121 protein-coding genes, 1 pseudogene and 1 riboswitch (1 of these 123 cut by a window edge) are annotated in these 115,343 nt (G+C 44.3%); of the genes and pseudogenes, 25 read left to right on the forward strand and 97 right to left on the reverse strand.

All coding sequences use genetic code 11. From position 1 onward, the window contains the following. Nucleotides 1–185 carry the 3' portion of a hypothetical protein gene (locus M3193_RS03870; protein ID WP_251624456.1) on the forward strand. The gene continues 253 nt to the left of window position 1, outside the view, so the window shows 185 of its 438 coding nt (coding positions 254–438); its start codon lies beyond the left edge, outside the window; it ends in the stop codon at nt 183–185. Further along, the gene (locus M3193_RS03875) at nt 173–463 is read left to right on the forward strand and encodes a DUF2653 family protein (protein ID WP_251624457.1); all 291 of its coding nucleotides are present in this window, start codon (nt 173–175) and stop codon (nt 461–463) included. Before M3193_RS03870 ends, M3193_RS03875 begins: the two co-directional genes overlap by 13 nt. Nucleotides 464–517: 54 nt before the next feature. Here M3193_RS03875 and M3193_RS03880 read toward each other — a convergent pair whose 3' ends face one another. Next, complete coding sequence (locus M3193_RS03880; RefSeq protein ID WP_251624458.1) at nt 518–1,333, reverse strand: VanW family protein; 816 nt, start codon at nt 1,331–1,333, stop codon at nt 518–520. Between the two features lie 314 nt (nt 1,334–1,647). On the opposite strand from M3193_RS03880, the gene M3193_RS03885 reads away from it, so the two are divergent. Continuing rightward, a complete protein-coding gene (locus M3193_RS03885; protein WP_435372012.1) occupies nt 1,648–2,631 on the forward strand; it encodes an LCP family protein in 984 nt (327 codons plus the stop codon). A 35-nt stretch (nt 2,632–2,666) separates the two neighbouring features. Here M3193_RS03885 and M3193_RS03890 read toward each other — a convergent pair whose 3' ends face one another. Then, complete coding sequence (locus M3193_RS03890; RefSeq protein WP_251624459.1) at nt 2,667–3,536, reverse strand: YitT family protein; 870 nt, start codon at nt 3,534–3,536, stop codon at nt 2,667–2,669. Between the two features lie 542 nt (nt 3,537–4,078). Here M3193_RS03890 and M3193_RS03895 point away from each other — a divergent pair. Both M3193_RS03895 and M3193_RS03900 read left to right on the forward strand, forming a co-directional pair. Beyond that, on the forward strand, nt 4,079–5,254 hold the full coding sequence (locus M3193_RS03895) for an MFS transporter (RefSeq protein ID WP_251627207.1): 1,176 nt from the start codon (nt 4,079–4,081) through the stop codon (nt 5,252–5,254). 14 nt (nt 5,255–5,268) lie between these two features. Next, nucleotides 5,269–5,706, forward strand: a complete 438-nt coding sequence (locus tag M3193_RS03900) for an OsmC family protein (RefSeq protein WP_251624460.1) — start codon at nt 5,269–5,271, stop codon at nt 5,704–5,706. Between the two features lie 47 nt (nt 5,707–5,753). On the opposite strand, the gene M3193_RS03905 is transcribed toward M3193_RS03900, so the two are convergent. From M3193_RS03905 to M3193_RS03920, 4 genes are all read right to left on the reverse strand, one after another. After that, on the reverse strand, nt 5,754–6,266 hold the full coding sequence (locus M3193_RS03905; RefSeq protein ID WP_251624461.1) for a DUF2179 domain-containing protein: 513 nt from the start codon (nt 6,264–6,266) through the stop codon (nt 5,754–5,756). Between the two features lie 24 nt (nt 6,267–6,290). Next, complete coding sequence (locus M3193_RS03910; protein WP_251624462.1) at nt 6,291–7,424, reverse strand: M24 family metallopeptidase; 1,134 nt, start codon at nt 7,422–7,424, stop codon at nt 6,291–6,293. A 99-nt stretch (nt 7,425–7,523) separates the two neighbouring features. After that, nucleotides 7,524–9,572, reverse strand: coding sequence for a CocE/NonD family hydrolase (locus tag M3193_RS03915; RefSeq protein ID WP_251624463.1), 2,049 nt, complete (start codon nt 9,570–9,572; stop codon nt 7,524–7,526). A 28-nt stretch (nt 9,573–9,600) separates the two neighbouring features. Beyond that, nucleotides 9,601–11,103: a BCCT family transporter gene (locus tag M3193_RS03920; protein WP_251624464.1), complete on the reverse strand. Its 1,503-nt coding sequence runs from the start codon at nt 11,101–11,103 to the stop codon at nt 9,601–9,603. Between the two features lie 301 nt (nt 11,104–11,404). Here M3193_RS03920 and M3193_RS03925 point away from each other — a divergent pair, with 301 nt between their 5' ends. Continuing rightward, the gene (locus M3193_RS03925; protein ID WP_251624465.1) at nt 11,405–12,073 is read left to right on the forward strand and encodes a TetR/AcrR family transcriptional regulator; all 669 of its coding nucleotides are present in this window, start codon (nt 11,405–11,407) and stop codon (nt 12,071–12,073) included. A gap of 39 nt (nt 12,074–12,112) precedes the next feature. Here M3193_RS03925 and M3193_RS03930 read toward each other — a convergent pair whose 3' ends face one another. Both M3193_RS03930 and hprK read right to left on the reverse strand, forming a co-directional pair. Next, on the reverse strand, nt 12,113–12,943 hold the full coding sequence (locus tag M3193_RS03930) for a DUF2785 domain-containing protein (protein ID WP_251624466.1): 831 nt from the start codon (nt 12,941–12,943) through the stop codon (nt 12,113–12,115). A gap of 13 nt (nt 12,944–12,956) precedes the next feature. Beyond that, on the reverse strand, nt 12,957–13,883 hold the full coding sequence (gene hprK / locus M3193_RS03935) for an HPr(Ser) kinase/phosphatase (RefSeq protein WP_251624467.1): 927 nt from the start codon (nt 13,881–13,883) through the stop codon (nt 12,957–12,959). A 159-nt stretch (nt 13,884–14,042) separates the two neighbouring features. Here hprK and M3193_RS03940 point away from each other — a divergent pair, with 159 nt between their 5' ends. Then, a complete protein-coding gene (locus M3193_RS03940) occupies nt 14,043–14,321 on the forward strand; it encodes an alpha/beta-type small acid-soluble spore protein (protein ID WP_251624468.1) in 279 nt (92 codons plus the stop codon). Between the two features lie 437 nt (nt 14,322–14,758). Here M3193_RS03940 and M3193_RS03945 read toward each other — a convergent pair whose 3' ends face one another. Further along, nucleotides 14,759–15,517: an SDR family NAD(P)-dependent oxidoreductase gene (locus tag M3193_RS03945; RefSeq protein ID WP_251624469.1), complete on the reverse strand. Its 759-nt coding sequence runs from the start codon at nt 15,515–15,517 to the stop codon at nt 14,759–14,761. Next, a complete protein-coding gene (locus M3193_RS03950; RefSeq protein ID WP_251624470.1) occupies nt 15,504–16,448 on the reverse strand; it encodes an MBL fold metallo-hydrolase in 945 nt (314 codons plus the stop codon). Before M3193_RS03950 ends, M3193_RS03945 begins: the two co-directional genes overlap by 14 nt. 508 nt (nt 16,449–16,956) lie before the next feature. Here M3193_RS03950 and proC point away from each other — a divergent pair. Continuing rightward, the gene (proC, locus tag M3193_RS03955) at nt 16,957–17,769 is read left to right on the forward strand and encodes a pyrroline-5-carboxylate reductase (RefSeq protein WP_251624471.1); all 813 of its coding nucleotides are present in this window, start codon (nt 16,957–16,959) and stop codon (nt 17,767–17,769) included. A gap of 22 nt (nt 17,770–17,791) precedes the next feature. Beyond that, nucleotides 17,792–18,811 (forward strand): NADPH dehydrogenase NamA, encoded by a 1,020-nt coding sequence (gene namA, locus M3193_RS03960; protein ID WP_251624472.1) that lies wholly within the window; start codon nt 17,792–17,794, stop codon nt 18,809–18,811. Between the two features lie 43 nt (nt 18,812–18,854). Here namA and rnz read toward each other — a convergent pair whose 3' ends face one another. From rnz to mce, 6 genes are all read right to left on the reverse strand, one after another. Then, nucleotides 18,855–19,793 carry a ribonuclease Z gene (rnz, locus tag M3193_RS03965; protein WP_251624473.1) on the reverse strand — a complete coding sequence of 313 codons (939 nt, stop codon included), beginning with the start codon at nt 19,791–19,793 and terminating at the stop codon, nt 18,855–18,857. Between the two features lie 9 nt (nt 19,794–19,802). Further along, complete coding sequence (locus M3193_RS03970) at nt 19,803–20,993, reverse strand: DNA polymerase IV (protein ID WP_251624474.1); 1,191 nt, start codon at nt 20,991–20,993, stop codon at nt 19,803–19,805. Between the two features lie 61 nt (nt 20,994–21,054). Beyond that, nucleotides 21,055–21,525, reverse strand: a complete 471-nt coding sequence (locus M3193_RS03975; RefSeq protein WP_251624475.1) for a chemotaxis protein CheW — start codon at nt 21,523–21,525, stop codon at nt 21,055–21,057. 3 nt (nt 21,526–21,528) lie between these two features. Further along, entirely contained in the window at nt 21,529–22,656 is a 1,128-nt protein-coding gene (locus M3193_RS03980; protein WP_251624476.1) for a M20/M25/M40 family metallo-hydrolase, read from the reverse strand. 30 nt (nt 22,657–22,686) lie between these two features. After that, nucleotides 22,687–24,234 carry an acyl-CoA carboxylase subunit beta gene (locus M3193_RS03985; protein WP_251624477.1) on the reverse strand — a complete coding sequence of 516 codons (1,548 nt, stop codon included), beginning with the start codon at nt 24,232–24,234 and terminating at the stop codon, nt 22,687–22,689. Beyond that, nucleotides 24,221–24,640, reverse strand: a complete 420-nt coding sequence (gene mce / locus M3193_RS03990; RefSeq protein ID WP_251624478.1) for a methylmalonyl-CoA epimerase — start codon at nt 24,638–24,640, stop codon at nt 24,221–24,223. Before mce ends, M3193_RS03985 begins: the two co-directional genes overlap by 14 nt. A gap of 113 nt (nt 24,641–24,753) precedes the next feature. Between mce and prli42 the strand changes: the two genes are divergently transcribed. Then, nucleotides 24,754–24,849 carry a stressosome-associated protein Prli42 gene (gene prli42, locus M3193_RS03995; RefSeq protein ID WP_251624479.1) on the forward strand — a complete coding sequence of 32 codons (96 nt, stop codon included), beginning with the start codon at nt 24,754–24,756 and terminating at the stop codon, nt 24,847–24,849. 30 nt (nt 24,850–24,879) lie between these two features. On the opposite strand, the gene M3193_RS04000 is transcribed toward prli42, so the two are convergent. The 12 genes from M3193_RS04000 to M3193_RS04055 all read right to left on the reverse strand — a co-directional run bounded on the left by M3193_RS04000 (nt 24,880) and on the right by M3193_RS04055 (nt 40,612). Then, on the reverse strand, nt 24,880–25,320 hold the full coding sequence (locus M3193_RS04000; protein WP_251624480.1) for a BrxA/BrxB family bacilliredoxin: 441 nt from the start codon (nt 25,318–25,320) through the stop codon (nt 24,880–24,882). A 118-nt stretch (nt 25,321–25,438) separates the two neighbouring features. Beyond that, a complete protein-coding gene (gene meaB, locus M3193_RS04005) occupies nt 25,439–26,488 on the reverse strand; it encodes a methylmalonyl Co-A mutase-associated GTPase MeaB (RefSeq protein ID WP_251627208.1) in 1,050 nt (349 codons plus the stop codon). Between the two features lie 32 nt (nt 26,489–26,520). Then, complete coding sequence (scpA, locus tag M3193_RS04010) at nt 26,521–28,674, reverse strand: methylmalonyl-CoA mutase (protein WP_251624481.1); 2,154 nt, start codon at nt 28,672–28,674, stop codon at nt 26,521–26,523. Beyond that, on the reverse strand, nt 28,671–30,344 hold the full coding sequence (locus tag M3193_RS04015) for a methylmalonyl-CoA mutase family protein (protein ID WP_251624482.1): 1,674 nt from the start codon (nt 30,342–30,344) through the stop codon (nt 28,671–28,673). The genes scpA and M3193_RS04015 overlap by 4 nt, the downstream gene beginning before the upstream one ends. Before the next feature lie 200 nt (nt 30,345–30,544). Next, nucleotides 30,545–31,855 (reverse strand): dihydrolipoamide acetyltransferase family protein, encoded by a 1,311-nt coding sequence (locus tag M3193_RS04020; protein WP_251624483.1) that lies wholly within the window; start codon nt 31,853–31,855, stop codon nt 30,545–30,547. 21 nt (nt 31,856–31,876) lie between these two features. Then, nucleotides 31,877–32,860 carry an alpha-ketoacid dehydrogenase subunit beta gene (locus M3193_RS04025; RefSeq protein WP_251624484.1) on the reverse strand — a complete coding sequence of 328 codons (984 nt, stop codon included), beginning with the start codon at nt 32,858–32,860 and terminating at the stop codon, nt 31,877–31,879. After that, nucleotides 32,860–33,867: a thiamine pyrophosphate-dependent dehydrogenase E1 component subunit alpha gene (locus M3193_RS04030; protein WP_251624485.1), complete on the reverse strand. Its 1,008-nt coding sequence runs from the start codon at nt 33,865–33,867 to the stop codon at nt 32,860–32,862. The genes M3193_RS04025 and M3193_RS04030 overlap by 1 nt, the downstream gene beginning before the upstream one ends. 75 nt (nt 33,868–33,942) lie before the next feature. Beyond that, nucleotides 33,943–35,370 (reverse strand): dihydrolipoyl dehydrogenase, encoded by a 1,428-nt coding sequence (gene lpdA / locus M3193_RS04035; protein ID WP_251624486.1) that lies wholly within the window; start codon nt 35,368–35,370, stop codon nt 33,943–33,945. 30 nt (nt 35,371–35,400) lie between these two features. After that, entirely contained in the window at nt 35,401–36,483 is a 1,083-nt protein-coding gene (gene buk, locus M3193_RS04040; protein WP_251624487.1) for a butyrate kinase, read from the reverse strand. A gap of 45 nt (nt 36,484–36,528) precedes the next feature. After that, complete coding sequence (locus M3193_RS04045) at nt 36,529–37,626, reverse strand: Leu/Phe/Val dehydrogenase (protein ID WP_251624488.1); 1,098 nt, start codon at nt 37,624–37,626, stop codon at nt 36,529–36,531. A 29-nt stretch (nt 37,627–37,655) separates the two neighbouring features. Continuing rightward, a complete protein-coding gene (gene yqiS / locus M3193_RS04050) occupies nt 37,656–38,564 on the reverse strand; it encodes a phosphate butyryltransferase (protein WP_251624489.1) in 909 nt (302 codons plus the stop codon). Between the two features lie 14 nt (nt 38,565–38,578). After that, nucleotides 38,579–40,612, reverse strand: coding sequence for a sigma 54-interacting transcriptional regulator (locus M3193_RS04055; protein ID WP_251624490.1), 2,034 nt, complete (start codon nt 40,610–40,612; stop codon nt 38,579–38,581). A gap of 126 nt (nt 40,613–40,738) precedes the next feature. On the opposite strand from M3193_RS04055, the gene M3193_RS04060 reads away from it, so the two are divergent. Further along, nucleotides 40,739–40,969: a DUF2627 domain-containing protein gene (locus tag M3193_RS04060; protein ID WP_251624491.1), complete on the forward strand. Its 231-nt coding sequence runs from the start codon at nt 40,739–40,741 to the stop codon at nt 40,967–40,969. A 261-nt stretch (nt 40,970–41,230) separates the two neighbouring features. Here the strand turns inward: M3193_RS04060 and M3193_RS04065 are convergent, their stop codons facing one another. The 27 genes from M3193_RS04065 to M3193_RS04195 all read right to left on the reverse strand — a co-directional run bounded on the left by M3193_RS04065 (nt 41,231) and on the right by M3193_RS04195 (nt 63,347). Further along, a complete protein-coding gene (locus M3193_RS04065) occupies nt 41,231–41,653 on the reverse strand; it encodes a hypothetical protein (RefSeq protein ID WP_251624492.1) in 423 nt (140 codons plus the stop codon). A 260-nt stretch (nt 41,654–41,913) separates the two neighbouring features. Further along, nucleotides 41,914–42,639, reverse strand: coding sequence for a glycerophosphodiester phosphodiesterase (locus M3193_RS04070; RefSeq protein WP_251624493.1), 726 nt, complete (start codon nt 42,637–42,639; stop codon nt 41,914–41,916). After that, nucleotides 42,614–44,200: a DUF342 domain-containing protein gene (locus M3193_RS04075; protein ID WP_251624494.1), complete on the reverse strand. Its 1,587-nt coding sequence runs from the start codon at nt 44,198–44,200 to the stop codon at nt 42,614–42,616. Before M3193_RS04075 ends, M3193_RS04070 begins: the two co-directional genes overlap by 26 nt. 106 nt (nt 44,201–44,306) lie before the next feature. Next, nucleotides 44,307–45,095 carry a sporulation transcription factor Spo0A gene (gene spo0A / locus M3193_RS04080; RefSeq protein ID WP_251624495.1) on the reverse strand — a complete coding sequence of 263 codons (789 nt, stop codon included), beginning with the start codon at nt 45,093–45,095 and terminating at the stop codon, nt 44,307–44,309. A 211-nt stretch (nt 45,096–45,306) separates the two neighbouring features. Then, complete coding sequence (locus tag M3193_RS04085) at nt 45,307–46,278, reverse strand: SpoIVB peptidase S55 domain-containing protein (RefSeq protein ID WP_251624496.1); 972 nt, start codon at nt 46,276–46,278, stop codon at nt 45,307–45,309. A gap of 100 nt (nt 46,279–46,378) precedes the next feature. After that, nucleotides 46,379–48,079 carry a DNA repair protein RecN gene (gene recN, locus M3193_RS04090; RefSeq protein ID WP_251624497.1) on the reverse strand — a complete coding sequence of 567 codons (1,701 nt, stop codon included), beginning with the start codon at nt 48,077–48,079 and terminating at the stop codon, nt 46,379–46,381. Nucleotides 48,080–48,117: 38 nt separating this feature from the next. Further along, the gene (gene ahrC, locus M3193_RS04095) at nt 48,118–48,567 is read right to left on the reverse strand and encodes a transcriptional regulator AhrC/ArgR (RefSeq protein WP_251624498.1); all 450 of its coding nucleotides are present in this window, start codon (nt 48,565–48,567) and stop codon (nt 48,118–48,120) included. A 43-nt stretch (nt 48,568–48,610) separates the two neighbouring features. Continuing rightward, nucleotides 48,611–49,432, reverse strand: a complete 822-nt coding sequence (locus tag M3193_RS04100) for a TlyA family RNA methyltransferase (protein WP_251624499.1) — start codon at nt 49,430–49,432, stop codon at nt 48,611–48,613. Next, nucleotides 49,429–51,330 (reverse strand): 1-deoxy-D-xylulose-5-phosphate synthase, encoded by a 1,902-nt coding sequence (dxs, locus tag M3193_RS04105; protein ID WP_251624500.1) that lies wholly within the window; start codon nt 51,328–51,330, stop codon nt 49,429–49,431. Before dxs ends, M3193_RS04100 begins: the two co-directional genes overlap by 4 nt. 128 nt (nt 51,331–51,458) lie before the next feature. After that, nucleotides 51,459–52,343: a polyprenyl synthetase family protein gene (locus tag M3193_RS04110; protein WP_251624501.1), complete on the reverse strand. Its 885-nt coding sequence runs from the start codon at nt 52,341–52,343 to the stop codon at nt 51,459–51,461. Then, nucleotides 52,336–52,578, reverse strand: coding sequence for an exodeoxyribonuclease VII small subunit (locus M3193_RS04115; protein WP_251624502.1), 243 nt, complete (start codon nt 52,576–52,578; stop codon nt 52,336–52,338). The genes M3193_RS04110 and M3193_RS04115 overlap by 8 nt, the downstream gene beginning before the upstream one ends. Continuing rightward, nucleotides 52,579–53,934 carry an exodeoxyribonuclease VII large subunit gene (gene xseA, locus M3193_RS04120; RefSeq protein ID WP_251624503.1) on the reverse strand — a complete coding sequence of 452 codons (1,356 nt, stop codon included), beginning with the start codon at nt 53,932–53,934 and terminating at the stop codon, nt 52,579–52,581. Between the two features lie 115 nt (nt 53,935–54,049). Continuing rightward, nucleotides 54,050–54,916: a bifunctional methylenetetrahydrofolate dehydrogenase/methenyltetrahydrofolate cyclohydrolase FolD gene (folD, locus tag M3193_RS04125; protein ID WP_251624504.1), complete on the reverse strand. Its 867-nt coding sequence runs from the start codon at nt 54,914–54,916 to the stop codon at nt 54,050–54,052. A gap of 24 nt (nt 54,917–54,940) precedes the next feature. Further along, nucleotides 54,941–55,321 (reverse strand): transcription antitermination factor NusB, encoded by a 381-nt coding sequence (gene nusB / locus M3193_RS04130; RefSeq protein WP_251624505.1) that lies wholly within the window; start codon nt 55,319–55,321, stop codon nt 54,941–54,943. Nucleotides 55,322–55,433: 112 nt separating this feature from the next. Then, on the reverse strand, nt 55,434–55,835 hold the full coding sequence (locus M3193_RS04135; RefSeq protein ID WP_251624506.1) for an Asp23/Gls24 family envelope stress response protein: 402 nt from the start codon (nt 55,833–55,835) through the stop codon (nt 55,434–55,436). Between the two features lie 81 nt (nt 55,836–55,916). After that, nucleotides 55,917–57,263 carry an acetyl-CoA carboxylase biotin carboxylase subunit gene (accC, locus tag M3193_RS04140; RefSeq protein WP_251624507.1) on the reverse strand — a complete coding sequence of 449 codons (1,347 nt, stop codon included), beginning with the start codon at nt 57,261–57,263 and terminating at the stop codon, nt 55,917–55,919. Between the two features lie 14 nt (nt 57,264–57,277). Next, on the reverse strand, nt 57,278–57,799 hold the full coding sequence (gene accB / locus M3193_RS04145) for an acetyl-CoA carboxylase biotin carboxyl carrier protein (RefSeq protein ID WP_251624508.1): 522 nt from the start codon (nt 57,797–57,799) through the stop codon (nt 57,278–57,280). 141 nt (nt 57,800–57,940) lie between these two features. Then, the gene (locus M3193_RS04150) at nt 57,941–58,483 is read right to left on the reverse strand and encodes a SpoIIIAH-like family protein (RefSeq protein WP_251624509.1); all 543 of its coding nucleotides are present in this window, start codon (nt 58,481–58,483) and stop codon (nt 57,941–57,943) included. Next, on the reverse strand, nt 58,470–58,892 hold the full coding sequence (locus M3193_RS04155) for a hypothetical protein (RefSeq protein WP_251624510.1): 423 nt from the start codon (nt 58,890–58,892) through the stop codon (nt 58,470–58,472). Before M3193_RS04155 ends, M3193_RS04150 begins: the two co-directional genes overlap by 14 nt. 67 nt (nt 58,893–58,959) lie before the next feature. Continuing rightward, nucleotides 58,960–59,127, reverse strand: a complete 168-nt coding sequence (locus M3193_RS04160) for a hypothetical protein (RefSeq protein WP_251624511.1) — start codon at nt 59,125–59,127, stop codon at nt 58,960–58,962. 8 nt (nt 59,128–59,135) lie between these two features. After that, entirely contained in the window at nt 59,136–60,035 is a 900-nt protein-coding gene (locus M3193_RS04165) for a stage III sporulation protein AE (RefSeq protein WP_251624512.1), read from the reverse strand. 15 nt (nt 60,036–60,050) lie between these two features. After that, on the reverse strand, nt 60,051–60,449 hold the full coding sequence (locus M3193_RS04170; protein ID WP_251624513.1) for a SpoIIIAC/SpoIIIAD family protein: 399 nt from the start codon (nt 60,447–60,449) through the stop codon (nt 60,051–60,053). Then, nucleotides 60,428–60,637 carry a SpoIIIAC/SpoIIIAD family protein gene (locus M3193_RS04175; protein WP_060209461.1) on the reverse strand — a complete coding sequence of 70 codons (210 nt, stop codon included), beginning with the start codon at nt 60,635–60,637 and terminating at the stop codon, nt 60,428–60,430. Before M3193_RS04175 ends, M3193_RS04170 begins: the two co-directional genes overlap by 22 nt. Nucleotides 60,638–60,773: 136 nt before the next feature. Continuing rightward, complete coding sequence (efp, locus tag M3193_RS04180) at nt 60,774–61,331, reverse strand: elongation factor P (RefSeq protein WP_251624514.1); 558 nt, start codon at nt 61,329–61,331, stop codon at nt 60,774–60,776. A gap of 22 nt (nt 61,332–61,353) precedes the next feature. Beyond that, nucleotides 61,354–62,412: a M24 family metallopeptidase gene (locus M3193_RS04185; RefSeq protein ID WP_251624515.1), complete on the reverse strand. Its 1,059-nt coding sequence runs from the start codon at nt 62,410–62,412 to the stop codon at nt 61,354–61,356. Next, nucleotides 62,409–62,855, reverse strand: a complete 447-nt coding sequence (aroQ, locus tag M3193_RS04190) for a type II 3-dehydroquinate dehydratase (RefSeq protein WP_251624516.1) — start codon at nt 62,853–62,855, stop codon at nt 62,409–62,411. Before aroQ ends, M3193_RS04185 begins: the two co-directional genes overlap by 4 nt. Nucleotides 62,856–62,930: 75 nt before the next feature. Further along, a complete protein-coding gene (locus M3193_RS04195) occupies nt 62,931–63,347 on the reverse strand; it encodes a hypothetical protein (protein ID WP_251624517.1) in 417 nt (138 codons plus the stop codon). A 176-nt stretch (nt 63,348–63,523) separates the two neighbouring features. On the opposite strand from M3193_RS04195, the gene M3193_RS04200 reads away from it, so the two are divergent. After that, nucleotides 63,524–64,507 (forward strand): DUF1385 domain-containing protein, encoded by a 984-nt coding sequence (locus tag M3193_RS04200; RefSeq protein WP_251624518.1) that lies wholly within the window; start codon nt 63,524–63,526, stop codon nt 64,505–64,507. Between the two features lie 775 nt (nt 64,508–65,282). Here M3193_RS04200 and M3193_RS04205 read toward each other — a convergent pair. From M3193_RS04205 to M3193_RS04230, 5 genes and pseudogenes are all read right to left on the reverse strand, one after another. Then, nucleotides 65,283–65,660, reverse strand: a complete 378-nt coding sequence (locus M3193_RS04205) for a GNAT family N-acetyltransferase (RefSeq protein ID WP_435372013.1) — start codon at nt 65,658–65,660, stop codon at nt 65,283–65,285. A gap of 249 nt (nt 65,661–65,909) precedes the next feature. Next, on the reverse strand, nt 65,910–66,269 hold the full coding sequence (locus tag M3193_RS04210) for a hypothetical protein (RefSeq protein ID WP_251624519.1): 360 nt from the start codon (nt 66,267–66,269) through the stop codon (nt 65,910–65,912). Nucleotides 66,270–66,393: 124 nt separating this feature from the next. Further along, a complete protein-coding gene (locus tag M3193_RS04215; protein WP_251624520.1) occupies nt 66,394–66,693 on the reverse strand; it encodes a hypothetical protein in 300 nt (99 codons plus the stop codon). Between the two features lie 183 nt (nt 66,694–66,876). Beyond that, nucleotides 66,877–69,774 (reverse strand): annotated as a pseudogene (locus M3193_RS16860) (vitamin B12-dependent ribonucleotide reductase). A gap of 168 nt (nt 69,775–69,942) precedes the next feature. Next, on the reverse strand, nt 69,943–70,812 hold the full coding sequence (locus M3193_RS04230; protein ID WP_285851799.1) for a lipoate--protein ligase family protein: 870 nt from the start codon (nt 70,810–70,812) through the stop codon (nt 69,943–69,945). 133 nt (nt 70,813–70,945) lie between these two features. Between M3193_RS04230 and M3193_RS04235 the strand changes: the two genes are divergently transcribed. Then, nucleotides 70,946–71,263: a rhodanese-like domain-containing protein gene (locus tag M3193_RS04235; protein ID WP_285847111.1), complete on the forward strand. Its 318-nt coding sequence runs from the start codon at nt 70,946–70,948 to the stop codon at nt 71,261–71,263. A 59-nt stretch (nt 71,264–71,322) separates the two neighbouring features. On the opposite strand, the gene gcvPB is transcribed toward M3193_RS04235, so the two are convergent. From gcvPB to comGA, 10 genes are all read right to left on the reverse strand, one after another. Further along, nucleotides 71,323–72,801, reverse strand: coding sequence for an aminomethyl-transferring glycine dehydrogenase subunit GcvPB (gene gcvPB, locus M3193_RS04240; RefSeq protein ID WP_251624524.1), 1,479 nt, complete (start codon nt 72,799–72,801; stop codon nt 71,323–71,325). Further along, nucleotides 72,794–74,140 (reverse strand): aminomethyl-transferring glycine dehydrogenase subunit GcvPA, encoded by a 1,347-nt coding sequence (gene gcvPA / locus M3193_RS04245; RefSeq protein WP_251624525.1) that lies wholly within the window; start codon nt 74,138–74,140, stop codon nt 72,794–72,796. Before gcvPA ends, gcvPB begins: the two co-directional genes overlap by 8 nt. Nucleotides 74,141–74,165: 25 nt before the next feature. Further along, on the reverse strand, nt 74,166–75,269 hold the full coding sequence (gene gcvT / locus M3193_RS04250) for a glycine cleavage system aminomethyltransferase GcvT (RefSeq protein WP_251624526.1): 1,104 nt from the start codon (nt 75,267–75,269) through the stop codon (nt 74,166–74,168). Between the two features lie 135 nt (nt 75,270–75,404). After that, nucleotides 75,405–75,497, reverse strand: a riboswitch (glycine riboswitch). A gap of 184 nt (nt 75,498–75,681) precedes the next feature. Continuing rightward, entirely contained in the window at nt 75,682–76,194 is a 513-nt protein-coding gene (locus tag M3193_RS04255; RefSeq protein WP_251624527.1) for a shikimate kinase, read from the reverse strand. 164 nt (nt 76,195–76,358) lie between these two features. Further along, on the reverse strand, nt 76,359–76,808 hold the full coding sequence (locus tag M3193_RS04260) for a ComGF family competence protein (protein ID WP_251624528.1): 450 nt from the start codon (nt 76,806–76,808) through the stop codon (nt 76,359–76,361). Beyond that, the gene (locus M3193_RS04265; protein ID WP_251624529.1) at nt 76,793–77,095 is read right to left on the reverse strand and encodes a hypothetical protein; all 303 of its coding nucleotides are present in this window, start codon (nt 77,093–77,095) and stop codon (nt 76,793–76,795) included. Before M3193_RS04265 ends, M3193_RS04260 begins: the two co-directional genes overlap by 16 nt. Then, nucleotides 77,085–77,522, reverse strand: a complete 438-nt coding sequence (comGD, locus tag M3193_RS04270; RefSeq protein ID WP_251624530.1) for a competence type IV pilus minor pilin ComGD — start codon at nt 77,520–77,522, stop codon at nt 77,085–77,087. The genes M3193_RS04265 and comGD overlap by 11 nt, the downstream gene beginning before the upstream one ends. Then, nucleotides 77,522–77,836 carry a competence type IV pilus major pilin ComGC gene (gene comGC / locus M3193_RS04275; RefSeq protein WP_285851800.1) on the reverse strand — a complete coding sequence of 105 codons (315 nt, stop codon included), beginning with the start codon at nt 77,834–77,836 and terminating at the stop codon, nt 77,522–77,524. Before comGC ends, comGD begins: the two co-directional genes overlap by 1 nt. 14 nt (nt 77,837–77,850) lie before the next feature. Then, entirely contained in the window at nt 77,851–78,906 is a 1,056-nt protein-coding gene (gene comGB, locus M3193_RS04280; protein WP_251624531.1) for a competence type IV pilus assembly protein ComGB, read from the reverse strand. After that, complete coding sequence (gene comGA, locus M3193_RS04285) at nt 78,899–79,906, reverse strand: competence type IV pilus ATPase ComGA (protein ID WP_251624532.1); 1,008 nt, start codon at nt 79,904–79,906, stop codon at nt 78,899–78,901. The genes comGB and comGA overlap by 8 nt, the downstream gene beginning before the upstream one ends. Before the next feature lie 410 nt (nt 79,907–80,316). Here comGA and M3193_RS04290 point away from each other — a divergent pair, with 410 nt between their 5' ends. Continuing rightward, nucleotides 80,317–80,559, forward strand: a complete 243-nt coding sequence (locus M3193_RS04290; RefSeq protein WP_251624533.1) for a DUF2626 family protein — start codon at nt 80,317–80,319, stop codon at nt 80,557–80,559. 43 nt (nt 80,560–80,602) lie between these two features. On the opposite strand, the gene M3193_RS04295 is transcribed toward M3193_RS04290, so the two are convergent. Next, nucleotides 80,603–81,241, reverse strand: coding sequence for an MBL fold metallo-hydrolase (locus tag M3193_RS04295; protein ID WP_251624534.1), 639 nt, complete (start codon nt 81,239–81,241; stop codon nt 80,603–80,605). Nucleotides 81,242–81,401: 160 nt separating this feature from the next. On the opposite strand from M3193_RS04295, the gene M3193_RS04300 reads away from it, so the two are divergent. After that, a complete protein-coding gene (locus M3193_RS04300) occupies nt 81,402–81,581 on the forward strand; it encodes a DUF2759 domain-containing protein (protein ID WP_251624535.1) in 180 nt (59 codons plus the stop codon). 52 nt (nt 81,582–81,633) lie between these two features. Here the strand turns inward: M3193_RS04300 and M3193_RS04305 are convergent, their stop codons facing one another. From M3193_RS04305 to rpmG, 5 genes are all read right to left on the reverse strand, one after another. Then, a complete protein-coding gene (locus M3193_RS04305; RefSeq protein WP_251624536.1) occupies nt 81,634–82,734 on the reverse strand; it encodes a hypothetical protein in 1,101 nt (366 codons plus the stop codon). A 90-nt stretch (nt 82,735–82,824) separates the two neighbouring features. Continuing rightward, a complete protein-coding gene (locus M3193_RS04310; RefSeq protein ID WP_251624537.1) occupies nt 82,825–84,705 on the reverse strand; it encodes an LTA synthase family protein in 1,881 nt (626 codons plus the stop codon). Between the two features lie 141 nt (nt 84,706–84,846). Then, nucleotides 84,847–85,041: a YqgQ family protein gene (locus M3193_RS04315; protein WP_251624538.1), complete on the reverse strand. Its 195-nt coding sequence runs from the start codon at nt 85,039–85,041 to the stop codon at nt 84,847–84,849. After that, a complete protein-coding gene (locus M3193_RS04320; RefSeq protein ID WP_251624539.1) occupies nt 85,038–85,619 on the reverse strand; it encodes a 5-formyltetrahydrofolate cyclo-ligase in 582 nt (193 codons plus the stop codon). The genes M3193_RS04315 and M3193_RS04320 overlap by 4 nt, the downstream gene beginning before the upstream one ends. A 63-nt stretch (nt 85,620–85,682) precedes the next feature. After that, nucleotides 85,683–85,832: a 50S ribosomal protein L33 gene (gene rpmG, locus M3193_RS04325; protein ID WP_060210366.1), complete on the reverse strand. Its 150-nt coding sequence runs from the start codon at nt 85,830–85,832 to the stop codon at nt 85,683–85,685. A gap of 171 nt (nt 85,833–86,003) precedes the next feature. Here rpmG and M3193_RS04330 point away from each other — a divergent pair, with 171 nt between their 5' ends. Both M3193_RS04330 and M3193_RS04335 read left to right on the forward strand, forming a co-directional pair. Then, nucleotides 86,004–86,381, forward strand: coding sequence for a hypothetical protein (locus M3193_RS04330; RefSeq protein WP_251624540.1), 378 nt, complete (start codon nt 86,004–86,006; stop codon nt 86,379–86,381). Beyond that, on the forward strand, nt 86,378–86,875 hold the full coding sequence (locus tag M3193_RS04335) for an endolytic transglycosylase MltG (RefSeq protein WP_251624541.1): 498 nt from the start codon (nt 86,378–86,380) through the stop codon (nt 86,873–86,875). Before M3193_RS04330 ends, M3193_RS04335 begins: the two co-directional genes overlap by 4 nt. A gap of 46 nt (nt 86,876–86,921) precedes the next feature. Here M3193_RS04335 and M3193_RS04340 read toward each other — a convergent pair whose 3' ends face one another. The 4 genes from M3193_RS04340 to M3193_RS04355 form a co-directional block, all read right to left on the reverse strand. Next, nucleotides 86,922–89,129 carry a peptidoglycan D,D-transpeptidase FtsI family protein gene (locus tag M3193_RS04340; RefSeq protein ID WP_251624542.1) on the reverse strand — a complete coding sequence of 736 codons (2,208 nt, stop codon included), beginning with the start codon at nt 89,127–89,129 and terminating at the stop codon, nt 86,922–86,924. Nucleotides 89,130–89,234: 105 nt separating this feature from the next. Beyond that, nucleotides 89,235–89,837, reverse strand: coding sequence for a superoxide dismutase SodA (gene sodA / locus M3193_RS04345; protein WP_251624543.1), 603 nt, complete (start codon nt 89,835–89,837; stop codon nt 89,235–89,237). 85 nt (nt 89,838–89,922) lie between these two features. Further along, complete coding sequence (locus M3193_RS04350) at nt 89,923–90,408, reverse strand: DUF456 domain-containing protein (RefSeq protein WP_251624544.1); 486 nt, start codon at nt 90,406–90,408, stop codon at nt 89,923–89,925. Between the two features lie 124 nt (nt 90,409–90,532). Continuing rightward, on the reverse strand, nt 90,533–92,164 hold the full coding sequence (locus M3193_RS04355) for a Na/Pi cotransporter family protein (RefSeq protein ID WP_251624545.1): 1,632 nt from the start codon (nt 92,162–92,164) through the stop codon (nt 90,533–90,535). 201 nt (nt 92,165–92,365) lie between these two features. Between M3193_RS04355 and M3193_RS04360 the strand changes: the two genes are divergently transcribed. From M3193_RS04360 to M3193_RS04375, 4 genes are all read left to right on the forward strand, one after another. Continuing rightward, complete coding sequence (locus tag M3193_RS04360; protein WP_251624546.1) at nt 92,366–92,869, forward strand: DUF1189 family protein; 504 nt, start codon at nt 92,366–92,368, stop codon at nt 92,867–92,869. A gap of 45 nt (nt 92,870–92,914) precedes the next feature. Beyond that, a complete protein-coding gene (locus M3193_RS04365; protein WP_251624547.1) occupies nt 92,915–93,244 on the forward strand; it encodes a hypothetical protein in 330 nt (109 codons plus the stop codon). Nucleotides 93,245–93,334: 90 nt separating this feature from the next. Beyond that, complete coding sequence (gene ispG / locus M3193_RS04370; protein ID WP_285851802.1) at nt 93,335–94,459, forward strand: flavodoxin-dependent (E)-4-hydroxy-3-methylbut-2-enyl-diphosphate synthase; 1,125 nt, start codon at nt 93,335–93,337, stop codon at nt 94,457–94,459. Further along, the gene (locus M3193_RS04375; RefSeq protein WP_251624549.1) at nt 94,456–95,040 is read left to right on the forward strand and encodes a 5' nucleotidase, NT5C type; all 585 of its coding nucleotides are present in this window, start codon (nt 94,456–94,458) and stop codon (nt 95,038–95,040) included. Before ispG ends, M3193_RS04375 begins: the two co-directional genes overlap by 4 nt. A gap of 406 nt (nt 95,041–95,446) precedes the next feature. On the opposite strand, the gene M3193_RS04380 is transcribed toward M3193_RS04375, so the two are convergent. The 3 genes from M3193_RS04380 to M3193_RS04390 are packed head-to-tail and all read right to left on the reverse strand — an operon-like array spanning nt 95,447 to nt 97,493. Next, nucleotides 95,447–95,863, reverse strand: coding sequence for a Fur family transcriptional regulator (locus M3193_RS04380; protein ID WP_251624551.1), 417 nt, complete (start codon nt 95,861–95,863; stop codon nt 95,447–95,449). Further along, entirely contained in the window at nt 95,860–96,726 is an 867-nt protein-coding gene (locus M3193_RS04385) for a metal ABC transporter permease (RefSeq protein ID WP_251624553.1), read from the reverse strand. The genes M3193_RS04380 and M3193_RS04385 overlap by 4 nt, the downstream gene beginning before the upstream one ends. 2 nt (nt 96,727–96,728) lie before the next feature. Continuing rightward, nucleotides 96,729–97,493 (reverse strand): metal ABC transporter ATP-binding protein, encoded by a 765-nt coding sequence (locus M3193_RS04390; RefSeq protein ID WP_251624554.1) that lies wholly within the window; start codon nt 97,491–97,493, stop codon nt 96,729–96,731. A 122-nt stretch (nt 97,494–97,615) separates the two neighbouring features. Between M3193_RS04390 and M3193_RS04395 the strand changes: the two genes are divergently transcribed. Further along, a complete protein-coding gene (locus tag M3193_RS04395; RefSeq protein ID WP_251627211.1) occupies nt 97,616–97,852 on the forward strand; it encodes a hypothetical protein in 237 nt (78 codons plus the stop codon). 50 nt (nt 97,853–97,902) lie between these two features. Here M3193_RS04395 and M3193_RS04400 read toward each other — a convergent pair whose 3' ends face one another. Then, the gene (locus tag M3193_RS04400; RefSeq protein WP_251627212.1) at nt 97,903–98,790 is read right to left on the reverse strand and encodes a deoxyribonuclease IV; all 888 of its coding nucleotides are present in this window, start codon (nt 98,788–98,790) and stop codon (nt 97,903–97,905) included. A 7-nt stretch (nt 98,791–98,797) separates the two neighbouring features. Continuing rightward, on the reverse strand, nt 98,798–100,099 hold the full coding sequence (locus M3193_RS04405) for a DEAD/DEAH box helicase (protein WP_251624556.1): 1,302 nt from the start codon (nt 100,097–100,099) through the stop codon (nt 98,798–98,800). 112 nt (nt 100,100–100,211) lie between these two features. Here M3193_RS04405 and M3193_RS04410 point away from each other — a divergent pair, with 112 nt between their 5' ends. Together M3193_RS04410 and M3193_RS04415 are read left to right on the forward strand one after the other, a co-directional pair. Further along, a complete protein-coding gene (locus M3193_RS04410; RefSeq protein ID WP_251624558.1) occupies nt 100,212–100,661 on the forward strand; it encodes a YqfQ family protein in 450 nt (149 codons plus the stop codon). 64 nt (nt 100,662–100,725) lie between these two features. Continuing rightward, complete coding sequence (locus M3193_RS04415; protein WP_251624560.1) at nt 100,726–101,706, forward strand: 4-hydroxy-3-methylbut-2-enyl diphosphate reductase; 981 nt, start codon at nt 100,726–100,728, stop codon at nt 101,704–101,706. Nucleotides 101,707–101,761: 55 nt separating this feature from the next. Here M3193_RS04415 and M3193_RS04420 read toward each other — a convergent pair whose 3' ends face one another. From M3193_RS04420 to M3193_RS04460, 9 genes are all read right to left on the reverse strand, one after another. Next, nucleotides 101,762–102,880, reverse strand: a complete 1,119-nt coding sequence (locus M3193_RS04420) for a Nif3-like dinuclear metal center hexameric protein (protein WP_251624562.1) — start codon at nt 102,878–102,880, stop codon at nt 101,762–101,764. Then, nucleotides 102,877–103,575 (reverse strand): tRNA (adenine(22)-N(1))-methyltransferase, encoded by a 699-nt coding sequence (locus tag M3193_RS04425; protein WP_251624564.1) that lies wholly within the window; start codon nt 103,573–103,575, stop codon nt 102,877–102,879. Before M3193_RS04425 ends, M3193_RS04420 begins: the two co-directional genes overlap by 4 nt. Nucleotides 103,576–103,685: 110 nt before the next feature. After that, on the reverse strand, nt 103,686–104,069 hold the full coding sequence (cccA, locus tag M3193_RS04430) for a cytochrome c550 (RefSeq protein ID WP_251624566.1): 384 nt from the start codon (nt 104,067–104,069) through the stop codon (nt 103,686–103,688). Between the two features lie 136 nt (nt 104,070–104,205). Then, the gene (locus tag M3193_RS04435) at nt 104,206–105,348 is read right to left on the reverse strand and encodes an acyl-CoA dehydrogenase (RefSeq protein ID WP_251624568.1); all 1,143 of its coding nucleotides are present in this window, start codon (nt 105,346–105,348) and stop codon (nt 104,206–104,208) included. 86 nt (nt 105,349–105,434) lie between these two features. Next, on the reverse strand, nt 105,435–105,848 hold the full coding sequence (locus M3193_RS04440; protein WP_251624569.1) for a hypothetical protein: 414 nt from the start codon (nt 105,846–105,848) through the stop codon (nt 105,435–105,437). 72 nt (nt 105,849–105,920) lie between these two features. After that, the gene (gene rpoD / locus M3193_RS04445; RefSeq protein ID WP_251624571.1) at nt 105,921–107,093 is read right to left on the reverse strand and encodes an RNA polymerase sigma factor RpoD; all 1,173 of its coding nucleotides are present in this window, start codon (nt 107,091–107,093) and stop codon (nt 105,921–105,923) included. A gap of 35 nt (nt 107,094–107,128) precedes the next feature. After that, nucleotides 107,129–108,940, reverse strand: coding sequence for a DNA primase (dnaG, locus tag M3193_RS04450; RefSeq protein WP_251624573.1), 1,812 nt, complete (start codon nt 108,938–108,940; stop codon nt 107,129–107,131). Between the two features lie 189 nt (nt 108,941–109,129). Further along, nucleotides 109,130–109,948 (reverse strand): pyruvate, water dikinase regulatory protein, encoded by an 819-nt coding sequence (locus M3193_RS04455; protein ID WP_251624575.1) that lies wholly within the window; start codon nt 109,946–109,948, stop codon nt 109,130–109,132. A gap of 38 nt (nt 109,949–109,986) precedes the next feature. Further along, nucleotides 109,987–110,616, reverse strand: a complete 630-nt coding sequence (locus M3193_RS04460) for a helix-turn-helix transcriptional regulator (protein WP_285851805.1) — start codon at nt 110,614–110,616, stop codon at nt 109,987–109,989. 1,068 nt (nt 110,617–111,684) lie between these two features. Between M3193_RS04460 and M3193_RS04465 the strand changes: the two genes are divergently transcribed. Further along, on the forward strand, nt 111,685–113,064 hold the full coding sequence (locus M3193_RS04465) for a glycine--tRNA ligase (protein ID WP_251624579.1): 1,380 nt from the start codon (nt 111,685–111,687) through the stop codon (nt 113,062–113,064). Nucleotides 113,065–113,203: 139 nt separating this feature from the next. Here M3193_RS04465 and recO read toward each other — a convergent pair whose 3' ends face one another. From recO to M3193_RS04480, 3 genes are read right to left on the reverse strand one after another with little or no spacing between them, the layout of a single operon-like run. Next, nucleotides 113,204–113,989, reverse strand: a complete 786-nt coding sequence (gene recO / locus M3193_RS04470; protein ID WP_251624581.1) for a DNA repair protein RecO — start codon at nt 113,987–113,989, stop codon at nt 113,204–113,206. A 31-nt stretch (nt 113,990–114,020) separates the two neighbouring features. Then, entirely contained in the window at nt 114,021–114,935 is a 915-nt protein-coding gene (gene era, locus M3193_RS04475; protein WP_251624583.1) for a GTPase Era, read from the reverse strand. Further along, nucleotides 114,916–115,329, reverse strand: coding sequence for a cytidine deaminase (locus tag M3193_RS04480; protein WP_251624586.1), 414 nt, complete (start codon nt 115,327–115,329; stop codon nt 114,916–114,918). The genes era and M3193_RS04480 overlap by 20 nt, the downstream gene beginning before the upstream one ends. Nucleotides 115,330–115,343: the final 14 nt, after the last annotated feature.

Genomic DNA, 115,343 nt, shown 5'->3' on the forward strand with positions numbered 1-115,343 from the left:
GATTATTTGTCGGAGGGATTGCAGGTCTCCTATTTGGCAGTCTTTTCGCTAATATGGGCATATTAGGTTCGGTATTAGGTTTTCTGATCAATCTGTTGGCAATCATCTTCATCATTAGTTTGATTCGGAGGATCTTCTCTCTTCTTAAAGCAAGAAAAGAGAAAGCTAATCCATGGCAGAATTAATGATGTCAGAACAGGATATTGTGAATGCAATATGCATTGATTATTCACAAAAACATAATATTCTTCCGGAAGAAATCGAAGTCGAGCTTGTCTACGACGATGATGAAGGCTTTTCCGCAGAACTGGAATATCACGGTCAAAAACAAGTACTCGGTTCATTCGACATCATCCAGGCAATCCGTTATTGGATAGAAAAAGTCTTAAACGGAGACCCTTATGCAGCGGGTGTCAAATTGTTATTGGACAGAGAAGAAGGTATTATTGCTACAATTCAATGATAGGATCTGTCTTTCGGCCAGGAGGGTGATTACCCGCCTGGCTTTTTTCCAGAATCAATCTTTTACACTTACGAGCTGTCTTTCTAACACTTCATATTTCACTTCCGAATCATTTTTTAGTAAGAGTTCTGCTTGCAAATATTCCCCTGTACGTTTATCGACTGTCCATCTCCATATTTCATTCTGTCTGAAAGTCTTACCGTCTTTCTGGTAAAATTGGTGTGCCCTTTCTTCTATGTGGTAACTTACTCCAATTTCCTCATTGGAATATATTGCACCTTTCAAGTGACGATCAGTCAACCAAACACGGATTTGAAAAGCAAATTCGGTAGTGTTTTTAAAGCGGAAATCTACATAATTGTAAAATACGCTGGCCCCGCTCCCAAATGGAAGAACCCTTCCTTCATCAGGAAACGGATCAAAACTATGATGATGCCTTTCCACTACGGTCATTGGCGTGTGCAGCACCATCCAATAGAGAAGGTTTGCTAACTGACAAATGCCGCCACCCACACCTGTCTTCACTTCTCCTCTGGAAAGCTGCATCCCTTCAATATACCCTTTTTTCCTTGTAGCCCTACCGACCAATTCCCAGAATGAAAAAACTTCGCCTGGCTGAATGATGATTCCGTCGATTTTGCTTGATGCTAGAGTGAGATTTACGATTTTGTTCTCCTGTAGGACCGGATCACTATCCCCGAGCCTCCTACGCAAAAGCGATTGATGTTTTTTACAGGTATGGTTGAAATTCGTTTCAGATTTCCTCTTGGCAAACTGTTTCCTATCCTTGAGATTTTTTATAAAACGGAAAAACCTCTTTTGTTCTATTCTAATGTAATAAAAAAACGGATGAATTTCAGTGAGTCTCACTTTTTTCTCCCCTAGTATTTTTTCATGAACACTTCTCTACTTTATTCATCATATGCTTGTCACTTTCCTTCTCTGAATAAAAAATCGACATATACCTATCATAGAAATTTCACATAAACGTAAGGACTATAAGCAGCCAAGCAAGGGTAAAGAAGTCTGCAAGAAAAAATTGGAATGTCTATTTTCACTTGAAATGAAAACCTTTTATCACTTGAGACGTCTATATGATGTGGAAATATCCCTTGCCCGACTGTTCATTAGGTGATATGATACGCGTGCTAAACAATCTCTTTATAGTTTTTTATAATTAGGCGGTGATCCATTTGAGCAGAATTGCTACGAGGAAGAAGAAAAAAAAGAAAAAGTTCGGTATTGTGATCAGTATTGTTGTCATCTTGCTAGGACTTGGCATTTACTACTGGTTTGATCAATATAATATAGGATTATCACTATCTGAAAACGGTACATTGAAAGAGCAGAATGAGGACTTCGGCATTTTTGATGGACCGGAACCGCAATTCGGTGAAATCAATATTATGTTGCTCGGCTCGGATGCACGGAGTGACGAAGATGGTCGATCTGATACGCTGATGATAGCGAATTACAATCAAAAAACCGAAAAGGTAAAATTGATTTCGATCATGCGTGATACGTATGTCGAGATACCCGGGTATGGCATGCAGAAAATGAACTCTGCTTACACTCTGGGCGGACCGGAGCTCGTTAGACAAACAATTAAGGAAAACTTCGGCTTGGATGTCCATTATTATGCGATGGTTGATTTTAAAGGTTTCCCAAAAATTGCAGATATCATAGCACCTGACGGCATCGAAGTCGACATTCCTTATACAATGTCACATGGAATTTACATGACGTTGCATCCGGGAGTACAAAGGCTGCACGGGGACCAGCTATTGGGCTATGTCCGGTTCCGGCACGATAGTCAAAATGACTTCGGCCGTGTAGCACGACAACAGGAAGTGCTCTCAAAATTGAAGGAAGAAGCTGTAGGTGTACACAGCCTCATGAATTTACCGAAATTACTAGGGGCAGCGGATGCCTATATTGATACGAATCTTGATAAGATGACAATGTTATCAATAGGTAAAGGTATATTAGACAATAAATCTGAAAAAATTGATACACTTCGTATTCCGGTGGACAATTCCTACCGCGACCTTGACGTCAGAGCTGGCCGAGTCTTGGATATTGATTTCGAGAAAAACATTGAGGAATTAACCAAATTCCTGGAAGGCTCAAAAGAAATAGTCGATAAAAAAGAAAACGGCATAAAATAAAAACAAGGTATCCCGATATTCAGGGATACCTTGTTTTATGTTGTTCGTCTAATCGGCAACTCGTCTTCTCTCCTGAAGAACCCGAAAATACCAACTGTTTGGACAATATTTGTAAAAGCCTGCGGATCTACTTCGTTAATAATTTTCTCGAGGTCATATAATTCATATCTTGTAATTACCAAGTAAAGCATACTTTTATCTTCATTTGAATAGGCGCCTTTTGCCGGAACAATTGTAATTCCGCGCACCATCTTCTGATGGATTGCCCGCTGAAGCTCTTCAGCATTATGGGTGATGATCATTGCCGTCACTTTCTCATGACGGGTATGGATCATATCGATGACCGAAGTTGTAACATACAGCGCAACCATCGTATATAACGCATTCTCTGGCTCATACAATATCCCTGCAAGGACAATAATTATTCCATTTAACAATAAAAAATAAGTTCCGATCGGTTTGTCTTGCAGACGCGACAACACCATAGCAACAATATCCATTCCACCCGTAGAAGCCCCGAGCTTCAATGAAATGCCTACCCCGACGCCCGCAATTACTCCCCCGAAAACTGCATTCAGGATGATGTCATTTGATAATGAAAGAACTGGCAGGATTTCGAGGAATATAGTAGTAAAAACAACTGAGACGATGCTGTAAATCGTAAATCCTCTGCCTACCTTGAACCATCCTAAAATAATTACTGGTATGTTGAATAGAAATAATAGGATACCGGTGCTGATTGAAATATCGATTTGATCAACCAGGATGCTTGAAACTAGCTGTGCTGCCCCTGCGAATCCACTCGCATAGACGTTTGCGTTGATCAGGAAAAAATTCAATGAAACCGCCATCAGCAAAGAGCCGAATATGACAACTAGAATTCGTTTAAATTCAATAAAAAACATAAGTACCTCCTCATAACAGATCAGAATAGCTATTTGATTATACTTCATTTACGAAAAAAATTCCTTGAATAACCATTAAAAAAAACACCAGCGCCACTGGTGTCTAGGATCTGACCAACTGTTTTTTGAATTCACTATAGAAAAATAAGGTTATTCCAAATAAAATAAGTAGAGAAGAAAGTCCGACCAATGCACCTTCCAAGTCAAATCCCTTAAAGAGAGTTATTGCTGAAATACTTGCAACTGCACCTGCACAGATTGCCATTATGATAATGCGAAGCATGAACTTCATCCTCTCCTATTTGTTTGAGAATCTTTCTCAAATATATTTTACTTCAATTGAGAAGATTTATCAATTCAAAATAAAATACCATTATATGTATGCTCCACTTACCTTTCATATGACTTTTCCGATTTGCAGCAAAAGAGTCTTGTGTTTCGTGTGGCGAAGTATATAATTCAGATTAACAGGTTACGTAAATGAACAGAAACGTGGAGAGTTTATGCGCACATATAATGAGAAAATCAGCATTTATCATGGAATGGCTTCAACCATCGCTTTAAATTTTTCAAACAACTTTTTTCCGATTTTTGCTATAACCATGCTTAGCGCGACTAATTACCAGGTTGGCTTAATCAGTTCGTTGCCCCCACTAATGGCATTGATTATGACTATACCTGCAGCAATTCTATTAAATCGGGCCCAACAACAGAAAAAGTTAATCGCTATATCCGTCCTGATTGCACGGCTTATGTTTCTGCTAATCATTGGCATCGTATATTTGCCTTCTCCCTCGATGCATTCTTGGATTTTTTTAACTATTATTGCATTCATGAGTTTGCCAAATACAGTTGCCAATATAGGTTGGCAAACGTTCATCAGCGGACTTGTCGAAGAATCAAAGCGAGGAGCATTTTTCAGTGATCGGAATAGATTGTTGACGATTGTCGGTTTGATTTCCACGCTTCTAATCGGGCTCCTTATGAGAGATGCATCTTCGAGCGTGACAGCCTACCAACTATTATTCGGGGCAGCATTTTGTTTCGGAATGCTTGAGGTCTTCTTATTGATGAAACATGAAGAAGAACCTACAAAGATGGATAGCTTGACAGCGAAAAAGAAAACGATGGATTGGTCTATTTTCAAGTATAAAAAGTACGTGGCATTCCTTGTTGCAGCACTCTTCTTTAACTTTGCCTGGCAGATGGCTTGGGGGATTTTCAACATCTATCATGTTCGATATGTAGGAGTGACAATCTTCTGGGTAAGTATGTTCGCTGTCGGCAACATGTTGGCTCAGTTTCTCTCCTTTCCTCTATGGAAGAAGTGGGCAGAAAAAAGATCGAACACATTAGTTTTTGTATGGGCTGCGATTGGGATGGCGACAACTCCGTTTCTGACGGTACTTTCGACAAATTTATACTATATCGCACTGGTGCAGACTTCATCGGGATTTTTCCTGGCGGGCATTATTTTATTATTGTTCAATCTGTTATTGGAACAATCTCCAGAACATGTGAGGACCTATTGCATAACGACTTATAATGTTCTATTATCGGTGGTCGCGTTTATAGCTCCGCAAATCGGCATTTGGCTGCTGGAGATTTGGGGTGTGGAAGTGGCTATGTATATAAATTCCTCGTTGCGTCTTTTGAGCGCTGTGTTGTTTTACATTGTATATGTTAAATTCACGAGAAAACCAGAAGTATTATACTAAAAGGGGTTATGTAAATGGCAGAACATCATTTTCATCTAAAAGCGGATTGGCCGGGATTACGCAATGATGTCGGCAGAATCGAAATGTTGAACCTGAAAACGGAAGTATCGATCCCAACCGAAATGGAGGGACCGGGCGTCGGGACGAATCCCGATGAAATGTTGCTTGGTGCAGCGGCAACATGCTATATCATTACGCTCGCCGCGATGTTGGAAAGAAGCGGTGTGGAAAAGGTAAGTTTGACGATGGAGTCTATCGGAGTGGTGGACTATACTAATGGAATCGTTACGTACAAAAAGATCATACATAAGCCGGAAATTATATTAGCTGAAGGCATGGCTGAGAAGCGGAATATTGTCGAGAGATTGACGTTGAAAGCGGAAACTTCTTGTATGATCAGCAGGGCGCTGCAAGGAAATGTTGAAGTGACAGTGGAACCAAGCATTAAATAGCAGAATTGAAAAAGTCTCTTGGTCGTAACAGCCAAGAGACTTTTTCATCACCTTAAATGCCTGACTAGGAAACCGCCATTGAACGTCGTTGGTTCGTAGGAGATGATAAACGCTTTCGGCATAATTTCCAAAATGGTGCTCCGAAGCTTCTGTTCATCTTTCCGTTTCGCAAGAACTTTCATGACAAGACGCTTGCCATCCTTCCCATCTGCGAACCAAGATGTCACGCCATAGTTTTTTTCCCGTAAAAGTCTGCAAATATCCATGTCAGTGTCATTGACAACTACCTCGAAAACAGTATATCCGAGCGCCAATTTTTTCTCGATCCTGCTGCCGACATATACACCGAGACCCCAGCCGAAACAGTACGCCGCGATATTGATCGGATTGTCGAGGTTGTCAAGCACTAATTTCAACCCCATTAAATAGATGAACACTTCCGCCATGGACACGACTGAAGCAATAACCCGAAGTCCTTTGAACGTAAAAAGAACACGCAATGTGAATAACGAGACATACGCCAGGTTAATGGCGATGATGGTGAGTATAATAGATAGCATCCGTTTCCCCTACTCCGTTACATGTTAAAACCGCATACTCTCGAAATCACGAGGATACTCTGTGATCAGGCAGCTGCCGTTTTCCGTTAAGATGACTGTATCGGAATGTCTGAACCCACCTACGCTTGGCACATAAATTCCCGGCTCGATCGTGTAGACCATTCCCTCTTGTAATACCAACTCATTATCAAATCGCAAATAAGGTTCCTCGTGTTCCGATAAACCAAGGCCATGACCGACCCGATGCTGTACATAGTCCGCATATCCGGCTCTCCTGAACACTTCATATGTTGCAATATCCACTTCCTTCGCCAATAATCCAGGCCGAATCAAATCCAACCCGACTTGCTGTGCTTCAATTGCCAACTTCAATAAATCCTTCTGTAATTCAGTCACATTTCCTAAGAGGAATGTACGTTCATTTTCTGCCCGATAGTTGTTGAACCAAACTTGCCTGCTATGGACAATGACATCTCCATCCTCAAATCTCCGGGTGCTGGAGTACAAATGGGGCATTTCACTGCGCAAAGCACCAGAACATGTCCAATCGGCATATCCAATCAATTCATCATGGTATTTCTTTGAAGCGGTTTCCAGTAACAATCGATCTCCGTATGCATCAAATTCTAGCTCGCTCAAACCGATTTTCACATGTTTCAATGACTCACCAATTGCCTGATCGGATAAATGGCCTGCAATCTTCAACATCTCGATTTCTTGAGTATCTTTGATGGATCGCATTTCCATTATTTTCGCACCGATGTCGATAAGCACATACCCTTTTTCCTGCAGATAGAGTAAAACAGATGAAGGCAGAGAGCCTATTTCCACACCGATCTTCATCCCGGCATCGGACGAATTAAGGATCCGGCTCAAGTAATCCATATACGTCAATGTCCGATGACGCTGGCCGTAATGCTCATAATATACATATGTCCGATCTACTACCGCCTTTTCCGCTGCATGAGATTCTTCTAATGCTGGTATAATCAGTTGTGTCTTTTCACCATCAATCAACGTAACTATCGGCCTAGAATAGGAAATCGCTCTAAAACCAGTTACATAAAACTGGTTATCCGGCTCCCAAACGATTGCCAGTCCCACTCCCTGCTCATCCATAAAGTGTCTTAGTAGTTCAATCCTTTTTTTAACAGACATTTTCTGCCCCTCTCAATCCCGCATCTTACAATGGATGATGCACAAAAAACATAAGGAGGAAAGAAACCGAATTGGTCACTTTCCAAACCTATGGGCGCCTTACACAAACTCCCTCGGAATCTTTGTTTCCCATATCCTATCGAAAACTTCTTCTTCCCCTTCATATGCAATCAAACGGTTCAGCAAATAGAAGTAATGTTCATCGGCGGTCATGATGCTAGTTGTTTCAAGACTGGTCTGCCATTCATCCCTACCGACTGACAACGTCCAGTCACATTGCACCTTCGCGGTTAGCGGCTCCCCTTCTTTCACTGTATAAATATTCCGGTTCGTACTTCCATATTCAATTCCATTACTATGCAGTTTCCTTGCCCCTTCATCAGAAAAATCATCGAGTGTCCAAACATTTGACACGACGTCATGTGAAATGACGCGAGTCCTTTCAGCTTCACGCAATATTTCTCTTTCCAGAACTGCCGCAGTTTCCGGTTGTTGGAAAGGTGCTAGTTCCAGATCAATTGCCTTCGGTTCCCGGACAGGCAGTGATAGAAATGTCTTTTTTGAAGGATAGACAGTCAATGTCGCTTCCTCGGGAGACGGCCAAGCATGCGGCCAGTAAGTAGGCGATATCGCCAATTGCCATCGATGCCCTATTTCCAGCTTATGGCCGATCGCATTCATGTCTACTGTGATGCTATATTTCTTCCCGGGTACTAGGTGCTCCGGAAACTCGTGGCTATTCCGATGAGTAAGGTTCAACAATCCCCATGTTACACGAGTGGATGAACCATCAGGTGCGACATCATTTAACCGCACCGATAATAAAGCATTCGGTTTGTCCGATGATAGTTCGACAGTAAATGAGGGGTGTCCTAAAATATGCACCGGCTTTTGAACCGGTTCCGACTCGAAGACGACGGCATAGCCATTATCATTCCTTTGGTCGCCCGGCAAGTCGCCTGGTTGACCGAACGGACAGAATACACCAGCATGCAGACCGTGCTGCTGGACACTTTCCACCTCAATTTCCGCATTATCCGCCACCTGTTTCTTCAATTGCGATCCACATAGATAATAACGATCATTTTCAATATTTGCTGGAGGCCATTGTTCTTCAGCCACCCACTTGCCCGGCCGAACAAAATAATCTGTTTGAGGCGGCACACTGTCCTGAATCCACGCCCTCAGCATCGGTTCTTCCATGATGCCGGTATCAATTCCTTTCAACCAGTGGTCCCACCAGCGCAAGCACTCTTGAAGGAAACCGATTTGCGGTCCAGGGACAGCCATTTCGGGATATTCATGCGCCCAAGGACCAATCAATCCTTTTCGCGGGCCTTTCAAGCCTTCCAATAACCGCGGGATGGCATTCGTATAGCCATCCGCCCATCCACCTACCGCATATACAGGAATATCAATGTTGTCATAGTTTTCACAAACAGAACCATGTTTCCAATAATTGTCACGACGTTGGTGCCTTACCCATTCTTCAACGAATGGAGGTGTCTTCTCCAACCGTTCCAACCAATTGTCACGCCATCCCTCTCCGACCACTTCTGGATCTGCGGGCCGCGCATTATACGCAAACATTGTGGAAGCCCACCAAAGCATGTCGGAAGCTAGCATTGCTCCCCCTTTGTAGTGAACGTCATCTGCATACCGGTCATCTGTCGAACAAAGCGTGATGATGGCTTTTAAAGATGAATGGCGTCTTGCTGCAACCTGTAGGCCGTTGAATCCTCCCCATGATTTACCGATCATGCCGATGCCCCCAGTAAACCATGGCTGTTCCGAAATCCAGGTTAACACTTCCAGTGCATCATCCTGTTCCTGCTTCAAATATTCGTCATATAAGATTCCATCAGAATTACCCGACCCTCGTAAATCGACCCGAATGCTCGCATAGCCGTGGCCCGCAAAATATGGATGACGCAGCGAATCCCTTAGAGCGGTGAAGTCATCTTTTCGATAAGGTATATATTCCAGGATCGCTGGAACCGGATTTTGGACCGCATCTTCCGGCAGCCAAATCCGTGCGGAAAGGCGAGTACCGTCCGACATCGGAATCCAAATATTGTTCATTTCCTTGATTTTTCTCGGAAAGTCAGTCCGAACAATCCGATTTGATTCTCGAACGTTGAAAACCATTATAAAAACCTCCTATGTGATAACCTGTTTATGCTTTTGGAAAGTCCTGCTTCAACCATCTCAAAAGAGAGACTACGAGCAGAAGATAAAAGATGTAAATCGGCACCGACACGACAACTGCGGACGTTTGGATGACCCGCAACCCGCCGATCAGCAACAGCGAAATTGATATCGTTGCCAAAATAGCTCCCCATACCATGCGATGCCATCTTGCGGGCTCTTGCCCATCCCCTAATTCCTTCGTTGCGATAGCTGATAGGATGTATGTTGCCGAGTCCATCGATGTTGAAAGGAAAATAACCGCCAATATTACGAAGAACGGCAAGACGATTGCGCTTAGTGGCAATGATTTCAAGATGGAAACGATTGAAGCAGGACCTCCGCTTTCAGCCAAGATGTCTTTGACAGGAAGGATATCCTGTAATTGCAAGTTCATCGTATAGCCTCCGAATACCATGAAGTAGATCCAGCCACCGATAGACCCCCATAGCAGCATATGGGTGATTAATTGACGGATTGTTCTCCCTTTCGAAATCCTGGCGACAAATAAACCCATAAACGGAGCTGTCGCTGCGAACCAAGCCCAGTAAAATACTGTCCAGCCTTGCGGAAATCCGCCTTTGCCGATGGGATCAGTATAGAAGCTCATCATGGCGAAATTCTGAATCATCATGCCAAAGCTATTTGTAAAGTATGTCAAAATGAATAATGTCGGTCCGGTGATGAAAACGAAAACCGCAAGCGCCAGCGCTAAGTAGACATTTATATCGCTCAATCTCCGTATTCCTTTATGGAGCCCCAAGTAAGCGCTCGCTGAGTAAACGATTGTAATACAAATGACGATGATAGCATCGAGTGTCAGGGTTTGTTTAACTCCTAAAATACTCCCTACAACTGCAGAGACCATTGGGACCCCCAAACCGAGCGATGTCCCTAATCCCCCCACTAAACTCCAAATAACTAGAATATCAATAAGTTTGCCAACCCAGCCATCTGAATACTTGCCAAGTGCACCGCTAAGCGCCACACTCATTTTCAAAGATGGACGCTTTCTTATGAAATAGGAATAGGCGATCACAACCGTCGGGAAAGCATACAGTGACCATGCAGAGATGCCCCAATGGAATAAGCCATACGTCAATGCCCATTCGGCAGCGCCCTTACTTTCTGCTTCAATTCCGAAAGGAGGGCCTGTGAAATAGAAGATCGGTTCAAGCATCGACCAGTACATGATGCTTGTCCCCATGCCGGCAGTGAACAGCATCGTTCCCCAACTGAATGTTGAAAACTCGGGTTTGCCATCTCCCAATCTAATTTTTCCGTACCTGCTGAATGCCAGCCAAATTAAAAGGATGAACAAACCGATTGTCAAAAACTGAAAAGCCCAATCCATTTTATACGTGATCGCAGTCATCATATCATCCAAATAGGGCTCCGCCGTTGAACGATTGACAACTAGTAAAATGGTTGCTGCTACGATGACTGCTATAGACGCCCAAAAGATAAATGGATCAATTCGTACTTTATTCATTTTCCCCACCCCTATAATTTTCTGCAATGTAACAACGCATCTCTTTGCTTTGACAGCGCTTCCAACTAAGATTCTAAAAAAGAACTTAGGACTCCGTTCTAAGAACTTCACAAATTGGATTGCACCGCCAATAAAAATCAGATAAGATTTACTAATCATGATTATTTATTAATATCGATTATTCTACCACAGTAAAATTAATAGAACAATCGTAAATTACAAATTAATATTTCAATGATATTGTATACTTAAAATATATGAGTGAGTGGGAATATGAATTGAAGGAAAGGAGTGTAGGAATATGAACAATAAAAAAATTCAAATGAGCCGGATGTGGAAATATTTTATTGAAGCAACAGTTGCTATTATTAAAGAGGATGGTATCAACCAAGTAACGATCCGGAAAGTTGCTGACCGTGCAGGATACAATAGTGCGACAATATACAATTATTTTGGGGAAGTTTCACATCTGATATTCTTCGCATCAATGAAGCTACTTAAAGATTACACTGAGGAAGTCACTGTTACTATGGAGAATGGACAAACGTATTTGGAGAAGTACATGCTCGCATGGGAATGCTTTTGCAGACACTCATTCCAGCAGCCTGCCATTTTCCATGCAGTCTTCATTATGGATTTAGGCGATCATCCGGAAAAAATGATTGAACGTTATTATGAGATGTACCCTTCTGAATTGATCAATATCCCGGAAGAGCTGAAACCGATTTTGTTTGAACGCAGCATGACGAAACGTGGCAAGTCGCTTTTGCAATCGGCTGCAAAGGAAGGGCTTATCGATGAAAGCAGGGTGGATTCGCTTAATGAAATGACTAATCTTTTATGGCAAGGAATGCTGACGAATATATTGAATAATCGGCTCGATTATAGTTTGGAAGAAGCGGAAGTAAATACGTTGAAATATATTGGTCAAATGGTGGAGACTGCTATGACGAATGAGATTAAAAGCTAAAAAACCGATGGATTACCCCATCGGTTTTTTAGGTTATGTTTATGCATTCTGCCACTTCTGAATGAAAAAAGAAGCTGTACTTTGCAACTTCGGATAGCGTTTGGATTTTTTCAATGCGAAATACAATGTTCTCATGAATTGCAGAATGTTAGTACGCGCGTGATAAATCGATGGGGAATATCCTTTTTCAGGAATTTTCCTATCCAGTTTATCAAAAACTTGCTCCATCCACTCTATTAGAACTTCTTCAGGATAATCACTTTTGGCCAATGAGATAATAATGGCAACTAACCGTTCATCCTCATCATCGACATAGACGCCGCCTTTCCAAAAGCAAGAAGTCACGCCTTCCAGAATGATGGGGATCAGTCTTTTTTCCACTAAAGGATGACTTGCAATCATTGCTGCAAGATCCGCCCCATGAGCAATACTATGCGCCCACCCTTTACCTACCACAAATCCGCGTATATCTTGTTCCCGTAATAGATAGGTTGCGCTTTTCTCCATCGTTTGGCTTCGTAGTTCGGAATCCATGAAGGGGTGTTCTTGATCCAACCATAATAATGCGGTGAGCCAAAGTGTTGAGAATGAGCGGACAAACACATCATCCGAGCCCTTTTCTCCAATTGATGCAAATACATATCGATCGGTGATTAATTCCTTAAGGGCATGGATCAATTGGTTTGTTTCCAATTGTTGCTCTGAAATCAATTTGACGAATAGTCTATAAATAAGTTCATCGCGCAGCACGCTATCCGGAGACCCCAGGTTTGCTAGCATGTATGAAAAAAGTTCATTTCCATGCAGCACCATATAGTTTTGACACTGCAATTCATCCATTTCCAACACAAGTTTCATCTGTTGTTTCATTAGTAACCTCTTTTCACTGGCTTCCTTCATTAAATTCGGATTCCAACCTCTTCTTGAATTCTTCAGCCGCGCTATAGCCTTGCTGCTGTAAATACCAGTTATTCGCCGCAGCCTCGATCAAGCCCGCAACGTCTCTTCCTGGTTGCAATTGAATTTGGATATGCGGAATCGGAACGTCCATATATGACTTGAATTTCGTGTCCAGTTCAAGCTCATTATTCAATGCATTATCCTTCCATTCGGTCAATTCTATATCGAGCGCAATTCGGCTCTCTTCCTGAAAGGCTGCTCGTCCATAGAGCCTGACGACATTGAGCAGACCAATGCTTCGCAGCGCCAGAAATTCCTTGTTCTTTTCGTCATGTGTTCCTAGGAGCGTTTGCGGACTCAGTTTTTTCAACACGACGATATCGTCTGCAATTAATCGATGTCCCCTGCCGATCAGCGTATGTGCAGTTTCACTCTTCCCCACCCCGGATTTGCCACGGAGAAGTATTCCGATCCCCGCTACATTGACACACACCCCATGGACCGCAATTTCAGGAGCCATTTCTTTTGTGACGAAAGCATCCAGCTTTGCACTCATTTCGCTCGTCGAGTCAGGCGTCCGCAAGACGGGTATGTGTTCCTCCGTGCAATATTGCCGCAATCCAAGCGGCTCAGCCTGATTGGATGTAATAATGATACATGGCGGATCATATTGGACAATATTTGCGATGCGAAGCTTGCATTCATCATCAGTGAGCGTATGTAAATAATTGATTTCATTCTTTCCAAGGATTTGGACATGCTCTGTGGCAATAAAATCGAATTTATCCATGAATTCCAAGCCTGGTCTTCTGACTTTCGTCTTTTTCAAGGTTTTATCCAGCATGTGGTGTCCAACAAGAACTTCGAATGAGAATCGCTTTACGATATGTTCGACCGTCAAAGTTTTCATATCAAAGCTCACCTCCAGTTTCAAATCGTTTTAGTTAATTGATTTATTTCGTTTTAGTATACCATGTTGGACTGCTATTGCATTCCGAAACGGCATTTCAATTCATCCATCATCATTTTTCACTTTCGGGAAAGACTACTTGTGAATGGAGATGAGTGGATGGGACGCAAAAATCGTATTTTAGTTCCTGAGGCACGTAACCAATTGGATCGACTTAAAGCAGATGTAATGAAAGCAAAGGGATATACTGTAGATAAAGACCAGCCAGATGCCGTAAAATTTGAAGTGGCAAAGGAATTGGGTATTCCCCTTTCGAAAGAGTACAATGGAAAACTTACATCTGAACAAGCGGGAAAAATCGGCGGACCGATCGGTGGAAATATGGTAAAGGAAATGGTCCGACTAGCCCAAGAACAGCTGACAAAGGATAAAAGTTGAAATTAAAAAATAATTTATAAAAGATGTTTACCTTATAGTGGAGTGGGGTATTAGTAGAATACAAGGCAGAACGGAAGTGGAGATGATTGAATAATGATCGATTCCACGAAGATTTGCACAGCCTTGGCGGAAAATTTGCTTTACTGGCAAGTGGAACACTCGTCCGGAGAATGTCGTTTTCGCTCCGGCCACTTTAGTACGGTAAGAAGTAGGTTTTTTGTGGAAGTGCAACTTGAAGCTGATACCCATTATGGTCGGTCACGAAAAGGACCACACTTTTTAAAGTAAGGGGTCAGCAGGATCAAACTGCACTGACGGGCGTTTAGGTTTGTCAGGAAGAACGGTTTGAAGCAAGTGAACAAACAATCAAATTTTCCGGTGCGGAAAGAAGAGCATGGTCCGAATTTTGGACCATGCTCTTTTTATTCGGTTATCATTTATTTCTTCATGAAATACTTGCGTCCAACCTTTTCCACCACCCCCGGTGAAAGAGCGTACAATTTGCTTGTGAGCCCCATGATGCCGGGCAAGTTAATTTCGCGAACCGGTTTGCCGATCGTTTGAACGACCGCATCTGCAACCGTGCCGACGTTCAACAGATGGTTGCCGAGCGATGAACGATAGTTTCCCGTCCTGTCTGCCCCATCTATGAACGGTGTGTCAATCGGACCTGGATGGATAATGGAAACATGAATGCCGAAAGGAGCTACTTCCATGCGTAATGCGTTCGTATATCCGATCAAGGCATGCTTGGAAGCTGCATATACAGATGCCTTTGGTGTTGCCACTTTTCCAGCTTGGGAACCAATGTAAATGAGTTGCCCTTCTTGTTGTTCCATCATTTGAGGCAGGATGCGCTTCGTCATTTCAACAGGAGCTATGAAATTAGTATCCATCATTGAGCGGATCGCTTCGTCAGAAAGTAGATGTGCCGGTTCAAAATGCCCTACTCCAGCTGAAAAAATGACGATATCCAAAGGGCCGGTCTGCTTCAGTATGCTTTCCATCTCTTCTGTCTTTGTAATATCCGCAGGAATGGGTATCGCACCTTCATTTTGCAATTCCCATAATTTTTCCGGAGCCCTTCCCGTCACATAAACAGTATAGCGATCCGGGTGGGATAATAGCCGCATCGCCGTTGCATAGCCGACCCCGCTCGTTGCCCCCGTCACTAAAAGAGTCTTACGCTTGTTCATAATACAGAATCCCGCCTTCTCCAACCGTTTCTCGTACAAGTCCTTTTGATAATAAATAATCTGTTTGGCCGATCGTTTCAGATAATGTAAGACCCAGTTCCCTTTCATAGACTGTCGGGAATAATTGCTGCGTCAGTTCATAGATCGTCTTGCTTCCTTCATTTAGCATGGCGTGCACTTTCATTGCCCGTTCGTGCTGCTTCTGAAGTCTTGATTCGATTAGAGGATGGACATTTTGAACTTCATTCCCATGGCCGCTAAAGACGACGTCAATCGGCAAATCTAACAGACGTGTCAAAGAGGCATTGTATTGTAATAACGATTTCGGACGAGCCGCTTCACGATTTGCAGGAGGTTCAATCAATGGATTGGACGATACTTTTTCAAGAATAAGGTCGCCCCCGATCATTTCACCGGTCTTTTCATTGAAGAGTACAATATGGCTTTGGGCGTGTCCGAGTGTTTCCATGACGATCCAGCCAGGATGTCCTGTCCATTCGTCGCCTTCTCCAATTGTCCGATCCAGTGTCCTTTCCCCCATCAATCGTATTGGCCGCTTCATCTTTTCCACCCAGTTGAAATACTTTTCCGGCACGCCTTCTTCTTTCAGGCATTGCAAATAAAAACGGTCATGGTACTCCATGAATGACTGGTCCCTTTTCAGCCAAAGATCGTTGTACGGATGACCGATCAATTCCGCCTTGCCGAAAGCATCCATCCAACCGGCATGATCCGGGTGGTGATGTGTCAAAATGACTTGCTCTATATCGTTGAAAGTATAACCAATTTCGGTAAGGCCTCGTTTTAACGCCTCATAGGCTTCGGGAGTTTTAGGGCCTGCGTCTACGAGCGATAAGGCATCCCCTTTTACGACAAAAGCGTTGACATCGCCAACAGCGAACGGCGTTGGAATTTCAATTTTATGTATCATATTGGTAAACTCCTTCAGTTCCATCAAATTTAGTAGGTATGAATGGTAATTCAGTCCATTGTACCTCTTTTCCAAAGTCCCGTCACTCTCGATGAACCCGTATTCTTGAAATCTTTACTCTCGGTAGTTTTGTTCGTTATATTGATTGCAGCCCTTCTCAGAGGCACTATTTATCTATTTAAAGATGAATTGTAATCGTTGACTTTTGTTTGACAATATGCAATAATCACTATAATTCACAATACAAGAGCGTTGATGAAGACAAGTAGAGGCAGTGAAGGAAACAGGAAAGCCGGCCATCGACTGAGAGCCGCTATCCCTCTCCTGCCCCGAACCTGCTTCTGAGCTGCCATGGAAACATGGCCGTCCCTTTCACGTTACGAAAGCTAGTAAGTTGTGCTGGATTGACTCCGGCAAATTTAGGTGGTACCGCGGAAACATGCGTTTTCGTCCTGATTATATCGGGACGGGAGCGCTTTTTTTTATTCACTTGAAAGGACGGATGAGGATGGGAAAGATTGTGTTCGTAGGTGCCGGCTCCATGGCAGAAGCAATTATTGCTGGTATACTTACTAATGAAGTCATGCTACCAGCTGATGTATATGTAATGAATAAATCAGATGATGAGAGGCTTGCCCACATGCAGAAAACCTACGGGGTTTCCATCGTCTGTCAGGATCGAGTTGCCTTGCAGAATGCTGAACTTATCGTATTGGCGACAAAGCCAAAAGACATCACACAAGCAATGGATGATATTGCGGATTACATTAATGATGATGCGGCTGTTCTATCCGTAATCGCCGGCGTGTCGATGGATACGATTGAGAAAGGCCTAGGTGATCGCCCTATTGCCCGTTCAATGCCGAATACTTCGGCGACTATTGGAAAATCTGCAAGCGGTGTTTCAATGAATAAATCAGTGGATGCGATTATGCGAAACCGTATATTCGAACTGCTGTCATCAATTGGTGTTGTAAAAGAAGTGGATGAAGACGAGTTACATATAGTGACAGCTTTATCCGGCAGCGGACCAGCATATGTCTATTATATGGTGGAGGCATTGGAAGAAGCAGCAATTGCGAATGGGCTTTCCAATGAAGTGGCACGCGAGCTGATTATTCAAACGTTCGAAGGGGCTGCTGCTATGTTGCGGCAAACCGGCGAAGAACCAGAACAGTTACGAAAGAATGTGACAAGTCCGGGCGGTACGACGGAAGCCGGATTGAAGGCTCTAGAAGCCCGATTGTTCAAAGAGACGATTTACGATTGCCTACTAAGTGCAGAAAAGCGTTCGCGGGAGCTGGGCGCACTGTCTCAGTAATAAGTTAGAGGAGGTTGTTGAATTGGCAAAATTATTTACACCTTTTACAATTCGCGGTGTAGAATTTAAAAATAGGATTGTCATGGCACCGATGTGCATGTACTCAAGCCATAACTTGGATGGCAAGGTCGAGGATTGGCATAAGATCCATTATGCTACGCGTGCTGTCGGGCAAGTAGGACTCATAATTGTGGAAGCGACAGCTGTTTTGCCGGAAGGCAGGATTTCAGATCGCGACCTTGGCATTTGGAGCGATGACCATGTGGATGGACTTTCCGAACTTGTCCGCCTCATGAAACAGCATGGAGCAAAAACCGGCATCCAGATCGCCCATGCAGGCAGAAAGGCTACAGTGGATGGTGATATTTATGCGCCAAGCGCACTTCGTTTCAATGACCAATATAAAACGCCAGTTGAAATGTCTCTTGCGGAAATCCGGGAAACGATTGACGCTTTCAGGGATGCTGCAATCCGTGCTAAAAAAGCAGGATTTGACCTCATCGAACTGCATGCCGCCCATGGCTATTTGATCAATGAATTCCTTTCGCCGTTAGCAAATGAAAGAACGGACGAATATGGTGGACCTTCCGAAAATCGTTATCGCTTTTTACGCGAGATAATTGATTCTGTTCGTTCGGAATGGGATGGACCTTTATTCGTACGGATATCTGCAGAAGATTATGCAGATGGCGGAATGTCGACTTCTCAATATATCGAAATGGTAAATTGGATGAAAACACAAGATGTGGATTTGATTGATGTGAGTTCTGGTGCTGTCGTTCCTGCGAAGATTGACGCATACCCTGGCTACCAAGTGCCGTTTTCCGAACAGATCAGAAAAGAAACCGGGATTGCGACAGGTGCCGTCGGTTTGATCACGACAGGGCTGCAAGCCGAGGAGATTTTAAAGAATGAACGCGCAGATGTCGTTTTACTAGCACGTGAATTGCTCCGCAATCCGTATTGGCCTTATTCTGCTGCAAAGGAATTAGGCGTGGCAATCGAGCCGCCTAAACAGTATGACCGTGGATGGATCTTATGAAATCAAAAAAAGCTGCCGCTTGTCAACAAGGACTGCGGCAGCTTTACTTTTTAATCAACTGTTCATTTACCCACTCGAAATGACTGAAGTCTTCTGCAATATGGATGTTCGGAAAAATTGCACTGCCTTGCTCTTGGAGATTGGCAATATCGGCAGGCATGAAGCGTGCGCTAATATGATTTGCGATTAACACCTTCACATTTGCCTCCACAGCTGTCCGTGCAGCATCGCCTATCGTTGAATGTCCATAGTCTTTTGCAAGGTCTCCGGTCTCGTTATCGAAAGTGGCTTCATGGATGAGAATGTCTGCTTCATTCGCCAATTCAACAGCAGATGAACAGTACTTTGTATCTCCGAGAACAGCTACTGTAAACCCATTTTGCGGTTCACCCGTCACGTCTTTGCTATAAATGATTCGCCCATCTTCAAGCTCAATGTCTTCCCCATCTTTTAACCTTTTCAACATAGGGCCTTTTGGAACTCCCGACTCGACTGCTTTCTCTATAAGCAACTTGCCAGGCAGCGGCTTCTGTTCGATTCTAAAACCGAAACATTGGATAACATGCCGCAGTTCTTGTGTATACACTTTGAATTGATCGTCTTCAAAAATTATGCCCTCTTCAATTTCTTCTATTTTCAATGGATACGTCAAATGTGTTTTCGTTACACGAAGAGAGGTTAAGATCCATTCTTTAATCCCCACCGGCCCGTAAATGACCAATTCTTCGTCGCCGCCTAAAAATGAACGTGATCCCAGGAAACCGGGCAATCCGAAAATATGATCGCCATGAAGATGTGTAATGAAAATCTTATTTATCTTCCGTGGTTTTATGGATGTCCTAAGCAGTTGATGCTGAGTAGCCTCTCCGCAGTCAAACATCCAATAGCCGGCTTGCTCTGCAGAAAGGTTAAGGATCAAAGACGATGTATTCCGCTGCTTTGATGGCATTCCGGCACCGGTTCCTAAGAAAAACACTTCCAATGTAATCGCCTACCTTTCTCTCAGCCCCCGTTTAACGGAGTTTGGTCCAAATTTCTTCTCGAGTTCCGAGACGAGATCATCAAGTTTCGCTTCTTTGGCATACAGTTCGAAGTTCTCGAATGATAATTGCTCATTCAATTCGTTCAGCGGAATGACATTTGAAACCGTAATGCCTAGAAGCCGAATCGGATCTCTCTCCCAATGCCGTTTGAAAAGTTCAGCGGCTACTTTGTACACATCTTCCGCTTTATAAAGCGGATTAAGTACTGTACGGCTTCTCGTGATGTTTCGCCAGTCAGATGTCCTCATTTGAATCATGACAACCGTGCCCGCCAGCTGCAGCCTGTCAAGCCGCTGTGCGACTTTCACAGATAACCGTTTGAATATTTCAAGGCATGCAGACAGTTCCGTTTCGTCCACCGGCAATGTCGTTGAACTGCCGACACTTTTTCTTTCTTCTGCCGCATCGGGATCGACTGGCCGGTGATCAATCCCGTTCGCCCGGTTTCGCAGTCTATTGCCGTTTTTGCCCAATTTGCTTTTGATTACTGTTTCATCCGCTTTCGCTAAATCACCGATTGTCATTATGCCGAGTTCATTCAAACGTTTTTCAGTGCTTTGGCCGACCCCATGCATTTCTATGACAGGCAATGGCCATATGACATCCGGCACTTGCCTTTTACGTAAAATCGTTATCCCCATCGGTTTTTTCATATCTGAAGCAGTCTTCGCCAAGAACTTATTCGGTGCGATTCCGATGGAGCAGGGCAAATCCAATTCTTGAAGAATCCGCCGTTGCATATGTTCTGCAATCTGCACGGCATTTGTCAATCCACCGATGTCTGTTATGTCAATATACGCTTCATCGATTGAAACAGGCTCGACTAGATCGGTGTAAGATCTCAAGATCGTAAAGACAGCGTTGGAGGCAATCCGGTATTTATCAAAGTCCGGCGGCACAATGACAAGATCCGGACAAATCCTTCTTGCCTCGCCGACTGACATCGTCGTGTAAATGCCAAGCGCCCGCGCCTCATATGAGCACGTGACAAGGATGCCTCGCCGCTCTTTTGGATTTCCAGCAACCGCCATCGGTATTCCTTTCAATCTCGGATCATGCGCCTGCTCAACGGAAGCGAAAAAGCTGTTCATATCAAGATGAAGAATGACTTTTGCCTGTGCATTCGGGACAGATGTCATTTGCCTCACCTCCATCGCTTCATTCAAAAAATCCGGATGGATGAAGCCATCCGGTACTTTATTATTTCTCTATCATTGTTTGCACATATTGCCCGATTTCATCCATCCCTGTCAATGTACGAGAGAGTATTTCAGCATCGACAACGGTGATCATCCGATCTTCCAGATTTGCGACTGTCTTGAAATAGGGTGTTTTGGAATACGCCATTAAACCGGAGGAAGTCAACTTACTTTCCGGGATATCCAATATCTCTTTAGCGTCTAGAACAAGCAATCCAATAAACAGCTTTTCGGTTTGTACGACAACAATCCTTGCATTCGGATCATTTTTCGCCGAATTTCCGTAAAGAATCTGCTGGAAATCCAAAATCGGAACCAATTCTCCTCTGATTTTCATTAATCCGAGCAGATAATCAGGCAAATGGGGAATCGGATTTATCCGTTCCAGTTTTTCAATCGAGACGACTGTATCGACAGGCAAAGCGTATTCCTCTTCACCACATTGAATGATAACCGCTTTCATATCGCTCACCACTCATACCCCCTTCGTCGACGCAACGCGTACAATTTCAATCAATAATTCAGTGAGTTTATTTAATTCTTCCACTGGCATACGCTCGTTCTTCGTATGGATTTCCTCATAGCCGACAGATAATGTCACAGTTGGCACGCCTGCTCCATTGAATACATTGCCGTCGCTTCCGCCACCGCTTGTCATGATTTCAGGTTCTCTGCCGACATTTCGGATTGCTTCCATTGCCGTTTGCACTACTTCCGCATCTTCTTCGAAACTGAAACCAGGATACATAAGCTTCACTTCCGTTTCCGCTTTGCCTCCCATAGCAGCAGCCGTCTTTTCAAATGTTTCAACCATATGGGCAATCTGTTTTTTCAGCTTATCTTCATTGATGGAGCGGGCTTCCGCTAAAATCCTGACTTCGTCACAAACGATATTCGTCGCCTGTCCGCCTTCGAAACGGCCGATGTTTGCCGTCGTCTCCGAATCAATACGACCAAGAGTCATCGCAGCGATGGACTTGGCAGCGATATTAATTGCTGAAACGCCTTTCTCAGGAGCCACTCCAGCATGGGCCGTCTTGCCATGTATCGTCGTCCATAATTTGGCCTGATAAGGGGCTGCAGTTACAATACCGCCTACTTTCCCATCACTGTCTACAGCATAACCATATTTCGCTTTCAACAGCGATGGATCCATCGCCTTCGCTCCCACTAATCCGCTTTCTTCGCCTGCTGTTATGATGAATTGGATATCCCCGTGCGGAATATTTTCTTCCTTCAACACTCTAGCCATTTCAAATAAAGCGGCAATTCCAGCCTTATCATCTGCTCCTAAAATTGTCGTACCATCCGAATAAATGTATCCGTCTTCACGCAATTCAGGCTTGATCCCTTTGCCTGGGACAACCGTATCCATATGGCATGTAAAATAGATCGGATCAGCACTTTCGACGGTGCCCTTCAGTGTTGCGATCAAGTTTCCCGCACCATGTCCTGTGACTTCTTTTGTGTCGTCTTCAATAACTGTAAAACCGAGACTCTCCATTTTCTCCTTCAATACATTTACAATTCCTTCTTCATGCTTCGTTTCGGAATCAATTTGTACCAGCTCAAAAAACTCATCCAATAGCCGTTGCGCATTCACTATGCATCTCTCTCCTTCGTCTTCGTTCCTTTACAATGGGATGTTGCCGTGCTTTTTCTTCGGTCTCGTCTCTTGCTTATTCCTCATCATTTCAAGCGCCTGCAAAAGTTTGATGCGCGTCTCCCTTGGGTCGATGACATCGTCCACCATCCCGTGGGAAGCAGCGACGTACGGGTTGGCAAACTTAGCCCTATACTCTTCGATTTTGTCAGCCCTCGTCGAATCCGGGTCATCGCTGTTTGCAATCTCACGTGCAAAAATGATGTTGGCTGCCCCTTCCGCTCCCATGACGGCTATTTCCGCATTTGGCCATGCATAGACAACATCCGCCCCGATCGCCTTCGAGTTCAATGCGACATAGGCACCCCCGAACGCTTTCCGCAAGATGACTGTAATCTTCGGAACAGTCGCTTCCGAATAGGCATATAGGATTTTTGCGCCATGGCGGATGATTCCACCATGCTCCTGCTTTACTCCCGGAAAGAAACCTGTGACGTCTTCAAATGTAATTAGCGGGATATTAAATGAATCACATGTGCGTATGAATCGGGCAATTTTATCGGACGAATTGATATCAAGCCCTCCCGCCATCACTTTCGGCTGGTTGCATATCAACCCTACCGACTCGCCTCTCATCCTGGCGAAACCGACAACCGCATTCTTTGCAAATTCCGCCTGTACTTCGAGGAACGAATTCGCATCGACAACTTGTTCAATGACTTTACGGACATCGTATGGTCGAATTGTCTCAAACGGAACGACATCCGCCAGATCGTTGCGATAGTCTTCTTCCGACTCCGTCTCAAGTACAGGGGCCTTTTCATCATTGTTCTGCGGAAGATATGAAAGAAGATGACGTACTTGCTCCAATACAGTCTTCTCATCCTTGCCGCGGAAATGGGCGTTCCCGCTTATGGAATTATGTACTTTTGATCCACCCAAATCTTCGGATGAAATCTTCTCACCTGTCACCGTTTCAATGACTTTCGGGCCTGTTATGAACATTTGGCTCGTTTCGTCTGTCATGAATACGAAATCGGTAATGGCCGGGGAATAGACTGCCCCTCCCGCACATGGCCCTAAAATGACGGAAATTTGAGGGATAACCCCGGAATAAATCGCATTTCGATAGAAGATTTCACCGTAGCCATCGAGCGATACAACACCTTCTTGAATTCGCGCCCCTCCTGAATCGTTCAAACCGATGAATGGTGCGCCATTCTTCGCAGCCAAGTCCATGACGTTCGCAATTTTCATGGCGTGCATTTCTCCAAGAGCGCCGCCGAAGACTGTAAAATCTTGTGAAAATAGATAAACCGGACGTCCCTCGATCTTCCCGTATCCTGTAACAACACCATCTCCCGGCCCATTCTGCTTGTCCATGCCGAAATCCCTTGTCCTATGTATGACGAAAGGATTCAACTCCACAAATGAACCTTCATCCAGCAATAGATTGATCCGTTCTCTGGCTGTCAATTTCCCTTTTTCATGCTGCTTGGCGATACGTTCATCTCCTCCGCCTAGTTCAATCTCCCGTTTCCTGTCGTATAATTCATTGATTTTATCATAAATGTCCATTCGGCTTATCCCCTTTGTCGCATAATTCATACAGTACTCCGAACGATGACTTCGGATGCAGGAAGGCAACTTCAGCGCCACCTGCGCCCGGTTTCGGCTCATCTTGCAGCAATTGTACGCCTTTCTCCTTCAACTCTTCCATCCTGGACCGAATGTCTGAGACACCGAATGCAATATGGTGGATGCCTTCTCCGCGTTTTTCAAGGAATTTAGCAATGGCCCCATCTTTTCCGATTGGTTCAAGGAGCTCAATCTTACAATTACCGGCATCGATAAAGGCCACTTTCACTTTTTGACTTTCAACTTTTTCAATTCCTAGCAGTTTCAATCCTAACGTTTCTATGTAATATGGCAGCGCATTATTCAAATCATTAATGGCAATTCCGATATGATCCACTTTTTTCATTTGAACGCCTCCTTCAATCCATTGTAACGTTTTCTATTTAAATCCGCTACATCTTGAGAATTTTATGGAATCTGTTAAAATGAAAGTATCTATAACGCGAGGAGATTTGTCCGATGAGCAATAAAAAATTTCAAAAAGTCGTTGTTTATCTAATGATTGCCGCTATGGTCGCTTCAAGTGTCCTGATTGGTTTAAGCGTTTTTTTATAAGTAAAAAAAACAGTCCCGAGGGACTGTTTTTTATATTTCCTCACAATGCTCTTCAAATTGGCTTTGCAGGTTTGTGACGACGGACATCGGATCATGGCCTTCAATTTCATAGCGTCCGACTTCTGCAACAACCTTCCCGTCTTTCAATAACGCAAAAGATGGGGAAGATGGCAGATGATCTTCACCGAAAATCATGCGTGCATATGCAGTCGCTTCCTTATCTTGACCCGCAAAAACAGTGACAAGGTGATCAGGACGTTTATCGTAATGAACGGCATGTGCTGCAGCGGGACGCGCGATTCCACCTGCACATCCACAAACGGAATTCACCATGACGAGCGTCGTTCCAGGTCGTTTGAATGCCGCTTCCACTTCCTCGGGAGTTGTCAACTGCTCATACCCGCTTGCTTCCATTTCAGACCGTGCTTGCTTCGTAATATCTTCCATATAAAAGTTAAAATCCATAGTCATTCGGATCGGCCCCTTTCAAAATATATTTTCATCATAGCAGTTGGCTGTTACACTTGCAAAAAACCGGATTTAGAAACCTAGTAGAATGAATGGCTTGCCGAATAATCATCCATTGAAGTCACTTCATGGGAAGTATCTTGTCAACCGCACTTGCAACAGTCATTTCACCTGTAAGCAACTGTTTTTCAAGTTCGTGTACTAACTCTTTTTTTCCTTGCTGCGAAAAGAAACTATCGATCAACCGATCCCTTATCATTGAATGGAACCAATCTTTCGTCTGGGACTGTCTTCTTGCTGTCCAGACTCCGCTTGCCTCCATTTCGTCCTGGAACGTTTTAATTGTTTCCCACACAGTCGTAAAGCCGGTGCGTTCCAACGATGAAACAGGCAATGCAGTCGTCGTCCAGCCAGGTGTTGCCGGCTGTAGGAAATGGAGTAGTTGGCGATATTCCCTAACCGTCTTACTAGCGAGTTTCGCATTATCCCCATCAGCTTTGTGGACAATCATGCAATCAGCCAATTCCATGATCCCTTTTTTCATGCCTTGAAGCTCATCGCCTGCACCTGTCAAAACGAGCAGCATAAAGAAATCGACCATTCCCCTCACGACGGTTTCACTTTGGCCGACGCCGACCGTTTCAATGAGGATGATGTCATATCCAGCTGCTTCGCACAGCAGCATCGTTTCACGCGTTTTTTTATGCACGCCTCCGAGAGTCCCGGAAGACGGCGAAGGACGGATGAAGGCGTTCGGATGTTTTGCGAGCGCCTCCATTCTCGTCTTATCGCCTAAAATGCTCCCGCCAGTCACTGTTGAACTCGGGTCGATTGCAAGTACGGCGACCTTATGTCCGGCTTTCGCCAATTGAAGTCCAAACGTTTCTATGAATGTGCTTTTTCCCGCGCCGGGTACTCCAGTGATACCGATGCGGATGCTATTTCCTGTATTCGGCAGCAATCTTTTCAATAATTCCTGCCCTATCTTCTGATCCGGTTCGGCCTGGCTTTCCAAAAGGGTGATCGCCTTTGATAAATGAAGTCTTGAGCCTTTGCTGATTTCTTCATACAATCCATTCATGTCGATATTCTTTTCTTTTCTCACAAATCGTTTGCGCTTATGCGCCACCACGCCATCATGCAGTGACTCAATGCCATTCATTACATGCATTGCGCTATCGTTCTGGAATTGTTCCTTCTTATTCAATCCATCACTTCCTCGTAACCGAGCGCGCGATAGATATCCTCAATCACTTTTTGCGCCGCAACAGGTATGACCGTTCCCGGACCGAAAATGGCCGTTGCACCGTTTTCCCGCAGGAACTCATAGTCTTGTGCTGGAATGACTCCGCCGACAACGATTAGGATGTCGTCCCTGCCGATTTTCGCCAGCTCATTGCGCAGCTCAGGAACAAGCGTCTTATGTCCAGCAGCAAGCGAACTGACTCCAATAACGTGGACGTCATTCTCTGCCGCCTGCAATGCAGTCTCTTCCGGAGTTTGGAATAAAGGACCGATATCCACGTCAAACCCTAAGTCGGCAAATGACGAAGCAATCACTTTCGCCCCGCGGTCATGGCCGTCCTGCCCCATTTTCGCAATGAGGATGCGTGGACGCCGACCTTCATTTTCCAGAAACTCGTCAGCCATCGCCTTCACATCTTGGATTTCATCCGTATTTGAGAAATTCGAGCTATAAACGCCGCTTACTGATCGGATCACCGCTTTGTGTCTACCGGACACTTTCTCAATCGCATCCGATATTTCTCCGATTGTCGCCCTTGCACGTGCCGCATTCACCGATAGCGCCAGTAGATTTCCTTTTCCATCTCGCGCCGCCTCTGTCAGTGCTTCCAACGAGGCGGTTACGTGGGCTTCATTACGCATATCTTTCATCTGAGAGATGCGAGCAATTTGTTTTTGTCGAACGACGGAGTTGTCGATTTCCAATATATCGATAGGCTCTTCTTTGTCAAGACGGTATTTATTCACACCGACAATCGTTTCCGTGCGGGAGTCGATTTTCGCTTGACGTTTTGCAGCCGCTTCCTCGATCTTCATCTTCGGCAAACCGGTTTCAATCGCCTTTGCCATTCCGCCCAAGTCTTCGATTTCCTCGATTAGCTCCCATGCTTTTTCCATCAAGTCAGCAGTCAGCCTTTCTACATAATAGGAACCGCCCCAAGGATCGATTGTCTTCGTCATATTTGTTTCTTCTTGAAGGAACAATTGGGTGTTCCGTGCTATCCGTGCAGAGAAATCTGTCGGCAGCGCTATCGCTTCATCGAGTGCATTCGTATGCAAGGACTGTGTATGCCCCATTGCCGCAGCATTCGCCTCCACCAATGTGCGAGTAACATTATTGAAAGGATCCTGCTCCGTCAAACTCCATCCTGACGTCTGGGAATGGGTCCGCAATGCCAGGGATTTTGGATTGGACGGATTGAACGACTGCATCATTTGCGCCCAGATCTTCCGTGCCGCCCGCATTTTCGCGATTTCCATAAAGTAGTTCATGCCGATTGCCCAAAAGAATGATAGACGCGGTGCGAATGAGTCAATGTCAATTCCCGCTTTCAAACCGGTACGCACATATTCAAGCCCGTCCGCCAATGTGTAAGCAAGCTCGATATCCGCCGTCGCCCCCGCCTCTTGCATATGGTAGCCCGAAATTGAAATCGAGTTGAATTTGGGCATATTTTTGGAAGTGTACTCAAAAATATCTGCGATGATGCGCATCGACATTTCCGGTGGGAAGATGTACGTGTTCCTTACCATATATTCTTTCAAAATATCGTTTTGAATCGTACCTGCAAGCTTCTCCGGAGATACGCCCTGCTCCTCCGCCGCAACAATGTAAAAAGCCATGATCGGCAAAACCGCACCATTCATTGTCATGGAGACGGACATTTGGTCAAGCGGAATCCCGTCAAAAAGGATTTTCATGTCTTCTACAGAATCAATCGCCACTCCCGCTTTTCCGACATCGCCCGTCACCCGGGGATGATCGGAATCATAGCCTCGGTGTGTTGCCAAGTCAAAAGCGACCGATAAGCCTTTTTGTCCCATCGCCAAGTTCCTTCTGTAAAACGCATTACTTTCTTCGGCTGTGGAGAAACCTGCATATTGACGGACAGTCCATGGGCGTGCGACATACATGGTCGGGTATGGACCTCTCGTATTCGGGGCGATGCCCGGCATGTCTTTCAAATGAGTTATGCCTTCAACATCTTTATTTGTATAGCTAGTCTTTATCGAGATACCTTCGTTCGTAACAAAAGGCGTTTCTTTGATACAAGAATTAATACCAGTGTTCAGTTTGCTGATGTCAACTTTAGTGAAGTCAGGTTTTTTCAATTCTGGATCCCTCCTTGCCACGAAGTCAGTATGTCCTGCAATTTCTCAAGCTTGTTCTGGCCGTTGAAAATCATGCCAGTAAGGCCAAGTTGCTTCCAATGCTGCACTGTTTCGTCATTGAATTTCCCCGCTACATCGAGCATGATCTCCATTGGCAGCTTTTCAAGCAGACTTTCCATACTTGCTGACACAATTTCATCAGTACCACAGACAATTACATAGTGGGGCTTTTTAGTATCCAACCATTCGATTGCCTGTTCAATACTTTCAAAGGCAGGACTCCAACTGCACTCTATTCCGCCGGAAGCCAAGAAACTATTGACGAAGTCCGCTCGTGGCTTAAAGTCTTTCAGTTTTCCAAAGGTAAGAAGTATTGTTGTCGGTTGCTTTTCACTGAATGTTTGACGGAGCTTTTCAAACGGCTTTGCCAAACGGGATACCGGATGTAAGCCGCTCCAACTATCAAAATTGGTCGGCGTAAGCTCGGCGTACACATTGGTCCCAATAAGTGCTCGTTTACCTATGGCAATTTCTTTTTGAAGTTTTACTAAGTTTTCCTGTAATCGGCCGCCTTCTAGGAACTTTTCGATGCCTCCTATGCTTTCGATTTCCAGAAAGAGTTTCCATGACTTTGCAACGAGGTCTTCTGTCAGTTGTTCAATAAAATAAGAACCTCCAGCGGGATCGAGAACTTTTTCCACATGTGTTTCTTCTTTTAGAACAAGTTGCATATTTCGGCTATACCGGATGGAGCTCGTATTCGGCCCGGTCAAAATATTATGCGGATGTGCTTGAATCATATCAGCCCCGCCTAAAACTGCGGCGAATGTTTCATTCCCCGCTCGAAGAAGGTTAACGTACGGATCAAGCTTGGAAAATGAACGTAAAGACGTTACTGCAAATACCGGTGCATACGGTGGCTCGTCAACATCGTAAGCTTGTCCGAACGCTTTCCATAACACTCGGAAAGCACGAAGTTTCGCAATTTCCATGAAAAAATGAGTGTCAACCGGGAAGCGGACGAAGAAGTTGTCTGCAAACGTGTGAAAGCTATCCGAGTCTGCTGCGATTCGGGAAGCTTCTGCCAATGCGATCGCCAACTCAGTGACCGCATCCGCTCCATGATGGTGAGCGTCCCATAGGTCTGCCCCTGCTGTCCGGATATTTGAATACCCGACAGGAATGCTCCAGCTATCGGATTGAATAATTCCGGATACTTTCTCGCGCACTTCATGATGGACAAAATCAAACGCCCTTAAAATCGGATCATCATTTCGGACGTTGAAAAAAAATACTGGATATTTAGCTATAATTGAAGACAATTGTACAAGCTGATCGTCATTCCAGTTATGCTGTTGAATCCCATCATATACGATAGCTTCGTTCCCTTTATCAATCGAATCATTCAATTGTTCCAAGAAATCATCACCGCTTGAAGCAATTGTTTGCTGTGCAATGATCCAACCGGCATTCCGTTTCATGGACCGTATGATTGATGAGCTATCGAGGGAAGGTCTTTCAACATAGAGAGGGTCAAGCTCAATACCCTCCCACGTCGCCGTCTTCAAACTTTCATATGGTTTCCCTTTCAGGGAGTCGACAGCAAGTTCTTTCCATCGTTTCAAATCCGCTTTTTCAAAGTCCGTTTTTTTCATATTGTCAATTGTCATCTAGGTTGCTCCTTTCTAATAATGAGCATAGTAGTGTGCTTTCGGGCCATCTCTAAAATATGTATAGTGCATCAGAATATTCTTCATCTACTTACAGTTTACCTGACTCACCAATTGTTTGAAAGTGCAAAAGGGAATTGGAAAGGCAGGGAAATAAGAAAAGCCGCCCCTCTAGACCAGCAGGGGCAGCCTTGTGCTTCTTAATAGACAGATGTATTATCTGATGAGATGTTTTCAAGAATTTCCTTGACTCGTGCAAGGAAACGGCCAGCCACTAAACCATCAAGCACACGGTGATCGAGTGATAGACAGAGGTTCACCATGTCACGAACGGCAATCATATTGCCATTCATAACGACAGGGCGTTTGACGATCGATTCGACTTGCAGGATTGCTGCTTGTGGGTAGTTGATAATCCCCATTGATTGGATTGAACCGAATGAACCAGTGTTGTTGACGGTGAATGTCCCGCCTTGCATTTCATCTGACTTCAACTTGCCCGAACGCACTTTTGACGCAAGATCATTTATGTCACGGCCTATGCCTTTGATTGTTTTTTCATCGGCATGCTTAATGACCGGGACATATAGTGCATCCTCGGTAGCAACGGCGATCGATATGTTTATATCTTTTTTCTGGATGATCTTGTCTCCTGCCCACATCGAATTCATCATTGGGAATTCCTTTAGGGCTTGGGAAACTGCTTTCACGAAGAAAGCAAAGTATGTCAGGTTGAAGCCCTCTTTCTGTTTGAACTCACTTTTCAGAGAGTCACGATACTGGACAAGGTTTGTTACATCCACTTCAATCATTGTCCATGCATGTGGTGCTTCGTGCTTTGAACGGAGCATATTTGTCGCGATCGCACGTCGAACTCCTGTAATCGGAATTTCGATATCACCAGCTGCGGTCGGAATTGAGACGGGCTCTGCCGGCTTACTAGCAGGAGCGCTTTGTACAGGAGCCTCAGCCTTCTGTTCTTCGTTTTTCGGTGACTGCTCAATTTGCACTGCTTCTGCGGTTGGAATTTCGCCACTATCGATAATTCGTTGGATATCTTTACGAGTGATGCGTCCTTCATTCCCAGAACCCTGGACGAGTGAAAGATCGATATTGTTCTCTTGCGCCAATCTCATGACTGCTGGAGAATAGCGTGCTGCTCCAGCTTCACGTCTGATAGGCGCAGCAGGTTTCTGTGAGCCTGCTGCCGGCATTTCGTTCGCTGGCTCTTCTTTCGCAGGCACCGCTTCCACCGTAGCTTCTGCGTCCCCTTCCGTCTCGATTGTACAAACGACGACGCCGACTTCTACAGTTTCACCTTCCTGAACGATGATCTCCTTAATTGTACCAGCGAAGGAGGAAGGGATTTCAGCAGTCACTTTGTCCGTGTTCACTTCAGCCAAAGGATCGTACTTATTGACAGTATCTCCCGGCTTTACTAACCACTTCTCAATTGTTCCTTCTGTAACACTTTCTCCAAGTTTTGGCATTTCAATATTTTCTATTGTCATATCCAATTGCCTCCTTTCCGATTAAAATTCTGCTAGTTCTCGTGCAGCTTTTTCAACTTTATCCGGGTTGACCATGAAGAATTTCTCCATAGTCGGTGCGTATGGCATTGCTGGAATGTCAGGACCTGCAAGACGTCTGATTGGAGCATCGAGATCAAACAGGCAGTTTTCTGCAATGATTGCTGACACTTCACTCATTATGCTTCCTTCTAGATTGTCTTCAGTGACAAGCAGCACTTTTCCAGTTTTGGAAGCCGCTTCAATGATCGCTTCTTTATCCAACGGGTATACAGTCCGCAAATCAAGGATATGTGCGGAAATTCCATCTTCGGCCAGTCGTTCAGCTGCTTGCAATGCGAAGTGCACACAGAGACCGTATGTGATGATTGTTATATCGTCCCCTTCGCGCTTCACATCCGCTTTTCCGATTGGCAATACATATTCTTCTTCAGGAACTTCCCCTTTGATTAAACGGTATGCCCGTTTATGCTCAAAGAATAGGACCGGATCATCGTCTCTGATAGCCGCCTTTAATAATCCTTTTGCGTCATAAGGAGTCGAAGGGATAACGATTTTCAAGCCAGGTGTACTGGCGAACATCGATTCGACTGATTGGGAATGGTATAATGCTCCGTGGATTCCGCCACCGAATGGCGCACGGATGACAATCGGACAAGACCAGTCGTTATTGGAACGATAACGGATTTTCGCCGCCTCGGAGACGATTTGGTTTACAGCCGGCATAATGAAATCCGCGAACTGCATTTCAGCTATCGGACGCATGCCATACATAGCGGCTCCGATTCCTACACCCGCAATAGCGGATTCAGCAAGAGGCGTATCAAGCGCACGGTATTCACCAAATTGATCGTAAAGGCCGTTTGTCGCTTTAAAAACGCCACCCTTCCTTCCAACGTCTTCCCCAAGAACGAATACATTTTCGTCTCTTTCCATTTCTTCTTTCATGGCAAGTGTAATTGCATCAATATACGAAATGACGGCCATTATTCGTTCCCCCCTTCCTCTTTATAAACATGGCGAAGCGCATATTCCGGTTCTGCATAAGGTGCTTTTTCTGCATAGTCGGTCGCTTCATTGACAATCGCCATAATACGTTCTTCCATTTGTTTTTCATATGCTTCATCGAGGACACCAGCGTCTCTTAAATACGCTGCAAATTTAGGGATTGGATCATGCTTCCGTTCATTTTCAAGCTCTTCCGAATCCCGATACAGACGATGATCATCATCTGAGGAGTGCGCTGTCAGGCGATAGCAGATTGTTTCTACAAGGCTCGGCCCTTCACCATTACGGGCGCGGTCAGCCGCTTCCTTCACTACCCTGTATACTTCAAGCGGATCCGTACCATCGACAGTCACGCCAGGCATGCCATATCCAATGGCACGATCAGAGACGTTCTCACAAGCCAACTGTTTTTCAACTGGAACGGAAATTGCGTATTTATTGTTTTCGACCATAATGACTGTCGGAAGCTTGTGGACGCCGGCAAAGTTCATCCCTTCATGGAAGTCGCCTTGGTTGGACGACCCTTCCCCTAATGTGACGAATGTGATGAAATCCTCTTGTTTCATTTTCGCAGCAAGCGCGACGCCCACTGCATGCGGAAGCTGTGTCGTAACCGGTGAGGAGCCCGTCAAAATACGATTCTTCCGTTGCCCGAAGTGACCCGGCATTTGGCGGCCGCCCGAGTTCGGGTCTTCCGCTTTTGCGAAAGCCGAAAGCATAAGTTCCTTCGGTGTCATTCCAAAGTGAAGGACAACTGCCATATCACGGTAATAAGGCGCAATCCAATCTTTGTCTTTGTCGAGTGCATACGCAGCTCCTGCTTGAGCGGCCTCCTGCCCTTGACAAGAAATGACAAACGGAATTTTTCCTGCTCGGTTTAATAGCCACATGCGCTCATCCAATCGTCTTGCCATGACCATCGTTTCATATATTTCCAATACGTCTTCATTCGTCAATCCCAATTCTTCATGACGCGTTTTTGCCATTTTAGAAACCCCCTTCTTTTCCAAGCATAAAATCGGTGTTCAAATTCAAACGGACAGCCGATGGCGATATTTTCATTACATATGAATTGCAATTCCATCGACAGCAAGGGAAGCTTCCCCGATCACTTCAGATAAAGAAGGATGCGGATGGATGGTCGAAGCCACTTCCCACGGAGTCGCATCGAGCACCATTGCTAAACCCACTTCGGAAATCAAGTCCGTTACATGCTCGCCTATCATATGGACACCTAAAATATCATTTGATTTTTTGTCGGCGACGATCTTTACAAATCCATCAGCATTTCCATTGACGAGCGCCTTGCCGATTGCAGCAAACGGGAACTTTCCAACTTTGACATCAAAGCCTTTTTCTTTCGCCTGCGCTTCAGTAAGACCAACGCTCGCCGCCTCTGGACTTGAATAGATGCACCGGGAAATATTCGTATAATTGATCGGTTCTGCTGCATTACCAGCGATATGCTTAACGGCTGCAATGCCTTCATGGGATGCTACATGAGCCAGCTGCAGTCCGCCGATAACATCGCCGATTGCATAGATATGACTTTCCTTCGTCTGGAATGTCGGCTTTGTCTTTATAAAACCGTTTTCGATTTGAATTTCCGTATTTTCAATACCGATCCCTTCAACATTCGCTTGGCGTCCTACTGAAACAAGCATCTTCTCGGCAGTGAACTCTTTCATTTCACCTGCTATTTCAGCGGATATTGTGACAGATTCCTCTGTTTTCGAAAGACTGTCCGCAGCAACTTTTGCGCCGGTCACGAATGAGATGCCTTTTTTCGACAGAAGTTTCTTCATTTCCTTTGAAATGTCATCGTCTTCTGTAGGAATGATCCTATCCGCGTATTCAATTACAGTGACTTCGACGCCAAAATCATTCAACATCGAAGCCCATTCGATTCCAATGACTCCTCCGCCGACAATAAGGATTGATTTCGGCAGTTCTGTCATCTGGAGAGCTCCATCTGAAGAAAGGATCTGTTGTTCATCGATTTCCAACCCTGGTAAAGTGCGGGGTCTCGAGCCGGTTGCGATAATGAGGTTTTTCAGGATGAGCATTTCATTTTCTTCCCCGTTGTTCATTTCAACGGAAATTGTTCCTGGCATCGGGGAAAAAATCGAAGGTCCCAACATACGGCCGTGTCCTTCATATACATCAATCTTCCCTTTTTTCATTAACCCGATGACACCTTTATGCAATTGTTGGACGATTTCATCCTTCCTTGCCTGGACACGCGCAAAATTCAATGATGCACCATTCGTTTCGACACCAAAATGGGCAGCTTCATTTTTCGCCAGCTGATACACCGAAGCACTTTTCAATAGGGCTTTGCTCGGGATGCATCCTTTATGCAGGCAAGTGCCGCCCAGTGCATCTTTTTCCACTAGTGCTGTCTTCAGGCCTAATTGCGCGGCACGTATTGCTGCAACATAGCCGCCTGTTCCTCCGCCTAAAATTACTACATCATATTCGTTTGCCATCTGTAATCACGGCCTCCTCTTCGCTATCCATTAAGCAGGATAGATTTTTGCTTCCTCTTCACCGTTTAGAACCCGTAGAGCTCCTTCAGCAAGGGCTTGCAACTCGTCTTCTCCTGGATAGGTCACTACTTCGGATATCCAGGCGACCCGGCTTTTTATCATTTCAACAAATTCTTTGCCGTACGCAAGACCACCTGTCAAAAGAATCGCATCGACATTCCCTTCGAGCACGGTTGCAGCGCTCCCGATTTCCTTTGCGACTTGATAAGCCATTGCTTCATAGACTAAAGCTGCATTTACGTCGCCGGCCTTTATCCTTTTCTCGACCGTTACGGCGTCATTCGTACCTAAATATCCGACAAGACCGCCTTGGCCTACTAATTTCGCCATGATCTCTTTTCTAAAATACGTTCCTGAATAGCATAGGTCGACCAATTCGCCGATTGGAACTGTTCCCGATCGTTCAGGACTGAATGGCCCATCGCCGTGCAAGCCGTTATTGACGTCAATCACTTTGCCGTGACAATGCGCTCCGACAGTTATGCCGCCTCCCATATGAGTGACGATTAATCGAAGCTCGTCATAATCTTTGCTGACTTGCTTCGCGTATCTCCTGGCAACCGCTTTCTGGTTGAGTGCATGAAAAATGGATTTTCTGCTGATCGGTGCGAATCCGGAAATTCGGGCAATCGGCTGCATCTCGTCGACCACTACCGGGTCGACGATGAATGCAGGGATATTGCTTTCTGAAGCGATCTCATTCGCCAGGATGCCGCCAAGATTTGAAGCGTGTTGACCAGAAAAACCTTTTCGTAAATCTTTGAGCATTTCTTCATTGACGTAGTATGTACCGCCTGAAATCGGTCGGAGCAATCCTCCTCTTCCACATACAGCATCCAAATCCGTAATCTGGATGCCGCCTACTTCCATAGAAAAGAGGATGGCCTCTTTCCGAAAACTATACTGATCGATGACCGAATCGAAGTGTGCAAGCTTTTCCGCCTGATGCCTCAATGTGTCTTCAAAAATCATTTGATCGTTTTCATACACACCGATCTTCGTTGATGTGGAACCGGGGTTAATGATTAGAATCCGGTAACTCTTTGTTCGCACGGTCATCCTCCTCTCGGGGTGCACCAGTTAAGGAATGATCTGTTCTTATTTTTTTCGAGTAAGAACACTTTTTTCGTTTTGAAGGAATTGTCCACGTGATTTGGCAACACGGGCGATTCGTTCCTCAGCAAGTCGATCCGCTGCAACGTATGATGGAATGTTATCGCGCTTGGAAATCGCGAAAATCTTTTCAATCGTATCGTAAATGCCAGCGACACGTTTCAATGCACGTTCCCGGTTATAGCCTGCAAGCTCGTCAGCCACATTGATAACGCCCCCGGAGTTAATGACGTAGTCAGGCGCATAGACGATGCCCATTTCATGGATCGTATCTCCGTGCTCGGGATTTTTCAATTGGTTATTTGCAGAACCAGCAATGACTTTCACTTTTAATTGCGGAATCGTATCATCGTTGATGATGGCACCTAATGCACATGGAGCGAAAATATCCGCTTCTTGCGAGTAGATTTCATCTGTCTCGACGGCAGTGGCGCCAAATGCATCAACAGCACGTTGAACAGCTTCCTTATTTATGTCAGTAACAATCAGCTTTGCGCCTTCTTCATGCAAGTATTCGCATAAAGTGTAGGCGACGTTTCCAACACCTTGGACAGCTACTGTCTTGCCTTCAAGAGAATCACTTCCGAATGCTTCTTTTGCCGCAGCCTTCATACCTTTGTAGACACCGAAAGCTGTGACAGGCGAAGGGTTGCCTGAAGATCCGAATTCTGCGGAAACGCCCGTTACATAATCAGTCTCCAAATGAATTAAATCCATATCCTCTTCAGTCGTACCTACATCTTCTGCTGTAATATATCTTCCGTTCAATCCTTCAATGAAGCGGCCGAATGCTCGGAACATCTCCGGGTTTTTATCCGTTTTCGGATTGCCGATGATGACCGTCTTGCCTCCGCCTAAATCGAGTCCTGCCGCGGCATTTTTATATGTCATTCCTTTTGCTAGACGAAGAGCGTCCTCAATTGCTTCTTCTTCACTCGCATACGTCCACATGCGTGTACCGCCCAAAGCAGGCCCTAAAGTCGTATCGTGGATTGCGATGATCGCTTTCAATCCTGAAGTCTTGTCTTGGCAAATAACCAATTGTTCGTAATCGTGATTTTCCATATAGTTAAAAATTTCCATGATGCATTTCCTCCTAATGAATATCCGTTTTAGTTTTTAGATGCTTGTATGGCTAATGCCAACGAGTAAAGCTTGCTTTCTGCGCTGTCAGATCTGGATGTCAATACGATCGGTGCTCTGGCGCCTTGAATGATGCCGCCGACTTTCGCTTTAGCGAAATACATAAGTGATTTATATAGGATGTTTCCCGCCTCGATTGAAGGCACTACGAGAATGTCCGCCAGACCCGCAGTTTCGCTCGTTATTCCCTTATGCTTAGCAGATTCAATCGAAACTGCATTATCCAAAGCTAGGGGCCCATCGATGATGCAATCCTTAATTTGCCCTCTTTGATTCATGACGACGAGCGACGCCGCATCAGTTGTGGGCGTCATTGCCGGATTAATTGTTTCGATTGCTGCTAGCGGGGCGACAATCGGCAAGTTTACGCCACATGCTCTGGCGGCGGCAACCGCGTTCCGGATGATTTGCGCTTTCTCTTCCAAGTTGGGCGCAATGTTCATGCCGGCATCCGTGACGAAAAGCAACCTGTTATAGCCATCCACTTCAAATGCCGCTACATGGGACAGGACTTTTCCGGTTCGCAACCCGTATTCTGCATTCAGTACGGCTTTCAGAATGAGTGCAGTCGGCAAGTTGCCTTTCATCAGCACTTGTGCATTCCCACTCGATACTGCCCGCACGGATTTTTCCGCAGCTTCTTCGTTGCTGTCTGTGTGGATTAGGGTGATGTAAGGATGTCCATACAGTTCTGGAAAACGGTCTCTAATTGTATGTCGCAATCTCTCTTCATCATCAAATAGAAGAAAGGAAGCAATTCCTTTCATGACTGACATTTCCACTGCTTCTAACACTGACGAATCTGCGGCGCATGCAACCGATACGACCTGTGTACCAGAAGAAGCCGTTCTTTCGACTAAATCATCCAGTGTCGACATATGAGCAGCCTCCTTCAGATGAGTTTGTATTTCTCCATTTTATAATATAGGGAGCGCAATGAAATGCCAAGACGGTTTGCTGTCAAAGATTTGTTCCCGTCATGTTCAGCCAAAGCCTTTTCAAGCACGGTTCGTTCGTAGTCATCCATAACTGTTGCCAGTGTACTAATTTCGGGAAGGGCAACTTCTTCCGTTTTAACTTCATTAGTGGAAAGGGACCTTTTAATATCTTCTTCCCTGATGACGGCAGATCCATGCTTCATAAAAATCATTGCACGGCTTAAGACGTTTTCAAGTTCCCGCACATTGCCAGGCCATTCATATTTTTGCAGCCTTTGCATAGCTTCCTCTGAAATGCTCTCTACATTCATGCCAAACTCCTGATTCAGCTTCTTCAAAAGCTGAAGTGCAACTTCCGGAATATCCGATTTCCTCGTTCGTAACGACGGTATTTGAATCGACAACTGGTTGAGCATGTAATATAAATCCATATTAAACGTTCCTTCATGAATTGCCTTTTCAAGGTTTTTTGTAGAAGCGACAATAATCCGCGCAGTCTCAGTGGATGCATTGCTTCTGCGATTGGTCCTTGAAAGTTGTAAATAATCAAGGAGCCTTGATTGGACGGCTAATGGTAGATTCGTCACTTCGTCCAAGAATAGAGTCCCTGTCCCTGCTTCCTCCAATAACCCTGATCTGAATGCAGCACCTGTGTCATGAGCTGCATTGTGTCCGAAGATTTCTTTCTCTATTACAAAAGGATCAATTGCCGCACAGTTCAAACGGATGAACTTGCTTGACTTCCTGTCACTTCCGCTATGAATAGCGTTTGCGAACAACTCTTTCCCTGATCCTGCTTCCCCTCGTAATAAGACGGGGATATCCGATTTCGAGGCAACTTTTGCCTGATCGATAGCAAGATTGATTTCAGAGGAGCTGCCATGGATATCATTGAATGTATACGTCGACTCCAATTTCCGGATTGTTTGTCTTGCCCAATCAAGCTCCTTCATAAGGCTTCGCATTTCGGTGATGTCGTGAATCACCCCAATACTTCCCTTTACTTCCTGATCCACAATAATAGGAGCCACGTTTACGATGACATCCCGATTATCTTCCCCAATCCGCATAGTAACGCCTCTGACTGGTTTTTTTGTTTGCAATACTTTCATATGGATGCTTTCGCCTTCATTGATGTCGACTGACGCCGGTTTTCCGATCACTTCGTCTTCTGACAAGCCAGTGATTCGGGTATACGCCGGATTGACAAGAATGCCGTTCCCTTTCTCGTCAACAACCGAAATAGCATCATCGCTAGATTGAATGATTGCTTCTAGCATCGTTTTTATTGATTTTAAATCTGTTATTTCCTCTGCGAGTTTGACAACTTCTGACACATCTTTAAATATTGCAAATGCGCCAAATGTCTTTCCCTCCGTGGAAATGAGTGGATAACGGGAACTAACAATTTTCAGTCCATTGCGCAGAATCAATTCTTCATTCACTTCAGAGCGGCCGGACGAAAGTACCCTAACCAATTTACTTTCCGGAATAATGTCACCGATCGATTTGCCGATTGCGTCGAAATCAGAAACTTCCAACATTTTGCAAGCGCTTTCATTAATAAAATCAATTACACCTTCGTGATTAATACCAATCATGCCTTCATCTATTGAATTGAAAATGAGACGCTGCCTATCCATTTCCGTTTGGAGTTTACGGATGTATTGATCATTTTCATTCAGTAAGCCTACAAGCAGATTCGCGATAGATCCGGGAATTACTAACGTATGCATTGGAATACTCTTCATCAATTCATCAAAAACCGCTTTTTCTCCCGTTACATCAAAGACAATATGGACTTCATCAGTCAAGAAAAGCTTCCAATCGAAGCCATACGGGATTCCTAGTTTATTGGCGATTACAATCCCCGGTGCCTGTTCATCGACATCGACAATTGCCGATACATTCATGAAATTCGAGTTCAAGAGCAGGTTCAGTATTTTCGTGCCCCCGGAGCCCGCTCCAACAATGAGTACATTTTGCAAGGATATTCATTCTCCTTCTAGCACCATGCAATCTTTTGCAAATCTATATTCATAATACACGATTGCTCTGTTCTTGACAATAATTGTTGAGCAGGTAAAATTATATTCGGTAAGGAGATTGATAATATGGCTCGTATGGCGGCATTCATCGTACTTCTGATTCCTATTCTTATCACAGCAGGCGGTATTAAGCTCATGCGTGATTCACTTTTCGGAATCCAATTTGCTCCATTTCCTTTCATCTGGCTTCAATTCACGGTCGGCTTCCTCATGTTCGGTGCAGGTCTTGCCTTCTTTGCAGGTTTCCTGCTGAGACGTGACAGACGAAAAGGAAGGGTTCAAGATCGCTTCAAATAAATGTTAACTCAAAAAGGACATCGGCTAAAATTAGCCGATGTCCTCAGACTGTAGACAAACACCATGAATTTGGGTATTTGCCTACAGTCTCTTTTCTTTTGAAATAGAGATGAAGCTAGAATGTTGATTTGCGCTGTGAGCGGATGAGTTTTTATCTATAGTAAAGTGTTTTACTACTTTCTAGGTATAGTAAATGATGAAAGCTGTAGAGTCCTGTCAAAGGAAGAATGAACTTTGTTACCAAATAGCCTTTGCCTCTGGTTAATTTTCGTCTACATATTTTTCCGAAAAACTTTGGAGCCATCCCTTATCTATTGGTCCATTGAGAACATTATAATAACCAATGCCAGGAAGGTGAATACGATCTTTGTCAAAGAACACCATCAAAGTTTTATTTTTTGTGTGAATGTTCATCCAAAGTACTGCTTCTGCCGAATAAACAATCCCCTTTGGGTCTTTCATTTTTTTAACTTGATATTGGCTTAAAAACATTTTTAATTCATCTATTGCTTCTCTTTTATCTGTTGTCCACCTATCGTCATCATTATGACTCTCAAATGAAAATGATTTTACATTCGTGAATAGTTCATCCAGGCTCTTTTCTTTGTACTCAATATACTTCACTAATAGAAACCCTATTGCAAGTACACCTATTATTAAATAAATGACGGTTTTCTTACTCATTAGTTGCTGTCCCCCTTTAAGTGATAGTTATAGAAATGCCTTTGATATATTTTAACCCCCTGGTAAACTAATCTTCCCTGTTAGTTAAAGAACTTCATTTCTCAATCTCTAATTTATTTCATCATAGATCACTCATCTACGAGCACAAGCGCAGCGTTGCCAGCATTAGCTTCCAAAAGCGCAAATCAACATTATTCAGGACTAAGCCAAAATGAAAGGGTGACGTGAAGATCACATCACCCCAACAGTTGATTTAAAAACTACTTTTTGAACCTATCTGGGAAATCTGTTATCCAGCCGTCGATATACGGAGGTGGTTGCAGAGTGATTGCCTCTTTACCGGTAACTCCATAGACCCTCAACTTTTTTCCGCTGTCGACCATTGCGCCTAGATACGGTTCTTTCAACAAACGTTTATGGAAATTGAAGCCTTCAACGAAATCATATTTTTCAAGGCAGTTCCAATCCGTCATTGTTCTCTTTACAAGCAATGCGGTTTCAATAGACGGTTCCATCTCTTTTGCTTTTCGCAGTATTTCCGGATCGAATGAAGACAAGTGGACTCTATCGGATATCATGGCCATATCGATGATTTTACGCAACATTTCCGGCCTCTCGGAAACCGTCTCTTTCAACTCGATGTTTAAAGCCAATCGTTTCAACTCGCAGAATGAAACGGCTTCCTGCAATGTCGGTATGTGATGGCCCTTAATAAGCCTGATAAATCTATTTCCGATGTTTACACGCTGCAATTCACTGAAGTGAAGATTGGAAACGCGCTTTCGTATTCCGGATATTCTGTAAAGATCATTGTCATGAACGACGACTGGCACACCGTCGGCTGTCAATTGGACATCCAATTCAATTCCGTCGGCATGCAGCCTTGCAGCTTCCTTGAATGCTTTCATTGTATTTTCAAAACAGACACCAGATGCACCTCTGTGGGCGAAGACCATCGGGTTAGACATTAAGTATTTTGTCGACAACTTCGAAGACACCTTTCGTTGTTTTATTCAACAAACTGGATTTTGTTCCGATTTGAATGATGACGCCTGGGTAGGCTTCTTTTGAAACTTCAATTTGAGGGGGCTTTGCAGACTTGATTTTGTAAAGTCCGACCTGGATTTCCCTGTCCAGTTGAAACATCTTATCCATGCCGGATTGGAGCGTCTTATTCAACTTATCATATGCATCAGCCTGTTCCCCATGCAATTGATTGGCAACGCCTTTACCATGCAAATCCAATTGTGATTCAAGATGTCCGGAATTTTTTTGTATTTCCTTTAATTCCTGAGCCTTTTGTTGAATTTCCAGGTAGATTAGGTCCTTATCGATTCCTTTGGCATACAAATGGGTCGTCCTCTCATGGGAATTTCCGGCGAATGCACACTCAATCCTGAAAAGTGCTTCAATACGGCCGCCAATGATTCTCCCTCTATCTTTATCGACCATAACCGTTTCGCCGACTACGTCAGATCCTAATATATATGATCCGACGTTTATATTTTTTGCAAATAGCCTGCAATTATTTGCATGCTTTATGTAGATATCTCCACTTGCCTCAATAAGGGAAATGCCTCCGCCGAACACTCCGCCCTTAATATAAAGATCCCCTTCGGAGGAGCAGATTTCCTTGGCATTCATTACGCCTTCGTTACCCTCTATGGAGATATCTCCAGTTGCATTTACAGAATAGCCCGGCATGACCGTGCCATGTACTGAAACCGCTCCGTCAAATGTGATGGACCCCGTTTCAGGGCCTACATCCCCGTTAATGATCAGATGTTTTCCGACGCTGACAATGTCATCGTTGAACTCCAGGGCACCGCCGAAAAATGCACGAAGCACAAATTTCTCCTGCTCCTCCACTTCCACTACTGATTTCTTATCATAACGAAGGGGTGCATCGCTTCCCCTCATTGCAGCGACACTGTCCCCCAAAATATCCCTTCCAGGTTTTCCGTCCGTAGGTGGAATTTTTTCGCCTAACCAATCGCCTTCTTCTACATGTGTGACAAAATTCATTTCATAGTAATCTGCCAAACCGTCTTCGCGGATTACAGGCTTTTTCTCCGGCTTTTCTATATAGGTGATTTTGGCGTCCTCGCCATTCTCGGGTTCCTTGCCAACCGCTGCTACGATAGCAATCCCCGGATACAAATCGTCTTCCGACAAGTCAATTATGCCAAAGACGACGCCGTACGTTTGCAGTGATTTGGCAATTAAAGTGAGCAATTGGGCTTTTTTCGATTGAAATTCCGTTATTGTCATATTGATAATGACTTCAGCTTTCATATGATCCGGCTGAACGATTACTTCAATCAAAGGCAGATAGCACCCAATCTTATGTCCATCCCCAATTTCTGTAAGGGCTTTTCTCAATGCTGGAAAGGATGTAATTTTAATTCTCGGGTTTTGGTTGGTAATCATATCAAACGATTTTAAGGGAAAACCGGTCTTTTTTAAGTCGATTACTACATCATCATCTATCACGTGTAAATCAAAAAAGTCATTTTGAACTAGCAATTCGACACCCCGTTTCCTCATCTATCCTTCTATCATTATAAAGTTTAAACAATATTTCCACAATAGACAGATAAAAAAACACCGCAAATTTACGGTGTTTCTTAGAGTAATTAATTAAAGATGCAGGTCAGCTTGCCATATGCTCAAGACGGATCTTGTCTGCAATCATTGCAATGAATTCTGAATTAGTCGGCTTGCTCTTCAAATGATGGACAGTATAGCCGAATGTCTTTGAAATGACGTCGTAATTCCCCCGGTTCCAAGCAACTTCGATTGCATGCCGAATTGCCCTTTCCACCCGAGAAGGGGTTGTTTTGTACTTCTCTGCAATGTCGGGATAAAGGATTTTGGTTACGGATCCAAGCAGGTCAACATCGGTGTATACCATTTGAATCGCTTCTCTTAAAAAGGCATATCCTTTAATGTGCGCAGGGACTCCAATTTCTTTGATAATTGAGGTTATCGTAGTGTCAAGGGCTCGCTGTGTCATTGTCGTGTCTGCTTCCGCTGGCTTTTGAACGACCGGTCTTGTAGGTTTTGCCGTACCCGAGATTTGGAAGATCTGTGATACCAATCGGTCAAATTCGAACGGTTTCAACATAAAATAGGATGCGCCTAAACTGCCCGCCTGCGCCATGACGTCCTCTTGCCCGAATGCAGTCAACATGATAATATGCATATCGGCTAATGCAGGATCCTTCTTTATCGTATCCAATACCGCAATCCCATCCAAGTGCGGCATAATGATATCCAAGAGCAGCAGATCAGGCTTATTCTCCTGCAGCATAGAAAGACATACCTTGCCATTATGGGCTGTCCAAATGACTTCCAATTCCGGATGCTGCTCAAAATATGCATCCATCGTGTTCACCAGTTCTTTATTATCGTCCGCAATTGCAATCCTTACTTTCCCCATCCCATTTTCCCCCTACTCGTTTTTCATCCCTGCCATTATTCTCCATGATTCTATTATTCGCATGAAATCGAATTGCTGTAAAGGAAAATTTCGACAAACATTCGAACAATCCTTCTGTTTTCTAAAAAATGAAACTTAAGAATTATGGTTTCGTCATTATTCGACGAAATTCATTTAAAAAAACCGATCCAAGTTTCGGATCGGTTTTTACTCATTTTCGTTGCTCACCGTCACGCATTGTGACTAAAAATAAGCCTGCGCCTTTTTTCGGTTCATCGACAAACATATGAGTGACTGCGCCGACAAACTTGCCGTTCTGAATGACCGGACTTCCACTCATGCCTTGTAAAATTCCACCTGTCGTTTCCAGTAACTTTGCATCGGTTAAAACGAAATGGAACTGCTCTTCCTCAATGTCAATGATTTGGATGGAGAACTTTTCGACTTCGGTCCCTTTTACTGTAGTAAAAATTTCCGCCGCCCCTGCTTGTAATTCTGCGGGCTGCATAATTTCGAGAGGTTCAGCCAACACTTTCTTATAAGCATCGTTCCACGCTCCGAAAATCCCATAGATCCCATTGGTTCTGATTGTTCCTAAATATTCTTCGTCTTCTACAATAGAGGAGATTTTATATCCTGGAGAGCCGGGCATACTTTTCTTTATCTGTTCAATTTCCGAAAGGTATATTGCGCCATTTTTGAATGGTGGTGGTGATTTCAAGGAGCTGTCAACGATTTGATGGCCAAGGGCTCCATACGTGCCTCTCTGCGGATCGACATATGTCAGTGTCCCGGTACCTTCCGTTCGGTCTTTAAGGAAAGGCAGGAGGCGTTTTACAGCATCCTTTTCCGCCAACACCTCAACTGATGCACCTTTTCGACTGATATTCATGTGGATTTTTTCTTTTTTCACTTTCATCATGATGTGTTCGAAGTCGCCGAGACTAACGATGTCCGTTCCATTAAGTCGGATGATTGAATCGCCAGCCTTCAACCATTGCTCGTTATTGACTAGTACATCATTTGTGACGAAAATGCCCGATAAATCCATTTGAATACCAATTGAATGGCCCATCGGAATAACTTTGTCACCGGATGAAGCGGAAACTTCATTTTGTATCGGCAGGAAATTCAAAAGCGTGGCAAACGAAACGGATAACATCAGTCGTTTACTCCATCCCATGGTTCACCTCCTCAGCTGAAAGATACTATTGGTATGTCCGTTCAGATGAATCTTATGAAAGGTTAAATCATGTAAAAAAACGCATACTAGTTGTATGCGCTTAAATCCGGAAAGCCGTTTTCCTTTCGTCAGCCATGGAGAGTAGTTCATCTGCATGCTGCAATGTCAATTCAGTTATTTCTGCACCTGACAACATCCTTGATAATTCCTTCGTTCGTTCCAAGTCAGTGATTTCAGCAACCGCTGTCGTTGTGCGGTTCGACTTCACTTCTTTCCTAATGAGCAAGTGGTGATCAGCCATGGCGGCGACTTGTGGGAGATGGGAAATGCAAAGCACTTGTGAATGGGTGGCAACCATCGCAATTTTATCTGCAATGGCTTGGGCGACCCGTCCACTTACCCCCGTATCGACCTCATCAAAAATAATGGAAGTTATCCCTTGATGCTTGGAAAAGATTGTTTTCAATGCCAACATAATCCTCGACAATTCGCCTCCAGAGGCAATTTTAACTAAAGGCTTCAATGGTTCTCCAAGATTTGTGGAGATGAGGAAAATAACTTCATCGAAGCCATTGCTGTCAAAACTGCCGGATGCTTTTCGTGTGATCGAAACATTGAAGGTGGATTTTTCCATATGCAGCTCTTTCAGCTGCTGCATAATCGCATCTTCCAGTCGGAGAGCTGACTCTTGTCTGATTATAGATAATTCATTCGCTTCCACTTCCAGGTCTTTTTCAAGCTGGATGAGCTTTTCCTGTTCTTGGCCAAGCCTTTCATCCCGATTGAGCAGCTGGTCTAGATCTTCTGCAATTTTTTCACGATAGATGAGAATATCCTCGATTGTCGCGCCATACTTGCGCTTTAGTGATACAAGCATTGCCAATCGATCTTCGACAATCGGCAATCGCGTTGGATCGTACTCCATACGATCAATGATGTTCTTCAATTCATGTGCAGTATCTTGCAATGAGTAGAAACTTGATGAAATGATCTCCGAATGGGGTTCCAGTTCTTTGTCGACAGAAGCGGCATCTTCTAGATCACTCATTGCAGATCCAACCCAATCCAGTGCATGATTGTCACCGCTGATCGATTCATAAGCGGTATTCAGTCGTTCATAGATTCTATTGAAATGTTGGAGTTTCAATTTTTCCTCTTCGAGCTCTTCCTCTTCTCCAATGATCAGCTCTGCATTGTCGATTTCATTCAATTGAAATGAATAGAGATCGATCCGCTGTGCGACTTGCTGTTCATTTTCACTAGCCGTTTCAAGCCTGCGCTTTAATTTTGTATATTGACTGTAAATATCCGAATAATTGCGGTATGCTTCCTCCAGATCTGCTCCAGCGAATTGGTCGAGCAGATGGATATGCCGCTTTTCATGCATCAATTCTTGATTATCGTGCTGGCCGTGAATATCAATCAATTGCGAACCGATCTCTCTTAAGCTTGCAATCGTTACAAGCTTGCCATTGACCCGGCAAGTCGTTTTCCCACTTGCGTTCAAATCGCGCCGGAGAATGATTATGCCATCCTCGCAATCAATGCCGAATTCAGCTAGTTTTTCAAAGACAGGGTGATCCTCATCATCGATTGAGAACATCCCTTCAAGTTCGGCTTTTTTTGCTCCGTGGCGAATGAATTCCTGTGATCCCCTTGCACCTGCAAGGAGCTGAACGGCATCAATGATTATGGATTTACCGGCGCCTGTTTCTCCAGTCAGAACGGTCAAGCCTTCTTCAAAAGTCACTTCGAGATGCTCTATAATCGCGAAATTATGAATGGAAATCTCACCTAACATTCAAACACGCACCTCCTCCATCGAATCGAACATTCAGCTTAAATAAGTGCTAACAGCCTTTCTTTCACTTCAACTGTTAGTGACTCATCCCTGCAAATGATCATGCACGTATCATCCCCGCAAATTGTTCCAAGCATTTCATCCCATCCTAAGTTATCAATTAAGGAACCGACTGCATGTGCATTACCAGGCAGCGTTTTCAGAATGATGAAGTGGCTTGCACTATCGATACTCATGAATGCATCTGTCAACATCCGACGCAGCTTTTCTTCGGTATTGAATCTATGGACAGGCGGCAGGCTATATTTATAACGGCCATCTGGCAATGGGACTTTGATGAGATGCAATTCTTTTATGTCGCGGGAAACGGTCGCTTGTGTCACGTCCACTCCAGCGTTTTTCAATTTATCAACAAGTTGATCCTGCGTTTCAACTTCATCATTAGTAATAATATCCCGGATACGCAGATGGCGTTGTCCTTTATTCAATACAATTCCTCCCATGCTCAACTTCACACCTTTCTATTTGAAATTAGGTCAATGCTTTATAAGCTTCAGTGATCAATGCTCTGAAAGCTGATTCATCATAAGGATTGACCGGATCTTCTTCCGATTGCAAATGGAATAGAAACTCGATATTTCCTTCCCCGCCGGTAACCGGGGAAAAGGAAATACCTCGTAAAGAAAATCCATTCAGAGTGGAGGAAGCCGCAATCTTTTGCAAGACTTCCAAATGGACAGCCTTCTCCTTTACAATCCCTTTTTTTCCCACTTTATCTTTTCCCGCCTCGAACTGAGGTTTTACAAGCGCCACAACGTCCCCACCATCGGCAATTATTTGCTTTAGTGGGGGCAATATCAATGAAAGTGATATGAAAGAGACATCAATTGTGGCGACTTGAGGCGTACCTTTCGTGAAGTGTTCAGGAGCCGCATGTCTGAAATTGGTTTTCTCCATGACGGTAACCCGCTCATCACTCCGTATTTTCCAAGCCAGCTGGTTTGTCCCGACATCAAGTGCATAGCAATGTTTCGCGCCATTTTGCAAAGCGCAATCCGTGAACCCGCCTGTAGAGGAACCGATGTCTAAAACAATCTTTTCTTGTACGGTTATATCGAAAACTTCAAGAGCTTTTTCAAGCTTTAACCCGCCTCGGCTCACATATTTCAATGCGGATCCTTTTACCGACAACGGCGCGTCTATCTTGATTTTCTCACCGGGCTTTTCTAATCTTGTTTCTGCGGAAAACACAATTCCTGCCATTATGGAGCGTTTCGCCTGCTCCCTGGTTTCCACTAGCCCTCTTTGGACTAGAAGCACATCGACGCGTTCTTTTGGTTGACCGTTCGTCATACGATTTCCCTTTCCGCACGGGTCGGTCCTTTGACGGCCAATTCTGTCGTCCTTACGATATTCTCCACAGTCAAATCGATTTCTTCAAACAACTTATCGACACTGCCGTGTTCAATAAATTCATCCGGAATGCCGATTCGGCTAATGGGGACATTTGCAGAAACATCATTAGCGTACTCAATGACAGCACTCCCGAACCCGCCTGCCAATGCCGCTTCTTCAACAGTGACAATCGGTTTACCTATCCTGAATAACTCATCAAGCATACCCGTATCCATCGGTTTAATGAATCTTGCATTAACTACTTTCATATAGATGCCTTTTTCCGCAAGTGTCTCGGCTGCTTCCAATGCCATCGGAATAGTCGTTCCGAATGTCAAAATCGAACCATCCGTACCTTCGCGCAGCACTTCCCAAGTACCAATAGGAATCGTTTTAAGCTTCTCATCCATCACAACGCCCAAACCATTTCCTCTTGGATATCTCATCGCAATAGGGCCATCATTATACTCGAAAGCTGTCTTTACCATATGCTGCCCTTCATTTTCATCTTTCGGCATCATAATGACGAGATTCGGCATATGCCGTAAAAATGAAATATCATACACTCCGTGGTGAGTTTCTCCATCCGCACCTACAAGCCCTGCACGATCGATGCCGATGAAGACATTTAACTTCTGCCTTGTGATATCGTGAAGCATCTGATCGTATGCCCGTTGCAGGAACGTCGAGTAGATAGCCAAAAACGGTTTCATCCCTTGTGTTGCCAATCCTGCCGCCATTGTCGCAGCATGCTGTTCAGCAATTCCTACATCAAAAAATCGGTCCGGAAATTCAGCCGCGAAGGACTCCAGTTTGGAACCTACGGGCATAGCCGGTGTAATGGCTGCTATCCGTTTATCTTCCCTGGCGATCTTTCTGACGGTTTCAGCTACTAATCCGCTCCATGACGGTGCTGTCGTGTTGGATTTCACAAAATCTCCCGTTTCGATCTTATAAGGGCCGGTTCCGTGCCACGTTCCGATTTTATCATTTTCCGCCGGTGTGTACCCTTTTCCTTTTTTCGTAAGAACATGAAGGAGGACAGGACCTTCAACCTTCTTGGCATACTGAAGATTCCGTTCCAAATCATTGAAATCATGTCCATCAATAGGTCCAAGATACGTAAACCCAAGCTCCTCGAAAAACACACCCGAAACAAGCAGGTACTTCAAACTATCCTTCACTCGTTCAGCTGCAGCAGCCACTTTTCCGCCGACAGCAGGAATCTTTTTCAGAATGTATTCCAATTCATCTTTCACGCTATTGTATTTCCCGGCAGTCCTTAACTTGCCAAGGACGTCATGAAGCGCCCCAACGTTCGGCGCAATAGACATTTCATTATCGTTTAAGATGACAATCATATTCGTTTTCAGGTGGCCAATATGGTTCAATGCCTCTAAAGCCATTCCGCCCGTCAATGCACCATCGCCGATGATCGGGATAACATAGTTCGAGCCACCTTGCATATCTCTAGCGGCAGCCATCCCCATTGCTGCGGAAAGGGATGTGGAACTATGCCCTGTTTCCCATACATCGTGTTCGCTTTCTGACATTTTCGGGAAGCCGCTCAAACCTTTATATTGGCGGAGTGTGCCGAATTGATCGGCTCGTCCCGTTAAAATTTTATGAACATAAGCTTGATGCCCGACGTCCCAGATGAATTTATCCTCCGGACTGTCAAAAAGCTTATGCAACATAATTGTCAATTCGACAACACCTAAGTTCGGACCAATATGACCTCCTGTCACAGACAGGTTTTCAATTAAAAATTTCCGGATTTCTTTCGCCAATTCCGTCATTTTTTCTTTATCAAGTTGCTTCAGAAAAGACGGATTTGCAATTTTAGTGAGATCCACTACTATCACACACCTTCATAAATTATTGCCACGTAAGTCCAAGTAATGTTTTCATTATAACAAGAAGGCTCATCAATAGGAACTATTGGACCATAATCCGGACAACGGGTTACCCTAACCAAAGGATATCAGACATCTCTTTGGACGATATAATCAGCAAAAAGTTTTAACATCGAGTTTTCCTTCTTTAAAAAAGCCAAGCTTGCGGTTGCGTCCAGATGATACTTTTCCAACTGCTGCTGTGCCCCTTCTAGTCCTAATAGCGAGGGGTACGTTGACTTATCACTTGCAGCATCACTATTCGCTGTCTTTCCAAGCTGTTCGGTCGTTGACGTAACGTCTAAAATGTCGTCCTTGATCTGGAAAGCCAATCCGATGTTCTTCGCATATTTACGCAGCTGTTCCAACTCTGCATCTGATGCATCGGAAAGGATAGCACCTGCTTCTATACAGAATGTCAATAAAGCGCCCGTCTTATGCAGATGGACTTCTTCCAGCTCCTGCAGAGATAAAGAGACCGTCTCGCCTTCCATATCCAGCACTTGACCTCCGACCATTCCATTCGCCCCTGAAGCATCCGCCATCAGAGCGACCAATTTGATAACCTGCTCAGGCGTCGCATGTTCAAGAGAGGCTAATATACCGAATGCCCTCGTCTGCAATGCATCACCGGCAAGAACAGCTGTCGCCTCGCCGTATACTTTGTGGTTCGTAGGTTTGCCTCTTCTGAAGTCATCATCGTCCATGCATGGCAGATCGTCATGGATGAGAGAATATGTATGGATGAGTTCAGCTGCACTCGCAACTTTAAATGCATCTTCGGAATTCTTCCCGAAGTCTTCAAGGACTGCCAGGACGAGAAGGGGACGAATTCTTTTACCTCCTGCATTCACTGAGTAGAGCATTGATTCTTTTAAAGATGAAGGAGCCTTTTCCATATCGATCAAGCGGTTCAATTCTGCATCGATCAATGGTGCTTTTTCTGAAATGAACGTCTGCAGCCGCTTATCCATTCGAATCCCTACCTTTGGATGGATCGAACGGAGTCGACTGCCCATTCGTATCTATTATTGAGATTAACTGCTTTTCCGCATCCTGCAATTTCCCATGACAATAAGCGGATAGCTCCATACCTTGCTTATATAACGTTATGGCATCCTCTAAGGGAACGTCCCCCGCTTCCAATTTTTGAACAATGCCTTCCAACTTCGACATTGCTTCTTCAAATCGTAGTGTTTCCTCGCTCATTTAGTTTTCCTCCTCATCCTTCAGCGTAATCGATTTAATTTCGGTTTCCACAATCCCGTCTTGCATACGGACGTGCAAAGTTTCTCCGATTTCAAGCCCGATAACGGAATTTGCGACAGCACCTTCTTTATAAGTGATTGAAAATCCGCGTTCCATCACTTCCAATGGATTCAGCGCTTTCAGCATTCTGATCGCTGAACTGAATTGTTCGGACTTGTTCCGTAAATCACTTTGTACTGCCCTCTTCATCCTCTCGGTCAATAACGAAAGATTTCGATCTTCCTCTTTGATCCGTTGGAGCGGAGTATAAAATGAGAGCATCCTATCCAAACGGTCATGGTCCGCTTTCCGATTTGCCGTCAGCTCGTTTCTGCTCCTGAGAAGCCGGTCATCCAGCCCGCTCAACTTTTCAGTAAATGGCCTGTAAAGCCTTTCAGGAAATTGCAATGGATATGACTGCTGATAGGTGGTCAAACGTTTGCGTTCATGTTTAATTTGATTCGAAAGTGAGATGTAAAGGGATCGCTTCCGTTCCAATATCCTCTCAAACAACTCTTCCTTTGAGGGAACGGCCAATTCAGCGGCCGCAGTTGGAGTTGGAGCTCTCATATCGGCGACAAAATCGGCAATTGTCGTATCCGTTTCATGGCCGACAGCGCTGATGATTGGAATCCTGCTAGAAAAGATCGCCCTCGCAACCGCCTCTTCATTAAAAGCCCAAAGGTCTTCTATGGAACCGCCGCCTCGTCCGAGGATCAGAACATCGATTGAACCGTGTGATTCTGCAAGTTCCAACGCTTGCACAATAGAAGGGACGGCTTGAGGTCCTTGGACAATTGCAGGAAACAGGCAAACCTCGGCTAGAGGATAACGCCGTTCCAAAGTGGAACAGATATCCCGGATGGCAGCACCTGACTGGGCAGTTATGACCCCAACCCTATTCGGCAACAAAGGCAGCGGCTGCTTCCAACGCGCATCGAATAATCCTTCTTTCGCAAGCGCTTTTTTCAGTTGTTCATAAGCCAGATACAAGGCCCCGACGCCATCCGGCTGCATCGATTGGACATACAGTTGATATTGGCCGCTTGATTCGTAGACATTCACGTCTCCCGTGATCAGGACATTCATCCCTTCTTCAGGTTTGAACTTCAAGGCACCTGCAGCTGAACGGAACATAGCTGACTGAATTCTGCTTTTATCATCTTTCAACGTGAAGTAAATATGCCCGCTTGGATGGATTTTCACATTGGAAAGTTCGCCCTTCACAAATACATTTCTCATATAAGGATCGGCTTCGAATTTACGCTTTATGTATTTTGTCAATGAATGTACGGAAAGATACACATTTTCACTCAATAGCTTTACCTCCCGGAAATTCAGACGGATAGAAACGCTGTCTTTCAAATGAAAAACAGCGCTGCTCTTCGCTTTATGATTGCTTAAGGGGTTCCCGGCATGCGTTAACCCTCCGTTATTGCGACTTTTCTTTTCGGCAAGCCGATTCTGCACTTTGCAATGTGTTCTTCAAAAGCATCGTAATCGTCATCGGACCGACACCGCCCGGCACGGGAGTGATGGCAGAAGCGACTGCCTTTGCTTTCTCAAAATCGACATCCCCGCATAATTTTCCGTTTTCATCACGATTCATACCGACATCAATGACAACCGCACCCTCTTTAATATGTGCGTCCGTTACGAATTTCGCACGGCCGATCGCAACAATCAAGATATCAGCCTGTTTCGTAAAAGATTCTAGGTTCTTCGTTCTGGAGTGGCAGTATGTAACTGTAGCGTCTTTTTGAAGAAGCAGTTGTCCCATCGGTTTTCCGACAATATTGCTCCTTCCGATGATAACGGCATGCTTTCCTGCGATTTCAATGCCGGATCGTTCCAACATTTCCATTATTCCGTGTGGGGTGCATGGAAGGAATGTCTCTTGCCCGATCATCATCTTCCCTACATTTTGCGGATGGAATCCGTCTACATCTTTGCTAGGATCAATCGCTTTGATTACAAGATCTTCATTAATATGGTCAGGCAAAGGCAATTGAACTAAAATGCCGTGAATTGAATCGTCGTTATTCAATTGATCGACATATGCCAGTAAGTCCTGTTCAGTGACCGTTTTTGGCAATCGGATCAACTCCGATTTCATGCCGGCTTCGATACTGGACTTCTCCTTATTCTTCACGTATGTCTGCGATGCGGGGTCTTCCCCTACGAGGATGACTGCGAGACCAGGTTTGCATCCGGATGCTACCAGCTTGCCGACCCCCTGCTTTATTTCTCCCCTGAGTTCTTTGCCGATCGCCACGCCATCTATCAATTTTGCGGTCATTCGATTTCCCTCCACCTTACTGTATTATTTCTCTTCGAACTTGGATAGGACGCCGTTGACAAAGCGACCTGATTTCTCATCTCCGAACTGCTTACATAGCTCGACAGCTTCGTTCAAGATGACTTTATGGGGCACGTCTTCATGATGCAGCAGTTCAAAGACCGCCAATCTCAAAATTGTCCTTTCAATTTTCGGCAAACGGTCAAGCGACCAGTTTTCGAGCTTGCTTGACAATGCGTTGTCCACTTCGTCACGATATACAGTCGTCCCTTTCACGAGTGATTCATAGAATGGGTCAATTGGCCGTTCCATTATATAAGTAATCGCTTCCTCAATCGACATATCCGTATTATCCAATTGAAAGAGCGTTTGAACCGCCTTTTCACGTGCTTCTCTTCGTTTCATTGTCTGTCTCCTCCACTACTGTGTCTCTTGGGATTTATCATAGCATATTCACTTGGTGAAGATATAGCAGGACAAGTTGAAAAGCACCATCCAATGGACGATGCTTTTCAGATCATTCTGATTCAGAAGTTGTATCGAAATCGATGCCGGTAATATGGACATTCACTTCTTCCGTCTCAAGCGAAGTCATATTGTAAACAGCATGCCGGATCTGCCTTTGAATTTCCGTCGCAACAGTGGGGATCGAGTGGCCATATTGGACGACGCAATACACATCGATAACGAGTCTATCACCCGTCCAATCCGTCTTGACCCCTTTTCCATGGAACACCTTGCCGAACTTCTCCGCCACCCCTGTCGCGAAGTTGCCTTTCGTCGTTGCTACGCCGTCGACTTCGTTCGTTGCAATGCCGATGATAACTTCAAGCACCTCTGGAGCCAATTGAACACGGCCTAAAACCTCGTCTCCCTTTGAACTCTTTCCTGCGAATGAAGGATTTACCTTATCAGCCATTCCACTTCTCCTCCCTCTCCTATGCATTTCATGCCCAGCCTATCGCCTAAACTTCCTATACGCTTCAGCCGGATTACCCACTTATTTCATTACTGTATGTTTCTCAAGGAATTTCGTATCAAAGTCACCTGATTTGAACACTTCATGGTCCATTAAATTCAAATGGAATGGAATCGTCGTATCGACTCCCTCGATAATGAATTCGTCAAGTGCTCGTTTCATCCTTGCAACCGCTTCTTCACGCGTATCAGCATGAACGATTAGCTTTGCCACCATGGAATCATAAAACGGTGGAATTGTGTAACCCGTATACATCGCTGAATCAACCCTGACTCCAAAACCGCCTGGCGGCATGTACATTGTCACTTTTCCGGGTGAAGGCATGAAGTTTTTCGCAGGATTTTCCGCGTTGATCCTGCACTCAATCGACCACCCGTTGATTTTGATATCCTTTTGACGATAAGCAAGCTTTTCACCCGCTGCGATTTTCAATTGCTGTTGAATCAGATCGATTCCAGTAATCATTTCGGTTACTGGGTGCTCCACCTGGATACGTGTATTCATTTCCATGAAATAAAATTCCTGGTTGATATGATCGAAGATAAATTCGACTGTCCCGGCGCCTCTGTAGTTTACAGCCTCAGCAGCTTTGACAGCGGCTTCCCCCATCTTTTCGCGCAACTTCGGGGTAAGGGCAGGCGAAGGAGCTTCCTCTACAAGCTTTTGCATCCTACGTTGAATCGAGCAATCACGTTCTCCGAAATGGATCGTATTGCCGTGTTTATCTGCAAGGACCTGAACTTCAACGTGCCTGAACACCTCAATATACTTCTCAAGGTATACACCCGGGTTACCGAATGCTGCTGCAGCTTCTTTTTGGGTAATCTTAATGCCTTTGGCCAATTCCTCTTCATCCCGAGCAACCCTGATCCCTTTTCCGCCACCACCGGCAGTCGCTTTGATGATGACCGGGAAGCCAATTTCCCGCGCCACTTTCAAGCCTTCGATTTCATCGGCTACAATCCCGTCGGATCCCGGAACAATCGGAACGCCTGCCTGTTTCATCGTTTCCCTAGCTACATCTTTTGTTCCCATCCGGGAAATTGCGTCAGCAGTAGGGCCGATGAATTCAATATTAACTTCCTCGCAAAGCTCCGCGAAGCTCGCATTTTCAGCGAGGAATCCATAGCCCGGATGAATACCATCGCAACCTGTCAATTTGGCGATGCTGATGATATTTGAAAAGTTCAAATAGCTGTCCTTCGAAAGTTTTGGTCCAATGCAATATGCTTCGTCGGCAAGCTCAACATGAAGTGCTTCCCGATCCGCTTCCGAATAGACCGCAACTGTTTGAATATCCATTTCTTTGCATGCCCGGATGATCCTTACCGCTATTTCGCCCCGGTTTGCTATTAATACTTTTTTCATTTTTGTTTGCCCCCTCACTTCTGTTTGACTAGGAAGAGAGGCTGTCCATATTCGACCAACTGACCATCTTCCACAAGGATCTCCACGATTTCCCCGGATACTTCCGCTTCGATTTCATTGAAGAGTTTCATTGCCTCCACAATACAAACGATTGAATCCGATTTTACAGAGTCGCCTGTTTGCACGTAAGGATCCGCATCAGGGGATGAAGATTTGTAGAATGTACCAACCATCGGTGATGTTATCTTATGCAATGATGGATCGTTTTCTGCAGCAGATGATTCTGTGGAAGGCTCCTGGCTTTCTTGTTTTGCCGGTGCTTGCTCGGGCTGTTCCTTCTTCGTCTCTTGGACGGAAGGCTGAACTTGCTGAACAGGCTCCACTTTCCGTGATTCTGTTTGAACTGGTAGTTGTTGTTGTACACCATTCGCTTTTTCAAGTTTAATCTTTGTACCTTCTGATTCGAATGTAAATTTTTCAATTGAAGATTGATCAATTAATTTAATGATTTCACGGATTTCTTGAATTTTCAACATGACAATTCTCCTGACTCATTTTTATTTACGTACCTCCTCCCTATTTTAGACGTTTTTCATGCATATTGAAATAGATATACTGGATTTACCGTGAAATACAGTAAAATAAAAAGAAAAAGACCCATTTAGGGCCTAGTTTAATCATTTTTCCATAAAGTTGACTTGGACGGTGCGTGCATCTTCCCAACTCGTCAGTACGTATTGTGTAATTTCTGCAGCCATTTTTGTGGAATGTCCGCCATCTTCCGCGATTACAGACACACTCACCTTGCCATTATCTTTACGGACGAATGCTTCCGGATAGCCCAGTGCCTTTAATTGAGTTTCCATTAAATCTTCAGCAGATGTCCGTTTGGTAAGTTCAGCCATTTCATCATACGCCGCGCTTTTTTCTTCAGCTGTTGTATCGGGAGATTGCACTTTAGTTAACAATTGATCCTTCAAGCTGCTTCTTTCGTTTAACACTTGCATTCTCATTTCTTCAAATAACATCGAATCTGCGTAGACGGTTTTTGTTTCCCCTTCAACATCGCCCGATTTTGATACGGTTACTGCATCTTTATCACCGAAAATCGCCATTCCATCTAGAGACATCGGTGTTTCCTTCTTCAAATAGTAGATCGAGATGACCGCTACTAGACTTAGTAAAGTCAAGAACCATACTGTACGTTTATTCGCTTTCAACGTGTATCCCCCTTTTCATTTCTTCGACGACTATCCGATGTTCAGGCAACTGAAGAACCGTCGACAAGATTCTAGTTAATTCCTTTTTCGTTCTAGGATTGTCCGCCCCTTCTGCAACGACTAAAACTCCCTGGAGCGGATTCTTGTTTACTGATGAGGATCCGGAGCCCGAAAAATATCCGGATAATGGGCTTGGTTCTTCTTGTTGATTGTAATGGAAGTGGATGAATACTTCCCCAACTCCTTCAATCTTCATCAAGGCTTGTTCAAGCTGAGCTTCTTTCCGGCTCTCCTCCCCTTTCCCTTTCTCCCCTCCCATCGAACCAATCGTTGAATTGATGAAAATGATGAAGATCGCTAACAGCGTCCCGATGAGGAGCATATGAACTTTTCGTTTTGGCTTTGGCATATGATCACCATCTCATCCCTTCGAGCCGGATATGGTTCGTGTTATCTATGTTGCATATTATGCTTGTTCAGAAGAGGCTATGACCAAAAATTCTCGTAATGGAATGAATGATCCAAATTCCCATTGCCATTTTCACGAGTGGCAGGAATTCCTCCTCCTTCTCAGCCGGAAGCAATAATAACAAAGTGGAAGACAAAATTGTGATGAATAAAACGCCTGTCAAAAACTGCAGCATAACACCCCTCATTTCACCACGGTAATCAGTTTGACCAGAATGACAGTGAACAATGCTGTGTAGATGAACGCAAATGCGACGAGGAATGAGACGGCACAAAGAACAAATAACGTCTTTCCGATATCGTCGAGTATGCCTGTTATGTCTTCGTTCGCAAACGGCTCAATAAGTGCAGCTGTCCATCGGTATAAAAAACCGGTCAGCAACGTCTTAAGCGTCGGCAAAAGAGCTACGGACCAAATCGTAACGATGAGCCAGGCTCCAATGAAAACGCTCGCCCCCGACGAATATCGTCCGATGGCCCCTAAACTATCCGTCATGAATGAGCCTACGAGTGGGATATTTTGACTAATTAGCTTTTTAATCGGTTCACTTGTCACGCCGGTAAGTGCCCATGAAATCGTGCCGCCAGCAGTGATGAATATGGAGTAGGCAGCGACTAGGGCTGAAACCAGGCCGATCAGGGAACCCCTGAGCAAATCTGACATTCTGGTAAATGGAATTGCCGGATGAAACCTTGAAACTATGTCAAACAGCAATGCTGCAGACAACATAGGAATGAGGATCTTGTCCGAAAGAATTACTGCACCGTTCGCGAATAACAGCATGGCAGGCTGAAAGTTCAGCATGCTGAAGGAGCCCCCGGAAGCCAGGATACTCGCTGTCAATAACGGATATACGGATATGAACATCGTTGCAACAGTTTGTGTAATGGAGCGTATCATTTGCAGATGCTCATACGCCGGGTATAGGACGACAGTTAGTACGATAAAAAACAGGAAGGTTCTCGTCCATCTGCTGAATGAAGGAAAAAGAAAGTCGAGCAGCAAGGCCATGAAAGTTGAAATGATGACAATAATGAAACTGGAGAGGACTGTCCCGATTACGGATTCTAGCATAGGCATCATGGATTCTTCATCCGATCATTTAATGATAAATTTTGAGAGCGTTTCAATCAGCATGGATAATTGCGGAAGCCAGAGTGTTAGGATTGCGATTTTAATGGCCAAAGTCGCAACTTCTGCGATTGAATCATACCCGGCTTCGGCCACATGCTTCACAATCATCTCCGAAAAATAATACAAAAAGACGCTTCCTATCAAAAGCTTTGCATAGGATCCCGGCAACGGTTCAAATAGGTTCAAAAAGGTTTTTCCGAAAGGTATGATGATCGTCATACCGACGTACGACAGAAAGAAGAAGAAAATCGCTGCGTAAATTATTGGCTGCAAGCTCTTGGAAGCGAATGACACGATAAGGAGAAGTAGGTAGATGACGACCAGTTGGAAAAGCGTAACCATTAGAATGCCAAGGAGAGCCATTGAAAGAACTCGGCAATTTCCGAAAAGAAAATCCTAAGGAAACGGAGCATTTCGGCGGCAATATAGATGTAGGCTACAAAGAAAAGGAAAAAAGAGAACTCCTTCTTACCGGTCTGTTCAAAGAAGACATGTAAAAAGCCGATGACCAACCCAATTCCGGCAATACGCAATAAATCATTCAATTCCAATTCGGGTTCCCCCTTCATGAACAACTTATGAAAGGGCGAGGGGAATTATGATGGAAGTCAGGAGGAAAAATGGATTTGCAACGCATACGAAAAAACACTCCGTCTCCCAAGTAAGGAGTCGGAGTGTTACTATGCATTATGCTCTAGATACGTATTCGCCTTCTTCTGTGTTGACGATCAATTTATCGCCGACGTTTACGAAGAATGGAACTTGGACGATGAGACCAGTTTCCAATGTAGCCGGCTTCGATCCGCCGCTTGCCGTGTCGCCTTTAATGCCTGGCTCAGTTTCTGTCACTTCTAGCGTGACTGTTACCGGAAGCTCAACGCCGAGGATTTCATCTTTAAACATGATGATATGAACTTCCATGTTTTCTCTCAAGTAGTTCAATTCTTCCTTGATTTGCGCAGATGGCAATTCAATCTGCTCGTACGATTCATTGTCCATGAAGACATGCTCATCGCCATTAGCATACAAGTATTGCATACGACGGTTGTCAATTTGCGCCTTTTCAACTTTCTCGCCTGCACGGAATGTCTTTTCATTCACATTTCCTGTGCGCAGATTACGCAGTTTTGAACGGACGAATGCCGCACCTTTTCCCGGCTTTACGTGTTGGAAATCGATAATGCGCCAAATGTCCCCTTCAAACTCGATTGTCAAACCTGTTTTAAATTCGTTTACAGAAATCATACTGTTTCCTCCATTTTGTTCGTTATAGGATGATCAATTCTTTAGGTGAATGTGTCAAACGGACATTGCCGTCTTCAGTGATAATAATATCATCCTCAATACGGACACCGCCGATTCCAGGCAGATAAATGCCCGGTTCGACCGTGACAGTCATGTTCGGCACAAGTACAGTTTCCGAACGGAAGGATAGTGCCGGTCCTTCATGCACTTCCAAGCCGATGCCATGGCCCGTTGAGTGTCCGAAGGCATCTCCATATCCCTTCGACTTGATATAGTCACGAGCAATTGCATCCGCTTCTATTCCAGTCATACCCGCTTTGATCTTTTCCAAAGCCAATTCTTGTGCTGCAAGGGTCACTACATAGATTTCCTTCATTTTCTCGGAAGGTTCCCCTACTGCGACAGTACGAGTGATGTCTGAAATATAACCGTTATACAGCGCCCCGAAATCCAATGTAACTAGCTCACCGGATTGAATCACTTTGTTTGAAGCAACACCGTGGGGCAATGCACCGCGCTCCCCTGAAGCTACAATCGTATCGAATGAAGACGAAGCTGCGCCTTGTCTTCTCATGAACATTTCAAGTTCGTTTGACACTTCGAGCTCCGTAACTCCTGGTTTGATGAATGTGCAAATATGAGTAAAGGCATCATCCGCAATTTTCGCGGCTTGTTGAAGAATCTTGATTTCATCAGCGTTTTTCACCATACGAAGCTTTTCTATAATTCCAGATACCGCTTTAAGTTCTGCATCCACTTTGTCATTATATAATTCGTACGTGCCAAAAGAAACATTATCTTTTTCGAAGCCTAATGTTTTGAGTTTCATTTCCTTTGCTTGGTTGGAAACTTCCTCGATAATCGTTTTTTCGTGCTTGACGATGCGGAAGCCTTTCACTTGTTCGGCTGCCTGTTCTGTATACCTGAAATCGGTGATGAACACTGCATCATCAGCTGAAACGATAGCAACACCTGCACTGCCAGTAAATCCGGTTATATAACGTCTGTTATATGGATTCGTCACCAATAATGCATCTAAACCGTTTTCTTTCAACGCTTCCCTCAATTTTGCCAGTTTCATAGCTTTACCCCTTTTCTTCGGAGAAGGAAAGCCCGGAGTGCAAGTTCATAACCGCTAGTGCCGAAGCCGGACAGCTGTCCTATGCACACAGGTGCGAGCATTGATGTTTGTCTGAATGGTTCCCGACTATGTATATTCGAAATATGGACTTCGATTACTGGCACATCGACAGAGGCAATTGCATCCCTTATTGCAACGCTCGTATGTGTATAGGCTCCGGGATTGAAAATGATTCCGTCACACCCGGCGTCTTCCGCCTCATGAATTTTATCAATCAATGCACCTTCCGCATTCGATTGATAAAAAGAAATCTCCACAAATTGCTCTGTAGCGATGGATTTCAGGTTGTTTTCAACATCCTCCAACGTTTCAGCGCCATAGATTCCGGGTTCCCTTTTACCAAGCCGATTCAAATTCGGTCCATTCAGAACAAGCAGTCTCACAGCTACACCATTCCCCTCACCATTTTCTTTCCCATTTTATCATATTGTTCCAATGGCGCAACCTATTAAAGGTTGTCATTCGAAAGTTTTCTTCATATAAACAGCGGTTCCCGTAACGAACCTGCTGACGATTGCAATGAGCGAGATGAATGGAACGGACAGTTTCTTGACACCCTCCGTGAACGTCAATGGAGAATAGATGATCCATTCTATCGCAACGGCCGCAACAACACTGACGGCGATGGCTGTTATTGCTGGAGGGATATTTGCCGTCGCTCTCGACAGGCCATAGAATAGGCCGAAAGCTAGTAATAGGATGATGAAAAGCAATGCCCACTTCCAGCCTTCATTCGATGATCCAAATAAGAGCCATTTGCCACCCCATCCGACAGGTGACCATTTTATGAAATTGAAAAAATGCAGGAATTTCAATGCTCCTATTGTGAATAATGCAGCGATGATTGTCGTCCATACCATTGTTTTATTGAACATATCGACCCCTCCTTATTACGAGTGTCGGGAAAATGCCTTTTTTTTAAACCTTAATGGTGGAGTCAATCCCCTTTTTTTTGTACAATAGTTAGATAAGTTATCTGATATAATGTTTCTAGAGTAGAACATATTTCGAAACATGTTTTTCATTTGATTAGAGAAGGTGTTGGGTACCCATGACTAAAAAACAACAACCGCCGGCATACGGTGGGCAGGCACTCATCGAAGGTGTGATGTTCGGCAGCAGAAACCATACAGTGACAGCGATCCGGCGCAAGGACGATTCACTCGATTATTTCTATGTTCCAAAAGAGCAGAAGCCATTCGCCTCGAAATTGAAAAAGATCCCTTTTGTGCGCGGGATTGTCGCTTTGATAGAATCCGCAGGTATCGGATCTAGACATTTGACGTTCGCGAATGAGCGTTATGATGTGATGCCAGGCGAGGAAGTGGAAGAGAACAGTGAAGAGACCTCCAAGCTTACTATGGTCATCGGCGTAGCCGCGGTAGGCGTGCTCTCATTTTTATTCGGAAAGTTTGCGTTTACGCTCGTTCCGGTATTTTTAGCGCAAATGCTCGAATTCATGGCGCCAGGGAAAACGGCGCAAATCTTGCTGGAAAGCTTTTTCAAACTTACACTATTGTTGTTGTACATTTCCCTCATTTCCATGACACCGTTAATTAAACGAGTTTTCAAGTATCACGGCGCCGAGCATAAGGTGATCAATGCTTATGAAAACGGTCTTCCGCTTACCGTTGAAAATGTCCAAGCGCAGTCCCGGCTGCATTATCGATGCGGAAGCAGCTTCTTGCTGTTTACAGTGATTGTAGGGATGTTCATTTATTTCTTCGTTCCTGCTGATCCGTTATGGTTTAGGGTTGTCAATCGTATTCTGTTGATTCCTGTTGTGATTGGCATTTCTTTTGAAGTATTGCAGTTTACGAACCGCCTTCGTAATATTCCTGTATTAAAATATTTAGGATATCCAGGATTATGGCTGCAGTTGTTGACGACGAAGGAGCCTGAGGATAAACAGGTGGAAGTGGCGATTGCCTCTTTTAATAAACTGCTGGAAATTGAAGAGCAAGGAATTGACAATGTTGATATTTTGAAGTCGACTGACACAAAAATGGAAGATTCGACAGTTCCTGTGAATTAATACAAAAGGAAGTGCTCCGGTGATGGGGCACTTCCTTTTGTATATAGTCTCGATAAACAATCGTGCCTATTTGCTTAAACATTGAACGACAATTGTGGTTAAATGCTAAGAACTTATGTGGGAGTTGGATAAGTTAAGCCACAACTTGTTTTAAGAACCCTATCTTTTCTAAAATTTTTCGAGTCGTATAATTCAAATTGGGTAAAGACTCCAATTGAAATGGGGTAATTCAAAGCTTTTTTCATCTTATTTTATTTTACCAGTCAAAAAAAGCATCTCAGCTCTTCAATTAAAGCACCCGATAGTTCAGCGTGAAGCTTATTCAACAATCCCACCCATTAATTGAAGAAGAAACTATAAGTAAATATAATTAATGTAATGATTAAGGATTGCGCGAAGGATATTAACAAATCATTTTTCCAATAGGTTTTGGCGAATAAGCTAAAGACTCTCCCTATAATAAAGCTAAAAAACCATATGCTTAAAAACAGATAGATAAAACCCAAAAGAACCCCCCCTTGCCTATTTTCTTTCACCAATTAATCTTCTCTTGCTCATTCCTTTGTTCAGCTAATCTGCTTCGTTAGTTGAATAAGGACGGAGGCGCTTAATAAACAATTCCGCCTGATTGCGGAAGAGCAATCAATTATTTTTTTCCTGGAAACCAATTCAAAAACATTTCTCTCTCTATTACATTCAAAATGCAGGGTGAATTCACTTGCGATTCTAATTTACTATGTTCCTCAGGGAACTCTGACTGTACACCTATTCTAATTTAAGGTAGATTCTCCTGCGCCTTTTGAGAGCGGAAATTTGATAACTTTGCTCCTGCAAAAACATATTCTAAATCCAATACTGTAAAGGCAATATATAGAATTTCTGATTTGGCTAATGCGTTATAACCTTTCCCCCAATATTGATGCCCTATCCAAGTGCCAATATGACAAGTTTTATTTATGCTATCAATGTCTTTTAGTGTTATTACGCCTACTAAATTTGCGGTTTCATCAAGGATGACTCTTGAATATTGCTTTCCTAATCTTTCTTGCCACAGAATAAACTTGATAAATTCGATAGTACCTTCAAGTGAAGTTTGGTCAACGGTAAGTCCCAATGCATCTATTACTTGGGGTGCTGACGAAAGTGTTGACATTGATTTTGCATATATTTTATTGTTGTGGAACTAATGAGACCTTTAACAATTATATCCCCCCAAACGAGTATCAACATTTGAATCTCTATCAAAATAGCCCGATTTTTGAACACAAGTTAAACAGCACTCTTAAACTAACCTGACGCGTTAGTTCATTAAGTAAATTGATCCGTCCGTCTTAGTCACCCAATATTCTTCAAGTAAAGCCTACGTTGGTCCAGGACATAAGAAATTCATCCTCAGCTCTACCTATTCCTTTAGCGGTAAGACAGGTTCTTCCTCACTGTACCTTGAGTATGTCCACTCGCCAACGGCCATACTCGAACATGACTTGTCCTGACAGTAGAAAATATACGTCTGCCTGTCTGTCCGCACCGATACTCCATAATGGAACGGATAACGCCCTCCCTTATTTCGGTCTACACTCGCTGCGATAGCATAAACTTTCTCCGTCTCCATGAGCTTTTGATACTCTTCACTTTCTACAACGAGCTGCACCATCTCGCTCAAAATAACCTGATCCTTTTCATTTGGCGTGTACATTCCCACCCAATAATCTTTTCCAAAATGGTACACGTTTAAGAGAACACTCACTACCAAAAGAAACAATAGTAACCCCTTTTTCATGGCTATAAACCGCCCTTCCCCCTTACTATGCCCAATACTAATACGGTAAGTAAAAGTGATAAGTTTCGATAATCAATTTCAACAGCTAATCTCGAAGATTTAGGTATTACAGTGGATTGAGTGTATAAATTCCCCATATAAGCAACCCGAAAAGTACTATCAAAAACACAATATCCCTGATCTTCTTGCTTTCATTATAAAAGAAAAGTTTACTGACAATATAAATTATTCCATCAATAACGCCGATTGCTACCCAAGTACCTCCGAGAATATAATTTTGTGTGGCTCGAAAATATGCTAATAACACAATGTAAAACATAGCTAGTGATTTTTTAGTTTTCGAGTATTGTCTCTCATTGAAAATAATTTCTTTTATTGGCACGTGGCTCTCAATATCCCTAGACATACACTTACACCCCTTTATAGCCCGGTTGCGGAACAAAAATGGATTCACTATCTTTTTATTATACCAAATATTTCAAACTATCGGTTTGAGATATTATCGAAGATAGAAAAAACAGGCAAAGAAAAACGTTTGTTTTTCTTTGCCTGCGTTATTTTTCTGGCTTATTGGACAGTCATTTTTTTATTATAAACCACACTTCAACTGTGCATTGCAGTTGGTGCATGTGTTGCAGCCGCCCATTTCCTCGACGGTTCCTTGTCTACATACAGGGCATGTATCGCCGACTTCTGAACCGATTGTGACGTTTGTCGAACGCAAGTCTTGGATCGTGTTAACGAGTACGACTTTTCGTTGTTCAACGACTTCTTCCACATAATCAGAGTCCATTTCGTTTTCTTCGGCTTTCAGCGTAAGAACTTGCGAGTCGCGGCTGCCGTCGACATACACGGTGCCGCCTTTCGCTCCGCCTTTATAGAGACGCTCGTAGACACTTTCCACCTGCTCGACCGTATAGCCGCGTGGAGCGTTTACTGTTTTAGAAATCGAGCTGTCAATCCAGCGCTGGATGATGCACTGAACGTCTGCATGTGCTTCCGGTGCCAGGCTCATTGACGAAATAAACCATTCTGGAAGGTTGTCCGGATCAGCTTCCGGGTTACTTTGTAAATATTCCTCTACGATACCCGCTTTTACCTCGATGAATTTACCGAGACGTCCACTGCGGTAATACGTGAAGGAGAAATATGGTTCAAGGCCGGTTGATACGCCAACCATCGTTCCAGTGGATCCCGTAGGAGCAACTGTCAATAAATGGGAGTTTCTGATACCGTGTTCGAGAATTGCTTCACGGATATCTTCCGGCATTTTTTTCATGAATCCTGTATTGATGAACGCATTGCGGAGCGCTTTCGTTTCCTCTTCAGTGTTACCGATAAGGAACGGGAAGCTCCCCTTTTCTTTTGCAAGCTCGATTGATTCACGGTAAGCCGTTGTTGCAATCGTTTCGAATACTTTGTCGACAAGTTCGTTGCCCTCTTCTGAGCCATATTCTTTTTCACAGTAGATCAGTAGATCAGCAAGTCCCATGACGCCAAGTCCTACACGACGTTCACCGAGGGCTTGTACTTTATTTTCCTCAAGGAAATAAGGTGTCGCATCGATGACGTTGTCTTGCATACGGACACCGACACGGACGGTTTCTTTCAATTTATCGTAGTTCACTGTTTTTGTTTCTTTGTCCGCGAATTCAGCAAGGTTAACAGCAGCCAAATTACAGACACTGTAAGGTGCAAGAGGTTGCTCGCCACATGGGTTTGTTGCTACGACTTGCTGGCCGTATGCTTTTGCATTCGTTTCGTTATTCGCATTGTCGATAAAGAAAATGCCTGGCTCTGCGGAGTACGTTGCACAAATGTTAATGAGATCCCATAGTGCACGCGCTTTGATTGTCCGGTATACACGGACTTCATAACCTAGACGCTCCCATTCACGGACGTCTCCGACCTTATGCCACTCCTCATTATAAGCCGCCATCTCTTCAGGGGAGTATTTTTCAACTGCCGGGAAACGGAGCTCATAATCAGCATCTTGTTCTACAGCTTTCATGAAATCGTCTGTCAATGTGACTGAGATGTTAGCGCCTGTCAGGAATTCCGGATTGTGCACGGAATAAGTTCCTCCATCGCGTAATTTCGTTTCAGCGTCTTTCAAGATCGCTTCGTTGAAACCGCCCATTCCAGGGATTGTACGATAGTTGAGGATTCCTTGGTACATCGCTTCCTCTTGCGCCGTAAGCGGTTTAAATTTCAGTTTTTCATTTGCGAGCTTCTTAATCATTTCGTCTTCTGTATGTTCTAGAAGATAACGGAGAATCCTAGCATTCTGCATTTTTGAAATGATGAATTCGCAAATGTCTGGATGCCACCTAAATACCGTCCTTTTCAGGATATTTCTCTGCAAGAAGCAGACGGAGTAGACTATATCATCACCCTCAGCATTATCTGTTAGGGGTCGGGCGCTTCGGAAAGAACTGTATCTTCCCTACTCTACTTGCATTCACCGTGAATGCTTTCGTTAGTCGTTGAACCTTCACCTTAAACGGTGCTTGGCTGCGGATTGTCCAATGCCATTAATTTTTAAGCATTCACGCTCATCGTTTCCGATCACGTTGTAGCTTAATGGCCTCTAAGGAGTTCTTCGCAATTCACCCGATTTTCTAGTCGTCCATTGTCTGGACGACGCGGACTAGCATTGTCTTTAATCCGCTAACATAATCATCTGAGCTCCGCGTCTGGAGCCGCCTTGTTCGACAAGATGTGTCAATTTAGCAATATCATCGAGCCACGATACCGACCCGGATGATTTACCATTGACGCCGCGTGCTAATGTATTACGTGGTCGTAATGTGGAACCGTTCGTTCCAACACCTCCGCCACGGCTCATGATCTCCATCACCTGTTTACGGTGATCGGAAATACCTTCGCGGGAATCCGCCACGAACGGCATTACGTAACAGTTGAAGAATGTCACTTCAGTATCAGATCCAGCCCCGTATAATACACGGCCCGCCGGAATGAAGTTCATTTTGGAGAGTTGTCCATAGAACTGATCAAACGACTCCTTGCGCCGCTCTTCTGTCTTTTCGACAGATGCGAGCCCTGAAGCATTCCGTTTTGCAATCTGCTCGTAGAATACTTCAAGCGGCTTTTCAATGACTTCGATTGGTCTTGTTATTATGCCTGTTTCCTGATTTTCGGGATTGTCGATTGCAGAGCGGTATTCCTTTTCAATCCAAATATCCGCTTTTCCATTCTTCTCATCAAGCGCTGTGATGAAGCCAAGACCCCTCGCTGGAAACTTCGGATCTTCCTTTACAGTCAATACGACGAAATCGCCCGCCTTCAGCGTTTTCTTTTCGGTATCCTTAAAAGAATAACGATCGATCATGACAAGACGGGACACACCGCTGTGTTCGATTTTCATGTCTTCTGTAATTGGATGCACTTGCGGGAATTCGGCAATATCCGCATTCAACCGCGCCTTGTCCAGAATTGGTTCCTGATGCTTTGAAACAATTACCATTAACGCATCCTCCCTCTGGTTTATTTTTATAAACACAACATGTTGTGTTATTTCTCTTCCCTAATCTACTACATATTGAAACCTGTCGCAATGATAAGATTTAGAAGCGGAAAATCTAAAGTTGACCGTATGCGTTTCGCCGCAAAAAATAATTCAAAAGTACCGGTGTTATTTTTTAAAGTTCCAGTCTTTGTTCGCATATTTTCTTTCTTCAATTTCTTCGACATATAGGAGCTGCTCTTCCGAAAGCTCCATCGGTTGAAGCATGATATCCAATGCGGTTTCAAAGCCTTTCCCGAAAGCTCTGACACACTCTTCCACAGAGATATCACGATCAGTCAATCGATCGATGGCCACTGCTTTGTCCGGCAAGCTGTCGAGCATCCGCTTCCGACTTTCTTCGGATGGGAACTTGAATAACGATACGAGTTTATCCTCGTCCAAACCTAATAGGATCGCTCCATGTTGTAAAATTACACCCTTCTGCCGGGTTTGGGCGCTTCCTGCGACCTTTTTTCCTTCGACGACGAGTTCATACCAGCTTGGAGCATCGAAACAAACAGCGCTTTTCGGCTTTTTCAGGTTATCGCTTTGCTCCTTAGAGGCCGGCAATGAAAACTCGGCATGCAATCCTAGATTCCGGAAGCCCTCTAATAGACCGCCGGAAATGACGCGATACGCCTCTGTAACACTTTCGGGCATACCAGGGTAGTCTTCTGTTACGATAACGCTATATGTAAGTTCATGCTCGTGCAGGACGCCTCTTCCGCCGGTTGGCCGACGTACGAATCCGAGTCCGTGCTTCTCGACCGCATCCATGTTGATTTCCTTTTCAACACTTTGGAAATAACCGATTGACAACGTTGCCGGCTCCCATTCATAAAACCGCAGCACAGGACCGATCTCTCCCCTGCTATGCCATTCCAACAACGCTTCATCCAGCGCCATATTGTATGATGGAGAACATTTTCCTGAATTGATAAAATGCCAGATCGTCTTCCCCAAATCATTCCCCCCCTTATCCGCAATGCTTATCATTTTATCATTCCCATTGAACAAGTGCTACTCATTCTTTATAATGGAACTATAGAAAGAAAGGGGAAAATCGGTTGTGGATTATATTATTCTTGGGGCGGTAGTTCTCGCCATCATTTTGTATTTTGTCATTACAATGTTCCGTGTCAAAAAAGCAGTTACAAACCTAACACAGGAGCAATTCATCGAAGGATACCGAAAGGCTCAATTGATCGATGTACGTGAACCGAAAGAATATGAAGCGGGTCATATTTTAGGCGCCCGTAACATTCCTTATTCACAGTTCCGCCAGCGCTTTAAAGAAATCCGTCCGGACAAGCCTGTCTATCTTTATGATCAAAACGGCGGCAAAAGTTCACGGGCAGCCATGTATTTGAAGAAACGCGACTATACCCAACTCTACCAGCTGCAAGGCGGATTCCGCACTTGGACAGGCAAAGTGAAAAGCAAATAATCGTGTGAATAGACAAAGGAGAGACCCGGTTATAGGGCCTCTCCTTTCTTTATTCCTTATCAAACATTTACAGGCTCTTTCTCTTTTGTATATCTCAACACAGGTTGACGGGCAGCTTTCGTCTCGTCAAGACGGTTGATAACAGTTGTATGAGGGGCTTCCTGAACGATTTCAGGATTCTCTTCCGCTTCTTTCGCAATTTGAATCATTGTATCGATGAAGGAATCAAGCGTCTCCTTCGATTCCGTTTCTGTAGGCTCGATCATGATCGCCTCTTCAACATTCAGCGGGAAGTAGATTGTAGGCGGATGGAAGCCGAAGTCGAGCAACCGTTTCGCCATATCCAGTGTGCGTACGCCCAGTTTCTTCTGGCGACGGCCTGATAATACGAACTCATGCTTACAGTGCTGCGTGTAAGGCAGATCGAAATAAGGCTCCAGTCTGCGCATCATGTAGTTTGCATTCAACACCGCGTTTTCCGTGACAGCTTTCAAGCCATCCGGACCCATTGAACGGATATATGTGTATGCACGCAAATAGATGCCGAAGTTGCCGTAGAAAGGTTTGACACGCCCGATTGATTGAGGAACGTCATATTTGAATGTATATCGGTCATCCTCTTTGACGAGTATCGGTTTCGGCAAGAACGGAGCCAATTCCTTCGTTACGCCGACAGGACCTGAACCCGGTCCGCCGCCACCGTGAGGACCTGTAAATGTCTTATGCAAATTCAAGTGGACCGCATCGAAGCCCATGTCTCCGGGACGCGCCTTAGCCATGACGGCGTTCAAGTTTGCACCATCATAGTACAATTTACCGCCTACGCCATGTACAATTTCAGCCATTTGAAGAATATCTTCTTCGAAGAGACCTAATGTATTCGGATTCGTAAGCATGAGAGCAGCTGTATCCGGACCGACCTTCGATTTCAGATCATCGATATCGACAAGGCCGAATTCATTGGACTTGACTGTTACTGTATCAAAGCCCGCTACTGTAGCGGAAGCAGGGTTTGTACCATGCGCGGAGTCCGGTACAAGCACCTTCGTACGGTGAGATTCTCCATTCGCTTCGTGGAATGCACGGATCATCATGAGCGCAGTCCATTCCCCATGTGCACCTGCAGCTGGTTGAAGTGTCACTTCATCCATTCCGGTAATTTCTTCAAGATGTACCTGTAGGTCATACATCATTTCCATTGCACCTTGGACAGTCGATTCATCTTGTAATGGGTGGATATGTGCAAAACCAGGGAACCTTGCCACTGCCTCATTGATTTTCGGATTATACTTCATCGTACAAGATCCAAGTGGATAGAAACCGGTGTCGACTCCGTGGTTACGATTGGATAATGCTGTATAATGACGCATAATATCAAGCTCTGAAACTTCTGGAAGTTCAGGTGATTCCTCTCTGAGAAGACCTTCCGGCAAATGGCTGGAAAGATCGATTTCAGGAACATCCAGCTCAGGCAAGCTATAGCCGATTCGGCCTGCTTTTGTAATTTCAAAAATGAGCGGTTGGTTGTCTTTATGCATGAAGGGCCTCCATTTCCTGCACAAGTGCATCGATTTCTTCTTTTGTACGTTGTTCCGTAACGGCAATCAAAACGTGGTTGGAAAGTTCTGGATACGTCAACCCAAGATCATATCCTCCGATGAAACCTTTTTCAAGAAGCTTCGCATTCACTTCTTTGACCGGTTTCTTAAGTGCCACGACAATTTCATTGAAATGGTATCCGCCATATTTCACTTCGAATCCAGCTTTCTCAAAAGCACTTTTCGCATATGCGGTTTTCGCTATGTTTTGGTATGCAATTTCCTTTGTACCCGCTTTTCCTAAGGCTGTCATCGCAACCGAAGCTGCAAGGGCATTCAATGCTTGGTTCGAACAGATATTGGATGTCGCCTTGTCGCGTCGGATATGCTGCTCACGTGCTTGAAGCGTCAATACGTATCCGCGTCTGCCTTCGCTGTCAGTAGTTTCCCCTACCAATCTTCCTGGCATTTTACGCATCAACTTTTTCGTAGTTGCAAAGTATCCACAATGCGGGCCGCCGAACTGTTCGGAAATGCCGAACGGCTGTGCATCACCTACTGTAATATCCGCGCCTAACTTCCCTGGAGGCGTCAATACACCGAGCGCTAGAGGATTCGCCGATACAACTAACAATCCGCCTTTGGCATGAGTGATATCTCCAATTTTTTGGATGTCTTCCACCTGTCCGAAGAAGTTCGGATACTGGACGAGAACTGCTGCAGTATTATCATCAAGCAATTCCTCGAGCTCTGCCATATCCGTCACACCATCTTTATGAGGAATCGTTACAACATCGATAAATTGACCTGCCGCGTAAGAAGCAACTACGTCCCGCGCTTCAGGGTGGACCGTTTCAGAAACGAGAATTTTCGTGCGGCGTGTATGTCCTGCCGCCATCGTCCCAGCTTCAGCCAGAGAAGTGCCGCCGTCATACATCGATGAGTTGGCAATATCCATGCCCGTCAATTCACAAATCATCGTTTGGAATTCAAAGATGGCTTGCAATTCCCCTTGAGAAATTTCCGGTTGGTAAGGTGTATAGGCTGTATAGAATTCGGAGCGCGAAATGACATGGTCAACGATGATCGGTTTATAATGATCATACACACCCGCCCCTAAGAAAGATGCATACGTGCGCGCATCCGCATTTTTTGCTGCAAGTTGTGCAAGCTCCTTCGTCAATGCAGACTCCGCTTTCGCTGGTTTAATATTCAATTCGCCTTTAAAACGGACTTTCTCCGGAATATCTTCAAAAAGCTCATCAACTGTTGCAATCCCGATTGCTGATAGCATTTCTTCACGATCGGTCTCCGTCATAGGAATATAACGATGCTTCATATCAACATGTCTCCTCTTCATTCAATTATCGTTTATAGAAAGGTGTGGCAATCAAAACCGCTTTCAGACGTTTGCCACGGATTTCAACTTCCACTTCAGTTCCTTCAGCTGTATGCTCCGTTGCAAGAAGTGCGAATCCGATATTCTTTTTGAGTGTAGGCGATTGGGTTCCTGTAGTGACTTCCCCGATCTCTTCGTCGCCAATGAAAACTTTATAGCCTGTCCGCGGTATTCCTTTATCGATCATTTCAAGTCCGACCAGTTTCCTTGGAACACCATTCTCTTTTTGTGCAGCAAGCACTTCTTTACCTATGAAATCTGCTTCCTTATTCAACTTCACGACAAAACCAAGGCCTGTTTCCAGCGGAGTGATATCCTTCGATAATTCCTGGCCGTAAAGTGGCAGTCCCGCTTCGAAGCGTAGAGTATCGCGGGCGCCTAAACCGGCGGGAACCACGCCTTCCTCTTCTCCGGCTTCCAAAATGACCGGCCATAGGGCGACCATTGAATCTGGTGATCCATAGATTTCGAAACCGTCTTCGCCGGTATATCCTGTACGGGAAATAAGAACATTGTGTCCTGCGACATCAACATTTTCTTTGAAACGGAAGAACTTGATTTCATCTAGTGGTTCTGCGGTCAATTTCTGCAATATTTCCTGCGCTTTCGGGCCTTGCAATGCCAGCAGGCCAAATTCGTCGGAACGGTCATCGATGACCACATCCCCCGCCACATGCTGCTTCATCCATTCAACATCTTTTTCAATGTTGGAAGCGTTCACAACTAGAAGATAGTCATTCTCTTTCCTTTTGTAGATGAGAAGATCATCTACTGTACCGCCATTTTCATAACACATTGCAGTGTATTGAGCTTGACCGTCCTTCAATTTGGAGACATCATTTGTAACCAACCCTTGCAGGAAGGGAAGTGAATCTGGGCCAGAGACAAAAACTTCACCCATATGCGATACGTCAAATAGGCCAGCTTTCGTTCGGACAGCTTCATGTTCGGCCTTAATGCTTGAAAACTGAACCGGCAATTCCCAACCACCGAAATCAATCGTTTTTCCACCGTACTGTTGATAACTATCAAATAGTGCAGTGCGTTTCAAAGTTCCTGTCAAAGTCATATCCCCCTTGAATTGAATGATGAAAAAAAGACAGAAGTCCCCTTGTAATAAGAGAACCTCTGTCCATGTACCTGAAAGTTTGACCTTGCGGCTTTCCTCTTTGGTGGCCGAAAATATCGGCGCTCTCCAGAGACGCGTCATGAATGAGTCTTTTTGCCTGAGAGATTCATAACTTCCGTTACTTGCTCCTTCGGCGACGCCTAATGCGTGCTCTCCCCATCCAATCATCCGCCATATTCAATTAAAAATAAAATGAGTAAAATTCGGACAAGTAACTGCCCTTTCGCCTCATATCTTAACATTTTATTTTTAATAGTGCAATCCTTTTTCAGGTATTATTAAATTTCCGAACGTTAGCAACCCAAAACGACTAAACGTTCGTGTTACAATCGCCTGATATTTCAGTTCTCGCTCATTCAATAGTCAATCTAGCAATCTGAGACGCAATATACTGAGTAATCTCATTCAATGACCTGTGTGTCGTTTCGACTTTAAAATGTGCGCTTTGCAAATATAGCGGCTTCCTCTTATGAAAGAGCTTCTCCAATTCATGTCTGGAAGATCGCTGAACAATCGGTCTGTTGCTATCTGTGGAAATCCTTCGCCAAATATCACGGAATGTTGAATTCAAGAAAAAGACAAGGCCTGTCCTTCTCATGATTCTCCTGTTCTCCTCTCTCATGGCAACACCGCCGCCGGTCGCAATGATGCAATAGCTGTCATGGAAATTGCGCAGGAATTCGGTTTCCATTTCCCTGAACCCGTCCTCGCCGTAAGTTTCGAAGATTTGAGGGATTGTCATTCCTGTCTGATTGACAATTTCCGTATCCATATCGTAAAAAGGCAAATTCAGCAATGTCCCCAGCCGCTTGCCTATGGCACTCTTTCCGCTTCCCATAAAACCGACCAAGTATACTCTCTTCATATCTCTACCCGCCTTGCCTCATCAACTTTGATGTTTCTTTCTCGTAATGGAGTTCAATTGAATCGTAAGTTCTGTATAGATTACTATGCCACGAAACAATAGTAAATAGAAAGAGGCTGACGAGAAATAATAAGATTAACGAAGCGGCCAATATGACTCCTTGCTCATTCCTGACGAAACCCAATAGCTAACCTCCTTTCCCGCTTCTGTCCGTCAAGCATTGTCACTTCCATATTGAGTTCATATCCTTCATGACTAAAAGCCACACTGGAGATGTTCGTGAAGAGAGGGATATACCCTGTTTTATTAATCAATTTCCGAATAACAGAACCACTTTGGCCAACTTCGATCCTCCCTCTTTCAGTTGTGAATGAAATGGCCCTCTCGCCTAAATGAACATCGAAATTGTCGACATCAACCAACAATGCTTGCAAATCGATTGCAAAAAGTTCCCACTCAGTCGAATAATAGTCTTGTAATTGCCGTTCGATCGGTAGTTTCCAATAAAAGAACAAGACGAAAAAATGAAGGAATATGCCCATAATCAACAATTGAAACAACACATCCAGTAAAGAGTATCCCGACTCATCGCGGAGTTTCAGAATGCTAGGCATTTCGAGAATTCCCGTTCTATGTAATGGTAGGTTACACAGACGCCTTCACTTTCGACAGACCAGTTATATAAAGTCTTCTCTACCCGGTTTGTTCCTGACACCATTCCGTAGGAACGATAGAGTATCGCGCCGTGATAGGCAGATTCCGCTGCATGCATGCCGAGCTTCTTCACTTCTAAACGTGAAGACACATGTGAATACATAGGCAACAGCGTTCCAAAAATAACTGTTAGAATAACAAGGGATAAAATTGATTCCGGCCATGAATACCCTTTCTCATTGATCATAGACGAGCACCCTCCCGTGCTGTAGTTGCAAAGTCAATCGTTTGTCACCGGTCGATGTTCGCAATACGACCGTTCCAGGATTGATGATATGGCCTTTCGGATGAAACTCAATTGCACTTATCCGATTGCCGCTTACCCAACGCATGCCATCGGGAAAATCAATGGTGGAATATGTCACTGTACTAGGTGCATACAAACTATAGGAACTACCGGAATTCCGAAATTTGATTGCTGTGTATGTTTCATTCGCCATCGCAAATGCCTGGGCATGGTGAATCGTCGCTATAAATGCATACAGTGCTTCTTCCTCGCTTTGTCTCGTTATCCATCGATCACCGATAGGGAGTATAACAGCAGTCAAAATTGCGACGACACTCAACACCAAAAGCATCTCCAGGAATGTGAAGCCGTTTTCGTCAGTTTTCATTATTGCTTAAGACCCGGCACTGTAACTATACCTCCATCAATAGAAACTACAGATCCATTCGGGCACTTCGCACCATTTGGCAAATAACCCTCTCTCTCCAAATCTTCAAGGCTCGGATTAACATGCTTCTCCATCTTGTAAGCAGCAACCTGTCCTTCAACCATTTTCACATATGCCGCACACCCCTTGTCATCGATCGACTTCGAATGCTTTGTCACGTTCGGTATTGCGATCAGAACCAGAACGGAAATGATGAGCAATACGATCATCATCTCTATTAACGTGAATCCCTCTTCTTCCTTGACTAGTTTCAATCCGTCCCTCCTCCTTAAAAATTGTCAAATGTACTGTAAACCGGCAGGAGCAATGCAAGATATGCAGCCAAGATGCAGACGGCCAGTATTGTAAACAATATTGGCTGCAGCAACGCAAGCCATCTTGCCATTTCCTCTTCAATCATGTCATGAAGATTTTCACTGAATAGCAGAAGTTCCTTTCCCAAGTGCCCCGTATCTGAACCATGTTTCGCGTAGGCGCATAACTCCTTTCGAAGCCCAACTGTCAGCAGGATTGCCGTATCAAAATTCTCCCCGAAGATAACATGCCCTTTGATGGTTTTTGCGATCTCGCCTAGGATGGGATCGACTTCTTGCTCAACTAATACTTCAAGTGAATCCTGCATAGAAAGTCCCGAATGAAGAAGGCCTCCGATATCTCCTGCAAAATCCCTTGTTTTCCATTTCGAAAACAGAGATCCGACAAACGGAACTCGCAGGAGAAAACGCATTTTTCCGGACGGTGATAACCTGCGATAGATAAGATTTCCAATGCAAGATGTTACGAGAATAAACACTCCGAATCCGAGCGTTACATCGGGAATTTTCGATACAAGGTGTGGGAGCAAAGAAACAAAACCGGTTCCAGTTTCATTCCTTGCTACAGCCATCGCTTGCAGATTCGGAAGGAAATAGCTCCTGAATACTATCAGGAAGATTGTCAGAAAGAAAAAGAGAATGGTTGGATAGAGCAATAGACTGCGCAGTTTCTTCTTTCTTTCTTGAGATTGCTTCATCCTCTCTGCAATTCCTTTCAAGGCTTCCGCCAATCTTCCATCCACTTCCGAGATGATGACAGGTAAAAGGATGTTTGAAGAGAACCCAAGCCTTCTGAGAATATCTGTTACGCCAAGTCCATCCTTTAAATCCTTTTCCGTCTGAGCCAGAAGTTCACTGTATTGTTTGGAATGATGCGGCATAAGCAGAACCAACCCGTCATGGAATGTGTAGCCCTCTTGCATGAGGAGTGAAAGCCTACCTAAAAATGCAGGCCGGTTCTCAATTCGATGCATCGGGCGTTTAAAGAGTCGTTTTCCGAGCTTACCCACTGGATATCGTTTTCTTCATGCTATATTTTGTTAAGATGGCTTCTATCGTCATTTCTTTTGGCACTGTTACATGCTCGCCTGAAATGATCCCATCAGCGATGGCTTCCAATAGATCGCCTTGTAAAATCTCAAATACCGCACCAATATTGCCATCTGCTTTCCTAATAAGACGCTGTGCGGATATGCAAACGACCGTTTGCCTTAATTCCTCCGGGGTTATTCCGAAATCCATCATCCTATAGAAGCAGCCTTCCGGATCTTTCGAGTGGACCGTCGTCAATACTAGGTGCCCCGTAAGCGCAGCCGCGACCGCTGTTTTAGCAGTCTCTGAATCTCTGATCTCCCCGATCATGATGACGTCAGGGGAATGTCTCAGTATCGCTTTTAACCCCGCGGCATAGGTCATACCGGATCTTTCATTTACCTGTATTTGAAGAAGATGAGAATGGTTGTTTTCGACCGGATCTTCAAGGGAAATCACATGTCGTTCCAGCTGATTGACACAATGAGCAGTGAGAGAGTAGATCGTCGTCGTCTTCCCGCTGCCAGTAGGACCGGTCAACAAGATCAGCCCTTGCCTCTCTTCTGCGGCGCGACGAAGCTTCTGTTCCCAGGCGTACTCGATGCAGAGCTTATCGAGAGGGACAATTTGATCATGCCTTTGAATACGGATGACGACACTTTCTTTCATTTGGATAGAGGGAATTGTCGATACACGAAACGAAAAATTCTCGTTTTGCATTTTCTTGTGAAATGAACCACTTTGGGGTTTTCGTTTATCACTGATATCTAAGGAGGAGAGAAATTTATAAAAGGAGATCATACGGGCGGCCAACTGTGGGGGAAATGTGCCGGACCGTTCAAGTCTTGAATTCTTTTTGAAACAAATATCATACCGATCTTGCAGCGGAACGAGGTGGATGTCTGTCGCCTTATTGGCAATCGCCCGCTCCAAAAGTTCGAAACATTTTTTCTCAATAAGATTATTACGGTTTTCCATTGAACACCCCTCTTTCAATCTATTACGCCTCGGCTTACTCGTCGTTTTTGAATTGCGCTGCATCCTAAATTTGTGACATCCGCAGGTGGCTATATCTTGATTCGGCAGGAATACCCGCTTTATCAAGATAGAGGCGAAAGACCGCTTTTCACCTTACAACGAGTATACGGTGAACGCTTCGAAAAAGGAATACTTCTAAGTGAATTCGATTTTCAAGTGTCCTTTCCGGCTTGAATTTAATTTTTATATGGCGTTTTCGGCTCAAAAGTGATTTTTGAACTAATCGGAGCAATATGCGGTCCATTCATTTGTCACAATGTCGACTTGATAGGAGTTTACATTTCGAACTGTTATCCATTATAATGAATTAGAGATCTTTGTATTGTTTTACGTTAAGGAGGGACGCACTTATGGATAACATGTTCAAGCTATGCGGTTTTTGGACTGGCATTTTCGCTGTAATGTTTTTCGTCGGCGATATGATGACAGCTTCCGTCATTTTCATCGCTAGCACTATTTTCTTCCTGTTGCTTGGATATTTGAATCTGACAGAGCGTATGTATATGTACATGTTTGGAGCTTACCTGATGATTTTCATGGTAGGATTCAGCTATTATGCGACATTCATTCACGTACCAGGTGCAGGACATTAATCGTCCTAAAAAGAAAAAACAGCCCATCCGGCTGTTTTTTTCTTTAGGAGAAACCATTCAAAAACGGGTTCATGTCCTTTTCCTCTCCAGGAGTTGTCGACGCGCCGTGACCAGGGTAGACGACAAAGTCATCATCCAATGTCAATAGTTTGTTATGGATGGACTGAAGCAGCGTCTTCGTATCGCCTCCAGGAAGATCCGTCCGACCTATGCTTCCTTTGAAGAGAGTATCACCTACAATAGCTATTTGCGCATCCTTGAAGATAAAAGAGACGCTGCCGGGAGAATGTCCCGGTGTGTGGCGCACCTCTAATTCGAAGGAACCAATTTCCATTTCCCCTTCTTGCAGAAAGTGATCCGCCGCACCATTTCTTACAAGCGGCAGGCCTGGATACCTTGATGATCCGTTTGCATCCGGGTTGCTAAGCCAATCACGTTCGGCTTCGTGAATATGGACCGGTAGATTAAAATGATTCCGAACCTGATCCACTGCACCAATATGATCGAAGTGGGCGTGCGTCAACATGATTGCAAGCGGTTTGCCATTTGTCTTCTCTATTTCAGCAATAATGCGTTCCCCTTCTTCTCCCGGGTCAATCACTAAACATTCGCGATCACGATTGTAGATCAAATAACAGTTCGTCTGAATTGGACCCAATGGATATGTACGTATTTCCAACAACTTTCACACCTCCTATCCATGATAGTAATGAACTTCCGGCCGGAATTCAAACAATCGTCATTTATATACCTCGACAAAATATGAAGGAAACAGTACAATAGAGAAGGAATATTGCTAAATCGGCATTCATTTTTTCTCTGTTGAAAGGAGTGTCTTCCACATGAACATCTTAATGGTAATTTTCGGACTCGTTGCGATCTTCGCTGTCATCGGTACTGTACAAGCTTTCAAGGAGCGTAATGTGCTGAGCATTTTGTTCAATCTTGGGGCTGCCGTTATTTTCGGCGGTTTTACAATCGCGACGATTGTCTTCCAAGGATATCCGCCTGCGCTTCACTGATTAGTATTTGTTTTGAAAAACATCCCCTGCATCGATTTGCAGGGGATGTTTTTTAGTTATCGAATTCAATCCACTTATACTTTTTCTTCGCATCCACTTCAATCAACTCATCCGATGTATAGCCGGTTAGGCAATATCGGCCGGATGGAGAGCATTTCAACGGGCTCGCATCCAATCCCTGTACAAGCAACTCAGGAACTCCTTCTTCAAGGTGGTATAAATTAAACCCCGTACCCATTTCATCAAGCTGACCGCTTTTTGCTGCACCTTTGAACATCATTCGCTTCCCGTCAAGCCACTCAATTGAGGGAACAACCCACTCCGAATAGTTGCTGACAGAGGGCAATGACCACTCAGAAATAATAGTGCCCTCAAGATCTCTGATCGTGTACGCAAAAACTTCCGTATCGACAACTTGAACGGCAACAAATGAATCCTCAAATATATCGAAGTAAATTGCGTTTTCTATGTTTTTCGGCTCGATAAAACCTGTATCCAATTGGAATAGCTGCGCCTCTCCTCCATCAAGCGGATGACCTTTGAACATCATGCTCATTAGCCATTCATCGCCTGCCCATTTAGGAAAAGGATCATCCAAATTCACGATGGATAGGTTATCATCGCGGCCATTGAAGGCGAAAAGGTCAAAGGACCAGTCTTCGTAAAAAGCAGTAAAAAGAATTTTTTCCGGGTTCGAGCGATTCCATTCAATCGCAAGCTCCGTCGAATCAATTTCCACTTGATGTTGGACTGTGCCATCCAGTTGAATCATTTTAACAACTGCTGAATTTGCCTGTTCACTCGTATGTATTAAAAGGTATTGACGGGAAGGGTGGACAAGGACATCGGTAATAAACGATTCATCCTCATACACGAGATGGGTTTCACCCGTTTCAATATCAAAATAATTCAGTTGGTAAAAGCCTTCACTTTTCTCTACGTACAATATTTGAGTGTCACTCATCCAATCCGCAATGAAATGAAAGGTCGAAGGGTCTGCATTAAACACATAAGGAGTCTGCGTCTCGGATGGCTCTTCGGCAAAATCTGTCGGTTCTTCAATATCAGGCTGAACAGAAGGCGGTTCCTTCTGTTCCGAACAAGCTGACATGAGTAAGACGCTCATCACAAGCAGATACCATACTCTTTTCATCTGTCAATGCCCCCTTCCCTCAATCACCCAAAAAAATATCTGCACGGTAAACAAACCCGTGCAGAACATAGTTGCTTCGCCTGTAACGGCTTATTCTTGTTCTTTAATCTTGTCTTTGTCCGTAAATCTGAGCAAGTCTCCATTGATGATCAAGTCGGAGTAGCCTAGTTCGGTATTGGCGCGTTCAATATAAGGCTCACACGCCGCCCCTTCGGTTGGTTCACCGGTTTTTATATCATAGCAGACTTCGTGAGCGTAAATATAATCCTCTGTCACCAAGCGTCCATCCCTGAAAATGACAAATGGTTCGTGATCCGGTGAGAAGATGTCCGCACCTAACTGCATGTCTTCTTTCGTATCAATGCCAAGTAAATGCAGGACTGTCGGTCTAATATCCAGTTGACCTGAAAGCTCGTGGACCGTTTCACCTTTTCCATTACCAGGAATATGGATGAACATCGGCACTTTTTGCAATTCGACATTATCGAATGGAGTAATTTCCTTATCCAAGTACATGCCCATTGCTTTATTGTGATTTTCTGAAATACCATAATGGTCTCCATACATCACAATTATGGAGTTATCATATAAACCACTTTTCTTCAATTCTTCAAAGAAGATTTTAATCGACTCATCCATATAGCGAGCTGTCTGGAAATATTTATTCAACGTTTTAGAATTGGAATCATATGCAGGAATGATCATATCTTCTTCATCCAAATCAAAAGGATGGTGGTTCGTCAATGTGATCATTCTTGTCGAAAACGGTTGGGGCATCGTCTTCATCAACTCCACTGACTGTTCAAAGAACGGTATATCTTTCATACCCCAGTTGACAGCCTGCCCTTCACCGATCTCGTAGCTTTCAACATCGTAGAATTTCTGAATGCCCAAAGCTTGGTACATAATATCCCGGTTCCAGAAGCTCCGATTGTTTGCGTGCATGACACTCGTGAAATATCCGTTTTCCCCTAGTTTTTCAGACATTGCGTTGAAAGTATTCCCGCTGTTCGTGAAAAAGACAGCACCGCCATTCCGGCCGTATAATGAGTTTTCCACGATGAACTCAGAGTCGGAGGTTTTCCCTAACCCTGTCTGATGATAGAAGTTATCAAAATAGAATGTATCTGGATCATTTGTCAGTTCGTTGAGGAATGGTGTGATTTCATGACCATTCATATCATTATTGATGACGAAGCTTTGAAGTGATTCCAAAGAAACAAAGATCACATTCCGCCCTTCCGCAATACCGAACATTTTCGGATCGGGTTCTGCATAATTGGCGTTGATATAGTTTGCTACTTCAGCCAGCTCACTGCCATCGGCAAGCGCTCGTTGTGCATGCGTTTTTGATTGGATGAACAGGTCATAAATGTGATAATTGAATGTCCCGATATTTTTAACGAGCAATTCCCGGTCGAAGCTTCGGGTCAACAGCTGCGGCCTTTGGGCTTCGGATAATCCCAAGTTGACCATCAACACTGTTGCAGCAACTACAAAATAGAGCTTGCGTCCAATGCTCCGTTGGCTTTGGGAGCTTTCCGAAACACGGATGAATTTGATAGCCAATGCAACGATGATAACATCCGCAAAGAAGAAGATATCCCAAGGATGTATGTTGGCACCGACGGAAGACGATAGATCTCCAAAGTTGCTTGTTTGGAATAATACAGGCAATGTAATGAAATCATTAAAAAACCGATAAAACACAGCGTTGCTGAACATGACAATTGATGTTAGCAAACTGATTGAAAAGATATAGATATTCCGTCGTTTTTCATTCTTCATGAACAAGGCCAAGCCATAAATGAACAATAGAAAACTAAGCGGGTTAATGAACAGAATGAATTCCTGCATCACATTATCGATTTTCATAGAAAAGCTAGTGATATAGCCGATATACGTCGTTAGCCATGTTGCAATAATCGCAATGACGAGTATTGAATGTTTAGGCCAAGTTGCTTTTTTCATGCTTGATCTTCCTTTCATAAGTAAAACATCTATTTGTAAATTCATCCTATCTCTTGGACATACACTACCTATAATAGACGGATGAAACGTAAAAAAGTTTCATTTTTAGTTAAAACGATGAAGAAATAGACTTGGGAAAATTTAATCAGACCTTCTACCTAATTCTTGTTTCAAAAGTAAAAGCGCAGGCAGGTAATCCTCTTTCATAATCAACCCATTGTCATATAGATCTTTTACTTCGGACATCATCATTTCGATATCCGTTTTTTGATTCCCTGTATATATAAAAATGCCAAACCGTTTAAGAAGTTGCAGGACATCTAGAAAATGATTCATTTGGCATCACGTGTTTTCAAACATTGGATCACTTTGTTTTCAGTAACAATCATATTGACTGGAATGTCATGTTCTTCAATAGGCACTTCTTGGGAAGTTTGATGATTAAACGCCAAGGATATCCGATTTCCACTGTAATCAGCTAAATACCGATCATAATAGCCGCCGCCGAATCCGATTCTGAAGCCTTCATCGGAAAAAACGACTCCAGGAACAATCTGGAGGTCGATTTGCCCTTTATCAATCGAAACCGTCCTTCCGACGATCGGTTCCTTCAAATCCATATAGACCGTTTCCAGATCATCAAAGGATGTAATGAGTCTGAAATCCATCTCCCGTGTATCAGGATTGCACTTCGGAACTGCAACTTGCTTCCCCGCCTCCCATGCGGTTTCAATCAACGGAAGTGTATTTACTTCCGGAAAGCGAGATATGGTGACTCCAATCGTTCGGGCAGAAGCATATTCTTGGCATGTATGTAGACGTTCCAAAATCGCTTCAGATTTTCTTGCATGTTCAGAATGATTCATATCTTTCATGATTGTTATCATCAATTTACGTTTGGACAATTTACTCATAGAAGTATTCCCTCCATTCTGAAATAAAAAACCAAAACCCGTGAAGAGTTTTGGCATGAGCGATTATTTCGTTTCACGGTGCAAAGTTTGTTTCTTTTCACGTGAGCAATATTTTTTCATTTCAAGACGTTCCGGATTGTTACGCTTGTTTTTCTTTGTAATATAATTACGCTCTCCACATTCTGTGCAAGCAAGTGTAATATTTACGCGCATTGTTGTCCCTCCCACTCATTAGCAATATAAATTAATATGAGCATGATTTATACGACTTTTCAATTGTATCATATCACACGGTGATGTAAAGAAGAAAGTTTCAAATTACATTCGGAAGATGCATATGTTACTATGGGAACAAAGTAATTTATTCCCGGAGGTTGTTTAATCGTGGATATTGAATTAATTTTACTGAGCATCGGCCTTATATGCATCATTTTATCATTTTTCATCGGAAAATCCACTCGTAAAAGCGAAGAGGAGATCGAAAACGTTTCAATCAGCCTTCATCAGGAAACAAATCAACTGAAAAAGCGCTTGAGAGCCGTTGAAGAGGAATTGATGATTGGTGCGGCACCCGTTACAAACGGACAGCAACAACAACAACAACAACAACAACGGAAGCAAAAACCGGTTCACGAAATCATCATCAATCAAATCTTATCTTTGAAAGCACAGGGCTACTCTGTTCCTGAAATAGCCAAGCGCTCCTCCCTGTCTAACGAGGAAGTTATTGACGTCTTGAAATCCCGGGGTGTCGCCTTATGATGAAGGACATTTTACAGGGCGTCGGAATAGGCTGCATCCTTGCAGGAGGAATCCTTTATTACACAAATACCGGCAATGTTTCAACCGCATCTGATGCGGAGCAGTATAAATCCCAATTGGACGAGCTGAAGATCGAATTGGATAAAGTGAAAAAAGAGTTGGCTGTCGCCCAAACGCTCACTTCTTCCAAAACTGAAAAAAGCGCAGGGGAAAATAGCAATGCCAGCGGAGAAAAGGCGGAAACTAAACCTGTCAGCGGATCACCATCAAAGCCAATTACCAAAATAATTTTGACCATCGAAGCCGGTTCGACATCGTCTACTGTTGCTGACAAGCTTGAGCGCGCAGGGATCATCGGCAGCGCTGGAGAATTGGAACAATACTTAATTGACAACGGCTTAGCTGGCCGCATTCAAATCGGTGTGCATGAAGTCGATACGACAATGGACCTTGGTACAATTGCCGGTATTATTACGAATACGAAAAAGAGATGAAAAAAAGCTGCCCTTCGCCGAACGTTAGCGATTGTGGCAGCTTTCCTTATTTCTCGTCCGTATCTTTATCTTTCTCTTGTTCTTTCTCGCGTTCAAATCTGCGATCTATTTTTTGATCGGTCGTTTCAAGGACATTCTTTTTCGCTCGCTCTTCCTTCAAATCAAAATAGGTGTCTAGCGCCGTTCTGACAATCTCTTTCATCGCTATGCCTTGAGTAATGTAATTGCCTCGATCTGTCGAAGCGTATGGAATGACGACTGCATATGCTACTTCGGGATTGTCAGCCGGGGCAAAGCCGACATGCGTCAAGTTGACCGAAGCCATCCCATACTTACTTCTGTCATCGCCATAGTAAGATGATTGGGCAGTACCTGTTTTCCCTGCAGCTGTATAGGAAGCGCCGTTGAATATGTTGCGCCCAGTCCCATTCGGTCCGTAATAAACGTATTGCATCCCTTTTTTAACTTGTTCAATTTCTTTCGCCGTATTATTGATGCGATTGAGGACTTTCACTTCTGTTTCCTCTAGCAATTCTCCAAGCGTTTCGCCATCTCGGGAAGGTTCTCTTATTTCCTTTAAAACTTTTGGCGCAACCCTGTATCCACCATTTGCTACAGTCGATACATACTGAACAAGCTGCAACGGGGTGTACGTATCGAATTGGCCGATAGCAAAGTCCAACAATTTACCTGAACGTGTATCTGTACCGACAACACCTGCATACTCCCCTGGCAAGTCGATTTCCGTTTTCACGCCTAAGCCGAAGGAGGCGTAGGCATTGCGCAGCCTATCAAAACCGCCAATGTCAATGGGAAGAGACTTAAATGGCCTATATACTCCATTTCCTATTGAAATGGCGATTTTGAACATATAAACGTTAGATGACCTGCCGAGCGCTGTAATATCATCGACAGACACCCGTCCGTTCTGGTTGAATAGAGATCTCTTAGGTAAACCGGCAATATTCATCGGTTCATCGATTTTCTTTTCTCCTACAGACAAAACACCTTCACTGTAGCCCGCCAATACGGTGGCCACCTTCACAGTGGAGCCGACTTCATAGGCGGAAGTGAACGTGCCGTACGCATAATCACGCACTTCCCATCTGCCTGTATCCTCGTCTTTCACGACGCGTTTACCAACTAATGAAAGCACTTCTCCATTATTCGGGTCCATCATGACAAGGAATGCCCTGTCCAACAATCCGGATCGCGGGTCTTTCTTCATTTCAAGTAGCTTCTCTGAAATTAGTTCCTCCAATGATTCCTGCAATTCACTATCCATCGATAGAACGAGATCCCTGCCAGGTTCGCCTTCTCGGACTGTTTTCGTCTCGATGACACGCCCAGTTCGATCCTTTACATTTTTCACAATGGTTTTTTGCCCTCTTAACAGTTCCTCATATTGTTGTTCGAAATAACTTCTCCCGATACGATCGTTCCGAGAATACCCCCGAGCCAAGTAGTAATCGAGATGGCTTCGTGGAATCCCTTCGGTCGAACTGGTCATCGTTCCAAGAATTGTGCTATCTGAGAATTTAATACGACTCCAATCGGTCGTCGTATCGACCCCTTCAAATTCATTTAACCGTTCCGATACGGCTGCAAATTCCTCTTCCGTAACATTCCCGCTTTTTATGATTTGAGGAGAGTAGGCATAGCCCGACATCATTTCCCGATAGATGGCCAGCACTTCCAAGTCATGTTCCGAAAAGGAATCCAGTTCTTCATCCGTAATCCGTTCACGTGTCAAACGGGTCACTTCACGCTGAATATCCTGCTTGGAGACAGTTCCGTCTTTGCCGATTTCCGCCAGTTCTTCTTTGCTCACTTTCGCTTCCGCTTCTTCGGGATTCAAAAAAATCCAGAAATCACGCTTATCTCCGACTGTAATCCTTTTTGTATCCTGCTCAATCAGCTTCGAAAGTTCTTTTGCGATGTCGTACATTTCTTTCGCAGTTGTGGATGATGTCTTTGTATATGTAATTGCATTCATCGGTTTATTATCAACAAGTACCTTCCCTGTCCGATCATAAATCCTTCCTCGAGGCACGCTGGTATTGACTGCGATCTCCTCTTTCATCTCCAACAATCTTGTATAAGTTTCGCCTTTAACGATCTGCAAGTATCCAAGTCTGAAAATGAGCAAGGAAAATAGGATGAAGATCGAGAAGAATAATAGGTTCATCCTGAAGGCTATATGTTTCCGTTGACGGATTTTGGCTTGATCTACTTTGCGCATCGGCTTTTTCATTTATATTCCCCTTATGTATTTAGTCCAGATTAAATTATAGCATTCTAAACATAAAAAGCATATATCCTGACGTACAGGATATATGCCGGGTTGCATTATGCTAGATTATTTACCGAAGTTTTTAGCGACTTCATCCCAGTTTACTACGTTCCAGAAAGCAGAAACGTAATCAGGGCGTCTGTTTTGGTAGTTCAAATAGTAAGCATGCTCCCAAACATCTAGTCCAAGAATCGGAGTCTTCCCTTCCATCAATGGAGAATCCTGGTTAGGAGTCGATGTGATTTCAAGTTCACCGTTGTTGGAGACGAGCCATGCCCAACCTGAGCCGAAGCGAGTTGCAGCCGCTTTAGCAAATTCTTCTTTAAACGCGTCAAAGCTGCCGAATTTCTTATCAATCGCTTCTGCAAGCGCTCCAGTTGGATTTCCTCCGCCGTTAGGTGAAAGAATTTTCCAGAAGAACGTATGGTTTGCATGACCGCCACCATTATTACGGACTGCCGTGCGGATGTTTTCGGGAACAGCGTTCAAATCGGAGATAAGCTCTTCGACTGATTTGGAAGCTAGTTCGTCATGACCTTCCAATGCGTTATTCACGTTCGTCACATACGTATTGTGATGTTTTGTGTGGTGGATATTCATCGTCTCTTTGTCGATGTGAGGCTCCAACGCATCGTATGCGTATGGTAATTCTGGTAATTTGTAAGCCATTAGTCCATTCCTCCTCAGTTGATTCATAATTTATCCTACACTATAAACATTATCAAAATAAGGGAATCCATTCAATTGAAATGAACTATATTACAACGTATAGTACAAAAATCCCGATCATAAGTACCATCACAGCACCTTTCGCAGCGACGGAAGTGAAAAACCCTACGATAGAACCAATACCGGTTTTCATAGACTGCTTCACGCCGGTTCTTGTCACGAGCAGTTCTGATAGGAATGCACCGAGGAATGGCCCGATCAGGATTCCAGCTACTGGAATGACGAATGGTCCGATAAGGAGTCCGATCGTGCTTCCCCACATTCCCGCCTTCGAACCGCCGAATTTCTTGACACCAACAATATTGGCAAGAGTATCTGCGCCGAACAGCAAGATGACGAATAACGTTTGAATGACCCAGAACAGCCAACTCATCTCTTCAAAAGAAGCGAATAACCCGTAAAGCAGGAATCCTCCTACGATGAAAACTACGGAAGGGATGATTGGATAAATCAATCCGATAAAAGCGACGATGAACATAATTATTGCCGCTATCCAGCCTGCTATTTCCATTCCCTTCCCTCCATTATCCCGCTTTAACTGGCTGTAAGATCCCTGAACAGGGATCAACAGCCAATAGAAGCCTGATTGGTTCAACTAACAATCAGTGAAGGAACCCACTGATTGAAGTTTCACCTTACACCCGTTTGCCTAAAATGGCTTCAGCGATATTTACTGCATGGTCGCCGATACGTTCAAGATTGGAGACGATATCGACAAAGACCATTCCCGATTGAGCAGAGCAGTGTCCCTCATTGAGGCGTACAATGTGATTCTTACGGAATTTACGTTCCATCTTGTCGATCAGGGCTTCTTGCTCAGCAACTTCCCTCGCTAATTCAATATCATTCATGTCAAGGGAACGAACAGCTTTATCGACAGTAGCAATCGTCAGCGTGAACATTTCTGTCAAATCACCCATCGCTTCCTCAGTCAATTTCACACGATTCACTTCGCGGTAATCGATCAACTCGATAATGTTTTCGAAATGATCCCCGATCCGTTCGATATCCCGAACGGTATCCATAAGCATGACGTGCCTAGCGGACTCGATTGGTGAAATGTTGACCGCTGAAATATCAACGAGATAATCGGTGATTTTACGATCAAGATTATTGATGGCATCCTCGATCTGATAAGCCGTTTCTGCATGTCTTTTGTTGCTTGTTTTCAAATACTCATAAGTTTCTTCCATTCCTTGGACTGCGAAATCACCCATCCTGATGATTTCTTCCTTCGCTTGTCCAATTGCGACGGATGGAGATTGGTTAATGAAATTAGGATCCAAGTGCTTTGGTCGATATTCGATCGTAACGTCCTTGCCAGGAATGATCTTCGTCACGAATAGCGCCCAAGCACCGATTAGCGGAAATTGTATAATGGTATTCAATACGTTGAAAGTACCATGGGCAAATGCAATCTGCATTTTACTTTCCAATGCTAGAAGTCCCGAAATCCATTCTACGTAAAGTGTAAACGGATATAAAAGGAACATGAAGACGATTGTACCGACAACATTGAAAAGGACATGGGCCGCAGCAGCTCTTCTTGCCGCGACGGACGCGCCGATCGACGCCAGAACTGCCGTAATTGTCGTTCCAATATTATCTCCGAACAGAATCGGCAAAGCTGCTTGAAGCGAAACAAGATTTTCCGCATACAATCCTTGCAAGATTCCAACTGTTGCACTGGAACTTTGGACGATAAGTGTAAAAACAGTTCCCGCCACTACTCCAAGGACTGGATGATCAGCCATCGAAACTGTAAAATCGGAGAAGGCGGAAAGCGTCCTTAGCGGCTTCATACCGGAACTCATCAATTCCAAACCGAGGAAAAGGCCACCGAAGCCAAATACGACCTCACCCACATTTTTGATCGAGTTCTTTTTGAAGAAGAAGATCAGAATTGCACCGAGTGCCATGATCGGCAATGCATAGGCACCGACGTCAAGACCAATAATGAAAGCTGTAACTGTCGTACCAATATTCGCACCCATAATGACACCGATCGCCTGTCGAAGGGTCATGAACCCTGCACTGACCAATCCGACCGTAATGACAGTCGTCCCGGAACTCGATTGGATAAGCACAGTCACGATTATACCTACAAGGACACCCATGAAAGGGTTCGTCGTGAATCTATCCAAAATGCTGCGCAATCTATCCCCTGCGGCCTTTTGAAGCCCGTCACCCATATACTTTATGGCGAATAGGAAGATCCCGAGACCTCCTATAAATTGAAAAATAACTTCCTGCCAATTCACTTCCATTACATCGTCTACCTCCATCATGCGTTATATAGTAGCCTTCCTATTATGTTGACTTTGTTAAGGGATTGTAAATAGGAGAGGACAAATCTTTACATTCCCTTAACAATACTTGTAGAAAAAGTCATCATTCTGTCGAATTTGGCAACTGCGTTTCTAAGCACAAGACATGATAGACTATCAGTATGTAAAGGAGGTCCGGTTTTGAAATTCCATCAATTATTTCTGGCAGCGTTCCATGAACCGAAAAAACTCGCGGCATTCCGGCTGCTCCCAATCGGAAGCGTGATCCGCTATGCTTTCCTATTTATCCTATTAATGACCTTGATCTCATTCAGCCGCTTTTCACTCGGAGATGCCAACTTATTCGAAGCTTCTCCTGAATTGACAGAGTATAGCAAAACAATTGGCGTACTCATTTACCCGATGGCATTTGTATCTCAATTTGTCATTGCAACATTTTACGTATTTGTGAGGATCAGCATTTTCGCGGCAATCGGCATATGGATCGGCAAAATGATGAGGAAGCGCGTCGAATACCGTTTTATTTGGCGGACGGCTGCCATTGCCATCACCGCCCCTTTATTGGTTACGATAGTTCTGGATTTCTTTCGATTTAATGAAACCTTCAGCATCCTATTCTCGTCCTTGATCCATATCGGGTACTTGAGCATCGCTCTCAAGTATTATCCAAAAGCGGTAAAATGAATACTTTCCACTTCCCCGCATATTGTAAAGGGAGGGGGAATATTCATGCGCACTTTAATCGTAGCTGTAATTCTTTTTATAACCTTTCATATCATCCGGATCGACTTGGGGGATGGGACAATCCCACTCGCTTCGTTTTTCGGAAATGAACAGCCTTGTGTAGAACCAATGGCCGTGGAAGCCATTCATGTAACAACTATCCAAGGGGATACCATTGAATCCCTATTTTCCATGTATCCGGATCCCGAAACGACTTTTGTTGATAGATTATCAGTTTTTTATTCCCTTAATCCACATCTTCGAAACCAAGAGCTTATCGGGGGTCTTTCCGTACAGCTTCCACTTTCAAAAAGAGGACAAACTGAATGCAATTGAAGATGTTTCAAGCGGTGTCCCTTGTCTTTTCATCCTATTGATTGTTAAAATAGAAATTAGTTATGAGTTTTTTAAGGAGAGAATATATCCATGAGTGAAATAATACACAGATCTAAAACTCGTCCTGTGCGTGTCGGCAATTTGACGATTGGCGGCAGCGACGAACTATTCATCCAAAGTATGACAACAACAAAAACACATGATGTCGACGCAACCGTGGAAGAGATTTTGCGTCTTGAAGAAGCGGGCTGTCAAATCGTCCGTGTAGCGTGTCCTGACGAAAGGGCCGCATACTCAATCGGCGCCATCAAAGAACGGATCAATATCCCGCTCGTCGTCGATATCCATTTCGACTATAAACTTGCTTTGATTGCAATCGAGCAAGGCGCGGATAAAATCCGGATCAATCCGGGCAATATCGGCCGCCAGGAAAAAGTGGAAGCAGTCGTGAAAGCAGCGAAAGCAAAAGGCATCCCGATCAGAATCGGAGTCAATGCCGGCTCACTTGAGAAACATATACTCAAAAAGTATGGTTACCCGACTGCGGACGGCATGGTCGAAAGCGCTTTGCATCATATTAAAATATTGGAAGATCTCGATTTCCACGATATCATCGTTTCATTGAAAGCTTCCGATGTTAATTTGGCAGTTGAAGCATATATGAAAGCGGCAGCAGCATTCGACTATCCATTGCATCTTGGAATTACAGAGTCCGGCACATTGTTCGCAGGTTCCATCAAAAGTGCAGCGGGTCTTGGAACTTTGCTATCAGCAGGAATCGGGAATACGCTTCGTGTTTCCTTGAGCGCGGATCCAACCCAAGAAATAAAGGTAGCGCGTGAACTGTTAAAAATATTCGGTCTGTCTTCCAATGCTGCTACTCTCATCTCTTGTCCGACTTGCGGCCGCATCGAGATCGACTTGATTTCAATTGCGAATGAAGTTGAGGAATACATTTCTACGATCAAAGCACCTTTAAAAGTCGCTGTATTAGGCTGTGCTGTAAACGGTCCAGGAGAAGCGCGTGAAGCGGATATCGGGATTGCAGGTGCACGCGGAGAAGGATTGCTCTTCATGAAAGGGAAAACCGTCCGTAAAGTGCCTGAGGAAACGATGGTCGAAGAATTAAAGATGGAAATCGATAAACTTGCTGAAGAGTATTTCGAAAAGAAGCGCCAAGAGGAATTGCTTCTTCAAAGCGGAGCCGCTGAATGAGGAAAATCCGCTTCGGCATTGATATCGACGGGACCGTCACATGTCCGACTTCCCTTCTACCACATATCAACGCACAATTCGGATGCAATCTGATATTGGACGATATCAAAGAGTACGATTTGACGAAAGCCTTCCCGGTTGACGCGAAGGAGTTTTATGAGTGGTACCGTCAAGCGGAAACCACGATTTACAAAACTTCTCCTGCGCAGGAATATGCAAAAAAGATCCTATCCGAATGGCGCGAGCATTACGAGCTTTATTACATCTCTGCACGAGGGAAAAACGTGGCGGAGTGTACGCTTGATTGGTTCGAACGGGAGGAAATCCCCTATGATCATATCGAGCTGATCGGCAGCCATCATAAGGTCGAAACGGCGAAAAAGTTCGGTGTCGATGCATTCTTCGAAGATAAGCATGATAATGCTGTCGACATTCATGAGGAATTGAACATCCCCGTCCTTCTTTTCGATACTCCATATAACCGCAGTCCGATTCCGGAAGGCGTTATAAGAGTGACCAATTGGCAAGAAGCCGACCAGTGGATCAAAAAGCTGTTCCCGATTGAAGAAAAAGTGAATTGAAAGGGGCTGTCCAGAAAGTCAGTGAAAACTGATTTTCTGAGACAACCCCTTTTTTATTAATAAAAATGTATGTATGGTTGATTTGCGCTTCAGGCGGACGCTTTCCGGGGGGGCGGGCGGTGAGCTAATCGAACAGCGAAGGGTTCGATTGGCCTTAATTTCTACGTTCTTTGCAGAAATTAAGGCATCCTGCAATATCCTGCTCCCTTAGGGTCGCAAAACAACACTGCTCGCAACGCTACGCTTGTCCTCGCAAACGCCGTTCTTCGTAACGGCGTTCGCTGATCCCCCAGGAGTCGCCGCCTTATGCTCCAATCAACGAATTGCCACCATTATATATGGAAAGCTATTAAACGCAGTAAAGACTTTGATATCTCCTCGACATCGGTATATCCCCTGCTCCTTATTATTGTGCCACACAAACCGGACATTTTCCGTAGATCTCGAATTTATGACCTTCTACTTCATAGCCTTTGAGATTGACCGATACAGACTCCATTGGGCAGTGTGCGATGTTCTGTGTCTTGCCGCATGCCGTGCAGATGAAATGATGATGGTGGACGCCATGGTCGCACTGCATCCTGAAATGCCTTTCTCCATTCAGCTCAGTCTCTTCCAAAATACCGAGCTCTGAAAAAGTCGTCAAATTACGGTAAATCGTGTCAAAGCTGATGCCGGGATTATCCGCAGCCATGAAATTCCGTACTTCCATCGCAGTCAAATACCGATCATTATCAGAAAAGAACTCCAAAATCGTCTCGCGATTCTTAGTTCTCTTGAATTGGCGCTCCTGCAAAATGCGCCATGCCTCATCAAGCGTCATGCAAATTCCTCCTTCGCTTTTTTAGAAGGCTGTTTTCCTTTCATTTTGGTCCAGCCAAGAACAAGCAGTAGAATGATGATGGAGGTGATTACAATTGTTCCCCCCGGAGCAATATCGAGATGAAAAGCAGCAATCAGCCCGATAATGACTGACAGCTCACCGATGACGATAGAGTAAATAAGCGCTCCTTTAAAGCTTTTGGCAAGCTGTATCGCAGCAGCAACGGGTATCGTCATTAACGAAGAGACGAGCAAGATGCCAACAATTCTCATCGAAGCGCCAATGACAAGTGCAACGATGATCATGAAAATGATTTGAATGAACTTTCCATTGATGCCGGAAACTTTTGCATATTCCTTATCAAATGATAAGGCGAACATTTCTTTGTAGAAAAAGCGGATAAACGCGACGACGACCACCGCAATAATTACGACGACCCATAAATCCTGCCGGCTCACGGCTGAAACTGATCCGAATAAATAGCCTACAAGATCGGAGCTGAACCCTTTTGCCAAGGAAATGAATATCGCTCCGAAACCGATACCTGTCGAGAGGATGATGGGAATCGCAAGCTCTTCAAAATGCTTATACGCACCCCGAAGCCTTTCTATCAATAATGATCCCCCAACGGCGCTCGCCATCCCTAAGTATACTGGATTCAATGCGGAAAACATTAGCACTGACTGACTCAAAAAGAGGCTTCCCGCGATTCCAGCCAACGCCACATGGCTTAGGGCATCCGCAATGAGTGCAAGCCTTCTTACAACGATGAACAGACCAAGCAACGGTGCAATGACTCCGATGATCAGCCCGGATAAAAATGCATTCTGAAGAAATTCATAAGTGAATAAAGCGCTAATCATGGTCATATCCCCTTCTGTTCTTGATGGACGCGCCGCACAGGGTGACCGTACCATAATGAAATGTCTGTATCATTCATCTTCTTGTATTCCGATTGCATCCCATGGAAATGGATTGATCGATTCAAACAAGCCACATGTGTCGCCAATTCTGTGACAAGGTCGATTTCATGTGTGACAAGCAGGATTGCAATGCCATGTTCACCGTTCAATTCATTAAGCATAGAATAGAACGAAGCTACGTTTTTCTGATCGATTCCCACAGTAGGTTCATCCATGATCAACAATTCCGGTTCGCCGACCAACGCGCGTGCTATGAATACGCGCTGCTGCTGTCCGCCGGATAATTCGCCGATGTTTTTAGAGGCGAAGTCCTCCATTTTAACGATTCGCAATGCATCCAATGCTTTTTGTTCATCATGTTTCGAAAAACTTTTAAATAATCCAACCTTACGGGTAAGGCCACTTTTAACAACTTCTACTACTGTGGCAGGGAATCCTGAATTGAATGAATTCGATTTTTGCGAAACATATCCGATACGTTCCCGCTGTTTGAAGGAATCAACGTCCTGGCCGAATAGCTTCACGGTTCCTTGATCTGCTTTCAATAATCCTAAAATGATATTGATTAACGTAGATTTTCCGGAGCCATTCGGACCAATCAGAGCCCAGAACTCCCCTTCTTTCACGTCCAATGAAATATTTTCAAGTACGGTAGAGTGCTCATATCGAAAATTGACATCATTACATTCAATTATCGTTTTTGTCATATAGTAAAATCCCTTTCTATTGAAAAAGTGTAAATAGTAACGATTACGATTACTAGTAGAAGTATATAGGAACTGTCGGTCGGACACAACTAATTAAGAAGGAATGGTGTAAATTGGATTACATGCAAATGTTGAATGAGATAAAGAGGAAAAGTGATGCCGAAGCAAAGTCGTTGGCGGATGCATATGGCATCGATTTATCGATTAATGAAATTAGAGCGTTACGCCCTTTGCTTGATGAAATTTCATTTCACTGGCTTTTTACCGGCATTCCGGAAAGCTTCATCGCGAAAGTGAAGTATGCTGTCGGGGATAAAAAAGGAGATGAATTATTCCGTCAGTATTTAGATAGGATATAGAAACAAAAAACATCCCGCCAAAAGAAATTTCCCTTTGGCGGGGTTTTTCATCATACCAGCAATAGTTCCCTTTGATTTGCAAGGAATGTTTTTGATTTCAACATTTCAATTTCATATTGATAAGGTGCTTTTTTGTTTTTAGCATCGTTTCCTACAAATGGCGTTTCAAGGATTTTAGGGATTGCTGAGAAAGATGGGTGGTGAACGATATAACTAAGCGCATCAAAACCGATGTGACCATGGCCAATATTCTCATGGCGGTCTTTCATCGCTCCACGTTCATTTTTGCTGTCATTGACATGAATGACTGAAATCCTGTCTATCCCAATGGTCTTGTCAAATTCATTCAAGACGCCATCGAAATCATTGACGATATCATAGCCCGCATCGTGGACGTGACAAGTATCGAAGCAGACGGATAGCCGCTCATTGTTCTGGACTCCATCTATTATCTGTGCAATTTCATCGAAGTTCCTGCCGCATTCACTGCCCTTTCCCGCCATCGTTTCTAACGCAATGCGGACAGTGGAATCTTCGGACAGCACCTCGTTCAGTCCTTCAATGATTTTAGCGATGCCTTTATCCGCACCAGCCCCTACGTGCGCGCCCGGATGCAAAACAATCTGATCCGCCCCGAGAGCCGCCGTCCTTTGGATTTCCGATTGCAAAAAATCGACGCCTAACCTGAACGTCTCAGGTTTTGTCGTATTCCCGATATTGATGATATACGGGGCATGTACGACGATATTGGATAAGCCATTCTCTTTCATGTGAAGCAGTCCGGCTTCAATATTCAGTTCTTCGATTGGCTTCCTGCGTGTGTTTTGTGGAGCACCCGTATAAATCATAAAAGTGGTTGCACCGTAACCCAACGCCTCTTCACTAGAACCCAGCAGCATCTTCTTGCCGCTCATCGAAACATGCGACCCTAAGAGCAATGGTTGTTCATTTGTCATTTTTCCGTTTCAATCTCCTTTCCCTTTTCTTGAATTTCTCTATATCTTTCGCCATTTTCTTTTTATAACCCGGCTTGACTTTTGACGGTTTCCGAACAAACGATGCAGCTTTTCGATCGAGTTCATCCGTTTCTTTGACCCTTTTTTTCCGGGCATTGCGCTCCTTGACTTCGATCCATTCTCCATTTTTCACGTCTTCATGAATGAATGGGATGCCCATCTTTTCAATTTGCACAATCTTGTCGTCCTCTGAAGGCTCGTACATCGTAATCGCGATCCCTGTAAGGCCTGCACGGGCGGTCCTCCCCACCCGGTGGATGAAGAACTCCAAATCGTCCGGAAGTTCATAGTTGACGACGTGGCTCACACCCGGGATATCAATTCCGCGCGCAGCTAGATCCGTTGCAACGATATACTGATACTCGAGATCCCTGATCTGCTTCATCACCCGGGTTCTTTCACGGGGCGTCAAATCACCATGGATCCTGCCCGCTTTTATACCATGCGTTGCTAGGTAACCCGCAACCTCGTCGGCATTTTGCCTCGTATTCGTGAAAACGATCGCCAAATATGGATTAATTGCTTCCAAGACATGCAATAGTTTTTTCTTGCGGTCCATGCTTCGGACAGGAACTAGCGAATATTTCATCCCTTCCGTCAATGGCTTTTTACTTCCTAATTGTATATGAACAGGATTATCCATGTACTTTGCCAAGAAAGGCTTAAGTTTTTCAGGAATTGTAGCTGAAAATACGTACATTTCCAAGTCCGTCGGCATTTTGGATGCGAATTTGTCGATATCCTCGATGAATCCCATGTCAAAAGCCAAATCGGCTTCATCAATAACTAACATGGATGCCGTATGGATTGCCAAAGCACCTTCTTCCGCAAGGTCACGGATTCTTCCAGGTGTTCCGACAATAATGTGGGGGTTCGATTTCAGCTTGTCGATGGAGCGTTGCTTATCCGTGCCACCAATCAAGAGCGAGCTTCGAATTGTTGTATTTTCGGTCAATTTGTTCAGTTCATCATATAGCTGCAATGCAAGCTCCCTCGTTGGTGCGGTTATAACCGCTTGCAACTCATCCTTCCCTTCATCAAGGCGCTGAACAATCGGAATTAGAAAGCTATGTGACTTTCCTGTTCCTGTATGGGCTTGTCCGATTGCATTGGTTCCTTTAAGGATTAAAGGGATCATTTCTTTCTGTATTGGTGTCGGTTGATCAAACCCCAACTGGGCAATTGCTTCCCGAAGGAAAGGTTTGAATTGATAATCAGTGAATTTAGACATTCATATGCCTCCTAACGTATTCTTATTGTAGCATGATTCCGTTCCGCAGTATGTGATTTTCGCATAGTATAGATTGTGAAAGTTCACAATGACCAAATGAAAGGGGTTATCCATGAGGTACGAATCCTTCTATCCGTTCGCGCGTGCGCAAAACTCGCCGTTCGCTATGAGGCAGCCATTTCGAGGTCCACAGCAGCAGCCAACCTTTACCCAAACGCCGAGACAACCTTTTCAGGGGTCTCTGATGGGAAATCCGTTCGGCCAATCCGTGCCAGGTCCATTCCAGAACACATCCAAAATGGAAATGTACATGCAAACAGCCAATCGATTTTTAACTACTGCCCAACAATATGCGCCACTCGTTCAGCAAATCGCACCAATGTTCCAGAACCTGCCTGCGATGTGGAGATTATATAAAGGCTTCCAGTCTCTACCTTCCGCGGGCGGTGCTGCGGGCACTGCTGCCGGAGGTGCTTCTGCTGCTGGCGCTTCATCGGCAGCCGCGCAAACTGCTCAAGCCGGCGTCTCCAATCCACGAATCTTTCAGCCGCCCAAATTATAATTTTGAAACGGGCGCCTGACTCCGCTATAATGGATACAGATCCCTTTAGAGGAGTGTGGAGTGAATGAAAGTTAAGAAGATTTCCCCGCGCGGCTATTGTTACGGGGTTGTCGATGCAATGGTGATTGCAAGAAATGCAGCACTCGACAAAACTTTGCCGAGACCTATATATATATTAGGCATGATTGTCCATAATAAACATGTCACAGACGCATTTGAGGAAGATGGCATCATCACTTTGGACGGGGAGAACCGGTTGGAAATCCTCGAGAAGGTCGATACAGGGACTGTCATTTTCACCGCTCACGGTGTTTCACCGGAAGTAAGGGAATTAGCCCGACGTAAAGGCCTCGTCTCCATAGATGCGACTTGCCCGGATGTGACTGTAACTCACGACCTGATTGAAGAGAAGACTGCCGAAGGGTATGACATCATCTATATCGGGAAAAAGTATCATCCCGAGCCTGAAGGGGCGATCGGCGTAGCGCCGCATGCAGTTCATCTGATTGAGACGATTGATGACGTCAACGGCCTTGAGCTTGATAATGAAAAGCTTCTTGTCACAAATCAGACAACGATGAGCCAATGGGATGTTGCACATATTATGGATGCTCTGAAAGAGAAATTCCCCCATATTGAAGTACACAAGGAAATCTGCCTAGCTACCCAAGTAAGACAAGAAGCGGTAGCAGAACAGGCTGGCGAAGCAGATCTGCTGATTGTTGTTGGAGATCCGAAAAGCAATAACTCCAACCGTCTGACACAAGTGTCGGTTGAGATTGCAAATACGCCTTCCTACAGAATTTCGGATGTATCAGAGATTAATATCGATTGGCTGAAAGGCGTAGAAACGGTCGCAGTGACTGCGGGCGCATCCACGCCAACGTTAATTGTCCGTGAAGTGATTGGTTTCTTGGAAAGCTTCGATCCGGAAGATCCTTCGACACATTCACCGGAACGCAAATTCAAGTTGGATCGGATTCTACCGAAAATCAAGAACCCAGAGCCGGTTAAACGGATTGAGCCATATGCAGTAACAGAATAACAGAAATGAAAGGGCTGTTCCGCCGTCGTTGCCGACGCGGAACAGCCTTTACTTATTACACGAATCTGAATGGTTCAGTGTCTACTTCTGATTTGATGAAAGAAACATCGTATCCCTTTTCCCGGCATGCTTGCTCCATATGCTCGGCTACTCCTTCAATCATCACCTTCTCCACATGATGACCCGGATCCACAATGGCAAGGTCCATCATTTCGGCATCTTGAGCACTGTGAAAATCCATATCGCCTGTTACGAATACATCCGCCCCTTTACGTTTCGCCGCCCTACTATATTTGCTGCCGCTCCCTCCGAGGACAGCAATTTTACGGACTGGCTTTGACAAGTCACCAACGACCCTCGCGGCAGGAACGTCCAAAGCTTGTTTGACGAAATTCGCAAACTCGTTAAGTTCCATGGCTGCTGGTAATGTACCTACTCTGCCAAGACCGAACTCCCGCGTCCTTTGATCGAGTACAAAAAAATCATAAGCAGGCTCTTCATATGGATGAGCCGACAGCATCGCTTTCAAGACTTTCGACCGCAGCGGACCTGGCAGAACGACTTCGATGCGCTCTTCGGAAACCTCTTCCATTTTTCCGACCTCACCGATAAACGGTTTGGCACCATCTGCTGGCGTGAACCGCCCGATTCCGGTAGAAGTGAAACTGCATCCGGCATAATCCCCGATTGCCCCTGCACCTGAACGCGCCAACACTTCCCGTAATTCATCTGCATGCTCGACCGGGCAAAAGACTGCCAATTTGTACAGCGGATCTGAAATTGTCGGTTCCATCACTTCAATGTCTTCCAACCCTAGCCGAGATGCAAGCAGATCATTTACACCTCCGGGAGCGACATCCAGATTGGTGTGTGCAGCATAGACGGATATATCATGTTTGATGCATTTTTCAATGAGCCTTCCTTGCGGCGTATCTGTCCAAATATGTTTCATTGGGCTGAAAATCGGAGGATGATGCGCAATGATTAAATTCGCCCCTTTCTCAACCGCTTCGTCTATGACCGCTTCATTGACATCCAATGTAATAACGACCCTTTCGACAGGACGATTCAATTGTCCTATATGCAAACCGACCGGATCCCAATCTTCTGCAAAACGTTTTGGCGACCACTGTTCAAATAGGTTTATGATTTCATGTCCATTCACTTTTTTCAATTTGTCAAAACTCCTCCTAACAACTCATTTTTCTCACGCAGTTGTTCCCTCTTTTTATTGATTTCAACCGTATCGCCCGCGATTTCCAAGGAGGCTAGGACTCGCTTCCATTCATCCGACTCCCGCTTCCATTTTTCAATGAAGATCTCCGATTTTTCTTTGAGCAGATATGGGCCGACCATCATTTCAAGCTCACTGTAGTCCGCTTGTCCCTTTTCAAGTACAATGATTTCATAAATTTTATGATCTTCCTTTAAAATCTGCTCGTCGACAATTTTCCATCCGTTTTGTACTGCCCACTCACGGATTGACATTGCATGGATATTCGGTTGTGTGACAATCCGTTTGACACTGTGCAGCTTTTCCGCCCCATCTCTTAAAATGGAGGCAATCAACGGTCCGCCCATTCCGGCGATCGTAACTGTATCTACCCCATCGCTATCATGAATGGCATCCAATCCGTTCGCCATTCTGACGGTGATCGCTTCCGTAAGACCCTTCTTTTGTACGTTTTTTATTGCTGACTCATAAGGTCCTTTAACGACCTCTCCTGCAATCGCTTTGGAGATTTTTCCGGCCTTTACTAAAAAACAAGGCAAATACGCATGATCGCTCCCAATGTCCGCGAGAGTAGCATTTTGTTCAACAAACGAAGCTACTGCGGTTAGCCGCTTTGATAATTTTTCGGAATTCAATAGATCCCCGCCTTTCCAATACCCTTATTGTAAGGGATTCTCCGCTTCTTTTCCAGAAATGAAAAAGCCATCGGCGCGTGTAGATAACGCTCACCGATGGCTTCCCGTTCTTATTTAAGTGATAGGATATACTCTGACAATTGGTCGATTTGATCATCGGAAATTTGTCCGCCGAATGCTGGCATTCCACCTTGACCATTTTTAATGATTTCATGGATTTCTTCTTTGGATTCTTTTAAACCATGAAGACTCGGTCCTACTGAACCGCCCGCTAAATCGCCGCCGTGACAGCCGATACATTTCCCTTGAGCAAAGCCTTCAGGATCAAAATCCTCGGATGCAGCTGCGTCATCAGTCGTTTCTTCAGTTTTACCTTCCTCATTCGATTCAGCGATTTCTTTCTTCTGCTCGATGCCATATAAGGACATGAAGAAAATAAGTCCTAATCCTAGCGCGAAAATTAGGATATAGGGCACTACAGGATTGTTTTTCATCGAATTACCCTCCTTCACCAGGAATTATTCTGTAAAAGTATACAGTGCACATCTCATATTGTACTGTATACTGATGAAAACTGAAAGAGTTATCACCGTACAATTAACGGTTTGTGACAATTTGGACAAACTTTTCTTATAAGCACCCTATTTGTCTCGCAATAACCATCCGTTGAACTTCAGAGGTCCCCTCACCGATTTCGAGCAATTTTGCATCTCTTAAATAACGTTCGACTTCGTATTCCTTCATGTACCCATAGCCACCATGAATTTGAATTGCCTGATCTGCGACTTCCATCGCGATCTCGGAAGCATACAGCTTGCACATGGCGGCCTCTTTCGTGAACGGGCGTCCTTGGTCTTTCAGCCATGCCGCCTTGTAGACCATATTTCTAGCTAATTCGATTTTCATTGCCATATCAGCCAATTTGAATTGTGTAATCTGAAATTCAGATAACGTCTTGCCGAACTGTTTTCGTTCTTTGGAGTATTTCAACGCTCTATCGAAGGCAGCTTGCGCAATCCCTACTGCCATTGCACCGATCCCAATCCTTCCACCATCCAAAGTGACAAGGAACTGTTTAAAGCCATCTCCACGCTTGCCCAGTAGGTTTTCTTTCGGAACTCTGACATTGTCCAATACTAATTCTGTCGTGTTTGAAGCATGCAAGCCCATCTTTTCATAGTTGTCGATAATCGTAAACCCTTCAGCATCGGTCGGTACGATGATGGCGCTAATTTCCTTTTTCCCATTTTCATTTCCTGTAATTGCTGTTAGCGCCAAATGCTTAGCATAGCTTGCATTAGTAATATATACTTTCGATCCATTAATTACAAAATGATCGCCGTCTTCTTTCGCTGTCGTCTGCGTCCCCCCAGCGTCAGACCCTGCATTCGGTTCAGTAAGCCCGAAAGCGCCGAATGAATCCCCAGTGCAGATCGGCGTCAGATAGTTCCTTTTTTGCTCTTCGGTTCCAAACAGATGAAGCGGTGCACCGCCTAAAGAAATATGCGCCGAGTATGTAATCCCTGTGGAAGCACAGCCACGGCTCAGTTCCTCAGTTACGATTGCAAAGCTTGTAGCATCTGCCCCTGCTCCCCCATATTCTTCCGGGAATGGCAACCCCATCATCCCCATTTCGGAAAGCTTCTTGAATATCTCGATTGGAAATTCTTTTGTCCTGTCCCGTTCAATTGCTCCCGGTGCAACGACCTCATCGCTAAATTCCCTCATCATCTTTTTGATCATCTGCTGCTCATCCGTTAAATCAAAATTCATTTTCCTCATCCCCCTTGTTGTGAACGCTTACATTTCGATTATACCGAAAAGGTCGGCATTTTCAAAATCATTCTATCAAGAGGAAGCTAGAATACTGTTTTTACTATAAAAGCTACAATTAAAATCAATCCAGCAGCCCCTGAAATTGTAAAGTAAAGCAATTTTAATAGCCTGCCAGCTAACAGCCACAGTAAGCAGTTTGTAATCAATAGTCCAACTAATAGCATCATCTGTCCGTCGTAGAAAAGCCCCCATAATTTGAGGGACATGCCAAGTACTGTGAAAGCGATAACTATATACAGGAACTGGAGCAAGATTATGCGGGTGTTTACCTTCTTTTTTTCTCTGGACAGTACAGCATCTGTTGCACTGATCTCCTGCTCATGATCACCTTGTGTATAAAGGGTTAGTAGAAAATCGCAGTAATGTTCCGGCAGCAATTTATTCTGTTTCCAATAATTTATTTCAGCCATAATAATCTTTTTTCGCTGAGCATTCATCCTGTTTCGCCCCTAGTCATCATTCTGTATAAACATAAAAGGCATCGGCATAATGTATGCCGATGCAGATGATTATTCCAAAAAGTCCTTTAACCTTTTGCTTCGGGATGGATGTCTTAGCTTCCGTAATGCTTTGGCCTCGATTTGACGAATCCGTTCGCGGGTCACACCAAATACTTTTCCTACTTCTTCCAATGTTCTTGTTCTACCGTCATCCAAACCGAAACGTAGACGCAACACGTTTTCCTCACGGTCAGTCAGCGTATCCAGAACATCTTCCAATTGTTCTTTTAATAATTCATAGGCAGCATGGTCTGATGGAGACTGTGCTTCCGAATCTTCGATGAAATCCCCTAAGTGGGAATCATCCTCTTCTCCGATCGGTGTTTCGAGTGATACTGGCTCTTGTGCAATCTTCAAGATTTCCCGTACTTTTTCTGCGGTCAAGTCCATTTCCTCTCCGATTTCCTCAGGAGACGGCTCGCGGCCTAGGTCTTGAAGCAATTGACGCTGTACACGTATCAATTTATTGATCGTCTCGACCATATGCACCGGAATACGGATGGTGCGGGCTTGGTCAGCTATGGCTCGTGTTATCGCCTGGCGGATCCACCATGTCGCATACGTACTGAATTTAAAGCCTTTCGTATGGTCGAACTTCTCAACCGCTTTGATCAGACCCATATTACCTTCTTGAATCAAATCGAGGAACAGCATTCCCCGGCCGACATATCTTTTCGCGATGCTGACGACTAGACGGAGGTTGGCTTCCGCAAGCTTTTTCTTAGCATTTTCACCTTTCTCCACGAGCTCTAAAAGCGCGGGATCCGGCTTTTTCATGTCAGCGAGCTTCTCCGCAGCTTCAACGCCTTCTTTGATGCCAATTGCAAGTTTTACTTCTTCATTTCCGGTCAACAAGTCGACGCGTCCAATTTCTTTCAAATACATACGCACTGGGTCGTTGATTTTTACGCCCGGCGGAACACTTAAATCATTCAAGTCAAATTGTTCTTCGTCCTTGGTAGTTGCTTCCTCTTCATCCTTGCGCTCCATCTCGATGCCTGCAGCTTCAATCTGGTCAAGGAACTCTTCGAACTGCTCGGGCTCCATCTCAAAGACGGATAATTTCTCCGTTACATCTTCAAGCGTTAGTTCTCCCGCTTTCTTTCCCGCTTCCAATAAACCTGCTTTCACTTCATCTAATGTCATTTCGTGCTCCATTTCTCCAGATTGCTCTTTAGTCATAATACCCGTTCCTCCTTAGTTCGCCGGAATACGGCTTACATTGCCGATAATGATTTCCGGAGCTGTATAATTTCCCTGGCCAGCTCCAGTGCCCGGGTATGATCGTTCATTTTTTCCGCTTCTTTTGATTCGTGCATCATCTCTTCTATGCGTCTGTTGATCCGCTGCCTTTTGAGATGATGAATGCAATCTTCTATTTCCTGTTCAGCGAAGTCGGGATCTCTTTCAAGCATTGCTGCATCCATGACTACTTTGCGCAGCTCTCGATCCTCCAGCGACTCCGCAAATCTGTGAAAATCGGGCATGCCGTGCTTTTCATAAAAGCCTGCAAGCCTTATGAAAATCGCAGCATATTCCTCCCGGAAGAAAAGTTCCTCGTGGTCATCCCGAATTCTGTCAAATAGATTTCCATCATTCAACAGATGGCATAACAGAAGCCTCTCAGCCCGTTCGATGCCCGACACCTTCCGGGTGGACACTGCCATTGGTATGGCTTGTCCTCCTTCCGGCTGCATCACTTTCTGCTGTTTTGCATGCTTCCCGACTTTTTTCATCAATTGCTCATTGAGGGCGTTCGGAGATACTCCCGTTTCCGCAGTCAATTGCCTGATCATCAGATCACGTTCAACCGGTGAAATCTTTTGGGCAAGCTCTTCCATTACTTCATGGATATATTGCAATACATCGTTTTCATGAGACAGATTTTTGGATCTTTTATAATAAGCCATTATAAATGACATATACGAGTGTGGATTCCCGATCACCTTTTCAGCGAACGATTCACCGCCAAATGTCGTAATATATTCATCAGGGTCCATTTTCCCCGGTAATAAAGCGATTTTTGCATCCATTCCTTTTTGTTTGGAAAGGACGGCAAACCGCTTCGCCGCATCCCAGCCTGCTTTGTCGCCATCACAGCAGATGATCAGCTGATTGGCGATGCGCTTCATTTTGGTCAGGTGGGTGTCAGACAAGGATGTACCCATAACTGCCACACTATTCATAATTCCCGCACGTTCAGCGGCAATTGTATCCATAAAACCTTCGAACAGTATTACTTTACCCGTTTTACGCACATTAAGACGTGCGTTATGAAAATTATAGAGCAAACGGCTTTTCTCGAAAATTGGCGTTTCCGGGCTGTTCAAGTATTTAGCTTCCTCTTTTGAATTGGATAATGTCCTCCCGGAGAAAGCAACGACATTTCCATTATCGTCATGCAGCGGAAACATAATACGTCCGCGGAACCTATCAAAATACCCAGTTCCATCATTTTTCATTATGCAAAGTCCGGCAAGCTCCATCTCCTTCATATCAAACTTTTTACGCTCCAATAATTGAGTGAGCACTTCCCGATCGTCTAGCGACCACCCTATACCATACTTTTCGATATGTTCACGGGAAAATCCTCTTTGCTCCAAATATTGTAATGCTTTTTCACCCTCCACCGTATTCAGTAACAAATGACTATAGAAGTTGGCAGCAAGCGTATGGGCCTCGATCATATGTTGGTGTTCATTTGACCTTCCGCTGCTGGACGTCTCGCTGAAAGAAACATCCAACTCAATACCCGCTCGCCCGGCCAGCTTGGAGATAGCTTCTGTAAACGGACTGTTCTCAATATCCATTATGAACGTAATGGCGTTTCCTCCAGCACCGCAACCGAAGCAATGAAAAATCTGTTTCTCCTCGGAAACGGAAAAGGACGGGGTATTCTCCCCGTGGAAGGGACACAAGCCGAACCAGTTTCTGCCTCGTTTCGTCAATTGGACATATTCGCCCACAAGATCGACGATATCCGTCTTGGATCGAATCTCCTCGATTGTCTCTTCTGGAATTTTAGTCATCCTATCACCATTCTCTTCTCACATACTTGAATTCGAGACAGTATTCATAAATCCTTCTTATTCGACAAAATAATTTCATGAGCCAATCATTTATTCTAAAATATAATCATAATGTAGCGACAATATACTATTGTACACAATCCGCAAAAGAAGAACCAACCATTTTTTCTGGGTGGTCCTTCTTTATTTCTATAATGAATTGCGATTGGCCACTTCGCTTAAAATTAAGTTGGCCGTTTCTTCAACAGCCCTGTTTGAAACATCGATTACGGTGCAGCCGATTTTCGAAACAACTTTCTCAAAATGCTCTAATTCTTGTTTGATGCGTTCGATTCTCGCATAATTCGCATCATCTTTCAAGCCTAGCGCTAGTAATCTTTCTTTCCTAATTGAATTGAGCACGCTAGGGGAAATGACCAACCCGAAGCATTTCTTCGGGTCTATCGTATACAATTCTTCAGGAGGATCGACTTCAGGGACTAGCGGGACATTCGCCACTTTGTAACGACGATGAGCGAGATATTGTGATAAGGGCGTTTTTGATGTTCGCGATACACCTACTAAAACAATGTCCGCCTTCAAGACGCCACGGGGATCCCGGCCGTCATCATATTTCACGGCAAATTCGATCGCTTCAATTTTTTTGAAATAATCATCATCCAATTGACGGACGAGCCCTGGTTCCTCAAAAGGCTTTTCATCAAGGGACGTGCCGATTTCCTTGACGATCGGGCCAAGCAAGTCAATGCACTGCAGTCCATTGATTTGGCATTCCTCTTTCATTTTCTTCCGCATGCAGCTTTTTACAAGTGTATAGATGATGATCGCATTTTGCCGTTTTGCCAAATAGGCAATTTCCCGCAGTTGGGACTCATCTTCGACATGTGAAAAGCGTTTTGTCGAAACTGTTTCAAGGTCATGTCTGAATTGGCTCGCCGCTGCCTTGGCAACTAAATCCGCCGTCTCACCGACAGAATCCGAAACGATGAACAATGTCAATTTTCTCATTGTATCACTCCTCTTTCATTTTGCTCAGCAGGCAACGCTTATAATTCATGATCTTCAGCTAGTGAAAGGAATGCACGAGTAATATTCGTCTTGGTAATTCTCCCCACTACGTCCAGCCCTTCCTCTTTCATAGCTACGACAGGAAGTGAGTCGATTTGTTGTTCGATCATTTTCTTTGCCGCTTGAATGAGTGAATCCTGTTTCTTGCAATATGTAATATTCGGCATCCTCGTCATAATGACATGTACCGGTATTTTATCCAGTTCGCTGTTACCGAGACTCGTACGAAGCAAATCTTTTCGTGAAAGGACTCCTGTCAGACAGGAGGATTTATCCACGACAAACAATGTACCTACATCATCTAGGAACATTTGGCAGATTGCATCGTAGACGGTCACGTTTTCATTTACAACTACAGGTATGGATTGAAAATCCCCGACCCTCATGCTATTCATGTCGTCAGCAATGGATTGAGCTGGCTTTTTCCCTGAATAAAAGTAGCCGACGCGCGGCCTTGCATCCAAATAGCCTGCCATAGTCAGGATTGCCAAGTCGGGTCTTATGGTGGCTCTTGCAAGACTTAATCTTTCCGCTATCTGTTCACCAGTAATCGGACCATCCATTTTGACAATTTCAAGGATTTCGTTCTGGCGCTTATTCAATTCCATATGAATCACCGCCCTAATCGTTCGATAATATATCCTTGCTTAGTATAGCATTTTCCATCCATAATTCCTAACCCGATGGCTTGGTTTCCGTGATAGTGCCGAATAAATGATATGTAAAATTATTGTGGGTAGATTGTAAAAGTTCTAGCCTGCTACATATCCCATTGATTTCCGTTCCGATTGGACGCTTTCCAATCGAACAGCGAAGAGTTCGATTTGCCGTATTCCTGCGTCCTTTGCAGAAATTAAGGCAGCTTCATTCTGCTCCCTAAGGGTCGCAAAAAACATTGCTCGCAACGCTACGCTTGTGCTCGCAAACGCCGTTCTTCGTAACGGCGTTGCTGGAGTCGCCAATCTGCACTTCAATCAATTAGAATATTTTATAAAAGCTGTTTTATAGAATATGTTTATATCTCATTAGTAAGAAAAGGTCCTTCCGGGTATTGTTATGCTAACGCTCCTCATTAGTTGAATAAGGATTTGATCAACAACAGTTCTAATACAACCCTATTACTGAAACGTTTTTAAGAATTGACAAGTTTCATTAATTGGTAAAAATAAAATTTATACTATTACTTATGGACAATTCATTTTTGATTTGATTATTAACAAGGTGATTTCTGTTGATTGGAGTGCAGAACGGCGACTCCTGTAGGATATGCGTGTCAGGTGAGACCCCGCAGGAGCACGGTTTTGGCGACGAGGAGACTCACCGCACGCCCCACGGAAAGCGTCCGCTCGGAACGGAAATCAACAAGGCTTTGATATCATTATGAATAAGAAAAACAAACCAATCTAAACAGCGAACAGCGATATGGATTGCAGAGAATGAGGAAGCGTGCTACACTAATACAGAATTCAATAGGCGGAGATAGGTCAATAAGTAATGCCACTTTGAGCGAACGGGGATAGTGAAAGCCCGTATTGGCATGAAACGGCAACCTGGAGCTATTTACTTTAAGAGGGTTGCTTCGGCAGCCAATCGAGGTGGAACCGCGGGTCATTACGCACTCGTCCTCGGACTTCATGTCCGGGGATGGGTGCTTATTTTAATTGGAGGGATTTTACATGTATTCAATGGAACAGATTGTCAATTTATCGAAGCAAAGGGGCTTTGTATTTCCTGGTTCGGAAATATACGGCGGCTTGGCGAACACTTGGGATTACGGTCCTCTCGGCATCGCGCTGAAAAACAACATCAAACGTGCTTGGTGGCAGAAATTCGTACAGGAGTCCCCTTATAACGAAGGACTCGACGCTGCGATCCTCATGAACCCGAAAGTTTGGGAAGCTTCCGGTCATATCGGTAATTTCAACGACCCAATGATCGATTGCAAAAAATGTAAAACACGTCACCGTGCAGATAAGTTGATCGAAGATGCATTGGATGAAAAGGGAATTGAACTGGTCGTAGATGGCCTCCCATTCGAGAAAATGGAAGAGCTTATCCAGGAACATGCCATCGTCTGCCCGACTTGTGGCGCGATGGACTATACGGGAATTCGTCAGTTCAACTTGATGTTCAAAACTACACAAGGCGTTACCGATTCATCAGCAAATGAAATCTTCCTTCGTCCAGAAACGGCACAAGGGATTTTCGTCAACTTTAAAAATGTTCAACGGTCCATGCGTAAGAAGATGCCATTCGGAATCGCGCAGATCGGAAAGAGCTTCCGTAATGAAATCACACCAGGAAACTTCACGTTCCGTACTCGTGAATTTGAACAGATGGAATTGGAATTCTTCTGTAAGCCTGGCGAAGATATGAAATGGTATGAGTATTGGAGAGACTTCTCCGAAAAATGGCTAATGGACCTTGGTTTAACAGTTGAAAACATGCGCTTGCGTGAGCATAACGCCGACGAGCTTTCCCACTATTCCAAAGGAACAGTGGATATCGAATACAAATTCCCATTCGGATGGGGAGAGCTTTGGGGCATTGCAAACCGTACAGATTTCGATTTGTCCAGGCATATGGAGTATTCCGGTGAAGATTTCCACTATCAAGACCCGGTGACTAACGAAAAATATATCCCTTATTGCATTGAGCCTTCTCTCGGTGCGGATCGTGTCACTCTCGCATTCCTATGTGATGCTTTTGATGAAGAAGTGCTTGAGGGAGACGACAAACGGACTGTCATGCGTTTCCACCCTGCCCTTGCGCCTATTAAAGCGGCTGTCCTTCCGTTGTCCAAAAAGCTATCGGAAGGTGCTGAAGAGGTATATGCTGAACTGCGCAAGCATTTCGCGACACAATATGACGATTCCCAATCCATCGGTAGACGTTACCGCAGACAGGATGAGATTGGTACTCCATTCTGCATCACATATGACTTTGACTCGGAGGAAAATCGCCAAGTGACAGTAAGACACCGCGATTCCATGGAACAAGTACGTATGCCAATTGCAGACGTCAAGGATTACATCGAAAAACATCTCGAATTTTAATTTAATTCAGCTGAATTAAATTAAAGCCTCCGGCGTATATTACGGATTTTCAGGGGAGTTTATCGAACCTAACTCGATAAAAATCCGAACACAATTACGCCAAGGTGTAATTGATTTACAAAAAACCGGAAGAGAAAGGTCATTCGCCTTTTTCTTCCGGTTTTTCTTTTTGCGGCAATAATTCTGGTGTGCGCTCCAACTGATCCAGGAAAGACCTGGACTTCAAGCGGACCCCCACTTGTTCATCGTAAACCGTCCGAACAATCTTTTTCATGAATTGTTTTGTCGCTTTTTTCAGATCCAATGAACCTACTTGCTGGATCGGAACAGTGAAAAATGTGCGTATCAGCCTCAGCTGCGTCGGCGTAATTCTGACAAGATAAGGATCGATTTGGAAACATCGATGACAAAGGAATCCAATTTCCTGAAACGAAAAAGCGAACTCCCCTTCGGTTGCTCCGCAATTTGCACATTGATGAAGCACAGGGTAGACCCCTGCAACAGGCAGCATCTTCCACTCCACAAATAAAGCAATCGCTTCGGGGTCATATTGCTCGTTGATCGCATGCAACGCTTCATGTAATAACCCGAAGACATTCGGCCCTTGTCCACGATCTTCTGTCAATCGGTCGATGAGTTCTACTATGTAGCTGGCATAAGCCGTCGCCTCGAGGTCTTCCCGGATATGACGCATCGAATCGATCGGCTCGCCCTGTTCCAGAGTCCCCATTCCGCGCCCGGACCTCAGGAGATAATAGCCATGCGTAAATGTCTGGGTAACCGCCGCCAATCTGCTGGCCGGTTTCTTGGCTCCCCTCGCCATGGCGGTCATTTTTCCCGCCTCACGTGTATAGAGAGTGACAATCTTATTCGACTCTCCGTAAGGAATACTTCTCAGGATGATCCCTTCCCATTTATCCAGCAAGGATATCACTCCTACTCAATTTGTAAAAAATTCAATATTCGTCTTCGCGGAATCCGAACTCCCTGAGTTGTCCCGGTTTATTGCGCCAATCCTTCTGCACTTTCACCCACAGTTCCAAGTACACTTTCGAACCTAAAAGCATTTCGATATCATGCCTTGCTTTCGTTCCGATTTCTTTCAATAAAGCACCTTTTTTACCGATGACAATCCCTTTTTGGGAATCACGATCGACAATGATCGTTGCTGCCACATCAACTAGTCCGCGGCCTTCATCCCTTTCGATCTTCTCAATGACGACGGCGACGGAATGCGGAATTTCTTCACGGGTCAAATGCAGTACCTTTTCCCGTATAAATTCGGAAATGATGAAGCGCTCAGGGTGGTCCGTCACTTGATCGTCAGGATAGTATTTCGGTCCTTCCGGCAAGTATTTTGTCAATGTTTCCATTAACCTTTCGACGTTATTACCATTTAATGCAGATAAGGGAACGACTTCTGCAAAGTCATATTCCTTTGTATAAGAAGTGATTGTCGTCAATAGGTCATCTGGATGGACGAGATCGATTTTATTGATCACTAGAAAAACAGGCGTTTCCGTGTTTTGCAAAAGATCGATGATGAATCTGTCCCCTCCGCCGATCGGTTCGTCAGCATTCACCATGAACATGATGACATCGACTTCCTTCAATGTATTCCGTGCCGACTTCACCATGAAATCCCCGAGCTTATGCTTCGGCTTATGAATCCCGGGCGTATCGATGAAAACCAGTTGGGAGTTGTCCGTAGTGACGACTCCTTGCACCTTGTTCCTCGTCGTTTGTGGTTTGTCACTCATGATTGCGATCTTCTGACCTACAACGCGATTCAAAAATGTCGATTTGCCCACATTCGGGCGGCCGATGATCGATATGAAACCTGATTTAAAATTATTGTTGTCCTTCTGCATATTCAAGATCCTCCTTGGAAAACGCACCCGGTAACAATTCTCCTACAGTCGTTTCCAACACTTTACCGTTCAAATTCGTCAAATAGACAGGCATGTCGCTATCGCAAAACTCAGCTATCACTTGTCTGCAGGCTCCGCATGGTGAAATCGGGCCTTCCGTATCGCCGGTCACCGCCAATGCCTTGAAGTCAGTGATCCCTTCCGAAACTGCTTTAAAAAATGCGGTCCTCTCCGCACAATTCGTCATGCTATAAGCTGAATTCTCGATATTGCAGCCATGGTACACTTTCCCGTCACCGGTTAACAGCGCTGCTCCAACGGGAAATTTAGAATATGGCACATAAGCCTTTTCACGTGCCGTTTTTGCTTCTTCCATCAATTTCACTTTATCCATAATTACACCTCTAC

The sequence above is a fragment of the Sporosarcina luteola genome (assembly GCF_023715585.1).
Classification (GTDB): Bacteria; Bacillota; Bacilli; order Bacillales_A; family Planococcaceae; genus Sporosarcina; species Sporosarcina luteola_D.

Bases quoted from the DNA above. Each gene is read 5' to 3' on its own strand.
- M3193_RS04410 (WP_251624558.1), top strand. From the start codon at position 100,212: ATGAGGTACGAATCCTTCTATCCGTTCGCGCGTGCGCAAAACTCGCCG.
- M3193_RS04305 (WP_251624536.1), bottom strand. From the start codon at position 82,734: ATGAAAAGAGTATGGTATCTGCTTGTGATGAGCGTCTTACTCATGTCA.
- recN (WP_251624497.1), bottom strand. From the start codon at position 48,079: ATGTTAGGTGAGATTTCCATTCATAATTTCGCGATTATAGAGCATCTC.
- M3193_RS04255 (WP_251624527.1), bottom strand. From the start codon at position 76,194: ATGAAGAGAGTATACTTGGTCGGTTTTATGGGAAGCGGAAAGAGTGCC.
- M3193_RS04045 (WP_251624488.1), bottom strand. From the start codon at position 37,626: ATGGAAATTTTTAACTATATGGAAAATCACGATTACGAACAATTGGTT.
- M3193_RS03915 (WP_251624463.1), bottom strand. From the start codon at position 9,572: ATGGTTTTCAACGTTCGAGAATCAAATCGGATTGTTCGGACTGACTTT.
- rpmG (WP_060210366.1), bottom strand. From the start codon at position 85,832: ATGCGCGTAAATATTACACTTGCTTGCACAGAATGTGGAGAGCGTAAT.
- M3193_RS04300 (WP_251624535.1), top strand. From the start codon at position 81,402: ATGAACATCTTAATGGTAATTTTCGGACTCGTTGCGATCTTCGCTGTC.
- M3193_RS04340 (WP_251624542.1), bottom strand. From the start codon at position 89,129: ATGAAAAAGCCGATGCGCAAAGTAGATCAAGCCAAAATCCGTCAACGG.
- M3193_RS03970 (WP_251624474.1), bottom strand. From the start codon at position 20,993: ATGACATCTGTCCCGAATGCACAGGCAAAAGTCATTCTTCATCTTGAT.
- lpdA (WP_251624486.1), bottom strand. From the start codon at position 35,370: ATGGCAAACGAATATGATGTAGTAATTTTAGGCGGAGGAACAGGCGGC.
- M3193_RS03910 (WP_251624462.1), bottom strand. From the start codon at position 7,424: ATGTCTGTTAAAAAAAGGATTGAACTACTAAGACACTTTATGGATGAG.
- accB (WP_251624508.1), bottom strand. From the start codon at position 57,799: ATGTTGAAAATTCAAGAAATCCGTGAAATCATTAAATTAATTGATCAA.
- M3193_RS04460 (WP_285851805.1), bottom strand. From the start codon at position 110,616: ATGGAATTGAATAAGCGCCAGAACGAAATCCTTGAAATTGTCAAAATG.
- M3193_RS04395 (WP_251627211.1), top strand. From the start codon at position 97,616: ATGCAAATGTTGAATGAGATAAAGAGGAAAAGTGATGCCGAAGCAAAG.
- M3193_RS04355 (WP_251624545.1), bottom strand. From the start codon at position 92,164: ATGGAAGTGAATTGGCAGGAAGTTATTTTTCAATTTATAGGAGGTCTC.
- proC (WP_251624471.1), top strand. From the start codon at position 16,957: ATGGGAAAGATTGTGTTCGTAGGTGCCGGCTCCATGGCAGAAGCAATT.
- M3193_RS04320 (WP_251624539.1), bottom strand. From the start codon at position 85,619: ATGAGTAAATTGTCCAAACGTAAATTGATGATAACAATCATGAAAGAT.
- era (WP_251624583.1), bottom strand. From the start codon at position 114,935: ATGCAGAAGGACAACAATAATTTTAAATCAGGTTTCATATCGATCATC.
- M3193_RS04230 (WP_285851799.1), bottom strand. From the start codon at position 70,812: ATGATAAGCATTGCGGATAAGGGGGGGAATGATTTGGGGAAGACGATC.
- M3193_RS04480 (WP_251624586.1), bottom strand. From the start codon at position 115,329: ATGGATAAAGTGAAATTGATGGAAGAAGCAAAAACGGCACGTGAAAAG.
- M3193_RS04015 (WP_251624482.1), bottom strand. From the start codon at position 30,344: ATGACAATTGACAATATGAAAAAAACGGACTTTGAAAAAGCGGATTTG.
- M3193_RS04195 (WP_251624517.1), bottom strand. From the start codon at position 63,347: ATGTTCAATAAAACAATGGTATGGACGACAATCATCGCTGCATTATTC.
- M3193_RS03985 (WP_251624477.1), bottom strand. From the start codon at position 24,234: ATGGACATTTATGATAAAATCAATGAATTATACGACAGGAAACGGGAG.
- M3193_RS04170 (WP_251624513.1), bottom strand. From the start codon at position 60,449: ATGGCTCTCCTTGGCATTCTAATGGTTACGCTTTTCCAACTGGTCGTC.
- M3193_RS04030 (WP_251624485.1), bottom strand. From the start codon at position 33,867: ATGGCAAAAACGCGTCATGAAGAATTGGGATTGACGAATGAAGACGTA.
- M3193_RS04265 (WP_251624529.1), bottom strand. From the start codon at position 77,095: ATGATCAATGAGAAAGGGTATTCATGGCCGGAATCAATTTTATCCCTT.
- M3193_RS03930 (WP_251624466.1), bottom strand. From the start codon at position 12,943: ATGAAACAACAGATGAAACTTGTGTTGGAAATGGATGAATTGCAGTGT.
- M3193_RS04310 (WP_251624537.1), bottom strand. From the start codon at position 84,705: ATGAAAAAAGCAACTTGGCCTAAACATTCAATACTCGTCATTGCGATT.
- M3193_RS04165 (WP_251624512.1), bottom strand. From the start codon at position 60,035: ATGATGCCTATGCTAGAATCCGTAATCGGGACAGTCCTCTCCAGTTTC.
- M3193_RS04000 (WP_251624480.1), bottom strand. From the start codon at position 25,320: ATGACTATGGATTTTAACTTTTATATGGAAGATATTACGAAGCAAGCA.
- M3193_RS04135 (WP_251624506.1), bottom strand. From the start codon at position 55,835: ATGGCTGATAAGGTAAATCCTTCATTCGCAGGAAAGAGTTCAAAGGGA.
- M3193_RS04465 (WP_251624579.1), top strand. From the start codon at position 111,685: ATGTATTCAATGGAACAGATTGTCAATTTATCGAAGCAAAGGGGCTTT.
- accC (WP_251624507.1), bottom strand. From the start codon at position 57,263: ATGAAAAAAGTATTAATAGCAAACCGGGGCGAAATAGCGGTAAGGATC.
- hprK (WP_251624467.1), bottom strand. From the start codon at position 13,883: ATGAAAACTTTGACGGTCGAACATATCGTAAAGCGATTCTCATTCGAA.
- M3193_RS04115 (WP_251624502.1), bottom strand. From the start codon at position 52,578: ATGAGCGAGGAAACACTACGATTTGAAGAAGCAATGTCGAAGTTGGAA.
- gcvPB (WP_251624524.1), bottom strand. From the start codon at position 72,801: ATGCATAAAGACAACCAACCGCTCATTTTTGAAATTACAAAAGCAGGC.
- M3193_RS04075 (WP_251624494.1), bottom strand. From the start codon at position 44,200: ATGAGGAAACGGGGTGTCGAATTGCTAGTTCAAAATGACTTTTTTGAT.
- sodA (WP_251624543.1), bottom strand. From the start codon at position 89,837: ATGGCTTACAAATTACCAGAATTACCATACGCATACGATGCGTTGGAG.
- mce (WP_251624478.1), bottom strand. From the start codon at position 24,640: ATGAAAAAAGTGGATCATATCGGAATTGCCATTAATGATTTGAATAAT.
- M3193_RS03895 (WP_251627207.1), top strand. From the start codon at position 4,079: ATGGCTTCAACCATCGCTTTAAATTTTTCAAACAACTTTTTTCCGATT.
- M3193_RS04200 (WP_251624518.1), top strand. From the start codon at position 63,524: ATGACTAAAAAACAACAACCGCCGGCATACGGTGGGCAGGCACTCATC.
- M3193_RS03905 (WP_251624461.1), bottom strand. From the start codon at position 6,266: ATGCTATCTATTATACTCACCATCATCGCCATTAACCTGGCGTATGTC.
- M3193_RS04435 (WP_251624568.1), bottom strand. From the start codon at position 105,348: ATGAATTTTGATTTAACGGATGAGCAGCAGATGATCAAAAAGATGATG.
- M3193_RS04290 (WP_251624533.1), top strand. From the start codon at position 80,317: ATGGATAACATGTTCAAGCTATGCGGTTTTTGGACTGGCATTTTCGCT.
- M3193_RS04385 (WP_251624553.1), bottom strand. From the start codon at position 96,726: ATGATTAGCGCTTTATTCACTTATGAATTTCTTCAGAATGCATTTTTA.
- M3193_RS04260 (WP_251624528.1), bottom strand. From the start codon at position 76,808: ATGCCTAGCATTCTGAAACTCCGCGATGAGTCGGGATACTCTTTACTG.
- M3193_RS04375 (WP_251624549.1), top strand. From the start codon at position 94,456: ATGAGGAAAATCCGCTTCGGCATTGATATCGACGGGACCGTCACATGT.
- M3193_RS04155 (WP_251624510.1), bottom strand. From the start codon at position 58,892: ATGCCAAAGCCAAAACGAAAAGTTCATATGCTCCTCATCGGGACGCTG.
- M3193_RS03890 (WP_251624459.1), bottom strand. From the start codon at position 3,536: ATGTTTTTTATTGAATTTAAACGAATTCTAGTTGTCATATTCGGCTCT.
- M3193_RS04440 (WP_251624569.1), bottom strand. From the start codon at position 105,848: ATGAATGCTCAGCGAAAAAAGATTATTATGGCTGAAATAAATTATTGG.
- M3193_RS03875 (WP_251624457.1), top strand. From the start codon at position 173: ATGGCAGAATTAATGATGTCAGAACAGGATATTGTGAATGCAATATGC.
- ispG (WP_285851802.1), top strand. From the start codon at position 93,335: ATGAGTGAAATAATACACAGATCTAAAACTCGTCCTGTGCGTGTCGGC.
- yqiS (WP_251624489.1), bottom strand. From the start codon at position 38,564: ATGTCGACACTGGATGATTTAGTCGAAAGAACGGCTTCTTCTGGTACA.
- M3193_RS04365 (WP_251624547.1), top strand. From the start codon at position 92,915: ATGCGCACTTTAATCGTAGCTGTAATTCTTTTTATAACCTTTCATATC.
- M3193_RS04110 (WP_251624501.1), bottom strand. From the start codon at position 52,343: ATGGATAAGCGGCTGCAGACGTTCATTTCAGAAAAAGCACCATTGATC.
- M3193_RS04315 (WP_251624538.1), bottom strand. From the start codon at position 85,041: ATGAATCATTTTCTAGATGTCCTGCAACTTCTTAAACGGTTTGGCATT.
- M3193_RS03925 (WP_251624465.1), top strand. From the start codon at position 11,405: ATGAACAATAAAAAAATTCAAATGAGCCGGATGTGGAAATATTTTATT.
- M3193_RS04060 (WP_251624491.1), top strand. From the start codon at position 40,739: ATGGCTCGTATGGCGGCATTCATCGTACTTCTGATTCCTATTCTTATC.
- spo0A (WP_251624495.1), bottom strand. From the start codon at position 45,095: ATGGGGAAAGTAAGGATTGCAATTGCGGACGATAATAAAGAACTGGTG.
- M3193_RS03945 (WP_251624469.1), bottom strand. From the start codon at position 15,517: ATGAACAAGCGTAAGACTCTTTTAGTGACGGGGGCAACGAGCGGGGTC.
- M3193_RS04335 (WP_251624541.1), top strand. From the start codon at position 86,378: ATGATGAAGGACATTTTACAGGGCGTCGGAATAGGCTGCATCCTTGCA.
- prli42 (WP_251624479.1), top strand. From the start codon at position 24,754: ATGAGCAATAAAAAATTTCAAAAAGTCGTTGTTTATCTAATGATTGCC.
- M3193_RS04185 (WP_251624515.1), bottom strand. From the start codon at position 62,412: ATGAAACTGGCAAAATTGAGGGAAGCGTTGAAAGAAAACGGTTTAGAT.
- M3193_RS04085 (WP_251624496.1), bottom strand. From the start codon at position 46,278: ATGGGATGGAGTAAACGACTGATGTTATCCGTTTCGTTTGCCACGCTT.
- rpoD (WP_251624571.1), bottom strand. From the start codon at position 107,093: ATGACTAAAGAGCAATCTGGAGAAATGGAGCACGAAATGACATTAGAT.
- M3193_RS04100 (WP_251624499.1), bottom strand. From the start codon at position 49,432: ATGACGAACGGTCAACCAAAAGAACGCGTCGATGTGCTTCTAGTCCAA.
- M3193_RS04065 (WP_251624492.1), bottom strand. From the start codon at position 41,653: ATGAGTAAGAAAACCGTCATTTATTTAATAATAGGTGTACTTGCAATA.
- M3193_RS04405 (WP_251624556.1), bottom strand. From the start codon at position 100,099: ATGTCTAAATTCACTGATTATCAATTCAAACCTTTCCTTCGGGAAGCA.
- M3193_RS04160 (WP_251624511.1), bottom strand. From the start codon at position 59,127: ATGCTGCAGTTTTTGACAGGCGTTTTATTCATCACAATTTTGTCTTCC.
- M3193_RS04215 (WP_251624520.1), bottom strand. From the start codon at position 66,693: ATGTCTAGGGATATTGAGAGCCACGTGCCAATAAAAGAAATTATTTTC.
- M3193_RS04455 (WP_251624575.1), bottom strand. From the start codon at position 109,948: ATGAGAAAATTGACATTGTTCATCGTTTCGGATTCTGTCGGTGAGACG.
- efp (WP_251624514.1), bottom strand. From the start codon at position 61,331: ATGATTTCTGTAAACGAATTTAAAACAGGTTTGACAATCGAGTTTGAA.
- dnaG (WP_251624573.1), bottom strand. From the start codon at position 108,940: ATGACTAAAATTCCAGAAGAGACAATCGAGGAGATTCGATCCAAGACG.
- cccA (WP_251624566.1), bottom strand. From the start codon at position 104,069: ATGAAAAACAATCCTGTAGTGCCCTATATCCTAATTTTCGCGCTAGGA.
- folD (WP_251624504.1), bottom strand. From the start codon at position 54,916: ATGACCGCAAAATTGATAGATGGCGTGGCGATCGGCAAAGAACTCAGG.
- M3193_RS04205 (WP_435372013.1), bottom strand. From the start codon at position 65,660: ATGTCAACACTTTCGTCAGCACCCCAAGTAATAGATGCATTGGGACTT.
- gcvT (WP_251624526.1), bottom strand. From the start codon at position 75,269: ATGACTTTGACAGGAACTTTGAAACGCACTGCACTATTTGATAGTTAT.
- M3193_RS03900 (WP_251624460.1), top strand. From the start codon at position 5,269: ATGGCAGAACATCATTTTCATCTAAAAGCGGATTGGCCGGGATTACGC.
- nusB (WP_251624505.1), bottom strand. From the start codon at position 55,321: ATGAAACGAAGAGAAGCACGTGAAAAGGCGGTTCAAACGCTCTTTCAA.
- M3193_RS04390 (WP_251624554.1), bottom strand. From the start codon at position 97,493: ATGACAAAAACGATAATTGAATGTAATGATGTCAATTTTCGATATGAG.
- M3193_RS04380 (WP_251624551.1), bottom strand. From the start codon at position 95,863: ATGACGCTTGATGAGGCATGGCGCATTTTGCAGGAGCGCCAATTCAAG.
- meaB (WP_251627208.1), bottom strand. From the start codon at position 26,488: ATGCATGTAATGAATGGCATTGAGTCACTGCATGATGGCGTGGTGGCG.
- gcvPA (WP_251624525.1), bottom strand. From the start codon at position 74,140: ATGAAGCATCGTTATATTCCTATGACGGAGACCGATCGTGAAGAAATG.
- M3193_RS04415 (WP_251624560.1), top strand. From the start codon at position 100,726: ATGAAAGTTAAGAAGATTTCCCCGCGCGGCTATTGTTACGGGGTTGTC.
- M3193_RS04235 (WP_285847111.1), top strand. From the start codon at position 70,946: ATGTTCCGTGTCAAAAAAGCAGTTACAAACCTAACACAGGAGCAATTC.
- M3193_RS03920 (WP_251624464.1), bottom strand. From the start codon at position 11,103: ATGAATAAAGTACGAATTGATCCATTTATCTTTTGGGCGTCTATAGCA.
- M3193_RS03940 (WP_251624468.1), top strand. From the start codon at position 14,043: ATGGGACGCAAAAATCGTATTTTAGTTCCTGAGGCACGTAACCAATTG.
- M3193_RS04025 (WP_251624484.1), bottom strand. From the start codon at position 32,860: ATGGCCGTCATTTCGTATATTGATGCAATTACACTTGCCATGAAAGAA.
- M3193_RS04020 (WP_251624483.1), bottom strand. From the start codon at position 31,855: ATGACAATAGAAAATATTGAAATGCCAAAACTTGGAGAAAGTGTTACA.
- comGA (WP_251624532.1), bottom strand. From the start codon at position 79,906: ATGGAAAACCGTAATAATCTTATTGAGAAAAAATGTTTCGAACTTTTG.
- M3193_RS03950 (WP_251624470.1), bottom strand. From the start codon at position 16,448: ATGATACATAAAATTGAAATTCCAACGCCGTTCGCTGTTGGCGATGTC.
- M3193_RS04350 (WP_251624544.1), bottom strand. From the start codon at position 90,408: ATGGAAATAGCAGGCTGGATAGCGGCAATAATTATGTTCATCGTCGCT.
- comGD (WP_251624530.1), bottom strand. From the start codon at position 77,522: ATGAAAACTGACGAAAACGGCTTCACATTCCTGGAGATGCTTTTGGTG.